The organism is Streptomyces sp. NPDC020884, from assembly GCF_044333935.1.
In the GTDB taxonomy this organism is placed as follows: Bacteria; Actinomycetota; Actinomycetes; order Streptomycetales; family Streptomycetaceae; genus Streptomyces.
The window spans coordinates 1-111,778 of the sequence record NZ_JBIRRY010000015.1 but is presented as its reverse complement, the minus strand read 5'-3'; the positions used below and the strand labels follow the sequence as shown (position 1 = coordinate 111,778).

Sequence of the window (111,778 nt, the reverse complement as noted above, 5' to 3'; positions counted from 1 at the left end):
CGATGATGAGCGGAACGCTGGGCAAGTTGCTCGGCGGACAGTTCCTGCGGGACGTCCAGACGTTCGTCGGCGCGATGGACACCATGTTCGGCGGCTTCCGCAGCCGCGCGGACGCCACGTACAAGCTCCTCCAGGCGCCCGGCACGGCGTTCCTCGTGGTCGCGACCCCGGAACGGGACGCGCTGCGCGAGGCCGCCTATTTCGTGGAGCGGCTGGCCGCCGAGGAGATGCCGCTGGCCGGTCTCGTCCTCAACCGCGTGCACGACAGCGAGGCCTCGCGGCTCTCCGCCGAGCAGGCGCTGACGGCCGCAGAAAATCTTGACGACGCCCGCATTGTGGATCAGAGGGCCGGGAAAGCTGGCCTTGGTGACCAAGAAGCCCCCGACCCGGCGGTCACCGCTCCCGGAACGACCGAGCCGCCCCTCTCCCCCGAGGCCGGGCAGGCGTCCGGCCCCGCGACCACAGCCGAGCACCAGGACACGACGGAGAACGAGCCGCCCCACGAGAGCATCGCGACATCCGCGAACACCCCTGCCGACGCGGCCACCGACACGACCGATGTCACCGACGTCACCCATGCCACCGACGCCATCGGCGTCGAGGAACTGACAGCGGGTCTGCTGCGTCTGCACGCCGAGCGCATGCAGGTGGTAGCCCGCGAGCACCGCACCCGCGACCTCTTCACCGCGCTCCACCCCGAGGTGCCGGTCACGGCCGTGGCGGCGCTGCCCGGGGACGTACACGACCTGGACGGCCTCCGGGCCATCGGCGACCGCCTCGCGGACGGTTCCGCCCCGGCGCCGGCCGGAGCGGCGTAGAGACCCTCCGGAGCGACGGCGTCCCGGCCCGGCTACTGCCGGTGCCGACCGGGTCGGCCGAGCGACCGCAGGCGCCGACCGGGCGACGGCACCCCGGCCCGGCGACGCACGGGCCTCGGCGTAGCGCCCGTATGCACCGGACCTGCTCCGTCCTGCCCGCGCCTACCCCACAGCGGCGTACGTCTCGTGCAGCTCCTCGTCCTCCAGCCCGATGACTCCGGGCAGAATGCCGGTGGACCGCTCGTATTCGCTGCGCGCGGTCTCCAGCAGTCGGCGCCAGGACGTGACGGTCGGCCGGCGGCGCAGCAGTGCGCGGCGCTCCCGCTCCGTCATTCCGCCCCACACGCCGAATTCGACGCGATTGTCCAGCGCATCGGCCAGGCACTCGGTCCGCACCGGGCATCCGGTGCACACCGCCTTGGCTCTGTTCTGCGCTGCCCCTTGTACGAACAGTTCATCCGGATCGGTAGTGCGGCAGGCTGCCTGCGCACTCCAGTCGGTTACCCAGCCCATGCCGGCGCCGTCCTCTCCCGAATCGAGGCTCCCCCACGGCGGTAGCGGCATATTCACCGCTGCCAGTTGAGGACGTTACGGAAGGTGGGGACAGCACAACACCCCCTTCGGGCCCAATCTTGAATGGTCCGAACGGACTATGCGTATGCGGCAGATCACCCAGGGGAGTGAGCGGAGGACATGCGCGACTATCTCCATGAAAAGGGGACAGTGCACTCAAGTTGCAAAGGACTTCTCGCGACATACAGGGCGATTTCGGGAGCGCCCCGATGTGTGCGTGAAGGGCAATGCGGTTACTCATCGGCCGGGTGAAGAATGACCAGAAGATGCGCATGGAGCAGCAAGGGGCTTGATACGGAACCGGACTGCTGTGACAGTTGAGAACAGCTTAGGCCAAGGCCTGTCCGCCTGTCCGGCGAATGAGAACGTAGCCGCCCCGCGTCCGCGTACCCGCGCCGCAGGGCCCCGGCACGCTCTCGCCCGGTGCCCCGGGGCACTCCCGACGGACAGCCGGCCCGCCCGGATGTCACGGTCCGGTACGCGAACGCTCCGAGAGACCCCTGCTCCTACGACACGTTCATCACTACGGATTAGGCTGCCCCCATGCCAAAGAAGCGCTCGGGAGGCGGCGGTCTCACCACGACCCAGCAGGCCGCCAAGTTCGTCGGTGTCGCCGCGCTCTCCGGAGCTGTCCTGGCAGGCATCGCGCTGCCCGCGGCCGGAGCGCTGGGGCTCGCCGCGAAGGGGACGGTCGAAGGGTTCGACGAGATCCCCTCCAACCTCAAGACTCCGCCGCTCAGTCAGCGGACCACGATCCAGGACCGCGACGGCGGCACCATCGCGACGGTGTACTCCCGCGACCGCACGGTCGTCCCGCTCAAGGACATCTCGCCGTACATGCAGGACGCGATCATCGCGATCGAGGACTCCCGCTTCTACGAGCACGGCGCGGTCGACCTCAAGGGCATCCTTCGCGCGATGAACCGCAACGTGCAGGCGGGCGGGGCCGCGCAGGGCGCGTCGACCCTGACCCAGCAGTACGTGAAGAACGTCTTCGTCGAGGAGGCGGGCGACGACCCGGAGAAGGTCGCGGAGGCCACCCAGCAGACGCTCGGCCGGAAGGTTCGCGAGCTGAAGTACGCGATCCAGGTCGAGGAGGAGCTGGGCAAGAAGAAGATCCTGGAGAACTACCTCAACATCACGTTCTTCGGGCAGCAGGCGTACGGCATCGAGGCCGCGTCCCAGCGCTACTTCTCCAAGCACGCCAAGGACCTCAAGGTGGAGGAGGCCGCGCTGCTCGCCGGCATCGTCCAGTCGCCGAGCCGCTACGACCCGGTCAACGACACCGAGGAAGCGACCAAGCGCCGCAACACCGTGCTGGCGCGGATGGCAGCGGTCAAGAGCATCTCGCGGGCCGAGGCCGAGAAGGCCATGGACACCCCCATCAAGCTGATGGTCTCCCGGCCGAAGAACGGCTGCATCACCGCGGTCAGCGGCTCCGGCTTCTTCTGCGACTACGTCCGCAAGACGATCCTCACCGACCCCGCCTTCGGCAAGACCGACGAGGACCGGGCCAAGCTCTGGAACCTCGGCGGTCTGACCATCCGGACCACGCTGGACCCGCGCGCCCAGAAGGCCGCCAACGAGGCCGCCACCGCGAAGGTCAACAAGGACGACAAGTTCGCGGCGTCCGTGGTGCAGGTCCAGCCGGGCAGCGGCAAGATCCTCTCCATGGGCCAGTCCCGCCCGTACGGCCTGGACCAGAAGCAGAACGAGACCGTGCTGAACCTCGCCGTCAACAACAAGATGGGCGGCAGCACGTACGGCTTCCAGGTCGGCTCGACGTTCAAGCCGTTCACCGCGGCCGCGGCGCTGGAGAAGGGCATCAGCCCGGCGACGACGTTCTCGACGGACTGGAAGATGACGCTGAAGGAGCGGGACTTCCGCAACTGCACCGGCTCTCCGGCCGGTTACGCGGACTGGCCCCTGCAGAACGAGCTGGAGTCCGAAAAGGGCACCTGGGACATGACGAGCGCGCTCGGCAAGTCCATCAACACCTACTTCGCGCTGCTGGAGCAGAAGGCCGGCCTCTGCGAGACCGTGGAGATGGCCAAGAAGGTCGGCTACGAGCGCGGCGACGGCAAGAAGGTCGACGAGTACCCCTCGATCACCCTCGGCGGCGAGGTCAGCACCCCGCTCTCCATGGCCGGCGCCTACGCCGCGTTCGCCAACCGGGGCACCTACTGCACGCCGATCGCCATCGAGTCCATCAAGGACCCGCAGGACAAGAAGATCGCCGTACCGAAGACGTCCTGCTCGCGGGCGATGAGCGAGAAGACCGCGGACACGATCAACCAGATGCTCAAGGGCGTCGTGGAGGACGGCACCGGTACGCAGGCCGGACTCAGCGACCGGGACAACGCGGGCAAGACCGGTACGACCAACGACCGCAAGGACGCCTGGTTCGTCGGGTACACGCCGAACCTCTCCACCGCGGTGTGGGTCGGCGACGACGTCGGCGAGAAGAGCTCGATGTTCGGCGTCACCATCGGCGGCCAGTACTACGACAAGGTCTGCGGCGGCTGTCTGCCCGGTCCGATCTGGCGCATCGCGATGACCGGAGCCCTGGACGCGGCCGAGACTCCCGGGTTCAGCCCGGTCGCCGTCCCCCGGGGCAAGGAGAAGAAGGACAAGGACAAGGAGAAGGGCGACCGGGACCGCGACCGCGGCGACGAGGACCGCGAGGACGGCAAGCCCGGCGGCAACAAGCCGTTCCCCGGCATCGAGCTCCCGGACGGTGTGATCGGCGGTGGCGGCGGGCGAGGCCAGGACGGCGGCCAGAACGGCCCCTGACCCGCACCGGCACGCACAGCGGAAGAGGGTGGGCGCCCGGTCCAGGACCGGGCGCCCACCCTCTTCCTCGCTTCACCCCACCTGCGTGCCTCAGCCGGCGAGGAGCTTCTTCACCGCGGCGGCGACGCGGCCGCCCTCGGCGAGCCCGGCGACCTTCGGGTTGACGATCTTCATGACGGCGCCCATCGCGCGCGGCCCCTCGGCCCCGGCGGCCTTCGCCTCCTCGACGGCGGACCCCACGATCGCGTTCAGCTCGTCGTCGGAGAGCTGCTTGGGCAGGTAGCCGTCGAGCAGCTCGCCCTCCGCCTTCTCCCGCTCCGCCTGCTCGGCCCGGCCGCCCTGGGCGAAGGCCTCGGCCGCCTCACGGCGCTTCTTCGCCTCCTTGGCGATCACCTTCTGCACCTCGTCGTCGGAGAGCTCGCGCGCCGACTTGCCGCTGACCTCTTCCTTGGTGATCGCGGTGAGGGTGAGCCGAAGGGTCGACGAGGTCAGCTCGTCGCGCGCCTTCATGGCCGTGTGGAGGTCTTCCTTGAGCTTGGACTTGAGCGTGGTCATGCCGCGATTGTGACAGGTGCGGGGCCTGGGCCGCCCACCGGTTTTCCGGTCACGGCGCCGCTTCTGCGACGATGGGCACATGCGCGCACGCTACGGAGTACCCCTGAAAGTCACGGCAGTCGGCGCGGCGGTCGGCGCCGCCGGACTCGCCTACGCCGCCGGGTTCGAGGCCCGCTCGTTCCGCCTGCGGCGGGTCACCGTTCCCGTACTCCCGCACGGGGCGCGCCCGTTGCGCGTGCTCCAGGTCTCCGACATCCACATGGTGCGCGGCCAGCGCAAGAAGCGCGCCTGGCTCCAGTCGCTCGCCGGGCTGCGCCCCGACTTCGTCGTGAACACCGGCGACAACCTCTCGGACCCGGAGGCCGTGCCCGAGGTGCTCGACGCGCTCGGCCCGCTGATGGAGTTCCCCGGGGTGTACGTCTTCGGCTCCAACGACTACTACGGCCCCAAGCTCCGCAACCCGGCGCGCTACCTCCTGGAGAAGGCCCGCGGCAACCACGGCCTCAACGGCAACGCCCCCGCGGTCGGCGTCGTCCACAACCCGTGGGAGCCGATGCGCGACGCCTTCGACGAGGCGGGCTGGCTGGACCTGTCGAACACCCGGGGCCGGCTCAAGCTCGACGACCTGGAGCTGGCGTTCACCGGCCTGGACGACCCGCACATCAGGCGGGACCGCTACGCCGAGGTCCAGGGCGGCCCCACGAGCGACGCCGACCTCTCCATCGGCGTGGTCCACGCCCCGTACCTGCGCTCCCTGGACGCCTTCACCGCCGACGGCTACCCCCTGATCCTGGCGGGCCACACACACGGCGGCCAGCTGTGCATCCCGTTCTACGGCGCCCTGGTCACCAACTGCGACCTGGACACCGACCGGGTCAAGGGCCTCTCCAGCCACACGGTCGGCGACCGACGCGCCTACCTCCACGTCTCCGCAGGCTGCGGCACCAACCGCTACACCCCGGTCCGCTTCGCCTGCCCGCCTGAGGTCACCCTGCTGACGCTGACACCGAAGGCCTGAGCCGGGGGGGGGGAGCAGAGGAGCGGGGGCCCGGCAGCGGCACTGGGCGACGAATCGCGGGGGTCTTCCCACCCGCTTACGGTACGAATCATGACCGCGCCCCGGACCACCCTGCTCCCCCGCCCCCGGGCGGCAGAGGCGCTTCCGGACCCCGTCAGATCCCGTCGCCCCTGGGCCGCGGCCCTGCGCACACCGGCCTGCGGGGCGGCGGCCGCGGGCCCGCTCATCACGGTGCTGACCGGGAACCCGCTGACGGCCTTGGTCCACTTCACGGTCCTGGCGAACCTGCTGGTCGCGGGGGCTTTCGGCTGGTCGGCGGTACGTTGCTGGCGGGGCAGCCCGCCGCTCTCGCCGCGCCTGACGGGCGGGGTGCTCCTGCTCGCCGCGATCACCGGGCTGATGCACCACCTGGTGCTGGTGAACTACGGCGGCCACCCGGCGAGCGCCCCGGACACGGACCCCGCCTGGTCCGCCACCGCGAGCCTCCTGCTCCACACGGTGACCCCGGCGGCCGTCGCGGCGGACTGGCTCCTGCTGACGGCACCCCGGACCCTGCGCCTGGCCCACATCCCGCTGTGGCTGTCGGCCCCCCTGGCCTACCTCGCCCTCATCCTGACCCGCGGAGCCCTGCTCTCCCCCGGTTCCCCGGACCGCTACCCGTACCCGTTCCTCGATGTCGACACCTACGGCTACGCCGGAGCCCTCACCCAGGCCCTCGCCCTGGGCCTCCTCTTCGCGGCCCTGGGCGCCCTGATCACCGCCGTGGACCACCTCCGGCCGAACGTGACGAGGTGGTTCCCGCCCGGGAGAAACCGGATTTCGCCTCCGGCCGCCGGTGGGCTAAAGTAATCGATGTCGCCGGGAGTCCGGTGGACATCGGGGTGTAGCGCAGCTTGGCAGCGCGCTTCGTTCGGGACGAAGAGGTCGTGGGTTCAAATCCCGCCACCCCGACAGCTAAGTAGCAGGTCAGAGGGCCGGTACTGTTTTCAGTACCGGCCCTCTGGCGTTGTGCGTGTCTATCTGCGTGACTACCGCTCCGGAGGCGCAGGAGTGCCGAAGATGCCGTCCATGGCCGTCGCGCCGGTCTGGATCACCGGGCGGATCTGCTTCCGGTAGACCTCCTCCGTGACGGCTGTGCTGGAGTGGCCCACCAGCCGGGAGATCTCTTCGAGCGGGATGCCTCGGTCGGACAGGATCGAGACGAACGACGTCCGGGTTTCCCGGGTGGTCCACTCGTGGGGCTTGAGGTCGACGCCCGGCATCTGCGCGGCCCCAGCCAGGACCTTGCGGAACTCTCGCCGGACGTTCGCCGCGTCCAGCTCCGTGCCGACCGCCGAAGTGAAGACGAGCCCCGATTCCTGCCACTGATCACCAGCCGCGACACGCTGCCAGCCCTGACGCTCACGCTGGACCTTGAGCGCGTCGACGGCCCGACCCGGCAGCGCGAGCGTACGGCGGGACTTCCTCGTCTTGGTGTCACCGGAGCTGCGGACCGAGCGCCAAACGGCGATGTGCGGCGGGATCTCCGGAGTGACGGTCGGATCTCCGTCGAGGTCGACATGATCCCAGCACAACGGACGCATCTCCTCGGTACGGCCACCGGTGAGGAGCGAGACCACGACGTACGCGTAGAGCGGTGAGTCCTCTGCAGCCACGAGCACGGCGTCTGCCTGCTTGAGCGTGAGCGACTTGGACGGCCGACCAGGACGGCCGGCGGGGACCGAGCACAGCTCAACGACGTTGCGCTTCACCTTGTCCCGGGCCATGGCTCGCTTGACCGCACGGTTGAGGCACGACCGGATGGCTTCCAGCGATCGCGTGCTGAGCACCTTGGCCTTGTCCGCAAGCCACCTGTCGACGTCATCAGCGCTCAGGTCCCGGAGTTTTCGAGCGCCCAGGGAAGGAATCACATGGGTGTTGCAGAGGGTCGTGTTCGTCTCGACGGTCGACTTGTCGCGGCCCGAGAGCCCGTACGCAAGCCAATCCGTCACCGCATCCCTGACGGTGTAACCCGTTGGCGCGATGGCAAGGCCATCCTCGAAGTCCCGCAGCACCTCTTTCAACTTAGCCTTGGCCGCGGTCTTAGTCGTGCCGCTCGCCCGCTTCACGATCCGTTTGCCGCTGGGGTCATAGCCGAGGCTGGCCGTGGCAATCCATCGTTGCCGCTTCTCATCCCAGTGCAGACCACCATCACCACGACTACGCCGCTTAGTCACTGCTCAGCCCCAGCTTCCCGCTCCAGCAGCGCAACGTAGTCAGTGATGGCGGAAGCCGGAACGAGGCGGGTCCGCCCTTCCTTGACGGTCCGGAGACGACCAGCACGGATCAAGTCGTAGACGACGCTTCGGCTCAGCCCCAGCACCCTCACAGCGTCGGGAACGCGGTACAGGGCCGGAAGGATCGCCGGTCCCCCAATGTCGAGTACGGTCACAATTCCTCCTCAGCGCTCAGCAGTTCGGCGCGGTGTTCGCGGGCGGTTTCGCGGTTGTGTTGGATGTCGCGGTGGATGTTGGCGGCGAGCCAGGATTCGCCGGGGGTGTGGCCGTGTCCGGCGTAGGCCCAGTGCGCGAGCGTGAGCGTGGTGGCCTCCGGATGGTCATCCGGATCGGGAAGTCCGAGGGCGGCGCGTTGCTCGGCGGCGCGGTAGTCGGCACGGACCTGGCGGAGGGCCCCGAGGGTCGTGGAGTAGGCGCGGGACTTGGTGGAGAAGTGGCCCCGGAAGCCGAGCATGTGGGCCCAGTCGCGGAGCTTGCGTTCCGGGTAGGCGTGGTGCAGGTCCAGGCACGCTTCGATCAGCCGCCGCGGGTGCTCGGGAACGTCGAGGAGGACGAGCGCTTCCTTGTTGCCGATCCGGTGGTCGACGGTGCCGGTGGTCTCGGCGGCTTTGGTGGCGTACTTGGCGACGTAGGAGGCGACCGCCTGTTCGGTGAGGTCCTCACCGTTGCCGAACGCCCCGATGGGCTGCACATCGAGCTGCGTGCCCCACCGCAGCGTCCACCCCTGGGTGATCCCCGCTTCCGGAACGGCCGGCACAACCACTTCGACCCGTGCGGCGGCGGCGCGGATCGCGTCGTCCAGAAGGCCGAGGGTGGCCCAGGCCGGGGGCGAGGTGTCCGGCCCGTCGGGTCCGTCGAAGCGGATGACCGCGTGGAAGTGCACGGCCCCGCGCTTCTGGTACTCCGCCACCTTCCCGAAAGACACCTTGGACTGTTCGCGGGCCGCTTTCTGGGTGAGTCCCGCTCGCTTGGCGATCTCGCGGCGGAGGTAGATCGTGAAGTAGCGCCAGAGGTCGGAGGCGTGGTTGTTCCACAGCACCGCCCCCGCGTAGTCATACGTCTCCGGATCGAGCGGCGTGCCCAACTCCGGGGCGTCCTCAGAGTGCCGGGTCCCGCAGCGGCAGGTGCGGTTGCCGGGCCGGTTGTGGACCGGGCCGAACGAGGGGGCCGTCAGGGTGGCGAAGACCCGGGGGTGATCCCGGATCGTGGTCGGGGTGCCCTTGTCGGGGTCGCCGGTGAGTCCGGCGCGGATGAGGTGATAGGTGTCGCCTGCGTAGGTCCAGGCGCAGGCGGGGCAGCGGGAGGCGCGGCGGTTGCCGCAGGCAATCCGTAACCGGCCGCCGGGCTCGGTGTCGGTCGAGTAGTGGTGGAGCAGGGTGCCGGTGGTGCGGTCGGTGGTCTTGGTTGCTCCGGTGAGGTGGATGGGCTGGGAGCAGCCTCCGGTGCGGCGGAGTTGTTCGGTGAGGCGGTCGAAGCCGGGAGACCCGGCCACCCGGAGCAGATCGCCCAGGGTGGCCGGGTCCAGGCCCGCCGCGGTGGCAGCGGTGGTCATGGTCAGCGTCCTGTCCGGTTGTGGGCGGGGCCGTGGTTCGCGGTGTAGCCCTCGACCAGGGCACGCACCTGGATGTCGCCCGTGGCGGTGGCCGAGGCTCCGCAGTGGCAGACGGCCGAGCCGGTGGCCGGGGCATTCGGGGAGGGCTTGCTGACGTGGAGGCCGGGGCGGTCCGGAGTGGGGGTCAGGTCGGCCATGGCGCTCAGGCCCCGATCCGGGTGCGGGCGCGGGCGGGGGTGGTGGTGTGGCCGGTGCCGCGGCAGGCGGGGCAGTTCGCGGTGATGGTCTGGCGCTGGCCGTCAGGGGTGGTCTGGCCGGTGGTGATGGTGACGGTGGGGAAGCCGTCGCAGTGGCCGCAGATCGGCCGGGGCAGGGTGTGCTGGGGCATGATGGGATCTCCCTTTCGGGTCCGTTGGATCTGGAAGTGGAATGGGCGCCCGGGGCGGCGGAAACTTGGCGGTTGAGGCCGTCCCGGGGGCTGTCAGCGGTTGTTCGGGCGGTTGAGCAGCGAGCGCAGGACCACGGCGCAGATCGCGACGGACGCGGCGGTGATCGCGGTCGCGAGGAGCATCGAGACCAGGACCGTCCCGATGATCAGGACCATGGCGGTCCCGCCCGCGGCGGCGGCGATCAGCGATCCCGGGGTGAGCTGAACGGCCGGCCGGGAGACCGGAGCAGCCGGGGCGGGCGCCGGAGCCGGGGCGACGCTGGTGCTGTGGTGGCAGGTGCAGGCCGGGGTGTGGGTGATGCCGGTGAGCGGCTGGACGAGGGACGTGCCGGGGGCGGGGGCGGTGTCCGGCGGCGGGATCTTCGGGGTGAACACGAGTAGGCCTCCTGTCAGGGGTTGCAGCGGTGGGTGCGGGCGGCGAGTTCGGCGGCGGAGCGGTTGAGGTAGTCGGCGGAGAAGTTGCAGCCGGGGGCGGTGCAGGCGGCGGTGTGCTTCGTCCGGCCGCGGCCGTCGTGGTGGGTGCCGACCTGGACGGGGCCGATACGGAGCACGTTCGTGAAGTGATTCGGGCGCGCCATGACATGAACCTCCTTATGGACTAGGCGAGTTGGGCGGTGATGGCGTCTGCGAGGGGTGCGGGGACGCCGAGGCGGGCGCGGAGGGTGGCGGAGTCGATCCGGCTGCCGGTGGTGGCGTGGTGGGAGTCGGCCACCTTCCGGGCGTGATCCAGAAGGGCCGGAGGAACGGCCGCGGCCGGAGCGGACACCGGAGCCGGAGCAGGTGCCGCGGCTTCCTCAAGAGCAGGCGCGGGCGGCAGTTCGGGAGCGCGCTCCACCGTCACGTCCGGGACCGGTTCGGGCTCGGAAGGGGCGGGCAGCGGTGCCGCGGTGACGGGTGCGGTCTCGGCGGGCGCAGCCTGGGGACTGTGGACGAGGAGGGTTCCGCCGAGGAAAGCGAGGGCGGGCCATCCGGCGACGAGGATGCGCAGCCAGGCCGGGACGTTGCCGAGGTCGAGGAGTCCGGCGGTGGCGACGTTCGCACCGAGCGAGGCGGTGAGGGCGATGATGAACCAGGCCCAGGCGGCGCGGTTGTCTGCGGTGGTGCGCATGCGGCGCCAGGCGGCGACGAGGAGCAGGTCGACGCTGACGGGGTAGGCCCAGGCTTTCCAGCCGTCCTGTCCGGCGGCTGCGGCCAGGTCATGCAGGTGGGCGAAGGACAGGGCACCGGCAATGACGGCCTGGATGAGTACGGCGTCGATACGGATGCGGGACACGAGTTCACCTCCTTTCGAGGGGGCGGGGCCGGGGCCGGGCGGGATACGGGTTCACCGCCCGGCACCGGGGCGAAGGGGTCAGGCGTCGGGGTCGGTGCCGGAGCCCAGGCAGTTGAGGCAAAGCCCGTCCTGCTGGCCGACCGGGCGGCGCTTGCGACCGACCCGCACCGTGATCGCGACGTTCCCGGACCCGCCGCACGGCTGGCATGCCGGTTCGACCGGGGCGGGGGCGGGGTTCTTCAGGGTCTTGGTGGTGGTCCGTTTGGTGGCCATGGCGGGGGTTCCTTCCGGTTCCGGGCATGGGCGGGGTAGGGACCTGGCGCGAGACAGTCACGCCAACTGGCCTTGCTTGGTGGGGAGTTAGCTGGTTGCCGGGCGGGGCTTGAGGAGCGGGGAGCCCGGGGCCGGGGCGGCGGAAACGGCCGGCCGGAACGGTGCCAGAGCGGCAATGTGCGGGGTGAGGTGCGTGTACTCCCGGCAGACCGCGACCGCTTCAACCGGGGTCATAGCGGGGGTGCGGATGCGGGACCAGCCGCCGGAAGAGTCCCCAGCCACCGCGACGCCGGGGCGGTCCGGGGGGATGGTGGTGGCGGCGAAGACGGCTTCGGGGGCGATGTCCCCGAGGGCCATTTCGGCGGTCTGCTTGTCGTTGACCCGGTGCACCACACGCCCGGTGAGCTGGGCGCGCAGGGCTGTTGCTCCCTTGCCGAGGTCGGAGCCGAAGCGCTGCCCGCACACCTCCAGGAAGATCCCGACCGCGCGGGCCATCTGCGCGAGCCGGATCATCCGCATCACCATCCGGTCCCGGCGTTCCTCGTCCTTCTTCGCGGCGACGAGGAACAGTTCCGCGACCTCATCGACCAGGACCACCAGCGGCACCGGGCGCACCGTGACAGGCAGACCCCAGATGTCCGCGACACCGTGATCGCTGAGGAGGTCGAAGCGCTCTTCCATCTCCCCCACGAGGGCTTCCAGCAGCCCGTCCGCCTCATCCGGAGTGACCGCCAGGGCGGAGAGGCGGGGCGCATACCCGCGCTGTTCGACACCCCGCTTGCAGTCGATCCCGACCAGACCGACGGGGAGCTTGGCCAGTCCGGAGATGAGGTTGCGCTGATACATCGACTTGCCCGACTGGTTCGCGCCGACCGTCAGGGCGTGCGGGACCTTCTGGTAGTCCCGGACGAACGCCGTACCGTCCTCCCGCAGCGCCACCGGCACGACCAGCGGACCAGCGGTGACGTTGCGGGGCAGGCGGCGGGGCATCTTCACGCGGCGCAGAACGTCGTAGCCGGTCATCCGCAGTTCCACGAACCCCGGCTTCACCTCGACCACGTGGACGGAGTGGACGCCCCAGGCGTGGCGAAGCCGTTCGCAGGCGGCGGACACGTCGGCAGGCTCCAGGCCAGCCGGGAGGCGAAGCGTCGCCCGCATCCCGGTCGAGGAGTAGCGGACCCGGCGGACCTGCGGGGGAACGGGCTGGACTTCCTGGCGGGCCACGTTGCGGACCATGAACGCCCGCAGGCGGGACGGCTGGACCGTCAGCCCGCACACATCCATCGTCGCCCGATACGTCACCGAGAACCGGACCCGCGCGACCGGGGCACCCACCAGCGACCAGAACACCCGCGGAGACCGGGCCTTCGCGTAACCGAGGCCACCGACAGCCGATAAGGCCCCCGCAACCTCGATCACCGTGGACAGGTCGGACATGATCAGGCCCCCAGCGGGGTCACAGCGACCGCGCGGAAGCTGATCCCGTGCCGGGTCTGGCCGTTGAACGTGTTCTCCCAGTCCCGGGCCTTGAGACCGATCACCGTGACCGGGGTACCGGGGGCCAGGTTCTCCGGGACACCCGTGTTCGGCACGGTCACCTGGTAGAGGTTGCCCTCCCCGTCGTCCGCGACCAGCAGACCCACCGTCGCGAGCGGGGCACCGGTCTCCCGGTCGATCGCGATCTCACCGGTCTGCTTGCTCACAAGCTTCGGCGTCGGAGGCGTCGCAACGAACACAACAGCGGTCGAGACATCGATCTTGAAGGACGGCATGAGCTTGCTCCTCAGACAGAGGTGACTGACTTGGCTAGCCTTCTTGGCTGCATGACCAACGTAAGCAACATGGCTAGTCATGTCAACACCTGACTGTCTTGGCTGTCCCAATGTCGGGGCCGCCGCGTACCATCGCCCCATGACCTTCGTTCCCGATCCCCTCGACCCCGACGATGACCGGCCGCCCTACGAGCAGGTTGCGAGCAGCCTCGGAGCAGCAGTCCGGACGAGGAAAATCGCACCAGGGGAGAAGCTGCCGTCGCAGAAGGAGCTGACGGAGCACTACGGCTTCGCGCGCGCAACCATCCAACGCGCACTGCGGGACCTCGAAGACGAAGGGCTAGTGGTCTCCCGCAAGGGAAGCGGAGTTTTCGTCCGCAGCCGGACGGAACGGCCGGCGGGGCTACGTCCTTACGTAGAGCAGGCCTTTGGCGCCACGAACGTCACCATCGACTTCGCCGGGTTCTCCAGCGAAACCCTGCACGGAGCACTGCAAGAGCCGTTGGACAAGATCCGGATCGGCAGGCTGACACCGGCAAGCATCAAGGTCCGCATACTCGTTCCGGACATGGCTGTCCCCCAGGCGGCTCCGGTCCGCCGTGAGGACTGCGGCGATGACGAACGGCTCCGGTCCCGCATGCACGACATCATGGTCGGGTACGCCCGCAGCATCCGTGACTCAATGGCGGAGCTGAGTCACCTGGGCTTGGTCCCCGAGACGAACGTTGACGTGCGAGTCCACAGTGGTACGCAGTTCTTCAAGCTGTACGTGATCAACGGAGTAGACGCGTTCTTCGGCTACTACCCGATCAAGCCCAACAAGGTTGTGGCGCAGGGCGAGTCCATCGAAATCTACGACCTGGTTGGCAAGGACACCGTCCTCTTCCACCACTCCGTCAACGACAGCGAGTCATCTAGCGGCACGCAGCAGGTCCAGCAGGCTGGCATGTGGTTCGACAGCGTCTGGAACAGCATCGCGAGGGGATTCGACCTTGATGGACACTGACGACCTGGCCGCAGCACTTGCCAGCACTACCGTGGTGCTTTTCGACTTCGACGGCCCCATCTGCGATGTGTTCGCTGGCCGACCCGCGGATCAAGTCGCCAGGGAACTTGCCGCACTTGCGGCCAGGCACAACCCGGAGCTGGAAGAGAAGCTGTCTGGAATCGACGACCCCCTCGAAGTCCTGCGCCTGGCCCACGAGGCCGATGACGCCGCAGGTCTGGAAGTCGAGAAAGCCCTCACCGCAGCCGAGATCGAAGCGGTAGGAGTGGCAGGAGCCCCTACTCCGGGAGCCGTCGCGTCCCTGGAGGCGGTGCGAGCGTCAGGGAGGGGGGCCGCGGTAGTGAGCAACAACTCTGCCGAGTCCGTCCGGACATTTCTTGATCAGCATGAGCTGTCGCAGTACGTGCTCACGGTGGTGGGCCGACCTGAGCAGCATCCCGAACTCATGAAGCCGAACCCGCATTCACTGATCACGGCAGCCGAGTCCTTGGACGTCGACGTGACCCGGTGCGCCCTGATTGGCGATTCACTGACGGACATCCAAGCCGCTCACGCGATCGGTAGCACGGCCATCGGGTACGCCAACAAGCCGCACAAGCACCAACTCTTCATCGAGGCCCAAGCAGAAGCGGTGACCGACTCCATGCAATCCATCGCGCAGGCGATCCACCCCCAGCCGGGACCCTAACGCTCTGCTCCTCCCCGGAGTTGTTACAGGTTTCTCTACCTCATCAAGGCACCCGGCTGCGCTCCGCTCCGCCGGGCGCGCTTCCCGGCTCTGGCTGCGCCCGCGCTCCTGCCTTCGGCCCGCTCGGCGCTGCCGCCGCCGACGCGCGCCCGCAGTGGATAGGCCCGTGGGGCATGAGACGAGAACCAAGCCCGCGGCTTCAAGAGGATGCCTCCGGCGGGGGCGCTCAGACTCCGGGATGGACGGGGCACCGTTCGCGAGTGCCGGCCGGAGTGTGGTGAGCGTCGTGGGGCTCCCATCCCGACCACCTTCGACCCAGGCAGAGCCGAGCAGTCGCGGCCCAGGGCGTCAAGGTCGTTCGTACAGTGGCGCGCTCCACCTTGACGCCCTGAACCACGACCGCTCCACGACGTGTGGGTCGAAGGCGGACGGGATGGGAGCTGGGGTTGGGTGGTGGGTTGTTGGTTCGGGTTGAGAACTTCGACAAACCACCTTCATCGGCCTACCTGGCCTGCGACGATGTGGGATGACCTTGTCGGAGGGGGCCGGGGATGACTTCCCTCGTTTTATCCATTGCCAGTCTCATTGTCTCGATTGCGGCGGTCGCGATCAGCGTGTCTCAAGCGCGCCTTGCCAAGCGTGAAATCGAAAGATCCAGACCCAACGTGCAGTTGAGCGCGATCTTCACTGAGCACCTCATGAGAGGCAGCGCCCATGAGACGGCGCGAGCCGTTCTCATCTCCGTCAGTAATACGGGACGAGAGGAGACAGAGATTGCCTCTCTCTTCATCACCTCAGAGCGAGCGCTTCTCGTCGGCGCCAACAATCGTTTCCCTGATGGAGGGCCCCCGCTGCCGTACCGCATCGCTGGCCACTCTCAGCAACACTGGGAGATTGATGCGTCAGCCGTGGAGGACACGGCTACTGCCGTAACGATCACCGCCCGGTTTGGCCACGGGGAGCATCAGTCGCTTGTGGTCACGAAGGATTAGCGAGCCTCGAAGACATGGACCTAGGCAACCGGGACCCTGTCAAGAGGGGCACCGATGTCTGACATCAGCTACTGACACCAACAGGGGCGAACAACGGCAGCCGACGCCGGACCGTGGCGACTGAACGCTCCAGGGAGGAAGCCGACTGATCCAGGATGCTGAGCCGCAGTGATCGACCTGACAAGGATGAGGCCAGACCTCAGAGTCGGGACGGAGTGACGTCCTCCGTTGATGGGCCGCAGCCTGCCGCTGTGAATCGACCCATTGAGACTCCAAAGACGTTGTCAGTGGCTGCCGGTAGCCTGAAAGGTTCGCAGCTACCCCCACATTTAGTAGCTGGGTCGCCTGGCGGGCCCACAAGTTGTGGTTCTCGTACCCCATTTGAGCCACAGGAGGCGCTATCCTTCTCGACAGCACGAAAGACCCCAGTTCAGAAGGACTGACGCGGGGTCGGTGCCTGCTCGAACTGGGGTCGTGATGCGTTCCTAGGCGCCCAACGACCCTACACGGCTCTACCCTTCACCCAGAAGGGCGGGATCAACATCGAGCGGCATCCAGCTCGAAGGGTAGGTGATCAGGATGGCCAAGAAGCTTACGCCGGGTACGCCGGCGCCGGAGTCGGGGCAGTACAAGGTGCCCGGTTCCAAGACCGAGGTCACGGCCGTGAAGGGCAAGCCCCTTCCGCCGACGCCCAAGGCTGGCCAGGGTTACAAGCTCGTTGACCCGACCAAGCACAAGCCGAAGGGCAAGTGATAGGCGGGGGCAGGCTTCTCGGAGCTTGCCCCCTTGCCCGGCGTTGCAGTACAGCAGCGAAGTACAGCAACCGGCCACAGCCGTCGGTACCCCTCATCCCCTGCCCGGCAACCTGTATGACCGCTGATGAGTGATCTGGCTAGAGCTACGGATCAGGTGGTACCCCCGAGGGGAGGTGGTGCGCGGTCGGCTCTGGCAGGTCATCTGCTGGCCATCGACAAAGCCCGACCGTCGGTTAGGTCCCGGCGATTCTCCGGGCCACCCCCAGACAGGCCGGGGATGCAACCATTCTCTTCAGAGCTGGAACCCCCGGAAGCCGACCGCGCGTTTGAGACCATAGACGCCAGCACTGACAACCGACTCGCCGACGATCAACCGTCGAGCGTTGAGTGTCTAACTGCGTGACAACGCCGACGAACAACGGCGGACGAGCGCGGACGTCAGCGGACCATCAGCGCAGGTTAGAGCCGTGCCAGACCAAGGCAGTACCAGTACCCGAGTTGCTTCGGGACGAAGAGGTCGTGGGTTCAAATCCCGCCACCCCGACAGAGAAACACCAGGTCAGGCCCGGTACTGAGGAATCAGTACCGGGCCTGATGCGCGTTCGAGGGCCATTCGGGGAGCCATTTGGGAGCCGACTTCGGGATGCGGCTCCCCACGACCGCCTAGCGCCGGCCTCCTCCCCGGCAACGGATGCTTCGGATGGAAACGCGGGCTCACTGTCAGTGGCCACGTCTAGCCTTGAACCACCACCGCCCCATAGGAGACCGGATTGGTCGGGTTCAAGATCGACAAGCGCGCGATCGCGAAGATGCAGAAAGAGATCGTCAAGGAGTTCGAGCGGGCGAACCGCAAGCACCCCGTGCGCATCCCCATCGAGGGTGAGCCTCCATCCATGGGCATGCTCACCCTCGCGAGTGCCAGTGGCCTCGAAAGCGACCCCCAGCTGTCCCGCTTGCTGCTCTGGTTGTACGACTCGGTCCAGCAGAATCCGAGCCACTACGTAGACGTGCGGGTCTTCGCGCGGGACGAGGGACTACCGGAAGACGACAGCGACAACATGGCGCTGCAGCTTGAAAAGCTCGGTCTCGTCAAGATCGCGCGAAGTCTCGCCGGCGGACTCTCCGATGTGTTCCCCACCGACGACGGACTGCTGGAAGCGCGCCGCCTGCTCGCTCTCCGCACCGACGCAGTCGAGCGCTTCAGACACGCCTGCGATGTGTTGTTGCGCTGGGTCCTACGTGTGGGCGGAAGGCAAGCCTCGGTTCCGGCGCTGGCTTTCCTACAAGACCCGTTGTGCAGCTTTGCCGGGGAGCCACTGACCGAGGCAGAAGTTCTCAGCGCGCTCGACTACCTGCGCGAGCACGCTCTTGTCGAGCGGGTGGTCACAGATGCCGAGGTCGCAGTCTTGACCACGGCGCAAGGTACCCGCTGCGTACTCGCTGGAGGCACCGTGAATGACTTTCTGAGCCGTCAACCAACTGGCGGCGACACCTACAACATCACCGGCTCCCACGGCTTCGTTGCTGGCTCGCAGCAGCACGTCGTACAGAACAACTCCTTCGGCCTGGACGCATCCAAACTCGCTGAGTTCGCCCAACAGGTCCGGCAGTTCGCGCCGAGCCTGGGCATCTCCGCAGAGGAGCAGGGCCAGTTGATTCTGGACGCGGAGGTCCTGGAAGAAGCTGCCACCACCGACGAGCCTGAGCCGGGGCGTGTGCGGGCGGCATTCGATCGGCTGAACGCGACCCTCACCGCAATCGGTACGGCTACCCCTGGCCTGAACATGCTCGTCGGGGCAGGACAGAGCGCATACCAAGCAGTGTTTGGCGCCTGAATTGCCTGGAGCCAGCCGTCGAGGCTGGCTCCAGGTATCGCTCTCGGCCGAGCGCTCTCTTCCGCGCTTGGCCAGGCCGGTCATGAGGCCCCGGTAGCGACGGAACCATCCACAGCAGCTGCCACGTTGATCACGGCAAGAAGACTTGAGCGCTGAGACGAAGGCGGCGACATGGCGGAGCGTGGAGGGCAGGCTGCCGCCTTCGGGTTTCAGTACCAGTATCTGGTCACGCTGGAGGAGCTGCTTGCTGCCGCCGAGGGGCTCCGACCTGGCGTACACGCTGCGGTCATCGAACCGACTGAGACCGACGCAGAGGGAGTGGACGACCCGGACGCCATCGACTTCGATCTGGTAGATGGCGACCGGTCCCCCGTGCTGGCCGCGCAAGTGAAATCAGGAGGACCGGGTACCGAGCTGTCTGCTCCGACTGCTTTCGCTGTGCTGATGCGGATGATCAAGGCCAGACCAAGCGCCAAGGCTTACAGCTTGATCACTAATATGAGACTGCACTCCAAGGCAGTTCACTTGAACCGGGTTCTGCGCCTCACTGATCCCGATGAGCTCCAACAGCAGCTGGCTGCGCTCCTGGAGCGGAGCTCGAGACAGGAAGAGAACGCCAAGGGCCTTAACCACGACGAATTGTTGCGGTTGCGTCGAGCACGCATCGTGCCGGATACCCGCGAGCCACATGAGCTGCGCGAGCAGCTAAGGGAACGCATCAGGAAATTCCGTTCGCAGCAGCGCAGCGGCCTTGGACTTCGCTCGGCAGGGCGCATGACCAATCACCTGGTCTCGGAGATCTTCCGTAGAGCCTGTGGCGAGTTCGATGGAGTTCTCACCTTGACGGACTTCCGTTCCGAACTGTTGACAGAGGCCACTCACCTCGCCCATGACCTTGGCAGCTTCGACTGGGGCATCATGGTGGGGCCCGTCCCGTCGCCGCCGGATCTCCCCAGGCCCGACCTGTTGGCGCACATTCACCGGGCACTCACGGAAGCACCCGAGGATCGAGTGGTGCGGGCCTGCGTACTGCTGGGATTGTCCGGTATCGGAAAGACCAGTGCAGCAGCTGCGTATGCTCACGATGTCGCGGATTCCTACGACCACATCTTCTGGGTTGATGCGGAGAGCGACGCCAGCCTGGCCGCCTCCTATCACGCCTTGCACGACTGGCTCGCCCCGCAGCAAGCGCAGGCGAACATGGACTCCTCTGCCCTACGTCATCGAGTGCACGCGCTCCTGAGCGCGTTCCCGGGCCGCTGGCTCATGATCATCGATAACGCCTCAGACCGTCGCCGTCTACTTCCGTGGCTGCCCACCAGCGGGCGTGGGCACCTGATCATTACATCCACCAATCAGAGCAGTTGGGCCACCCACCCCCGACTAGTACCCGTCACTCACCTCACCACCGACCAGGCCGTGTCGCTGATCCGCCTGCGGCTGTCCAACGACGGCTCCGTCTGGGACAAGGGGAGCGAACAGGCAGCAGTCGAGCTGGCGCAGAACCTGGAGTACTGGCCTCTAGCCATCGAGCTGGCCTGTGGCTACCTGGCCAGTTGCGGGCTCGGCCTTGCAGAAGTGTCGCGCTATCTGGAACTCATCCGCGATCGCGCATTGGACGACGAGCAGTCCGTCCCGCCTGGGTATCCGCGCACACTCGTCGCGGCCATCCGGGTAGCGCTGCAACGGATCGGCCGCGCCGCGAGAGGCGTTCGGCAGCAGGACATATCAAGCGCGGCAATCGCTTCGATCACCACCGCCTCGTATCTGGCCTCTCGCCAGATTCCGCTCCAGCTCCTGGTCGCCGCAGCCGTGGTACCCAAGGAGTCCGTCATGCGCAGCGGCCTGAAGGGGCCGCTGATCATGGTGGAATCAAGCCAGAACCCTCTCAGCGTCTTGGAGATCCACCGTGCCTTGCGGACCGAGTCCCTCGTGCAGCGGAGTGAGCCGCTCAGCGCGGGCGGGCCTCACCGGCAGGCGAAGTCAGAGCATCCTGACGAGCTCGACGAGACGATCAGCATCAACGAGATCGTGCAGCACGTAGTGCGGGACACCCTGGAAGGCTCCGGAGACGTGGAGCCGATCCTCAGCCGCGCCGCCTTTCACACCCAGGGCTGGCTCGCTGAGTTCATCGATGATGAGGATGAGCACCGCATGCATCGGCTGGTTCCACACGCGCAGAGCCTCGCCGGCCATGCCCTGCGACTCGGGATCAGCTCCGACGACCTTGCAGTCCTTTACGGCAACCTCGGCGGTGCCTACTTCCGCATCGGGAGTCTGGCAGGAGCACGATCCTGCTTCGAAGCGGAGCTCAATGTGATCAGGGCCCGCACCGCTCCGGCACCCGTACTTGAGATCAAGACGCTGTTTCCGCTCGTTGCTGTGATGCGGGAGCAGGGTGCACCGCTGGACCGCTTGTTCCCCCACCTGAAGCGCGTCCACGAGCTAGCTCTCCAACTCGCTGACTCTCATCCAACCGATGCAGCAAGCGCGGTCGCTAACGTCCTGACCACACTCCGTATGGCAACGCATCGTGAGGTTCCAGGTGAAGCGGTCATCTGCCTTATCGCCGACCTGCAAGCACTCGGCGCACGACTGCCGGATACAGATGTTTCCAAGATTCTTGCTGAAATCGGGTATATAACGCAGGCGTTGAGCGATAGAAGCGTCGATGACGCTGAGATCGAGATTCGGTGTCGGGCGATGTTGGACAACGCCCAATTGCCCATTGCTCAACGGATCAACGTTATTGCCCTCTTGGCGGAAGCGCTCGCATTCCAGGGCAGCTGGACCGATGTCGCCGTCGAGCTCGCGACGCTCGACGGCTACGCGACCACGTCGAAGCTGAACCCTCAGACAATCGCAACCGCCGTGCACAACGTTGGCCTGCAGGTCGGCATGGCCCTCATCCAGAACGAGACCCATGCTCTCCCTTCGCTATACAGGCTGACGGAGATCATCGCCCATGTCGACGAGGAGCACCTGGACAGAGCGGCTGACGGGCCATTGAAGCTGCTGGTTCTCCGCCTCCTCGATGCTCTGTATCGCAGCGACCGTACCGAGACCGAGGCACTCCTCACGGAGTTCGAAACGACGGATAACTCCGTGCTCGACGCGGCACACGAAATTGGATGGCGGCTGCTCACATTCCGTACCGTCGCGATGGCCACTGCGGCTCTCCCGGGCTGAAGAGGACGCAGGTGCAGTTGAGCGACGAGGACCATCGGCAGTCCGCGCGAGCGAGTTGGCTCGAGTCGGGGGCGCGGCGGTGATCGGTGCATGGATGGGCGCTCAGGTGGATGGGGCAGCGTGAAGCTGGGGGTGCGCAGTTCGCGTAGGGCACTGGCTGCTTCGAGTTCCTGTCAGCGAGGGCGTCCAGCTAAGTGGGGCTCAGCGGCGACGGTCGCCGTCTCTTCTTAAAACTCGGGGCGACTGAGACCAGGGCCTTCCCACGTAACACCGTCTGTCCCTTTTCGAGACAGCGCGCTTGTCCCCCTACGGGACGACGTGCTTGTGCCGAACAGGGATAGACCCAGGTTTCGTCCTCGTAGGCGCCGAGGTCCGCTCTGTCCCCGCAACGACGCCGCGAGAACAGAATGGAGCTACCTCAGGGCGACCGCTCGTGTGAGGAGGAGGTCGTTGAGCACGCGTGTCGGCGACGTCGGGCACATCGCGAGCCGAGCATCGAGCGCCGCCTCCCACTGCTCGGTCAGGCCGGCCATGAGGCGCTTGCGCATGCCGGGCGTGACGTGGGCGTATCGGGCCGAGACCGAGCCGTCGATGTGGCCCATGCGTTCGTCCATAAGGACCTTCTCGGTGCCGAGGTCCTCCATCATCGTGCGGTGGGTGTGGCGGAGGCCGTGGGGTGTTAGGCCCTTGGCGATCGGGAGCCAGCAGGTATCCGCCCGAGCAGCAGCACCTCGGCCTCGGGCCGGGATGCCGGGCCACGGCTCGCCGAGGATGGGCACCGGGCGGGCTTCCTGTGGCGCCTTCTTCGGGTACCAGCCGGAGACTGCCGGGGTGAACAGCCAAGTGGCGAAGCCGTTTCGGCGCCAATGGGCCGCGTGTTCTGACGTGATGCCACCCCGCACGAACCCGAGCTCTGCGATGGCGAGTTCGACGCGCACGCGGGTGTCCTCGCGTACGAGCTCGGGGTGGTTGAGGACGTTGGAGACCGTACCCGTGGAGACCAACAGATCAAAGCGCTTGCCGCACACAGCGGCCGTGCGGAGGTGCATCTCGCTTTCCACGGCCCCTACACGATGGCTCTACTCGTAGGGCGATACCTCAACACACTGCGCACCGTCGTCTACGAGTGGGACAGTGCGACCCCTGGGAGGCCCAGCTACACCCCAGCTCTCGTGCTTGAGCCAGGTGTCAGCGGCGGACCAATCACCGAGATTCTGCTCAGGGACGCACACGCAGCGTGCCAGCCGGTCTTGCTCTGCCTGGCTGAAGTTGTAGCAGTGCACCACGGGATGTTGCTGAGCCAGGCGGTGATCCAGTCGAACTGGGCGACAGGGCGGCGAACGCAGCGGGCCTGCCGGCCTGAGCCACAGGCCAGGACGTGAAAAGTCTTCGTCAGACCGAGTCATCAGATGGATCCACCACGCCGGCGGCCTCAGCGGAGGTCAGCACGACGCACCCGCAGTGGGACGTACCCGCTGAACGCGCCGTCTTCCTGTCAGTGCCGAGCCATATCGTCGTTTCTCTGGACTCCAACGATCGAGACAGATTGAGGACGGACACCGCCATGCTGGCTGAAAAGACACCCTTCGCCGACCATATCGAGGGTGCCCGATGATTCCCCGTGGACCGGACTGCACGGTGACCACTCTGATCGAGCTGCAAGGCGGCAGGCCGCAATGGGACAAAGCCATGCAGCGGATACGGGAGCTGGGCTGGACGTGCCACGAGCTCAGCCCAAAAGAGCGACGCACGGTCCTCCGGGCGTTCGACTCCGATGTCAATATCAGCGAGTTCTGGTGGGTGGAAGTACCGATCATGGGCTCCACCTGGCGTGCCGACCGCGAAGCAGCTTGGCAGATCACAGAGTTGAGCCGGTCGGTACAGACTGTGATTTACGGTCGGCTGTTCCGGCGCGAGGAGATCGATCGGGTCCTTGAGCCCGAATGGCAGGTGCACTCGGCAGATCACGAATCCGAAGGCACCGTCACACCGGGCTTCCGTCGGCTTTGGCGAACAGCCACGCGTTGGTGCGCGGCGCACACTGGGCTGCTCGACGTCCGCGTGCGCATCCATGCGAGCAAGGACGCCGCCCGACACCTGGCCCGGCATCTGCGAACGGACGGGCCCCGAGCGGACCTCGACGTGCGGCCGCTAGACGGACGGGGGCGCACCGGGACTCTCCGTCATGGAGAGGACGCCCTCAACAGGGCTGTGGCGCTCTTCGGCGGGCCACTGCTCGCCATGTCCCTCTTCCTGTCAACAGCTCAGCACTTGATTCCCGTTGCGGCCGCAGTGTGCTGGTTCCTCGCTGTCGTCTGTGCCGTCCCAGCCTGGTGGACGGCTTTCGCCGTGCCTTTGGCTCGTTCTCGGCTCCAGTGTCTAGTGATCTGCATCATCGCAACACTCGTAGTGGCCGTCTACACGCTGGGCATCCCTGGGCTCTTCGACGGCGTCGACTCCCGGTCCGCCTGGGCGACGGCAGCAATCGGCTTCTACGTGACTGGTCTGATCCTGCTGGGGCGCCGCTGGCGATGGCAGATACTGGCCGCGACGGCGCTTCCCCTACTCGCCACATTGCTCGTGGCGGCTCTGCCCCTCACCGGTAGGATCCTGCAGGACGGCTATGCGGACGAGCTGTCTCTGTCACCGGAAGAGACGGCGGTCAGCGGGGCATACCAGCTCATCGCGGCGGTGAAACTGCTGTGGCCCACCCTTGCGGCGATCCTGTTCATAGCAGCCGTTTGGGGCGTCCTGCGCTACTTTCACTTCATACGGCCGCGGAGCGTCTCCGCTGGCACCCTGGCCGCACTCTTCCTAGCCCTTGGCTTGCTCACAGCCACCGAGTGGACCTTCGCGTCACCGCAGCATGCGGCCGACAAGCTGAAACGAGCAGCGACTCATCACACCAAGGCCCCACCGTATTTCGGTATTTCAGCGGACTGGGTCTGCGTCCGTCCCACAGTCTCGGTTCACGCCCTGAACGAGCAGGGTGGCGCGCTTGTACCAAGCACCCCCTACCTTTCGTTCGGCGTCGCCGATGGCAACGTGGTCCTGTGGAACGCCGCCGCCGACCGCCCACTGCGTGTTCCGGCTGGACAGGTGAAGCTGCTTCCTGCCGGGAACCCCGGGCACTCGTGCGTCACATGACTGGACAACACAGCCGAGAGAGGACCGAGCAATTTACTTGTGCTATGCAGCTCGGAACCAAGACTTCGAGAGCACTGCACCCCTCGCTGGGAAATTCCTGGGAGATGATCTTCCCTCAGAGGCCAACCGGAACCTCTCCGCGCCGCTTCAGACCAATCACCTGACCTGCAGTTTTACAAAATTCGCAGGTGTCGATCCCACCCGACCCTCATTCGGGACGAAGAGGTCGTGGGTTCAAATCCCGCCACCCCGACAGCTGAAACACCAGTTCAGGGGCCTGATCCACTTAGTGGATCAGGCCCCTGAGTGGTTTCCGGTGGCGCCTTGGGAGCCGGCAGGGAGCCGGGTCTGCATATGGCTCCCTGCCGGAGAGTCCGGCGTCACGACCCCTGGACCCGTACTGCGAAATGCCCCGACGTGCTCCGTCGGGAGACGTCCGGCGTGTCGCCGCGACGGCTGCCTGCGGCTGGACACGTCACCAGCCCACCACGGCCCGCCCCGGAAGCATCAGATCGGGCGGGCCGCATGGTGACCGTCATGATGCGCTGTTGCGCGGCGGCGCACGTGTCGGGTGAGAACGGTCAGCAAGTAGACCTCCACCGCGAGGGTGACGGCTCCGACGCATACGGCGCTCACCGAGCCGTACATCATGAACGCGGTGTGCGACACGAGAATCCCGCCGATCAGCCAGATTCGATGCCGGTCGCTCCAGTCGGCGGCAGCCTTCCAGCGCAGTACGAGAAGGCCGAAGGGCACGGCGGTCAGGGCTGCGACGAACAGGCGCTGCAGGGGCGACATCAGGTCGCCGAGCAGCAGTTGGGATCCTAGGCCCAGCGGGAGCAACGTGGTCAGGAAGGCCATCGTCAGGTACATGGACACGAACCCGACCACCCCGGGGCGGGGCACGGACCGGGCCGGGCGAACGCGCCTGGTGCGGCGGTGGGGCAGCACCACCAGCGCGAGTACCCAGCACACGGCGATGAGGGCGAGGAACACCGCCGTCCAGCCCCACGGCGTCCGATACCCGGGATCCATGAGCCCGGAGATGAAGACGCGCAGCCCGAACACACCCACGATCGCCAAGGCGATGGTGCCGATCAGGCCCTTGTTGCTCAGGTACGGCCGGTCGCGCTGTGCCGGGAAGAGCAGGTTGGTCAGGCCGATGGGCACGAGGACGCTGAGTACGACGTGGACGCCGATCTGCGATTCCCAGTAGGTCAGGTTCACGCCGAAGGCGCGCAGGCCCCAGTCGGCGGCGTCGTACATCTGGGGGCTGGTCAGGGCCTGCAAGCCCAAGCCGTCTTCTGCCAGTTGATAGGCCACGCCCAGGAGCACGAGGCTCGGCCAGCCGCCGCCGACCCGTACGACGGCCTCGCGGATCACCAGGACGCCGGCCCCGTACATCACCAGGAGCAAGGGCAGGAGCAGCCACGTCTTCGGCACCGCGACCGCGGTGAACGTCAACTCCGCGCACAGAGTGGTCATCAGTGCGAGCACCCAAGGGGCGCGATTCCAGGGCCGTTTGCCGCGTCCGTGCATCGCTTTGGTACTCCTCACCGCGTTCGGGTTCCGCGACTGCGGCAGATCAACGTTCCTCATGGGTCCTCAGAAGTTCTTCGAGTTTCGTGTTCTGGGCCTGTGCCACGGCCACGGCCTGCTGCTCGAATGCCGCGCGTTCCGCCGGGTCCTCCGGCATCGGCGGGGCCATGTCGGGGTGCAGTCGTGAACTGTCCAACCAGGCACCGATATCCGTGTTGCCCGCCCAACGCAGCTGTTCCGAGTTCCCGGACAGCGTGTAGCGGAGCCAATCGACGTCGGTCCTCGGGTTCGGCGTGACCGGGCAGAGTTCGTTCTTCGCGGTGTCGTCGGAACCCGTGGCCTCGACATGGGCGATGAGGGCGGCGCTGAACACCGGCTGGCACACCCGGACCGACTGCAGGGTGATCACGTCGTCCTGGAAGACCGGAACGACGGGGAGTTGTCTGATGGCGTCCGCCGTACAGTCCACATGCAGCACACGAGGGCCGGTCGGGATCGTGCCGCCGTCGAGTTCGATGTCCGTTTCGTTGATCCGCTTCACCCGGCCGAGACGGACGACATCCTTGATCTTGCGCAGTTCCCGCAGTTCCGCCTGCGATACGGTCGCGCAGCGGAACGCCGTCGGCCGGTCCTCCGGGGAGATCCGCAGGAGGGCGCCGGCAGCTTCCAGCCGCTCGAAGAGGTCGGGCACGGATGCGGCGCCCATGATGGCTTCGTGCTTGGCGGCGTAGTCCCTCGTGAGATCCGTGACGCGGCGCAGGGGAAGCGGTTGCACCTGCGCCCGATCGAGGAGCCACGGCGCGCGGGGCATGATCCAGGTCAGGTCCGCGGGTGCGACCCCTTGCTCGAGGAGCCACAGGCAGGCGTCGATCCCGGTCTTGCCTGCGCCGACGACGACGTACCGGTCGTAGGGTTCGCGAACACCGGGCAGGTCGTTCGGCGGAGCAAGGGAGATGCCGGGCGCGACCTGGAACTCCGGCGGTCGCATGGCCGGCACCGTCACGCCCTGATACGTGGTGTCCACGATCCTCCGGTGTACGGCAACCCGGTACTCCGTGCCCGATGTCGTCAGACGGAACCGTCCCTCGCCCTGGTACTCGGCCATGGGGAAGTAGGAGACACGTCCGGACTGCAGAAACGTATGGCGCATGACCTGGTCGTAGTAGCCGCAGATCTCGGCCGCGCCCGCCAGTTCGTACAACCCGGCGTTCCAGCCGTCCTGATCGACCCGGCCGTCTCCGAGTGGGCGGGAGTTCACGCCGTACATGGTGGAAGGCTGGTGGAGCCGTACGTAGGGATAGGCGATGGTCCAGTGGCCGCCCGGCCGGTGGTAACGGTCGACCATGGTCACCGTCGCCTGCGTCTCGCTCAGCAGGGTGTCCACAAAGGCCATCGCCGTCGCACCCGCGCCGATCACCAAGTAGTCGGTCTCTATCTCGTTCACCATCGGGTCTTTCCTCTTCTTCCTCAGTCGAGCTCAGGCTCGACGCTGTGGTCGGTCTTGGAGCGGGCTCAGCCGCTGCTCGCCGCTGCCGCCATCGCGGTGATGGCCCCCTGTGTCCGGGCGATGGCCTTGCGCACCGCGGGGCTGATGGACTGGCCAGCCGCGATGTCGGACATCCGCCGCCGGACCTGCTTGCGTCCGCCGGAGGGCACCGCCCGGCGCCACAGCTTCGAGGCGTGCAGCACGCCGATCAGGGCGGCGGTGCGCTCGCTCGGCTCCTCTCCCGCGAGGACGGTCGCGTGGAGTCTGGCGCGCACTGCGGCCTCGGCCGACGGGTCGCTCATCGGGTAGCGATGCACGGGGAGCATGCCGAGCACCCAGGTCCGCCTGCGGTGCAGCACACCGCGTTCGACGAGTGCGGTGAGGGCGCGGTCGGGTGCGCCGCCACGCGTCCGGCGCAGCACCTTCGAGACCTTGACTCCGTCGGCCACCTCGGCGAGCACGGCGTCCAGGTGCGCGATCCCGGTCGGAGTCGGATCCAGCACGGTGACGATGTCCTTTTCGCCCACGGTGATCTTCTGGGCGAGGGCCAGTTCGACGACTCCCGCGCCGGCCACCGCCCAGTCGAGGCCGAGACGCGTCTTTCCCCTGCCGGTCACGTGGTCGAGGGCGACCAGGAGAACTTCTTCGGAGATGGTGAGTTCTGACATGGCGTTGCTCTTTCGCTGGTGCTTGCGCTGGTGCTTGCGCTGGTCATTCGCGCCGACGGCTTGCGCGGGGCCGCATGACCACCCCCGGGGTGCGTACGGTGTATCGATCCGATGCGTACAGCGTATTAGAGCGGTCCGCGCAGTCAACAGATTCGGCTTGAACGGCTGACATAAGTGCACTACTCTGCGCAGAGTGAACTAGTTCACTTGAGGTCCTTGAAAGGGCTACGAAGAGATCGGGAGATGCGCATGCCTGCCATGGCCCAGCCGGAGCCGCTCTACCTGCGTATCGCGCAGGAGATCGAAGCCAGGATCCGGTCCGGCGATCTCCGGCCGGGGGAGCGCCTGCCGTCGATCCGCCAGATCGCGGACCGCTGGGGCGTCGCGATCGCGACAGCCACCAGGGTGGTGGCCACCCTGCGCGAAGGCGGACTGGCCGAAACGAAGGTCGGCTCGGGCACGGTGGTCAGCTCCTCGCCGGACCTGCCACGGCCGACCAGGCGGGTGCGGGCACCGGCCACCCGGCTGCCGACCGGTTCGCGCGGTGCCAGACAGGCGCTCAGGCGGGAGGATCTGCTGCGGACGGCCATCGCGATCGCAGACGTCGAGGGATGCGACGCCGTCTCCATGCGCCGGGTCGCCGCGGAGCTGGAAGTGGGGCCCATGTCGCTCTACCGGCACATCGCGAGCAAGGATGATCTCGTGACGCAGATGGCCGATCTGGTCTTCGGCGAAGCGCAACTACCCCACCCAGGGCCTGCGGGCTGGCGGGCCAAGCTCGAACTGGTCGCGCGACGGCAATGGGCGTTGTGCTGCCGGCATCTCTGGCTGCCCCAAGCCGTCTCGTTCACCCGCCCGTCGCTCGCGCCGAACATGATGGTGCACACGGAGTGGATCCTGCGTGCGCTCGACGGTCTCGACCTTCCGCTGCGGACAAAAATGCAGGAAGCGCTGGCACTGCACTCACTGGTCCTCCACGTCGCCCTGTCGACGTCGAACGAAGCGGAGGCGGCACAGGAGACCGGGGTGACGCTCGCCCGGTGGCTGCAGGCACAGCAGGCACGGACCGAGGAACTGTTCGCGAGCGGTCGGTTCCCGCTGCTCGCGCAGGTGCACGAGGAATCGGCCCCTGACCTCGACGAACTGTTCGAGTACAGCCTCGCCCGGCATCTCGACGGTTTCGCGATCCTCGTGGGCGAGCGATGAGGGCCACGGCCCCGCCGAGACATCCACGGCAGGGCGTGGATGTCTCGACGCCCCCCAGGAGCGCTCGGTCACGCCGGCGCGGGGTCCGGTAGGGGTGGATGGGTGGAGCGGTGTCGACGATCGGAGTCCGATGGCCGCGGCGGAATCACGCTTGTCTTCCCCGGGCCGGACACCTCGGCCCGGGGGACCTTCCCTGCCCTAGAGTGCCCCCGTGCCGACGTACAGCATCGGCCGGGCCGCGGAGCTGCTCGGCGTCAGTTCGGAGACCGTCCGCCGGTGGGCCGACGGGGGGCAGCTCGCCATGGAGCGGGACGGGTCGGGGAACCGGGTGATCGACGGGGTCGGGCTCGCCGCGTTCGCCAAGGACCGGGCCGCCGGGTTGCATCCCGTGCCCGGGGAGACGCGGACCTCGGTGCGGAACTCGTTCGCCGGGATCGTCACCGCGGTCACCGTCGACGACATCGTGGCCCAGGTGGAGATCCAGTCCGGGCCGCACCGGATCGTCTCCCTGGTGAGCCGCGAGGCGGTCGACGAGCTGGGCATCGAGGTGGGCGTGACGGCCACGGCCCGGGTGAAGTCGACCAACGTCCATATCGACCGGCCCTGATCGACGAGACACCCCCGGCCGCCCGTCAGCGGCAGAGCAGCGCCGCCCTCAGGTCCAGTTTGTGGTCGAGGCGGGCCAGGTCACGGCCGGTGAGCACCTCCACGCGCTGGATGCGGTAGTGCACGGTGTTGACGTGCAGGTGCAGCGCCTCGGCGGTGCGGGCCCAGGAGCCGTTGTGCGCGAGGAAGACGTCGAGGGTCTCCAGGAGCATCCGGTGCGAGGGGTTCGTGTCGTCGGCGAGCGGGCCCAGCGCGTGGATGCCGAAGGCGGTGCGTACGTCGGCGGGGATGCCCGCGAGGAGGGCGTCGAGGGTCGTGAGCTCCTCGATCGCCGTGAGCCGGGCCCGGTGGTCCGCCGAGGCGTCGGGCCCCTTCGGAGAGTTGGGCCCCCTCGCCGCGCCTGCCGGCCCCGTACCGGCTGCCGGCCCCGTACCGGCTGCCGCTTCCGGGCGGGCGTCTCCCGGGCGGGCGTCTCCCGGGCGGGCGTCTCCCGGGCGGGCCGTCACCGAGGTCAGTCTTCCCGCGCGGGCCGCCGTCAGTGCGTAACGCGCCTGTGTCAGAGCGCCCTTGAGGTCCTGCGGGGCGGCGGCCGGGGCGCTGATCCCGCCGTGGAGAGGGACCTTCGCGTTCCGGGCCTGGAGTGTCGGCCACAGGTTCTTGAGGGCGGCGACCGGATGGGACGCCCCTGCGACCGGGTCCGTGGTCGGGTTGGCGGCCGTGATCGGGTTCGTGGCCGTGGTCGGGTTCGCGGCCGTGATCGGGTTCGTGGCCGGGTTCGCGCGGGGGCCGATCACCGCGCCCGGCTCCCCCGTCGGCAGGCGGCCCACCGCGAACCCGCAGCCCGTGAGGTGGCGCAGCGCCTCGGTCAGGGCGTCGAGGCCCCCGTCGTCGTCCGCCGTCCCGTCCGTCGTGATCACGGTGTACGGGCCCTGATCCGCGAGGCCGCACCTCCCCAGCGCCCGCCGGAGCGGGGCGGGGGCGGAGCTCGACGGGGCGTCGGCCAGGGCGAGGAGGTCCGAGGCCAGGACGCGGGAGGCGCTCTCGCGGCGGAGCGTCCCCTGGCGGTGCTGGGCGAACACCTCGGCTATCTCGTGCAGCATGCGCGGCGGGGCCTCGACCTGCTCGGGCAGGTGCAGATGCCACTGGCCGTACACGGAGGCGTCCGGGTCGATGCTCAGGGTGGTGGCCGGGGCGGTGGACGAGGGCGTCAGGGCCTGCGCCGCCCGCCCGGCCGGGAGCCGCGGGGCCGTCGGGGTGCGGGCGATCGTGCGGCCCGTGGCGCTGAGCACGTAGGCGGGCGGGGCCCCGAGGTGGGCGACCGCGCGGGTGAGCAGCGTGTCCGGGTCCGCACCGTCCGCGAGGAGCCGGCTCAGCTCCGCCCGGACGTTCTCGGGCAGCGCGTAGTGGTCGGCGGGCCGCCTGCTGAGGTCGCCCCACTGGCGCAGGTACACCGTGTCGGTGACAGCCCGGAAGGAGGTGTGCACCGGCACCGAGAGGATCGCGATCCCGTGCCGGCGGCACGCGTCGACCAGCACCTCCGGCACGCCCCCGTGCGTCTCCTCGCCGGCCAGCAGCGCGGCCGCGCCGGCCTCGTGCAGGGCGGCGACGAAACGTTCCGTCTTCGCCTCGTCGTTCGCCGGGGCCCACCACACCAGGCCGCTGAGGACCAGCTCGCCGCGCTGGAGGAAGCGCCCCGGGTCCTCCAGGTCGGTCGCGGTCACCCCGCTGATCTCCCGGGTGAGCTGCGGGCCGTCGCCCCAGAGCAGGGTCAGGTCCAGGGACTCCAGCCGGAGGAGGTCTTCGACGTGCATGGGCGGTCTCCTTGCGGGGCTGCCGGGCACCACACCCGGCATCTCACATTCACTAGGCCAATGCGAGTCAGTGCATCGTAAATGCCAGGTCAGATGACGCAAACACCTCTTGGTTGTTCCTCCAGTATCGCGGCCCCGTCCTGGTGTATTTCCGTACGGTGAACCAGTCGTGCGGGCCCCCGCAGCAGGGCTTCACTGGCGGCATGGACCTCAACACCGTGCTCGACGTACGGGACGCCCGCAGCCCTGCTCCCTGGCGGCCGGGCGATGCCTGGCTGGGCGGGGGCACTTATCTGTTCTCCGAGCCGCAGCCGCGGCTGCGCCGCCTGGTCGACCTGGGGCGGATGGGCTGGGAGCCGGTGCGGGAGCTGCCCGACGGCTCCCTGGAGATCGCGGCGACCTGCACGATCGCGCAGCTCTCGCGGTTCGGGAAGACCTGGAGTGCGCCGGCGGCTCCCCTCGTCGAGCAGTGCTGCCGTGCCTTCCTCGCCTCGTTCAAGATCTGGAACATGGCGACCGTCGGCGGCAACCTCTGCAACGCGCTGCCCGCCGGTCCGATGATCTCGCTGACCGCCGCGCTGGACGGGGAGTGCCTGCTGCGGGCCCAGGACGGTTCGCTGCGCCGGGTGAAGACCGCGGACTTCGTTCGCGGGGCGGGGCGCAAGGACCTGGCCGAGGGCGAACTGCTGCGCTCGGTCACCCTGCCCGCCCGCGCCCTGGCCTCCCGTACCGCCTTCCGCCAGGCGTCCCTGTACGGGCTCGGGCGCTCGGGGGCCCTCGTCGTCGGGGTCCTGGATCCGGTGGACGGTTCGCTCGCCGTGACGGTGAGCGCGGCGACGGTCCGGCCGTTCCGCTTCTGGTTCCCGCTGCCGCCGGACCGGGAGGGGCTGCTCGACGTGATCGACGCGGCGGTCGGGGCGGACGACTGGTTCGACGACATCCACGGACTGCCCGCGTGGCGGCGGCACATGGCCCTCCGCTTCGCCGAGGAGATCCGCCGCGAGCTGACGACCGTACGAGCATCGGATTCCGCCTCGGGAGGGGCCCTGTGAGTTACGCGATCCAGGTCAACGGGCAGCCCTTCGAGGACGAGCCCCGGGCCGGTCAGTGTCTGCGCACCTATCTGCGCGAGCGCAGCTGGTTCGGCGTCAAGAAGGGCTGCGATGCCGGGGACTGCGGCGCGTGCACCGTGCACGTCGACGGCGAGCCGGTGCACAGCTGCGTCTATCCCGCCGTGCGCGCCGACGGCCGGGCCGTCAACACCGTGGAGGGGCTCGCGGACCCGGACGGCGAACTCCATCCCGTACAGCGGAAGTTCCTCGACGCCCAGGGGTTCCAGTGCGGGTTCTGCACCGCCGGCTACCTGATGACGACGGCCGCCCTCGACGAGGAGCAGCTCGACGATCTGCCCCGGGCGTTCAAGGGGAACATCTGCCGCTGCACCGGCTATCGGGCCATCGAGGACGCGGTGCGCGGCGTACGGCACACCGAGGAGCCCGGGGCGGGACAGGCCGTCGGCCGGAATCCGGGGGCGCCCGCCGGGCCACTGGTGGTCACCGGCACCGCGCGCTACACCTTCGACGTCGACGTTCCCGGCCTGCTCCACATGAAACTCCTGCGCTCCCCGCACCCGCACGCCCGCATCGTCGCCCTCGACACCGCCGCCGCCCTGCGCGTCCCCGGCGTGCACCTGGTCCTCACCCATCACGACGCCCCCGAGCGCCTCTACTCCACCGCCCGGCACGAGCACCCCACCGAGGACCCGGACGACACCCGGCTGCTGGACGACACCGTCCGCTACGTCGGCCAGCGCGTCGCCGCCGTCGTGGCGGACAGCGAGGGCGCGGCCGAGGAGGGCTGCCGCCGCATCGAGGTGACGTACGAGCGCCTCCCCCATGTCACCGACCCGGAGGAGGCGATGGCGCCCGGCGCTCCGGTCGTCCACGACAAGGGCCCCGAGTCGCGCATCGCCCGCCCCGAGGACAACGTGGTCGGCGAGGTGCACGGGGAGATCGGCTCGGTCGAGGACGGCTTCGCCGAGGCGGACGTCGTGTACGAGGAGACCTTCCGCACCCAGCGCGTGCAGCACGCCAGCCTGGAGACGCACGGCGCGGTGGCCTGGTACGAGGAGGGCGAGGACGGGCAGGAGCGGCTGACCGTGCGCTCCAGCACCCAGACCCCCTTCCTCACCCGGCGGGCGCTGTGCGCGCTGTTCGACCTGGAGCTGAAGCAGGTACGGGTGTTGGCGGGCCGGGTCGGCGGCGGCTTCGGCGGCAAGCAGGAGATGATCGTCGAGGACATCGTGGCGCTCGCCGTGATGCGGCTGCGGCGGCCGGTGAAGCTGGAGTACACCCGCCCCGAGCAGTTCTACGGGGCGACCACCCGCCATCCGTTCATCGTCCGGGTACGGGCGGGGGCACGGGCGGACGGCACGCTGACCGCGCTGCAACTGCGCGTGGTCGCGAACACCGGGGCGTACGGCAATCACGGTCCGGCGGTGATGTTCCACAGCGTCGGCGAGTCGATGGCCGTCTACCGCGCCCCGCACAAGAAGGTCGACGCCTTCTCCGTGTACACCAACTCCGTTCCGGCGGGCGCCTTCCGGGGCTACGGGCTCGGGCAGGTCGTCTTCGCCGTCGAATCCGTAATGGACGAACTGGCCCGGCGCACCGGCGTCGACCCGCTGGTCTTCCGGGAGCGCAACATCATCGGGCCCGGCGAGCCCATGCTCAGCCCCGGTGGCGAGGAGGAGGACCTGGAGATCGCCAGCTACGGGCTCGACCAGTGCCTCCAGGTCGTCCGGGACGCGATCGGGAAGTACGGGGACGGGGGCGACGGCAAGGGCGGGGACGCCGGGGACGACGTGCCGGAGGGGTGGCTCGTCGGTCAGGGCACCGGGATGTCGATGATCGCCACCGGTCCGCCCGGCGGCCATTTCGCGGACGCCACCGTCAAGCTCCTCCAGGACGGTACGTACGACATCGCCGTCGGGACCGCCGAGTTCGGCAACGGCACCACGACCGTCCACCAGCAGATCACCGCCGGGGCGCTGTCCACCACGGTCGACCGGATCGTGATCCGGCAGTCGGACACCGATGTCGTCCGGCACGACACGGGCGCGTTCGGCTCGGCCGGGACGGTGGTGGCGGGCAAGGCCGTGATGAAGGCCGCCGACGCGCTGGCGGTCCAGCTGCTGGACTTCGCGGCGGACCACCTGGGGGCGGCTCCGGGCGACTGCCGGCTGACGGTGGACGCGGTGGAGTGCGCCGGGCACGCGATCAGCCTGAAGGAGCTGTTCCAGGCCGCCCGCGCGGCGGGCCGGGAGCTCTCGGCCGACGGGCACTGGGGCGGTTCGCCGCGCTCGGTGGCCTTCAACGCCCAGTGGTTCCGGCTCGCGGTGGACCCGGGCACCGGCGAGATCCGCATCCTGCGCAGCGTGCACGCCGCCGACGCGGGCAAGGTGATGAACCCGATGCAGTGCCGGGGACAGGTCGAGGGCGGGGTGGCGCAGGCGCTCGGCGCGACGCTCTTCGAGAACGTACGGCTGGACGAGCACGGCGCGGTCACCACGGCCGCGTTCCGCCGCTACCGGCTGCCGCAGTACGCCGATGTGCCGCGCACCGAGGTGCACTTCATGGAGACCTCGGACGCGATCGGGCCGCTGGGGGCGAAGTCGATGAGCGAGAGCCCCTTCAACCCGGTCGCCCCGGCCTTCGCCAACGCGCTGCGCGACGCGACGGGCATCCGGTTCACGGAGTTGCCGGTCACCCGCGACCGGGTGTGGCTGGCACTTGACGAGGCCTCACGGAAGTCACAGTTGCGATGAGATGGCCTGCCTCTTGTTGTTGTTTGCCATGGATATAGTGATTTTCCCTGGCTTTTGAGGTGCCCGGAGATTTCCGGCCACCGTCCGCGGGCATCACGTAGGGCGTGGATCGCTCGCCGAGACAGCCAGGGGGAAGCCCATGCCGGTGGACCGGCTCGGAACACGGGACGCGGCGGTACGGGCGTTCGCCCTGGTCGGCGAGTTGCACCGGCCCGTGACGCTCACGGTCAGCGATCTGCGCGGGGGCTGGGAGCAGCACCGCGCCGAGGTGACCTTCGACTGCGCGACGGAGGGCCCGCAACACCACACGTTCGAGGGGCCCTTGCTGCGGGAGGTCGTCTCGGACGCGGGCCCCGCCTTCGACGCCCGCCGGCGCAAGGACCGTTCGCGTTTCCTGCTGGCCGTCACCGGCGGGGACGGGCACCACGCGGTGCTGTCCTGGGCGGAGATCGACGCGGACTTCGGCGACGCACCCGTCCTGCTCGCCACCCGGATGGACGACCGGCCGCTGGAGCCGGACGGCAGCCAGTTGGTGGTGCCGCGGGACCGCTGCGGAGCCCGCTACGTCAGCGCCATCACGCGCGTGTGGGTCGGAGCCGCCCACCTCCCGGCGCACGCCGGGGGCCGGCCGGGGTGACCACCCCTTCCCCGCGCGCCGGGAGTTGGGCCGTCCGGATGAACTCACCGGACCGCCCGGATGCCGAACGCAGCAGCCGAATGCCGAGCGACCAGGCCGCCGGAGGCTGAACAAGGCCCTCGGGCGTCGTGCGTCACCGGTCGGCGAGGCCCGCCACCGGGCATCGCCGACCGCGGCAAGACGCCCGGTGGCACCTCGAACTTGCCTTTACCTACACGCAGTTGAGGGTTTATCTACGCGCGGAGCATCGCCCCCCGAACGATCATTCGGGCATATCAGACGACTTCTTGCGCGGGCATTACCGGCGGGTACCACGAGCTGCTAGAAACTGCATCGCTACCCCAATCCCCCACTGCCCCACAGCTCGTCCCCCCATCCCCCCACGCTTCGAAGGGCTGGCAGCCATGTCAGTACGTAGGATTTGGGCATCCCTCTCCACTCTCGCGATCGCCGCCGTGGCCGCTCTCGGCGTCGCCGGGCCGGCTTCCGCGGCCGACTCCGCCGCCGCGGGAGGCTATGCCGCGCTCGGCGATTCCTACTCCTCGGGCGTCGGTGCCGGAAGCTACATCTCCGACAGCGGCGACTGCCGCCGCAGCACCAACGCCTACCCGTACCTGTGGCAGGCCGCGAACTCCCCCGCCTCGTTCGACTTCGTCGCCTGCTCGGGAGCGACCACCTCGTCCGTGGTGAGCAGTCAGCTCGGTGTGCTCAACGCGTCCACCTCGCTGGTCAGCGTCACCGCCGGAGGCAATGACGTCGGGTTCGCCGACGTCATGCAGGACTGCGTGCTGTCGAGCGAGGCCACCTGCATCAACAGCGTGAACGCCGCCATCGCGCAGGTGAACAGCACCCTGCCCGGAAGCCTCGACTCGCTCTACGACAACATCCGGGCCCGCGCCCCGCAGGCCCAGGTCGTGGTCCTCGGATATCCCCGCTTCTACCAGCTGTCCGGCAGCTGCATCGCCGGGCTCACCGAGGCCGAACGGGCCGCGATCAACAACGCGTCGGACGTGCTGAACGACGTCATCGCCAAGCGGGCCGCGGACGCCGGGTTCACCTTCTCCAGCGTGGTGGACGAGTTCACCGGACACGAGCTGTGCTCCGGCGACGCCTGGCTCCACAGCGTCTCGATCCCGATCTACAACTCGTACCACCCCAAGGCCGCGGGGCAGTCGGGCGGCTACCTGCCCGCCTTCCGCTCGGCGGTGTAGGCGGCGCGAACGGCGGTTCACCGGGCGACCGGTGGGCCGCCGTTCTCAGTAGCGCTCGACCAGGTGCTCACGGCCGGCCGGAGGCTCGTACGACTCGGGCCAGAAGTCCGTCACCCCGGTGATCAGCCCCTGCTCGTCGAACGTGAAGAAGTGGATGGCGTCCATCTCCTGCGGCTGCTCCCCCGGCCGCTCCCCCGCCACGGTGAACCCGGTCCGGGCGGCGGCCTGCCGGCCCTCCGCGTCGGCGACGATCCGCTCGACCCGGACGTGCCAGTCGCCCGGGTACTCCTGGTTGAACCGGAGATACCGCTCCTTGCCGCGGATCCGCTCGCGCGTCTGCGGCAGGTCGTACACCACGGCTTCGGCGAGGGTCGCCCCGAACGCGCTCCAGTCGCGCGCCTCGGCCGCCGTCCAATACGCCTCCACCGCCCCGCGCAGCGCGGCCGTCGTCGCCCCGGGCGTGGTGCCGGAAGCCGTCCCTGGCGTGGTGCCGGGAGCCGTCCCGGGCGTGGCTCCGCCCGCCGTTCCGTCTGTCGTCTCGGTCATGGAATCGAGTGTGGCCCCCATCACTGACAATCGGCCGGAGAAGCCCCGCGGGGCGGCGGCGACCTGCGGTTATCCCTGATGCTCCACGGGGCGCGACGCCTTGATCGAGTACATCAGCGGGATCCGCGGCCGGTCCGCCGGGAAGCGGTAGTGACCGTCCGCGTGACGCTCCAGCGCGCCGAACCGCTGGAAGAGCGAGGAATCGTGCTCGTGGAGGAACTCGATCCGCAGTCCGGCCGCGGCGAGCGCCGTGACCACCCGGCCCAGCGGGTGCTGCCACTCGACGCTGCGGTTGTGCACCGTCGGCGCGTCGAAGTCGGCGTACGTGCCCGGCGTCTCGTCCACCCAGGCCTCACGGCTGAAGTAGTCGTCGGTGATCACCGAACCGGTCCCGGCGTCCATCGAGTCGGTCAGCGGATGGAACTCCGCGAGATAGAGGAACCCGCCGGGGGCGACCAGCGAGGCGGCGGTCTCGGCCCAGCGGTCGATGTCGGGGAGCCAGTTCAGCGCGCCGACGCCCGTGTAGACGATGTCGTACGCGGAGTCGGGGACGGCGGCCGGTGCGTCGTACACGTCGGCCGCGACGAACGCCGCCCGGTCCGGGCCCAGGCCCAGCGACCCGGCCAGGCCCCGGGCGGTCTCGACGGCGGGCTCGGAGAAGTCGAGGCCCACGACCTGCGCCGCGCCGTGCCGCGCCCAGGACAGGGTGTCCAGGCCGATGTGGCACTGGAGGTGCAGCAGGGTCTTCCCGGTGACGTCGCCGACCTCCGCCAGCTCGAAGGCGCGCAGCGCGTCCTTGCCCGCCCGGAACGCTTCCAGTTCGTAGAACTCGCTCGCCACGTGGATCGGCACGCGCTCGTCCCAGCGCGCGCGGTTGGCGTCGTGCCAGTCGTCCGGAACCGGGGAGTACATGACCGGCAAGCTACCCACAGGCCGGGACGGGCGCGAGTGGTTATCCACAGATCCGGGAGGGTCGGCGGGGTTGTCGGCGGGGTCGGTGGACCGGTTGTCCACAGGTTCCCCGGCGAAGCGGCCGATCGGGTTGGATGGAGGGCATGAGCGAATCACAGAACGCCTCGACCACGCCGGAGTGGGAGCAGCGGTTCCGCGCGCCCCGGGTGTCCCTGCCCGACTGGGCCGAGGACGCGCCTGACCGCTCTCTGTTCGTCTCCAACGCCACCGGGACCTTCGAGCTGTACGCCTGGGACCGGGCGAGCGGCAAGCAGCGCCAGGTCACCGACCGGCCGAACGGGACGACGGACGGCGTGCTGACGCCGGACGGCGAAGCCATCTGGTGGTTCAGCGACACCGACGGCGACGAGTTCGGGGTGTGGATGCGCCAGCCGTTCGGCGGTGGGGAGGACGAGCCGGCCGCCCCGGGCCTCGCGCCCTCCTACCCGGCGGGCCTGGCCATCGGACGCGACGGTTCGGCGGTCGTCGGCCGCTCGACCGACGAGGACGGCACGACGGTCCACCTGGTGCGCAAGCCGGGCGGCGAGCCCGTGGAGATCTACCGGCACCGGGAGTCCGCGGAGGTCGGGGACCTCTCCGACGACGGGACCCTGATCGCGCTGGAGCACACGGAGCACGGCGACGCGATGCACTCCGCGCTGCGGGTGGTGCGCCCGGACGGCTCCACGGTGGCCGAGCTGGACGACACCGAGGGCGGCACGAAGGAGCTGGGGCTCACCGTGCTGGGCTTCGCCCCGTCGGCCGGTGACAGCCGGCTGCTCGTCGGGCATCAGCGCCGGGGCCGCTGGGAGCCGATGATCTGGGACCCGGTCGCGGGCACCGAGACCGCGCTCCCGGTCGACCTGCCGGGCGACGTCGGGGCCGAGTGGTATCCGGACGGCTCCGCGCTGCTCATCCAGCACAGCTTCGAGGCCCGCAGCGAGCTGTGGCGGTACGAGCCGGGGGCGGCGGAGCCCGTGCGCGTGGAGACCCCCGCCGGCACGGTGTCGAGAGCCACCGCCCGCCCGGACGGCACGGTGGAGTATCTGTGGTCCTCGGCCGCGCACCCGCTCGTGGTGCGGTCGACGAGCGGGGCGGTGGTGCTGGACCCGCCGGGAGCGAAGGCCCCGCCGTCGGTGCCCGTCGAGGACGCGTGGGTGGAGGGGCCGGGCGGCCGGATCCACGCCCTCGTGCAGCGGCCCTCCACCGGTGAGGGCCCCTTCCCCACGATCTTCGAGATCCACGGCGGGCCCACCTGGCACGACAGCGACGCCTTCGCCTCCGGGCCCGCCGCCTGGGTCGACCACGGCTTCGCGGTCATCCGGGTCAACTACCGGGGCTCCACCGGGTACGGCCGCGCCTGGACGGACGCACTGAAGCACCGGGTCGGCCTGATCGAGCTGGAGGACATCGCGGCCGTGCGGGACTGGTCGGTCGAGTCCGGGCTCGCGGACCCGGAGCGCCTGATCCTGGCCGGCGGGTCGTGGGGCGGCTATCTGACCCTGCTCGGGCTCGGCACCCAGCCCGACTCCTGGGCGCTGGGCCTGGCCGCGGTGCCGGTCGCGGACTACGTCACGGCGTACCACGACGAGATGGAGGCCCTGAAGTCGATGGACCGCACGCTGCTGGGCGGCACGCCGGAGGAGGTCCCCGAGCGCTTCGAGGCCTCGTCCCCGCTGACGTACGTCGACGCGGTGCGCGCCCCCCTCTACATCTCGGCGGGCGTCAACGATCCACGCTGCCCCATCCGTCAGGTGGAGAACTACGTGGACCGCCTGGCGGCCCGCGGCGCGGTCCACGAGGTGTATCGGTACGACGCCGGGCACGGCTCGCTCGTGGTGGAGGAGCGGATCAAGCAGGTGCGGCTGGAGCTGGAGTTCGCCCTGAAGCACCTGGGAGGCGGCGGCGCACCCGGCCCGGAGGGTGAACGCGGGCCGGACACGGGCGTAAAGGCCGGATAAATGGCGGACCCCGCTCCGGGCGGCCGGAGCGGGGAACCGTACCTTTGAGGGGTGTACCGGTTCCTGCTGACCCCGCGATGGTGGGGGATCAACCTCTTCGTCGTGCTGGCCATTCCGTTCTGCGTGTTCATGGGCACCTGGCAGCTCGGCCGCTTCGAGGACCGTGTGCAGTCGCACGAGCAGGCGGAGAAGCAGCCCGATCCCGGCACCCGGGCCGCGAAGCCGCTGGCCGAGCTGCTGCCCGTCGACAAGGTGACGTCCGGTCGCCCGGCCGTCGCCACCGGGACGTACGCCGACCAGTTCCTGGTGCCCGGCCGTGAGCTGGACGACCGACAGGGCTTCTACGTCCTGAACATGCTGCGCACGGACGGCGGCAAGGCCCTGCCGGTGGTGCGGGGCTGGCTGCCCGGTTCCCCCGGCGACGCCCGAGTGCCCGCCGCGCCCCGGGGCGCGGTCTCGGTGACCGGCGACCTCCAGGCCTCCGAGAACACCAACAGCGACGGCGTCGACGTCCGGGGCGGGCTGCCCGAGGGCCAGGTCGGCATGATCAGCGCCGCGACCCTGGTGAACCTCGTCCCGTACGACGTGTACGACGCCTGGGTGACGCTTCCCGAGGTCGAGGCGGGCGGTACGGGCGGTGCGATGAAGCCCGTGCCCGCGGCGGCCCCGCAGGGCAGCGGCCTCGATCTGAAGGCGTTCCAGAACCTGGGGTACACCGGCGAGTGGTTCGTCTTCGCCGGCTTCGTGCTCTTCATGTGGTTCCGGCTGGTGCGCCGCGAGGCCGAGGCCGTGCGCGACATAGCGCTCGGCCTCGTGCCCGAGGGGCCTGAGGGAGCTGGCGGGCCCGAGGGACCTGACGGGCCTGAGGGACCTGACGGGCCTGAGGGACCTGGCGGTCCTGAAGGCTCCGACGGGCCTGAGGGTCCGGAGCGGGCTGACGGGCCCGGGGGCCCTGCCGCGGTCCCGGAGGACCCGTCCTCGCCGGACTACGACGTGGCCAGCACGCCCGTGCGGTAGATCGTGCCCGAGCAGGCGTTGGGGATCTTCGTCTCCGCGGTGGGCGCTCCCGTCTCCGGGGTGTGCGTCACGGTGACGCTGCCCTCCACGGTGCCCCCGCCGTCCTCGCGCAGCGACTGCGCGGCGACGCCGGAATCGCCGGTGCCCTCGCCGACCGATCCTCCCGCGGCCTCCGCCGACGGGGTCGGCGTCGGTGAGGGGCCCACGGTCGGGCAGGTGTCGGTGGGCACCCAGGCGAACCGCACCTCGTACGCCATGGACGGCTTCAACAGCACCGTGCCCGGCTCCTGCGAGGGGTCGGGCAGACCGGGGGCCGCGTCGCCCGCGGCGTGCTGGACGACGCCGATCCGGAGCGGGTCGGCCGCGCCGAGGGCGGTGAAGCCCACCGTGCCGTTGCTGCTGACCGTGCAGTCCGTGCCGGACACGTTGGCGATCTTGAAGCTGCCGTAGACCGTGCCGTCGGCCCCCGGTGCTCCGGCGCCCTCGGACGCCACACCGAGCTGGCTCGGGTCGCAGACCGGCAGGGCCGCGAGATCCACGCTCGGGGAGTCGGGCTTCGCGCCCGGCACCGCCCCGTCGGGGTCGCTGCCCGAGCCTTCGGAGGGGCTGGGATCCGGGTCGGCCTCGCCGGCGCCGCCCTCGCTCTCGCGCTCGGTGGGCTCCACGGTCCGGCGGCCGGGCTCCTGGGGGCCCGTCTCGTCCCCGTTGCCGCCGTGGGCCTGCTCGCCGTGTCCGGCGATGGCGGGGCGGGCGGTGGACGAGCCGTCCGAGGTCGCGACGTGGACGAAGGCGGGGACGGCCGTACCGATCAGCAGGGCCGCGGCGGCCGCCCCGACGACGGCTTGCCGCCGCTTGGCCCGGCGGGCGGGGACGGCACGGTGGAGATGGTCCAGGGTCGCCTCGGAGGGGGCGAGATCCCGCACCGCGCCGTGCAGCATGCGGCGCAGGGCCACCTCGTCCAGCTCGTCGGAGGCGGGTGCGGCGCGGCCACCGGCGAAGAGGTCGGTCAGCGTGCCGGCGATGTCGTCGTCGGACGCTCCGGGAGCCGCGCCCGCAGGCGTGCTCACCCCGGCGTCCGCGTCGGCCCCGTCGTCCAGCCGCGCGGTCGGCGCGGGTTCCGGGTTGTCGCCCGGTTCGGGCTCCGCGCTCGCGTCGTGCGGGCGGTCCCGATCGGTGTGCGGAGTCTTCTCCGGCCCGTGGCTCACAATTCCGTTTCCCGTCGGGTCATTCTCGTGCCTGCGCTCGTCGTGCTGTCCGGGCCCGCTCATGCCTGGGCCTCCATCACGACGCGCAGCGCCGCGATACCCCGGGAACCGTACGCCTTGACCGACCCCAGCGAGACGCCCAGCGTCTCGGCGACCTGGGCCTCCGTCATGTCCGCGAAGTACCGCAGGACCAGCACCTCGCGCTGGCGTCGCTGCAGCCCCTTCATCGCCTTGATCAGCGCGTCCCGCTCCAGCTGGTCGTAGGCGCCCTCCTCCGCGCTCGCCATGTCCGGCATCGGCTTGGAGAGCAGCTTCAGCCCGAGGATGCGGCGGCGCAGTGCGGAGCGCGAGAGGTTGACCACGGTCTGGCGGAGATACGCCAGGGTCTTCTCCGGTTCGCGGACCCGGCTGCGCGCGGAGTGCACGCGGATGAACGCCTCCTGCACCACGTCCTCGCAGGACGCCGTGTCGTCCAGCAGCAGGGCCGCGAGGCCGAGCAGGGAGCGGTAGTGGGCGCGATAGGTCTCGGTGAGATGGTCGACCGTGGTTCCAGCTGCCACCGTCTCGTCAGCACCCCCGCGCTGCGAGGGCAGCTGGGCCGGGCGCGCAGCGGGCATGGGCGCGATCACCGGCATACCGCCGGGCGCGCGGGGCCGCCGGAGCGGACGCACTGACGCGCCTCGCAACGGGCCCACCACTGTGATGTCGAGAACCTCTGCCACGCCTGTTGGACACGCTGCCCCCCGTCAGGGTTGTACGCGTACGGCGCCACGTTCGGCACTGTGCGACATGCCCTCATACGTACCTGCTCTTCCCCAAATGCCCCGTAATCGCGTCTGGCCACACAGAAGTGACCGCATAGACGCAGCCCGGCCGACGTGCGGTTGCAGAAGGCCGGGAGATCATCGTCGGATACGACAACGCCCCAGCTCAAGAGGTTCAGACCAGCAAATTACTCATAGCGCGTTCACAGATCCTACAAAACAGGTTCGATCAGCCCCGGGGAAATTCGGCAGCGACCGATTCGGCGATCTGCGCCACGTTCAAAGCCGCACCTTTTCGGAGATTATCGCCGCAAAGAAACATTTCCAGGGCATGCGGATCGTCCATCGACCGCCGGACGCGGCCCACCCAGGTGGGATCGGTGCCCACCACATCGGACGGCGTGGGGAAGTCCCCGGACGCCGGGCTGTCGAAGAGCACCACGCCGGGAGCGGTCGCCAGGATCTCGTGCGCCTTGTCGACGGCGACCTCGTTCTCGAAGCGCGCGTGGACGGACATCGAGTGCGTGGCGATGACGGGAACGTACACACAGGTCGCGGTGGTCTTCAGACCCGGCAGGCCCAGCACCTTGCGGCATTCCTCGCGGAGGGCGATCTCCTCGGACGACCAGCCGTCCCCGGCGTCCGTACCGGCCCACGGCACGACGTTCAGGGCGACGGGTGCGGCGAACGGGCTCCCCGCCGCCGCGCTGTCCCCCAGGGCCCGGCGCACATCCCCGGGCTGGGTGCCCAGCTCCGTGCCGGCCACCAGCGACAGCTGCTCGCGCAGGGCGGCGACGCCGTCCCGGCCCGCGCCGCTGACCGCCTGGTAGGAGGAGACGATGAGCTCGCGCAGCCCGAACTCGGCGTGCAGCGCGCCGACCGCGACGATCAGCGACAGCGTGGTGCAGTTCGGGGACGCGATGATGCCGCGCGGCCGGAGGCGCACGGCATGGGGGTTGATCTCCGGGACGACCAGCGGCACGTCGTCGTCGAGCCGGAAGGCCGCCGAGTCGTCGATGACGACGACGCCCTTGGACGCGGCGATCGGGGCCCAGCGGGCGGACACCTCGTCCGGCACCAGGAAGAGGGCCACGTCGATGCCGTCGAACACGTCCTCGGAGAGCGCGAGGACCTCGCTCTCCTCACCGCGCACGACCAGCTTGCGGCCGGCCGAGCGCGGTGAGGCGACGAGTCTGACCTCGCCCCAGACGTCCGCGTGCTGCGAGAGGATCCGGAGCATGACACCGCCGATCGCCCCGGTCGCACCGACGACCGCGAGCGAAGGGCGGTGTTCGGTCATCGGCCGGTGCCTCCGTAGACGACGGCCTCGTCGGAGTCGCTGTCGAGACCGAAGGCCGTGTGCACGGCGCGCACGGCCTCGATGACGTCGTCGGCACGGGTGACCACCGAGATCCGGATCTCGGATGTCGAGATCAGTTCGATGTTCACACCCGCGTCGGACAGCGCCTCGAAGAATCCGGCCGTGACGCCCGGGTTCGTCTTCATGCCGGCGCCGACCAGGGAGATCTTCGCGATCTGGTCGTCGTAGCGGAGCGAGTCGAAGCCGATCGTCCCCTTGGCCCGCTCCAGGGCGTCGATGGCCTTGCGGCCCTCGGCCTTGGGCAGGGTGAAGGAGATGTCCGTCAGGCCGGTCGACGCGGCGGAGACGTTCTGCACCACCATGTCGATGTTGACCTCGGCGTTGGCGATGGCGCGGAAGATCGCGGCCGCCTCGCCCGGCTTGTCCGGGACGCCGACGACGGTGACCTTGGCCTCCGAGACGTCATGGGCGACTCCGGAGATGATCGCGTGCTCCACCTGCTGGTCCCCTTGCGGCTCGTTGCTGACCCAGGTGCCGCGCAGTCCGGAGAAGGACGAGCGGACGTGGATCGGGATGTTGTATCGGCGTGCGTACTCCACGCAGCGGTGCAGCAGCACCTTGGAGCCGGATGCGGCCAGCTCCAGCATGTCCTCGAAGGAGATCCAGTCGATCTTCTTCGCCTTCTTCACGACCCGGGGGTCCGCGGTGAAGACGCCGTCGACGTCGGTGTAGATCTCACAGACCTCGGCGTTCAGCGCGGCGGCCAGCGCGACGGCGGTCGTGTCCGACCCGCCGCGGCCGAGGGTCGTGATGTTCTTGCCCTCCTGGCTCACGCCCTGGAACCCGGCGACGATGGCGATGTTGCCCTCGTCGATCGAGGTCCGGATGCGGCCCGGTGTGACGTCGATGATGCGCGCTTTGTTGTGGACCGAGTCGGTGATGACACCGGCCTGGCTGCCCGTGAACGACTGGGCCTCGTGGCCCAGGTTCTTGATCGCCATCGCCAGCAGGGCCATGGAGATCCGCTCACCGGCGGTCAGCAGCATGTCGAACTCACGGCCGGCAGGGATCGGTGAAACCTGCTCGGCAAGGTCTATCAACTCGTCCGTCGTGTCGCCCATCGCGGACACCACGACAACCACCTGGTTGCCGTTCCTCTTGGCGTCGACGACTCGCTTGGCGACCCGCTTGATGCCCTCGGCATCGGCTACGGAGGAGCCTCCGTACTTCTGCACGACAAGGCCCACGTGCGCTCCTCGCTCAGTCATTACTGCGGTCGGCTCAGTTTAACGAGCAGTCCGGAATCGACCCGTCCATACCAGATGATGAGATGTCCCGCTCATCACCCGGAACGGCGTGTCGCCCCGAACTGCTCGTACCGGGCTGTTGCCCACCCAGCCCGGGAGCACTCCCGTTTGTGTCCCAGCCCACACCGTCCGTAAGGAAAGCGCGAGCCGGGACACGTCCCGCTACGGCAGCTGCCTGATCTCCGTCTCCGACAGCACGCCCTCGTAGGCGTACACGCTGTCCACCACGCCGTTCAGCCGCTCGCCCCAGCCGTCGGCGGTGCGGCCCCGGCCGAGCTGGAGCCCGCCGGTGCTCTTCCAGGCCGCGTCGAAGCCGGCCGTGCCGCCCTCCGCGTACTTCACCCCGTCGAGGTAGAAGGACACCTGGTTCGCCGAGGCGTCGTGGACGACGGTGACCCGGTGGCCCGCCCCGAGGTCGCCGTCGGGCGACTCGATCCGGCTGAGCACCGTCTCCGGCGCGCCCGGCTCGTCGGCGTGCGCCAGCACCAGGTCCCAGCTGGAGTTCTCCGGGTCGAAGCGCACCTTGAAGGCGTCGCCGTGCTCACCGCCCTGGGAGATCGCCGTCATCGGCGTCGCCGGGGCGTCGTCGGTGAGCCGGACGCGGGCGCTGACCGTGTAGCTCCCGGCGGTGTCCACGACGGGCGCGTCCGTGGCCGCGTGGCCCGAGACACCGTCCAGGCGCAGATGCCCGTCGCCCTCCAGCGGCCAGTCCTGGACGCAGTCCGGGTCGAAGATGTCGCAGGGGTCGTCGAGGCGGAAGACCGACGCGCCGGCGCCCAGCTTCAGAGGTGCGCCCCCGCCCGTCTCCGGGGCGAGACCGTCCGGGGCAGTGTCGAGCGCCCAGTGGCCGACCCGTCGCGCGGCACGGGTGGCGAGGGCCGTCAGCTCCTCCGGCACCACGATCCGGTCGTACGCCCGTGCGTCACCGATCTCGCCCTGCCAGCGGTCCCGGTAGCCCTGCGCCCCGCGCGCCCGGCCGATCTGGAAGTCGCCCTCGCCCGCCACGGGGACGGCGGCCGTCTCCTCGCCGACCGCGCGGCCGTTCACGTACAGCCGGGCCGTGCCGGTCTCCGCGTCGTACTGGCCGAGCACGTACGCCCAGCCGCCGGTCTCGGGGAGCCCGCCCGTGACCCGCGCTCCGCCGACGGAGAACGACCAGGCGGGGCCCGACCCGGCGGGGGCCAGGCCCAGGGTGAAGGCGCGTGCCGTGCCCGCGTCCTGCGAGAGGACCGTACGGGTGCCGTCCACGCGCTCCGGACGCACCCAGCCGCCGACGGCGAAGGTCTTCGCGGTGTCGCCGACGACCGGGGCGCCCGGGGTCAGGAAGCCGTGTCCCGATCCGTCGAGCGAGGCGGTGGAGGTGAGGGGGGTGCCGGACGGCGCGGGCGCGCCGAACGTGACCCCCGCACCGGCCCGAGCGGCGACGCCGGTCTCGGCGGCGGCCGACCGGGAGCCCGCCGCGTCGGCGAGCTTCCACTGCGCCACCGGCGCGGGGCCCTCCCCGATCCGGAAGGTGTAGTCGGTGCGCGGGCCGCGGTTGCCCGCGCGGTCCTGCGCCTGCACCGAGAGGACCTGCACGCCGGACTTCTCCGGAAGGAAACGGATCTCGGCCGACCCGTCGGGCCCGGCCTCGACCGTCTTCGGCGGTCCGCCGATGAAGGAGTAGACGTAGGCGACGACGTCCTCGGCCCGCGCCGCGAAGCGGAAGGTCCCCCTGACCCCGGCGCCCGGCGTCCAGGTGTCGTCGTCCGGATAGTCGGAGGAGGTGACGACCGGGGCGTCGGGCAGGGTGCGGTCGTGGACGAACTCGCAGGGCGCGCCCGGCCCTTCGCTGCTCCAGGCCGACGCCCCGTCGTCGTTGACGGCGCGCACCCGCCAGGACACGACGGTCCCGTCCGGAACGGTGCTCGGCAGCTGCCAGCCGAACGGGGCGGTGTCGGCCATCGTGGCGCTGGTCATGGTCACGCGCTCCTCGGCGCCGCCCTCGCCCTGCCACCACGCCTCGAACTCGCCCCGGACCCGGTTCGCTTCACCCGGCTGCCCGCCGTCGGGTCCGTACAGCCGCGCCGTCACCTGCGGAACGGACCCCACGTACGGCCGCCCCTCACCGGTGACGCACGACGCGCCCCCCGTCGTCAGATCGGCGGTCTGCGGCTGCTTCGGCGGGCCCCCGCCGGCCGCCGCCAACACGGTGCCCGGCGTCGCCAGCACCGTCCCCGCGGCGATCACCGCCGCTACCGCCGCCCGTCTCGCTCGTCCATGTCCCGTACGTTCCCGCATGCGCGTACCCCTCCCCGGTTCGGCCCTCGAAGATCGGAGATCAAGGGCTGGGGGAGATTAACAACCGGGTGGGACAACCGCCCCGGAATATCGGCGGTGTTCGGGCGGACGGGCCGCTCGGCCCGGCGCCCGGTCGGCGGCGGGAGCGGCCGCGACCCTCCCAACCGGCTTGATCTCAAGGCCGGTTGAGGTTCTAGCGTTCCCGTATCGAACAGACTGTGACCGGGCAGTGCGACCGGGCAGCGCGACGGGCAGCGTGACGGACAGAGGAGCGCTCAGCGATGATTTTGGTGACCGGTGCGACCGGGAACATCGGCAGGGAGCTGCTGCGGCAGCTGGACGCGGACGGCCTCGGGGCCGACGTCCGGGCGCTTACCCGCGACGCGGTGCGCGCCGGGGCCGTGGTGCCCGACGGGTTCGAGGTGGCGGAGGGCGATCTGGGACGCGCCGGGTCGCTGAAGTCCGCTCTGGGCGGGGTGCGTTCGATGTTCCTGGTCTCGGGGGTCGGCGACGACGCCGGAGTTCTGGACGCCGCCCGGGACGCGGGGGTGGAGCACGTGGTGCTGGTCTCCTCCATCACCGTCGTGACCCATCCGCACCTCGGCCCGGCGCGGGCGAATCTCGCCGTCGAGCGCCGGTTGCGGGAGAGCGGGATGGCGTGGACCGTCCTGCGGCCGACGCAGTTCGCCTCCAACACCCTCTGGTGGGCCGCGTCCGTGCGCGAGGAGTCCGTGGTGCGGGTGCCGTACGCGGACGTCGGGCTGCCGGCCGTCCACCCCTCCGACATCGCCTCGGTGGCCCGCGCGGCGCTGACCGGGCCGGGGCACCGGGGGCTGACCCACCCGCTCACCGGGCCGGAGCGGATCACTCCGCGGCAGCAGGCGGGTGAGCTGGGGCGGGTGCTGGGCCGGGAGGTGGCCTGCGTCGGGATCGCGCGGGAGGAGGCGTACGGGCCGATGGCCGCGATGATGGGGGCCGAGGTCGCGGACAGCGTCCTCGACCTGATGGGCGGCGACGTCAACGACGCACTGCTGCACGTGCACGACACCGTGGCCAAGCTCACCGGTTCACCGGCCCGTCCCTACCGCCGCTGGGCCGAGGAGAACGCCGACGCGTTCCGGTGAGACCGGGCAGGGGTCCCGGCTACTTCACCGGGCGCAGGCCCAGCGGCGCGGCGATCTCCTCCAGCATCACGCGGCCCGCCTCCTCGGCGAGGTCGTCCTCGCCCGGGTCCTGGTCGGTGTCCAGGCCGTCCAGCTCCTCCAGGGGCTGGCCGAGGCGGATGTGGGCGACCAGGGACTGCAGGGCGCGGAGGGTGGCGGAGGCGGTGGAGCCCCAGTTGGAGAAGTACGAGAACTGCCACCACCAGAGCGCCTCGGCGGTGCGCTCGGCGTCGTAGTGCGCGAGGCCGTGGCCGAGGTCGGTGACCAGGTCGGCCAGGTCGTCGGAGATGCGGTGCGGGACCGGGGCCTTGCGGGGCTCGTACGGATCGAAGACCTCGGAGTAGACGTCGATCGGCTCCAGGAGCGCGGCGAACCGCTCGCGCAGGCCGTCCGCGTCCGGCTCCGCGCCGAGGTCCGGCTCGTAGCGCTCGTCGGGCAGGACGTCCTCGTACGCACCGAGGCGGCCGCCCGCGAGCAGGAGCTGCGAGACCTGGAGGAGCAGGACCGGAACGGCCTCTTCCGGCTCGTCGACCTTGGACACCTCGGTGACCGCGACGATGAACGTCTTGATCTGGTCCGCGATCTGGACGGCGAAGTCGCCCGGGTCCTGCGTGACGGTATTCAGCGTGGCGTCAGACATCGAGGGGACCTCCCGTGGGCACGGTCACAGACGGTGAAGCGGACGACGAAGCGGACGGTGAAGCGGAGGACGGTACGCGAAGGGGGCCGGGGGGTACGGCGGTGGCGTCAGACATCCAGCAGCCGCCTCCCCTCGAAGGCGCGTCCCAGGGTGACCTCGTCGGCGTACTCCAGGTCGCCGCCGACCGGCAGACCGCTGGCCAGCCGGGTCACCCGGAGGCCCATCGGCTTGACCATCCGCGCCAGGTACGTCGCGGTGGCCTCGCCCTCCAGATTGGGGTCGGTCGCAAGGATCAGCTCCGTGATGGAGCCGTCCGCGAGCCGCGCCAGCAGCTCGCGGATGCGCAGGTCGTCCGGGCCGACGCCCTCGATGGGGCTGATCGCCCCGCCGAGAACGTGGTAGCGGCCCCGGAACTCGCGCGTCCGCTCGATCGCCACGACGTCCTTGGGCTCCTCGACCACGCAGATGACGCTCCGGTCGCGGCGCGCGTCCCGGCAGATCCCGCACTGCTCCTGCTGCGCGACATTGCCGCACACGGCGCAGAACCGGACCTTGTCCTTGACCTCCAGGAGCGCGTGGGCGAGCCGGCGGACGTCCGTGGGCTCGGCCTGCAGGATGTGGAAGGCGATCCGCTGCGCGCTCTTGGGACCGACGCCGGGCAGCCTGCCCAGTTCGTCGATGAGGTCCTGAACAACGCCTTCGTACAACGGAACGCCTTTCCTTGCTTCCTGCTCCGTACCGTAGTGGGTACGGGTCGGTACCAGTAGGCCCCGTGGGCCTGCCTGTGGGACGGTCAGGTCAGAACGGCAGGCCGGGGATGCCGCCCCCGCCGCCCAGCCCCTGAGCCAGCGGGCCGAGCTTCTCCTGCTGGAGCGTCTGCGCGTTCTCGTTGGCCGCCTGGACGGCCGCGACGACGAGGTCGGCGAGCGTCTCGGTGTCCTCCGGGTCCACCGCCTTCGGGTCGATCACCAGGGCACGGAGCTCGCCGGAACCGGTCACGGTGGCCTTCACGAGACCGCCACCCGCCTGTCCCTCGACCTCGGTCCTGGCCAGTTCCTCCTGGGCCGCCGCGAGATCCTGCTGCATCTTCTGGGCCTGCTGGAGCAACTGCTGCATATTGGGCTGGCCACCACCGGGAATCACGGTCACTCCAGGCATTTCGACGACAAATGTTTCGGTAAGCCGAGCCTACGTGCTCCCCGGTCACCGCGCTCCACCCACCGGGGACCAACTCTTTCGAGTGAGATCTCGGAACCGGCGTGAGTGCTCCTATACCTGACCAGCGGCCCTGCGCAGGCGGGAATCCCGCGATTTCGACCCCACGGCCCACCATTCGGCGGTAGGAAGGGCATGCACATCGGCACACGAGCGTGCATGTGCGGTGACGCAGAGTTACCCCGCGGGGATCGTCGGTCGTGCGGACCGCCCCGCCCCCTCCGGGCCGGTCGGGTCCGGTTCCGGGAGGCCCTACGCGTCCGTCCCGTCCGTCAGAGTGCAGAGGAGTGCCCCGGTGAGTCAGCCGGAGATGCAGCCCGAGGGGCCGCCCCGCAAGGAGTCCGACGCGGGATCCGGTGAGAACGGAGCTGAGCATTCCGCCTCCGGCCCCGCAGCCGGGCCAGGAGGCCGGGCCGGGGGCCGTGCCGGAGGGCGGGCCGGGGGCCGTGCCGGAGGGCGGGCCGGGGGGCGCGATCTGACCGGGCGCCCGTTCCCCCTCGGCGACTGGGGCGAGCCGGCCGAGCGGCTCGACGAGCTCTACCGCTGGGTCGAGACCGGCGCCCTGGAAACCGCCGACTGGTATCTGAACGACCGGATCTGGAAGCGGCGGGCCGCCAGAGCCCTGCGGATGGGCACCGCCGCCGGGGTGGTCGCCGGGGCCGCCCTGCCGCTGCTCGACCTGACGGGCGCGCTGAGCGGCTCGGCGGGGTGGGGGTATCTGTCGCTGCTGCTGGGGGCCGCCTGCATGGCCTGCGACCGCTACTTCGGCCTCACCTCCGGCTGGATAAGGAACCTCGCCACGGCCCAGGCCGTGCAGCGGCGGCTCCAGGTGCTCCAGTTCGACTGGGCCTCGGAGTGCGTACGGGAGATGCTCGGGCCGACCGAGGGCACGGCCAGCGAGGCGGCCGAGCGATGTCTGGGGGTGCTGCGGAGGTTCTCCGAGGACGTCACCGACTTGGTGCGGTCGGAGACCGCGGACTGGATGGTGGAGTTCCGGGCGGGGCCCGCGCCGATGGGCATGCAGGCCCTGGCGGCGGGGGGCGCCGGGGGGCGTGGCGAGTCGGGGGCGGTGCCGGGGCGGTTCTCGATGCCGTCGGTGGCGGCCCGGCCGAACATGCCGCGGCAGCGGCCGCCGGAGTCGCCGCCTCGGTGAGGGGCCGCCTGGGCGGCGGGGTGCGGGTGCGGGTGGAGGGGGCCGGGGGGGTACGGGGGTACGGGGTGACGCTTTGGGGGGGGGGGGGCCCCCCCCCCCCCCCCCCCCCCCCCCCCCCCCCGGGCGGGGGGGGGGGGGGGGCGCCCCCCCCCCCCCCCCGGGGGGGGGCCCCCCCGGGGGGGCGGTGCGGGCGTGGGGGGGGGGGGGGGGGGGGGGGGGGGGGGGGGGGGGGGGGGGGGGGGGGGGGGGGGGGGGGGGGGGGGGGGGGGGGGGGGGGCGGGGGCGCCCGCCCCGACGCTTTCGGGGGCGCTGCCCCCGGACCCCCGGTCCTCAATCGCCGGACGGGCTGAGAGGTGGGCCCGGTCCGCGCGGGTGGGGGTTCTGGTCAGCTGAAGATGATCATTGAGCCCTGGGCCAGGCTGCGGGTCGCCGCCGCGTGGAGGCCGAGCCAGACGTGGCGTTCCCGGGCGAACGGGCTGTCGTCGTAGGGGATCGGGCTCGCCGGCTCCTCCAGGGTGGTGGGGCCGGAGGGGGGTTGCGGGGCGGCCGGCGGGTTGGCCGGGTCGATGCCCAGGGACGGGGCGACGAACTCCAGCTCCCGCAGCAGCCCGTGCGAGGAGCCCAGCGGGCCGCCGCCCGCCAGGAGCGCGTCGTCGGAGAGCGGGGCCGGGAAGTCCACCGGGACGTACGCCCCGGCGTGGTCGTAGTGCCAGACCAGGTGCGACTGCTGCGCGCCCTGCTCGAACATCTCCAGGAGCTGCTCGTAGTCGCCGTCGAGACCGGCGACGGGGGTGACGGCCAGGCCGCTCAGCTGGAGCAGGTAGGCGCGGCGCAGGAAGTGCAGGGCGTCGTAGTCGAAACCGGCCACGGGGGCGACGTCCCCGGTGAGGCCCGGCATGTACGCGTAGACGGGGACGGGCGGCAGCCCGGCGTCGTTCAGCGCCTTGTCGTAGACGGCGATCTCTTCGGCGAACGGATTGTCGGCGCTGTGGCACAGCACATCGACGAGGGGGACCAGCCACAGGTCACAGGCCACGAAGTCTCGCTTTCAGACGGGTTCGGGCGATCGTCGGGACAGCGTAATGCGGGGCGAACCTCACGCACAGTGCCCCGGTGGCTCCGGTGGCTCCGGGGACTCCGCCGACCCCGGGACGTCCCCCGCGGTCTCCCGCGCCTCCAGCCGGTCCGCCCAGGCGAGCCCGTGCGCGTAATAGGAGTCCATGGCGGCCTCGACCTGCGGGAGGTCGCCGCAGGCGATGGCCTCGACCAGTTCCTCGTGGCCGAACCACAGCACGTTCTCGTCCATGCCGTCGCGGCGCAGCCGGTGCACGGCGAACACCCAGGCCTGGACGCGGAGTCTGGTGAGAAAGTGGGCGAGGTAGGGGTTGACGACGAACTGCCCCAGCTCCCGCCAGAACCGCAGGTCGTACCCGATCAGTACGTCGAGGTCGCCGCCCTTCGCCGCGCGGACCACCTCCGCGGCCCGTCGGCGGATCGAGGCGAGCCCCTCGGGCCGGACGGCGACCCGCTCGGCGGGGTTGCGGAAGAGGCCCTCGACGACGAGGGCGCGGGCCCCGATCATCGCGCGGTAGTCGCCGACGGTGAACTCGCGTACCTGGAAGCCGCGGTGCTGGTCGGAGGCGAGCAGCCCCTGTGCGGAGAGGTCGAAGAGCGCCTCGCGGACAGGCGTCGCGGAGACCCCGTACTGTTCGGCGATCTGCTTGACGGTGAACTCCCGGCCCGGCGGAAGACGCCCTGCGAGCACCTCGTCACGCAGCGCGTCGGCGATCTGCTGGCGCAGGGTGTTGCGCGTCACGCCTCCGCTCGAACGCATGCCGGCCCCTCCCGTTCGCCCCCGTTCACCGGCCGCTTCCGGCGGAGGTCACTCCTGGCTCGGGTCACTTTAGGCCAGGGCCGCCGCCGTGCCCGATTCCGGGCACGGCGGGGAGGCTCACGGGGTCGTTCACGCAAGGAAGCGGCGCATCCGGTTACCCGGGGTACGTGCGGGGCGCGGCGACACGCGCCCCGCACCGGGTACGGAGCGCGGCATCACGCACCTCGCGCCGCGCACCGGGAGTGGCGTCACGCGCCCCGCGCCGCGCACAGCGAGCGGCGTTACGCGCCCTGCACCGTGTAGGAGTCGGCGACAGAGAGCGCGACGTCCAGGGCCGCGAGCCCTTCCTTGGCCTCGGCCTCGGAGACGTTGCAGGCGGGGACGGCGTGGGTCCGGTTCATGTTGATGAACGGCCACAGCCCCTGCTTCTTCGCCGCCGCGCCGAACGCCGCCATCGGGGCGTTGGCCTCGCCCGAGGCGTTGTACGGGACGAGCGGCTCGCGGGTCTCCCGGTCGCGGACCAGCTCCAGCGCCCAGAACGCCCCGAGGCCGCGGACCTCGCCGACCGAGGGGTGGCGTTCGGCGAGTTCGCGCAGGCCGGGGCCGAGGACGGTCTCGCCGATGCGGGCCGCGTGCTCGACGACCTTCTCGTCCTCCATCACGCCGATGGTGGCGACCGCCGCGGCACAGGCCAGCGGGTGCCCGGAGTAGGTGAGGCCGCCGGGGTAGGGGCGGGTCTCGAAGGTGGCGGCGATCTCGGCGCTGATGGCGACGCCGCCGAGCGGTACGTAACCGGAGTTGACGCCCTTGGCGAAGGTCAGCAGGTCCGGCACGACGTCGAAGTGGTCGGCGGCGAACCAGGCGCCGGTGCGGCCGAACCCGGCCATCACCTCGTCGAGCACGAACACGATCCCGTACCGGTCGCAGATCTCGCGGACACCGGCGAGATAGCCCGGCGGCGGCGTCATGATGCCGGCCGTGCCCGGAATCGTCTCCAGGATGATCGCCGCGATGGTGGACGGGCCCTCGAAGGCGAGCGTGTCCTCCAGGTGCTGGAGCGCGCGGGCACACTCCTCGGCCTCGGTCGCCGCGTGGAACGGGGACCGGTAGAGGAACGGGGCCCAGAAGCGGACGACGCCCGCCGAGCCGTTGTCGGAGGGCCAGCGGCGCGGGTCCCCGGTGAGGTTGATCGCGGTGGAGGTGCCGCCGTGGTACGAGCGGTAGGCGGAGAGCACCTTCGGACGCCCGGTGTGCAGCCGGGCCATGCGGATGGCGTTCTCGACGGCCTCGGCCCCGCCGTTGGTGAAGAAGATCTTGTCCAGGTCGCCCGGGGCGCGCTCGGCGATGAGGCGTGCGGCCTCGGAGCGCGCCTCGACGGCGAACGCGGGCGCGAAGGTGACGAGTTTGCCCGCCTGCTCCTGGATCGCGGCGATCACGGTGGGGTGCTGGTAGCCGATGTTGGTGTAGACGAGCCCGCTGGTGAAGTCCAGGTAGCGGTTGCCGTCGTAGTCCCAGAAGTAGGACCCCTCGGCGCCGGCGACGGCGAGCGGGTCGATGAGGCCCTGGGCGGACCAGGAGTGGAACACGTGCGCGCGGTCCGCGGCCTTCACGGCCGCACCGGCCGCGGGGTCGGCGTACGGGGCATGAGGGGCATGAGGGGTCATGCGGCGAGCGTAGGCGCTGCCGGGGGCCGCCTCCATGGCCACCTTGTACGGACTGGGGCGGATGGGTCGGCAGGGTGTCGGGTCCGGCACCCGGCTCGCCTTGACAGCACACTGTCGACATGACAGCCTTCTGTCATCGAGTCGAGGAGGTCATCATGACCAGCACCAGGACCGGCAGCACGACCAACGGCAGCACCGGCGGCACCGGCGGCAGGACCGTGCATCTCGCCGTGTACGACACCTTCGCCGACTGGGAGACCGGGCACACCACCGCCCATCTCGCGCAGAACGGCTACACCGTGCGGACCGTGGGGCCCTCCCGGGAGCCGGTCACGACCATGGGCGGCCTGCGCGTCCAGCCGGACCTGGCCCTGGACGAACTACAGCCCCAGGACAGCGCGTTGCTCATCCTGACCGGGGCGGCCGCGTGGGACTCCGGGGACGGGCTCGCCCCCTTCGCGCGGGCGGCCCGGGGCTTCCTGGACGCGGGGGTGCCGGTCGCGGCGATCTGCGGGGCGACGGCCGGGCTGGCCAGGGAAGGGCTGCTGGACAGCCGGGCGCACACGAGCGCGGTCTCCTTCTACCTCACGGCGACGGGGTACGCGGGCGGCTCGCGGTACGTCGAGACGGACGCGGTCACCGACGGCGGGCTGATCACGGCCGGACCGACGGAACCGGAGGCCTTCGCGCGGGAGGTCTTCGCGCTGCTCGGGGTGTACGGGCCGGAGAAGCTGGACGCGTGGTACCGGCTGTTCCACGACTCGGACGCGAGCGCGTACGAGGTGCTGCAGGGTGAGTGACGGCACGGGTGCGGTGGGCGGTGCGGAGGGCGGCGCGGTGGCCGATGCGGAGGGTGTCCGGTCGCGGCAGGATCTGCTGAGCCGGACGGCGTTGACGGTGTTCCGGCTGAACGGGCAGTTCCTCGGGGTGGCCGATGAACTGGCGCGGCCGGGCGGTCTCACGGCGGCGTGGTGGCAGGTGCTGGGGGCGGTGCTGCCGGAGCCGTTGCCGGTGGCGGGGATCGCACGGGCGATGGGGATCACCCGGCAGAGCGTGCAGCGGATCGCGGACCTGCTGGTCGAGCGGGGGCTCGCGGAGTACGCGGAGAACCCGGCCCACCGCCGCGCGAAGCTGCTCCTTCCGACGGAGGCGGGGCGCGAGGCGGTGTCCCGGATCAACCCGTCCCACGCGGAGTTCGCGGCGCGGTTGGCGGGGGAGTTGGGGGAGGTGGGGTTGGCGGAGGCGGTGGGGGTGCTGGAGCGCTTGTCGGGGGCGATGGAAAAGCTGACCGCTCCGGACCGGGCCAACTCCAGCCCGTCCGGCACACCTTCCAGCCCGTCCGGCGCTTGAGGACGTCGGGCCTCGGCCCACCCAGCCCGTCCGGCCCACCCAGCCCGTCCGGCGTTTGAGGACGGAAGCCTGCGGATGTCGGACCTCGGCCACCCCCAGCCCGTCCGGCGTTTGAGGACGGAAGCCTGGCGGTGTCGGGCCTCGGCATAACGACGTGGTTGCTCCGGGCAAGGCCCCTGTTGCGTGCACCCGACACGTCCGATCAAGGGTTCCGTCCTCAAACGCCGGACAGGCTGAAAGGGGTGCCGGGCAGGCTGGAGGGTGTGGGACCCTCGGGCGGCGTTATCCTCGTGCGGGCCGGACGGGGGAGGATGCGCACCATGGACAAGCTCGGGCCCGACGACCCGCACCGCATAGGTGCGTACCGTCTTCTCGGCCGCCTAGGCGAGGGCGGCATGGGCCAGGTCTTCCTCGCCCGCTCCGACCGCGGCCGCACCGTCGCCCTCAAGCTCGTCCGCCGCGAACTCGCCGAACAGCCCGAGTTCCGCGCCCGCTTCCGCCAGGAGGTGCGGGCCGCGCACCGGGTCGGCGGCGCCTGGACCGCACCGGTGCTGGACTCCGACACCGAGGCCCCCGTCCCCTGGGTCGCCACCGGTTACGTCGCCGGGCCCTCCCTCCAGCGCATCGTCTCGGGCCGCCCCGGCGCGCCGGTCGCGGCCTCGGGGGCGTACGGTCCGCTGCCGTTGCGTTCCGTACGGTTCCTGGGGGCCGGGCTCGCCCACGCCCTCCAGCACATCCACGGGGCCGGGCTCATCCACCGGGACCTGAAGCCCTCCAACGTCCTGATGACCATCGACGGCCCCCGGGTCATCGACTTCGGCATCGCCCGCGCCCTGGAGTCCGTGCCCGACGGCGATCTGACCCGCACCGGGGCCCTGGTCGGCTCGCCGGGCTTCATGGCCCCGGAGCAGGTCCGCGGCGAGCGGGTGACCACCGCCTGCGATGTGTTCTGCCTCGGAGCCGTCCTCGCGTACGCCGCTTCGGGCCGGCTGCCGTTCGGCACGGCCGAGAGCGGCGGGGTCCATGCCCTGATGTTCCGGATCGCGCAGGAGGACCCGGACCTGGCCGGGCTTCCGGAGGAGCTGGCGGGCGTCGTCCGGGACTGCCTGGCGAAGGCCCCGGAGGCCCGCCCCGGCACGGGCGAGATCCTGGCGCGCCTGGGCGAGGCGGAGGCGGACGAACCCTGGCTGCCCGGCACCCTCATCGCCCAACTCGGCCGCCATGCCGTGGGGTTGCTGGACGCGGAGGACCCGGAGGACCCGCGCGGCCCGGAAGCCGCGCACGGCCCGCAGGCCCCCCGGAGCGCGCAGGCCGCCCCGGCGGGACCGAAGCCGCCGCAGAGCCCGATACGGCCCGCCGCCCCGATACCCCCGGCCCCGGCCCCCGCCCCACCGCACCCCCACCCGCACACGCAGCACCACTCCCCCCACCCGCACGCGCAGCACCACTCCTCCTATGCGCGGCCCCACTCCCCCTACGGCCCGGCCGCCGAACAGCCCCTCCCCCCGGCCTACTTCGCCCCCGTACCGCCTCCGCCCGCCCGGGAGCGCCGCTCCGCCGGGGCCACCGTCGCGCTCATCGCCGTCGCCGTGGTCGTGGCGATAGGGGCGGGCGGATCGGTGTACGCGTTCATGAACAGCGACGCCACGGGGAAGACCGCCTCCCCCGGCCCGTCGGGCTCCGCCGGGGCCGACGGCGGGCAGCAGGGCGAGGACAAGGCCGTCCCCGAGGACTTCCTGGGGACCTGGTCCGGCTCCATACCCGGCGAACAGGGCGCGTCCTCACGGACGTTGACCATCCGGCAGGGAGGCGTGGGCGACCCGGTCCTCGCCCTCACCGCCGAGGGGCCCCTCGCCTCCGGCTCCACGTACCACTGCGAGTTCACCGCCCCCCTCTCCGGCAAGCCCGCCGCGGACGGCCCGGTCCGCATCGGCCCCTCCACGGTGGCCTCCGGCCGCCCGGCCTCCTCCTGCTCGCCCGGCAAGCCCACCGAGCTGACCCTGCTCCAGGACGGCAGCCTGCGCCGGTCCATCTCCGGGACGGGCGAGAGCCTGATCTACACCAGGTCCGACTGAGCGGACGGCCGCTCCTCCTCCGCGGCAGCCGCCCCGGACCCGGACCCCTTCCCCTCCGGCGTCCGCAGCGCCCGGGTGATCAGCGCCGCGCCGCCCAGCAGCACGAGCACCACCACCATCGCGTTCCGCAGCCCCACGTGGTCGGCCAGGAAGCCCAGCGAGGGCGGGCCGACCAGGAACGCCGCATAGCCCGCCGTCGAGACCGCCGCGACCCGGGCCGAGGCGTCCTTCGCCCCCTCACCGGCCGCCGAGATGGTGACCGGGAAGCCCAGGGAGGCCCCGAGCCCCCACAGCACGACCGCCGCACCGGCGAGCAGCGCACTGGAGGAGAAGACCACCAGCGCCACGCCGGCCGCCGCCACCAGCGCGCTGGCCCGGACCACGGCCGCCGGGCCGAAGCGCACCAGCAGCGGCCCGCCCGCGAACCGGCCCGTCGTCATCGCCACCGCGAACAGCATGAACGTCAGCGAACCGGCCGTCGCGCTCGTCCCGTGGCCGTCCACCATCAGCAGCGGCAGCCAGTCATTGGCCGAGCCCTCCGCGAAGGCCATGGCCAGCACGATCAGGCCGATCAGCACCAGCCGCCGGTCCCGCCAGACCTCCACCTGCGCGCGCAGTCCGCCGGTCCGCTGCCCGCCGCCACCGGCGTCCGCCTCCTCGCGCCCCGTACCCGCAGGAACCGCGCGTACGGTCCAGACCCCGGCCGCCGCGACGGCGACCGAGACCGCCGCCAGGTGCCAGCCCACCGGGAACCGGACCGCCGTCAGCCCCATCCCGAGCAGCGCGCCGACCACGGTCCCCAGACTGAAGCAGCCGTGCAGCACCGGCAGGACCGGGCGGCCCAGGGTCCGCTCGACGGCCGCGCCCTCGATGTTGAACGCCACCTCCGCCAGACCCATCCCGGCCCCGAACAGGGCCAGTCCGCCGAACACTCCGGCCGACGCCTCCAGCGCCGCACCCCCGGCGATCACCAGCAGCCCGGCCACCAGCAGCCCCGCCCCGACGGCGATCACCGGCCGCCCGCCGTGCTTGCGCACCAGACCGCCGGAGGCCAGCACGCCGGCCATCGATCCGACGGACAGCCCGAACAGGACGAGGCCCATCGATCCGGTGGTCACGTCCAGGGCGTCCCGCACGGCGGGGGTCCTGGCCACCCAGGACGCCATGCTCACCCCGGTGGCGAGCATGAAGAGGAAGAGCGCGGCGCGCCAGCGGCGGGTGCGGGCGTCCATGACCGGCAGGGACTTCATCAGAACAGCGCCTCGGCAGACGGGAGAGAGTGGGAGGTGGGGTCGAGCGTACGATCGTACGCTCCAGGCGTACGTTCGTACACACCTCAGGCCACCGAGGTCGGGCCGCGACCGGCGCACGTCACGGGCGGTGCACGTCACGACCGGCGCGCGTCACGGCCGGCGCGCGTCACGGCCGGCGCGCGTCACGGCCCGGATCCCGGAGCCTCCTCCGCCGCCCCGCCGGTACGCCGCCGGCCGCTGACCCGGGAGGCCGGGAGCCGCCCGGCCCGGGAGGAGCCCGCGAGGGTGTCGCCGGTGACGGTCACGTCGAAGGCCAGGTTCAGGCGCATCGGCCGGGTGACGGCCTGCCTCCAGGTGAGCCGGTCACCGGTGAGCGCGAGCGCCTCGAGCGGCACCTCCTCCCCCGCACCCCGGGCCGTGCCGGTCAACACCCCTTCGTCGTACCGTAGTTCGATCACCGCCGCGATACGGCCGACGGGTGTGACGATGGTCAGGTCCCAGGTTCCCGCGACGGTTTCTTCGGTGGACATGCGTGTTCTTCCTTCGTTCGGTGTACGGGGAGGGGGCGGGTTCAGAACGCGGCCGGTACCGGCCCCCGGGCGCGCCAGACCGTGCCACGGCGTTCGTAAGCGAACATCTCCTCGACGGCATGGGCGATCCGCGGACCTGCCTCGCGCTCCAGCAGGTACAGGGCCAGGTCGAGTCCTGAGGTGACGCCCGCTCCGGTGACGAGGTCGCCGTCGTCGACGACCCGGGCGCGCACCGCGTGGACGCCGGTGGCGTCGAGCAGGTCGAGGCCGAGGTGGTGCGTGGTGGCGTGGCGGCCCTCCAGCAGCCCGGCCAGGGCCGGCACCAGCGAGCCGCCGCACACCGTCGCGACCGTCACCGAGGGGTCGTCCAGCGCCGCCCGCAGCAGATCGGGCAGCCCGGTCGCCAGCGTGCGGGCCAGCAGCACGGGGATGGTCGCGCCGCCCTCCGCGTCGCCACCGTCGCCCTCCGCGTCACCGCCGAGGCCCTCTCCCTCACCGCCAAGACCCTCACCGCCGGGGGCCTTTCCCGGGTCGCCGACCCGGCCCGAGGCCCCGGGCACCAGGACCAGGTCCGCCCGCGTGGGGTCGAGGGCCGCCGTGGCACGCAGCGTCAGTCCCCCCGTGCCGCTGACCACCTCGCGCGGGCCCTCGGCGGAGACCAGCTCGACGGTCACCGCGCCGCCGGTGGCCGTGCCTCCGGCGTGCAGCACCTCGAAGGGGGCGACGACGTCGAGCGGGTCGAAGCCGTCGAACAGGACGATCTGGGCGTGCATGGCAGGTCCCTCCAGTCATGACGGTCCCGGAGCAGGCCGGGCGTGACGGTCCGGGTGCGCCCCGGGCATGACGGTCCCGGACCGAGCCGGGCGTGACAGTCCGGGTGCGCCCCGGGCATGACGGTCCCGGACCGACCCGGGCGGGAACGTCCCGGTGCGATCCAGGACGCTCCCGACGCTATGCGGCCGCCCCGCCGCCTCCCAGTGGCAGGAGTGACACCTTTCAACGGGATAGCGCCAGACCCGCAGCGACGCCTGTTCTCCCAGCTCAGCGACCGGACACCGGGCGCACCAACACCCGATCACGCACCGTGGAGCGGTACCTTCTGGCCATGCATACCGTCGCCGTCCTCGCGCTGGACCAGGTGATCCCCTTCGACCTGTCCACGCCGATCGAGGTCTTCACCCGCACCCGCCTCCCGGACGGCCGGCCCGGCTACCAGATCCGCGTCTGCGCCGAGCGGCCCGAGATCGACGCGGGCGCCTTCACCCTGCGGGCGCCCTGGGGGCTCGACGGGATCGTCGGCGCCGACACGGTCATCGTGCCCGGCACCGCCGCCCCCACCGCCCCGCTCTCCCCCGCCGTCCGCGACGCGCTGCGGGCCGCCGCCCGGGACGGCACCCGCATCGCCTCCATCTGTTCCGGCACCTTCCCGCTGGCGGCCACCGGCCTCCTGGACGGGCTCCGCGCCACCACCCACTGGATCGCCGCCGACCTGCTGGCCGCCACCCACCCGGACATCGAGGTCGACCCGGACGTCCTGTACGTCGACAACGGCCGGATCCTCACCTCCGCCGGGGCCGCCGCCGGACTGGACCTGTGCCTGCACATGATCCGCCGCGACTACGGCTCCGCCGTCGCCGCCGATGCGGCCCGGCTCTCCGTAATGCCCCTGGAACGCGAGGGCGGGCAGGCGCAGTTCATCGTCCACGACCACGCGCCCACCCCGCAGGGCCACACCCTCGAACCGCTCCTGTCCTGGCTGCGGGACAACCTGGCCGCCGAGCTCACCCTCGCCGACATCGCGGCCCGCTCCGGCACCAGTACCCGGACCCTGATGCGCCGCTTCCGCGAACAGACCGGCACCACCCCGCTTCAGTGGCTCCACCGGGCGCGCGTACGCCAGGCCCAGCATCTGCTGGAGACCACCGACCACTCCGTCGAACGGATCGGCGCCCAGGTCGGATTCGGCTCGCCCACCGCCTTCCGCGACCGGTTCCGCAGGACCACCGGCGTCAGCCCCCGGACCTACCGCCGCACCTTCGGCTGACCCCCGCCCGGACGCCCCGCCCGCAGCCGCCGCCCGGAACCATCCGGCCGCCTCGCGCGTCCCCGGGCCCGTACCGTCGCCGCCGTCACCGCCCCGGTCCGAGGAGCCTCCGTGTGGTCCGTGCTGTCTCCCTCCGTCACCACCGGCTTCCTCCTGTGGACGCTGCTGGGACTCCTCTTCGCCGCCGTACCGCTCATCGTCTGGACCCGCATCGCCCGCACCCGGGGCGCGGGCATCGCCGTCGGGGCCGCCCTGTTCGCCGCCGGGGCGCTGCTGGTCGCCGTCCAGCACGGCGGGGTCACCGCGATCCCCCGGGCCGACGGCCACCTCCTCTTCGCCGTTCTCACGCCGCTCCTCGTCATCGTCGGCGTACGGCTGGAGCGCGCACAGGCAGGGCCCGCGCCCGAGACGTGGGAACGCCGCCGCAGTACGTCCGTCGGCGTGCTGGGCACCCAGTTCGCCCTGACCCTGGCGGGCTCCCTGCTCGCCTTCCTGCTCGCCGGCGAGGCGTCCGTCCCGTCCGCCGAAGACGTGCCCGAGCTGCCGCCCGGCCTCACCGTGGTGTCCGAGGGCTCCGGCTGCGGGTCGTCGAGCTGCGCCCGCTCGGTGACCGTCGGCAGCCGGGACGGGCTCACCGCCGCCGAGATCGTCCGCAGGCTCGACCGCCCGCACGAGACCTGCCGGGCGAACGGCTGGCTGCTCGACCGGCGGCCCCTCTGCGTCGGTGTGCGCGAGGCCAACGGCAAGGTGCAGCTCTACGTCTCGCTCGGCAACCTCATCGACTGACCGGCGCCCGCCCCCCGCGCTCTATGCTGCGAGGAGGACCGAGCCGGCCGAGGAGGCGACGCATGGCGACAGGGCGCACCGACCCCGAGCGGCGGGACCGCATCATCGACGCGGCGCTGGACCTCATCGTCGACGAGGGCGTCGCGGGCGTCTCGCACCGCAAGGTCGCCGCCCGCGCGGGCGTGCCGCTCGGCTCGATGACGTACCACTTCTCCGGCATGGACGAGCTGCTGCACGAGGCGTTCACCCGCTTCTCCGGCACGATCGTCGCCGTCTTCGAGGACCGCCTCGGCGCGGCGAGCACCCCCGACGAGGCGCGCGAGGCCGTCGCCGACCTCGTCCACCACCTCTCCGGCGGCAACCAGCGCGAGCTGATCCTCACCCACGAGCTCTACACCCTCGCCGCCCGCCGGCCCGCCTACCGCGAGCTCACCCGCACCTGGATGGGCCGCAGCCGCCGCGCCCTGGAGTGGCACTTCGACCCGGCCACCGCCCGTCAGCTCGACGCGCTCATCGAGGGCCTGTCCATCCACCGCGCCCTGGAGACCGAGCCCCACGAGCGCGCCCTCACGGTCGAGGCGATCGGCCGGATCACCGCACCGCCCCCGGCGGCGGCCCAGCCGTCCCCGCCGCCGGGACCCTGACGGAGCGCGACCGATCAACTCAGGAGCGCGTACGCCGCGTTGAACAGGATCAACGTGTGTACGAAGCGTCCCGCGGACGTGGGCCGGTACCGCCACATCAGCGGCCAGGTGTCGCCCCCGAGCGCCGGTACGGGTACGTAACTGATCCGGCCCGTCGCCCCGTTGAACGTCGTCACCCCGCCCGGCCACGGCCGCCCGGCCGTCGATCCCGCCGGGACGAGGAAATACACCCCGCGCCGCCCGTTCGACTCGGTGACGACCGGGCCCGGTTCGCCCCCGACCAACTCCTCCATCAGGTCGGCCAGTCGCCGCCCGTCGTCACCGTCCACGCGGACCGCGTCGAATTGCACGCCCGCCTTGCGGAGTTGGAATCCGGAGTCCGGAATCCACTCGGCCCTCAGTCCACCATTAAGTGCGTTCACGGGACGATTGTGACCCGGATCACCTAGCGTTATCTCTACCTGCCGAGGTGCGTCGGACAGTCGTTGACCTGCACGAACTCCGCTGGAGTGGAGTTGAGTTCAGCGGCTTGGAGTAGTGACCGGTTGAGTTCGGTTGAGTCGAAAAGAGAGCGCGTAATGGCGAGTGCTGAAAACAAGGAAACCGCGAGCCCGATGGCCCTCATGGTGGCCGAGGTGGCCCGGACGCTGCGTATCCAGCGCGGCTGGACCCAGGAACAGCTGGGCCACGAGATCGGCTATTCGGCGGCCGCAGTGAGCGCGATGGAGACCTGCGCGCAGCCCGCCAGCGACGCCATGCTGGTCGAGCTGGAACGGGTCCTGGGCAACGACACCGGCATCTTTGTGACGGCCCGGCGGTACATGCGGATGGAGCGGCTTCCTCAGCAGTTCCAGGACTACGCGCTGCTGGAGGAGGCCGCGATCAGCCTCCAGCTGTTCGTCACCAACGTCATCCACGGGCTCTTCCAGACGGAGGCCTACGCGCGGGCGCTGATCGGCGGTGGATACCCGCCGCTCTCCGACCAGCGGGTGGATGAGCTGGTCCAGCTGCGGATGGAGCGCACGGCCCTCTTCGACCGGAACCCGCTCCCGATGATCGAGATCATCATCGACGAGGCCGTCCTGCGCCGCGTCATCGGCGGCGAGGAGGTCATGCGGGAGCAGTTGCTCCATCTCGTGGAGTGCGCCCGACGCCGCAATGTCACGCTGCTGGTGCTGCCGCTGGATGCCGGGAAGTATGGGGAGTACGCGGCCGGTCACGGTCAAATGACCTTGGTGGAGACCCCGGCACACGAACATCTCGTCTACCTCGAGGCCCAGGACGAAAGCCTGCTGATCAGTGACCCGGCAAAGGTGAGCACGTACGCTCAACGCTATGCGAAGATCCGGTCACAGGCCCTGGGTCCTCGTGAATCGCTGGACCTCATCAAGCGGTTGGCAGGAGTGACAGAATGAGCAGCACCCTCCGATGGTTCAAGTCGAGCTACAGCAATGCGGGCGGCGGCGAGTGCATCGAGGTCGCCTTCGACTGGCACAAGTCCACGTACAGCAGCGACAGCGGCGGCAACTGCATCGAGGTTGCCACCTGCCCCCACTCCGTCCACGTCCGTGACTCCAAGGTGCTCGACGGTCCCGCCTTCGCCGTCGCGCCGGACGCCTGGTCGGCCTTCCTCGGCTGGCCGGGCTGACCGGCATCCGAAGGATCGTCGTCGTCGCCGGAGCCGCTCTCGTCATCGGCTCCGTCGGCGCGTGGTTCCTGTGGGGCGGCAGTCCGCAGCCGGGCGACCACGCTCCCCTGGCGATCTGCGCGGTCGCCGACACGACCCTGCGCGCCGACGTGGACGCGGACGGGCGCCTGGACCTGGTCCGCGATCCTCGGCGCAACGGCTCCAGCCACGTGGTCTTCGAGGATGGCGACGACCGCACCACCGTCGACCCCGGTGCCGCGCGCGGGTTCTGGCAGAAGCTGCGCAGCTGGTCGAAGGAGGACATGGTCACCAAGGGAGCCTTCGGCGACTTCGACGGCGACGGCTATCTGGACCTGGCCCTCTTCTACAGCCAGGCGCACCAGGGCGACGACCCGATCCACAACATGGTGACGCACGAGGTGCACTACGGGCCGCTCGCCCGGGATCTGCGCGGCCGGCGGACCGGCACGGTCGACGTGACGTCCACGACCGTCGTGTACGGGCTGCGCGCCACCGACCGGGACCGCGACGGCCGCTCGGAGCTCCACCTGTTCCAGTCGGAGGGCGACGGCGTCGTCGGCCACTCCACGGGACTCCGGGGCGAGAACGACCGGATCACCATGCGCGACGAGCTCGACGACTGGTCCGACAAGGCCAACTGGCCTCAGTACAAGCACGGCTGGCGCGACTTCGGCGTCTGCTGACCCCGCCGCCGTCGGGCCTCCCGGCGTGGTGATCACGCCAGGAGGCCCTTCACCGAAGGTGCGAGTCCGTCACTTCGCCAGCTTCACGGAATTGATCGGCGTGAAGTTGTAGTCGTAGTACGTCCCGGCCTTCTGGTTTCCCCCGCAGTTGGTGCCGTTGGCCCCCTTGCACCGGTACGCCTTGGCGTTGCCGGTCTGGTTGTTGAACCAGCGCTTCGTGCCGTACTGGTTGTAGATCTTGTAGGTCCCGTACTTGTAGAACTTGTGGCTCGGCTTGTCGCCGTTCCAGCTCGCCTTCGGGTACAGGCAGACGTAACCGGACGGGCAGCCGTGGGTGGCTGCCGCCTCCGCCGCGTTGGCCGATCCCCCCAGCGTGAGCACGGCTCCGGTGGCGAGCGCGGTGGCTGCCATGGCTGTTCGCGTGATGGTGCTCCGAATCTGGCGCATGCGCCTATTCCCCCTTCAGGTCGTTCTCTCGGTCGTTTACCGCTCGTTTACGAGCTACTCCGATGATGGGGATGCCCGTGAAGACGGGTCCAAGGGTTTTCAGCACACGGAAAACGGATCCGTTCATTCGGGGGATCTATGGCACTCCGTATCCATTTCACTGCAGACGACTTGGCACGCATCACCGTCGTTCCGCGTCCCGACCCCATGTGGGAGCTCGTCAACAGCCTGCACACCCTGCAAGTCCGGCAGCCCGCCTCCACGTATGCGCCGTGGCTGCGGCACGTACGAAAACGGCTGGCCAGAAGCGACCTCAGAGGCCCGATCCGGCTGCTCACCACGCTGGTGCCGGCCCGGGGGGACTTCCCGGACTTCCTCACCCCACCGCACCGGGGCGGGCTGGAGGTCGCCCGCGACCTCGTTCTCGCCACACCGGCGGGCCGCCTCCACGCCGATCTCGCCGCCTGCTTCCGGCAGCGCACGCCGCCGCCGTGGCTCCGGCAGCTCGCGGCAGGCGACCGCGCCGCCCGGCAGGAGCTCGACGGCGCGGTCGCCACGTACTTCCGCGAACTCCTGGCCCCACAACTGCACCTGATCGACGCTGTGGTGCACACCGACCGCGCCCACCACAGCCGGATCGTGCTGGGAGGCGGAGCCGAACAGCTGCTGAGCACGCTGTCGCCGTCGATCCGCTGGGAGCCGCCGATGCTGGTCGCCGACTATCCGCGCAACGGCGATCTGCACCTGCGCGGCCGAGGCATCTCGCTGGTCCCGTCCTTCTTCTGCACGGGGCGTCCCGTCACCCTCATCGACCCCGACCTCCCGCCGGTCCTGGTCTACCCCGCGAGCCGTCGCGCCGGATGCGCGGACACCCTCAAGGGCCTGCCGGAACTGCTGGGGCGGACCCGGGCCAGGGCGTTGTGCGCGCTGGCCTCGCCGTGCGCGACGGGCGAACTGGCGCGGCGGATCGGGGTGTCGATCGGGAGCGCGAGCAAGCATGCGACGGTGCTGCGCAAGACGAAGCTCATCACCAGTACGCGCAGGGGCGGCGAAGTGGTGCACGCCCTGACCCCGCTCGGGCGCGAGCTGGCGCAGGGGCGGAAGGGCGGCTCGTGGTGCTGCGGTGAGTGACCGCCTCCGCGCCCCTCTCCAGGGTGGTGCGGAGGGGGGCGGTGCCCGCGGCCCGCCGGGGACGACGGGACAGCCCTCAGCCGCCCGCCCCCAGGTCGCGGGAGCGCAGCGCCAGCCACAGGTCGTAGCGGGCGCTCGGGGGCCGGAGCAGCGAGCGCTGGAGGACCGATTCGAGTCGGGTGAGGCGCTTGCGGGCGCCGGGCACGGAGATGCCCAGCTCGGCGGCGGCGGGCCCGAGGCGGCCCTCGCAGCGCAGCCAGGTGCGCAGGGTCTCCTCGGCGCCCAGGACGGCGGCCAGTTGCTGTTCGGCCCAGTCGCGTACGGCGGGGCGGCGGAGGATCTCGTCGAGGTCCCGCGCCTCCTGCGGCGCGCCGGATCCCAGGACGTACGGGGCGGGTTCGGGGGTGCAGGCCGGGGCGGGGGTGGCGCGGACGCGCAGCGCCAGGTCGAGCGCGGCCTGGTCGGCGAGCCGGTGCAGGTCGAGGCCGAGCAGCTCGCCGATGAGCTTCAGCCGGGCGGCGAGGGTGTTGCGGTGCACCTTGAGATGGTCGGTCGCGTGCGACGAGAACGCCAGCCAGGAGGCGGCCGTGGCCGCCAGCTCCTGGCTCCCGGGGTCCTGCGCGCGGCGCGGCACATGGGTCAGGAGCGGGGTCAGCAGGGCGTTCGCCCACTGCCGGCCGGCCGGTCCCACGACGAGCGCCGGATCCTCCGAGACCCCGAACCGGGCATGCCGGGCGGGCAGTTCGCGGGCGACGGCCAGGGCGTGGAAGGCCTGGCGGTAGCCCGTCGCGGTGTCGGCCAGCGGCACGGGTTCGCTGACGCCCACCACGCAGTCGCCCACCCGGGCCGCGACGGCCTCGTCGGTCGGGACGGCCTCCTCCGGCCGCTGCCCCTCCCCGGGCATCACCGCGGGCATCACGAGGATGAGGTGGCGGGCGTAGACGGGGCACCGCACGATCCAGGACCGGCCCCCGTCCGCGTCCACGCAGACCCGGGCCACCTCGTCGCGCCCGCCGCCGGAGCACTCCACGACGCACACCCGCACCGGATCGGGAAGCCGGGGGCGCAGGGCGCCGGCGACCTGCTGGGCGATGGAGAGCTGGCCCGTCATCAGCAGGTGCAGCACCGCCTCGCGGCCCCGGGACTCGGCGAGATCCACCCGGCGGCGCTTGCGCTCCAGGGTCTCGGCCTGCCGGCACAGGGACAGCGGCATGACCACGTCGGCCAGCAGCGTCGCGAGCCCGGCGGCCACGGGCCGGGGGGTGACGACGGTGAGGACGGGGGCGGCCCGGTCCTCGACGCTCAGCGGGAACAGCAGGGCGGTGTGCGCGCCGGTGTCGAGGGAGTACGCCCGCGCGCCGCGCTCCGTCGGGGCGCTCGCCCCCTCGGCGACCAGCCCGGCTCCCTCGGCGACCAGCCCCGCGACATCGGGGATCACCGCCCGCGCCGTACGGGCCGCCGCGTGCAGCACCGTCCCGTCCGGCCCGACGAGCCCGGCCCAGCCGTCCGCCCGCCCGGCCAGCCAGCGCAGCAGCTCGGCCGTTCCGCCCGTGCGGGCCAGCCGGTGCATCTGCAGAAGATCGTCCGCACGCTCCCGTGCTCGCACCCGTTCCCCGTTTTCTGCCCAGGACACGGACGCGGTGCCGGTGGACCGCCCGCCCGACTGTGCGGACCGATACCCCCGTGGCCGCCCCACTGGGCGTATTGAATCTCCCGGTCTCCCTACCCTCCGTTCTATCGTCCGAACGTGTCCCGGCACGTCGAGGACGACGGGGGAACGCCGGGACACGGAACCGCGGGAACACGGCGGCAGCGGCTCACGGGGGTGGTCGCTGTCGCCGCTCCCGTCCTTCCCCGCGCCGGATCCGCCCCGGCTCCGCCCCGCGCTCTGCCCGGGGCCGATTGTCAGTGGTGCCTTCTAACGTCGTTCGCAGGAGTCGGTCTCCGGCTTCTGGTCTCCGGTCTCCGGCTTCCGGCTTCCGGCTTCCGGCTTCCGGCTTTCGAGGAAAGGCGCCCCATGGAGTTCCGCATCGAACGCAGTGCCCTGACGGACGCCGTGTCCTGGGCGGCCCGGGTGCTGCCCGTGCGGTCGCCCGTTCCCGTGCTGGGCGGGCTGCTGCTGGACACCGGGGGCGAGGGCGGCCCGCTGCGGATCTCCGGGCTCGACTACGAGGCGTCGGCGCGCATCGACGTGGACGCCGAGGTGCTGCGGCCCGGGAGGGTCCTCGTCATGGGGCGGCGGCTGCTGGACATCTGCAAGGTGCTGCCGGACGGGCCCGTGGAGTGCGCGGTGGAGGGCTCGCGGTTCACGGTGTCGGGCGACGGGGCCCGGTTCGGCCTCTCGGTGCTGCCGCTGGACGACTATCCGGCGCTGCCCCCGCTCCCGCGGCTGCGGGGCGCGGTGGACGCGGAGCTCTTCGCGGCGGCCGTGGCCGATGTGGCGGTGGCCGCGGGGCGCGACGACACCCTGCCCGCGCTCACCGGGATCCGGCTGGGGCTGGACGGCGACACGATGACGCTCGCCGCGACCGACCGGTACCGCTTCGCCGTACGGACCGTCCCGTGGCAGGCGACCGCCCCCGGCGAGCCGGCCGACGTCATCGTCTCCGCCCGCCGGCTCACCGAGATCGCCCGCTCGCTGGGCCGGTCCGGGCTGGTGAGCGTCGCCCTGGACGCCGGTTCGGCCGGCTTCGAGCACGCCGGGATGCGGACCACCGTGCGGCTGCTGGAGGGCCGGCTGCCGCGCCACGAGAAGCTCTTCGCGATGGCGGACCCGGCCGTCGCGGTGGTGGACCGGGTCCGGCTGACGGAGGCGGTCAAGCGGGTCTCCGTCGTCGCCGACGGGGACAGCCCGGTGCAGATGACGTTCTCCCGCGCCGACGCCTCCGTACTGCTCCGGGCGGGTTACGAGGACGATGTGGCGTCCCAGCGGCTGCCGGCCGCCCTGGAGGGGGCCGAGGAGCTGACCGTGGCCTTCAACCCCGGGTATCTGGCGGACGCCCTGGCCTCCTTCGGGGGGCCGTCCCTGCGGCTCCTGCTGCTGGGGGCCGGACAGCGCGCGATGATCACGGACGAGGCGGGCACGGACGCCCACCGGCACCTGCTGATGTCGGTGAAGCCGCAGTTGGGGTGAGCGCCGAAACGGGGGGCGGGCCCGGCGTGAGCCGGACGCACCCCCCGTTCGGGTGGGGATCAGAGGTCCTCGTGAGGACCGGGGATCAGCAGCTCAGGTTCGAGCCGGTGGTGGTGCCGAGGACCTGGGTGAAGGCGGTGAACTTGTCGATCCGGCTCTGGACCTGCGCCGGGTTGCCGCCGTTGCACTCGATCGAGCCGTTGATGGAACGGATGGTCTCACCGAAGCCGGCGCCGTTGACGATGGCGTTGTGGCCGGTCATGGTGCCGGGGCCGGACTGGGTGTTCCAGTACCAGAGGCCGGTCTTCCAGGCGATGGCGGCGTTCTGCTCGACCAGGTACGGGTTGTTCAGCAGGTCGATGCCGAGCGCGTCACCGGCCGCCTTGTAGTTGAAGTTCCAGCTCAGCTGGATGGGGCCCTTGCCGTAGTACGCGGACTGGCCGGCCGGGCAGCCGTAGGGCTGGCTCGCGTCGCAGTAGTGCGGGTAGTTCGCCTCGTTGACTTCCTTGATGTACACCAGCCCGCCGGTCTCGTGGCTGACGTTGGCGAGGAAGGCAGCGGCCTCCCGCTTCTTGATCTCGTCGCTGCCGGTGTTGGCGAAGGCCGGGTAGGCGCTCAGGGCGTCGGTCAGGCCCTGGTAGGTGTAGAAGGAGTTCCGGTTCGGGAACATCTGGTTGAACTGGGCCTCGCTGACGACGAACCCGTTGCTCTGGCCCGGGTCCTCGCCGCCGCCGCCGCAGGCGCCGTTGTCGGCCCAGACGTCGGAGCTGCCCGGCGTCTCGTTCTGGGTCCACCACTTGGCGGTGTAGTTGCGGCCGTTGTGGGAGGCGGTGCCGCCTCCGGTGTAGACCGATGAGGAGTTCCAGGCCGTGGCGCAGGTGGCGGCCTGCGCGGTGGCGGCGGGGAGGACGACGAGCGCCGCGACGATCGCGCCGAGCGCGACCAGCAGGGCCATGACACGTCGAATCACGTGATCACACTCCTTAGACGCGGCGCGACGTCCGGCCGTGCGCCGCCGTGGGGGTGCCCGACACTCAAGCGAGGATGGTCTGGACCTGTCAAGGTCTAGACCATCCTCGGAAAAGGCACAGGTCCCACCGGCGCCGGCCAGGGCCGCCCGGGGCGGTCGCGTCAAGAGGGCCCTCAACAGCCCCTATTCCGGAAGGAGTCCATCCGGATCACTCGCGGACCGGGGCGGGCCCGAAGGTAAAATCTTCCGGCCCGCCCAGCATGCGGACGGTTCCGGCCACCCGGCGGACGCGCCCACGCAGGCTCAGCAGGTGAGCCCGGACCCCGGGGCCACTCCGACGATGCCGGTGATGCGCTCGTACCGCTCCACCCGCGCCGCGACCGAGGCCGGGTTGCCGCCGTCGCACTCCAGGGCCCCGTTGAGCGAACGGATCGTCTCGCCGAAGCCCGCACCGCCGACCATCGCGTCGTGCGAGGTCATGATGCCGGGGCCGTTCTGGGTGTTCCAGTACCAAAGGGCGGTGGCCCAGGCGACGGACGGATCCCGCTCGACCAGCCAGGGGTCGTTCAGCAGGTCGAGCCCGAGGGCGTCCCCGGCGGCCTTGTAGTTGAAGTTCCAGCTGAACATGATCGGGCCGCGCCCGTAGTACGCCTCACGCCCCGCCGGGCAGCCGAAGGGCTGGGTGTCGTCGCACTTGCGCCAGTAGTTGGCCTCGTTGATCTCCTTGACGTACTTCAGCCCCACCGACTCGAAGTCCGCGTGCGTCAGGAAGGCCGCCGCCTCCCGGGCCCGGGTCCCCGGCGTACCGACGTTGGCGAAGCGCGGGTAGGCGTGCAGCGCGTCGATCAGGCCCTGGTACGTGTAGAAGGGGTCGCGGTCCGGGAAGATCTCGTCGAACCGCTCCTCGCTGATGACGAAGTCGGACACCCCTCCCGTACAGGCACCCCGGTCGGACCAGGCGGCCCCGGCGCCCGGATTCTGGCCGTGGTTCCACCACCGGGCACTCCAGTTGCGGCCGTGGTGGGAGACGGTGTCCCCGGCGCGGTAGTCGGCCGACGCGCTGTGGAGCGGCGCGCAGGGCTCGGCGGCGGGGGCGGGGGCCGACGCGGCGGGGGTCGCCGTGACGAGAGCGGCGGCGAGGGCGGCCAGCGCGGCCGGCACGGTCAGGAGCCTCGTGAAGCGGTCGATGCGATACAGAGCTGCTCACTCCTTCGGCGCGGCACACCGAGCGCCCCGGCGGGCCGACATGGGGATCACCAGCCAAGACCTATTGGTCTGGACCTGTCAAGGTCTGGACCATCAACCGCCTGGTGATGCGCCTAGGGTGAGAAACCGTGAACGACACCCCTGACGACTCCCGGCGCTTCTCCTGGCAGACGGCCCAACAGCGCGCCGCACAGGGCGACTCCCGCCAGGTGGCCGACCTGGCGTTGGAGCTGACGGACCGGATCGAAACGGTCACCAGCAAGAAGCGCGAGCACGAGCACCAACTGGCCATGCTGGTAAGAGTCCTGGCCATCACCACCGGCCACGACAGCCTGACCCAGCTCCTGCGGCTGTTCACCCGGGATCAAGCCCCGGGGGTCGACCTCGCGCCCCGCTTCGTGGCCTCGCTCCTGGCGGAGCACCGGGAGGCGGCCGACCTGGTCGGCCCGCTCTCCGAGCGCGACGCGCGGGGCCGCCTGGACGAGCTGCGCAGCTGCCTCCTCCACGAGCTGATCCTGCGGGACGTGGACGTGGACGCGTTCGTGAAGACGAGAGACTGGACGCGCGTGCTGTACGGCGGTCACCCGCTGGCGTGGCTGCCACGGCACCGCAGCGCGCTGGAGACCCGGCTCCACTTCCCCAGCCGCTCGGTCAACGGCAGCGCACGCTCCGCCGGGGTCACCCTGCCGACCGAGGGCCGGGTCGACCCGCCGACACCCCGTACGAAGGAGCGGTCGGCGCTGGTGGACTCGGCCACTCTCGATCTGCACAGCACGATCATCGCCGCGCCGAAGGCAGGCGGCTGGGGGGACTCGGAGGCCTGGGTCTTCCGGACGGCCGAGGAAGTGGAGCCCGGCCGGGTCCCCGCACTGCTGCCGACCCTGCCGATGGGATGCGTCGAGGGGCTCGGCGCCACGGGCCGCTTCGAGATCGCCCGCCGCCCCGCCGACGAGATCTGGAACCTGCTCTTCGCCACCGCGTCGATGGGCGGCATGTACCACCACGGGGCGCACGGCGCGTACGGGCGGCTGTGGGCGTGGAAGTCCCTGGCCGCCCTCAGCGACGCCCCGGCGGAGGCGAGCGCGGAGGAGGTGGAGCAGCACGCCCGGCGGACGACGTGGTTCCACTTCGAGTCGGACGCGGAGTGGTTCCACAACGAGGCCTGCACCGACTACGGCATCGCCGCCCTCTCCCCCGACCGCCGCCGGATCGCGGTGCTCGCGGCGACGGACACCGACTGAGGCGGGCCCCACGGCCCGCGGAAAAGCCGTGGGGCCCGGGATCATTCCGATCCCGGGCCCCACGGACAGCTGCTGTCTACAGGAACGAGTTGATCTCGATGGTCTCGGTCCGGCCGGGGCCGACGCCGATCGCGGAGATCGGTGCGCCCGACATCTCTTCCAGGGCCTTCACGTACGCCTTCGCGTTCTTCGGCAGGTCGTCGAAGGTCTTGGCCTTGGTGATGTCCTCGGACCAGCCCGGGAGGTTCTCGTAGATCGGCTTCGCGTGGTGGAAGTCGGTCTGGTTGTACGGGAGTTCCTCGACGCGCTTGCCGTCGATCTCGTACGCCACGCAGACCGGGATCTGCTCCCAGCCGGTGAGGACGTCGAGCTTGGTGAGGAAGAAGTCGGTCAGGCCGTTGACCCGGGTCGCATACCGCGCGATCGGGGCGTCGAACCAGCCGCAGCGACGGTCACGGCCGGTGGTGACACCGCGCTCGCCGCCGATGCGCCGCAGCGCCTCGCCGTCCTCGTCGTGGAGCTCGGTGGGGAACGGACCGGCCCCGACCCGCGTCGTATAGGCCTTGAGGATGCCGATGACGCGGCTGATCTTCGTCGGGCCGACGCCGGCGCCGGTGCAGGCGCCGCCCGCGGTCGGGTTCGACGAGGTGACGAAGGGATACGTGCCGTGGTCGACGTCGAGCAGGGTGCCCTGGCCGCCCTCGAAGAGGACGACCTTGCCCTCGTCGATGGCATCGTTCAGGATCAAGGTCGTGTCGGCGACGAACGGCTTGATCTGCTCCGCGTACTGGAGCATGTCCTCGACGACCTTGCCGGCCTCGATGGCCCGCCGGTTGAAGACCTTGGCCAGGAGCTGGTTCTTCTGCTCCAGGGCCGCCTCCACCTTCTGCTCCAGGATCGACTCGTCGTAGAGGTCCTGGACGCGGATCCCCACCCGGTTGATCTTGTCGGCGTACGTCGGACCGATGCCCCGGCCCGTCGTGCCGATCTTGCGCTTCCCCAGGAAGCGCTCGGTCACCTTGTCGAGCGTGACGTTGTACGGAGTGATCAAATGAGCGTTGCCGCTGATCAGAAGCTTGGACGTGTCGACGCCTCGCTCGTTCAGACCGCTCAGCTCGGAGAGCAGGACCGCCGGGTCGACCACGACACCGTTCCCGATGACCGGGGTACACCCCGGCGACAGGATTCCGGACGGGAGGAGATGCAGTGCGTACTTCTGGTCGCCTACGACGACCGTGTGACCGGCGTTGTTGCCGCCTTGGTAACGCACCACATAGTCCACGGATCCACCGAGGAGGTCGGTGGCCTTCCCCTTGCCCTCGTCACCCCACTGAGCACCGAGCAGCACAAGTGCGGGCACAGGCGTACACCCCTTCCGGGCGGGGCATGTCCAAGGTCAGGGGGCGTACGTAAAGGTCGTACCTGCCGCACGACGATGTACGGCAAAGCCTGAGCCGTCGAACCGGGTGCCCCGGAATAGACGAAGCCCCTGGCGCAATAGCGCAAGGGGCTCTTGCACCAAGATGCTACCCGAGGAAGGACCGAGGTGTCGGCTGCAGAGCCCCCCGGCGACGGCGACGACCAGCTCCTGGTGGTCATCGACCCGGTCGCCCGCCGGACCGACGGCGAGTCCGTCCGTATCGCCAAGGACGTGCTGAGCGCCGGTTCGCACGCCAAGATCTGCCTTCCGGACACCCCCGAGGAGTTCGCGCGGGCCCTGTCCCGGCGGGGTTCGCGCCGGCCCGTGGTGGTCGGCGACGATCACGCACTGCTGCGCGCGGTGGCCCAGCTGCACCGTGAGAGGGAGCTGGCCGATGGCGTCCTCTCCCTGATCCCCGTGGGCGCGGCGCACGCCCTGGAGGTGGCCCACGCCCTCGGCGTCCCCCGGGGCGCGGTGGCCGCGGCACGGACCGCGCTGGACGGCGCCGCGCGCCGGCTGGACCTCCTGGTCGACGACAGCGACGGCGTCGTCCTGGGCCGCCTGCGCATCCCCGCCCCGGTGCAGCCGCCCGGCGCCGGACCGCAATCGGGCGTCACGGCCGTCTGGGACACCTGCCGCTCGCTGATGACGTCCCTGGTCCGCCCGGCCCCGGTCGCCGCCGCCGCGCACCCGGGCACGCACCGCCTGCGCATCGAGGCGGACGGGGTGCTCCTGAGCGACCTGGACACGCCGGTGCGGGGCATCTCGGTGACCTCCCAGGGCGGCGGCGGCCTGGCCGACGTCGTCGTGCGCACCGCAGCGGGCGAGGACGTCACGGCGGAGGCCAAGGCCGTCACGGTCTCCGGCGCGGACTTCCGCTACCGGGCGGACATACAGACCGGGGGGCCGGTGCGCACCCGGACCTGGACGGTCCGGGCGGGCGCCTGGGGGCTGATGCTGCCGGGCCCGGCGAGCGCGGACGGGGCGGCGGGCGCACGCTGGTAACAGACGCCCGGAACGTCCCGGAGGTGTTCGTCATGACCAGAATCGCTGTCGGATGGCACATCGACCTCGCCTTCGAGGAGGACACCCACCGCACCCGCGCGGCGGCCCTCGTCCGCCTCTCCGACGGAACGGAGATACGCGCCCACGGCTACGCGAGCCGCCATCCCTCCGACTCCGACCAACAGCGGGTCGGCGAGGAGATCGCGGGGGCCAGGGCGCTCAACGAGCTGGCCATGAAACTGCTGACCAAGGCGCACGGGGAGATCGACGAGGTGTCCGGCAGGTCGTCCTACCCGCTGACGTGACGCCCTCCTCCCGGGGCGCGAGGCTCCGGGCGGGCCCCCCGGAACCGCGCCCGCACCCCGCCGCGTCCCCCCGGGCATGGACACCCAGAACCCGCGGCGCGAAGCCCTCCTCGGAACGGCCGGCTGCCTGACCGCCTTCACCGGCGCCCTCGCCGGCATCGCGCTCTGGGCCCCCTACGGCAAGGACGGCCTCGTCGACGGCTTCGAGGGGGCCACGAACTGGGACGTGGTCTGGTTCGGCCTGCCCCTCATGGTCCTCGGCGGGATCGCGGCGGCGCTGGCCGTCCTGTCCCTGGTCCGCGGCCGGTGGCGGTGGGCGCTCGGCCTCGTCGCGGCCGTGGCGGTGCTCGCCGCGACCGGATACGGCCTCGACGCGCTGGAGGGCCCGCCGAGGCCGGAGTGCTCCGGCCGGCAGCCCTGCTGAGACCCGCAGTCGCGGCCCCTACACCTCCGCCCGCAGCTCCTTCAGCCCCCGGATGACATACCCCGGCTGCCACTCCGGCTCGGCCGTCATCCGCAGCGCGGGCGCCTTGCGGAGCAGCTCCCCGAAGGAGGCGGCCAGCTCCAGCCGGGCCAGCGGGGCGCCCAGGCAGAAGTGGATGCCCGCGCCGAAGGTGACGTGCGGGTTGTCCGGCCGGGCCAGGTCCAGCGTGTCCGGCCGCGCGAACCGCTCCGGGTCCCGGTTGGCCGAGCCGAACAGCAGCGCCACCTCCGCACCCCGGCCGATCACCTGGCCGTCGATCTCGATGTCGTCCAGCACCCACCGCTCGAACATCTGCAACGGGGTGTCGTAGCGCAGGACCTCCTCGATCGCGCCGGGCAGCAGCCCGGGGTCGGCGCGCAGGGCGGCCAGCTGCTCCGGGTGGTGGAAGAGCGTGCGCCAGCCGTTGACCGTGGTGTTCACCGTCGCCTCGTGGCCCGCGTTCAGCAGCAGCACACAGGTCGAGATCATCTCCTGCTCGGTCAGCCGCTCGCCCTCGTCGTGGGCGGCGATCAGGGCCGAGACCAGGTCCGCTCCGGGGTGCGCGCGCCGCTCGGCGATGAGCCCGCGCAGATACCCGGAGAACTCGACGGAGGCACGGACGGCGGCCTCCGCCGTGGCCTCGGAGGGGTTCAGCTCGAACATCCCGCAGATCGCCGCCGACCAGGGCCGCAGCAGGCCCCGGTCCGCCTCCGGGACGCCCAGCATCTCCGCGATCACGGCGACCGGCAGCGGTTCCGCGACCTCCGCGAGGAGATCGCCGCCGCCCTTGGCCACGAAGGCGTCGACCAGCTCGGCCGCCAGCCGCCGGACGGTCGGGGCGAGGCCCTCGACCGTGCGCGGGGTGAACGCCTTGGAGATCAGCCGCCGGATCCGGGGATGGTCGGGGGCCTCCAGATCGAGGATGCCCTGCCCGTTGAGCGTGGTGAACGGCTCGTGCGCGGCGGGCGGCGGGGTGCGGCCGAACTCCTCGTGGCTGAAGCGGTGCAGATACGTACGGCCCAGCCGCCGGTCGCGCAGCAGGGCCGAGACGTCGGAGTGGTGCGGGATCAGCCACTGCCCCGTCGGCTCGAACCAGTGCGCCCGGCCGGTGGCGCGCAGCGCGGCGTAGGCGGGGTAGGGATCGGCGACGAACGCGGGCGACCAGGGGTCGAAGGACACGTGCATGACCCGACGCTACCCGTGTCCGCCCGCGCCGCAAGGGGTGCGGCGAAGCTGTGCGCGTACGCCGCCCGACCGCGCCGCCGGGGATCCCCTACCCCGGCGTGACCAGCCGCGCCTCGTACGCGAACACCGCCGCCTGGGTCCGGTCGCGCAGCCCCAGCTTCACCAGGATGCGGCTCACATGCGTCTTGATCGTGGACTCGGCGACGATCAGGTGCGAGGCGATCTCCGCGTTGGAGAGCCCCTGCGCGATCAGGACGAGCACCTCCGTCTCGCGCTCGGTGAGATCGCCGATCCGGGCCAGGGCGGGCGGGCGCGGGGTCTCCGCGAGCTTGGAGAACTCGGTGATCAGCCGCCGGGTCACCGTCGGGGCGAGCAGCGCCTCGCCCGAGGCCACCACCCGTACCCCGTCGGCGAGCTGCCGGGCGGAGGCGTCCTTGAGGAGGAAGCCCGAGGCCCCGGCCCGCAGCGCCTGGTAGACGTACTCGTCGAGGTCGAAGGTCGTCAGCACCAGCACCTTCGCGTCGGCGTCCTGCGCGACGATCTCGCGGGTCGCCTCGATGCCGTTCATCTCCGGCATGCGGATGTCCATCAGGACGACGTCCGGGCGCAGGGCGGCGACCTGGGCGAGGGCCTGCCGCCCGTCCACCGCCTCTCCCACCACGGTGATCCCCGGCATCGCGTTGAGCAGGACCGAGAAGCCCTCGCGGACCATCATCTGGTCGTCGACGATCAGGACCCGGATGTCGGTGTCGCTCATGCGCTGCCGTCCCGTTCGATGACGGCCGTCTCGGCGCCGGCCGCCGCGTCCCGTGCCTCCGGCTCCTGGGACGGCGGCACGGGCAGGAAGACGGCGATCTCGTACCCGCCGTCCGCCGTCGTGCCGGCCGTCATCTCGCCGTTCAGCATCGCGACGCGCTCCCGCATCCCGGTGATCCCGTGCCCGGCCCCGGGCGAGGGCTTGACCAGGCCCCGTGGGGGTCCGTTGACCACCCGCAGCCCCAGCCCGCCGAGGACATAGCCGAGCTCGACCCGGGCGGAGGCGCCCGGCGCGTGCCGCAGGCTGTTGCTCAGGGCCTCCTGGACTATCCGGTACGCCGACAGCTCGACGCCCTGCGGCAGCTCGCGGACGGCCCCGGTGATCACCTTCTCGGTCTCCAGACCCGTCTCGCGGACGTTGTCCAGGAGCCCGTCGAGGGCGGCGAGGGTGGGCTGCGGGGCGTCCGGGGCCTCGTAGTCCTCCGCCCGTACGACCCCGAGGACGCGGCGCAGCTCGGTGAGGGCGGCCACGGCGTTCTCCCGGATGGTGACGAAGGCCTGCTCCAGCTCGGGCGGCGGGTTCTCGACCCGGTAGGGGGCGGCCTCGGCCTGGATCGCGACGACCGACATGTGGTGGGCCACCACGTCGTGCAGCTCCCGGGCGATGGTGGTGCGCTCCTCCAGCAGGGTGCGCCGGTCGCGCTCGACGGCGGTGACGGTGCGCTGCACGGTGACCTCGTGCTCGGCGTCGCGCCGGATCTGGACCACGGCGACGACGAGCAGCGCGAAGGCGGAGAGCGTCGCCAGGGGTGCCGTGATGGACGGGTCGCCGCCCTCCAGCATCATCCCGAACAGCAGGGTCAGCAGCCACATCCAGGCGGCCGTACGGGGCCGGGTGCGGGCGGCCACCACCACCATGACCACCACCTGCGCCGCGAAGGCGCTCGGCCCCCACAGCCCGTCGTTGCCCAGGACCCCGCAGAGGACGGTCGCCAGCATCGAGCCCCAGAACGCGGCGACCGGCCGGACGAGGGTCATCGCCACCGCGATCGCGGGCACCAGGCCCATCAGCAGGCGGAACCGCCACTCGGCGAAGCCGGCCATCATCACGAGGAAGGCGGCGAACAGCACCAGGGCGTGCGGGGTCCAGACGACGACCCGGCGCATCCCCTCGGGCAGCCGCCGGACGAGCCGTCCGTCGGGGTTCAGCGGCGGCAGGGGCCGGTAGGCGAGCACCTGGCGGAAGAGGTCCTCCCGCAGGCCGTCCAACGCCCCTGCGGCTGCCCGGAACTCCGGGCCACTGGTCTTTGTCTGGGTCTCGGTCACGCCTCCACGGTAGGCGGCGGCGGACGGCGGGTCGTCAGCATCACTACGGATTCCGGCGTATCCGCCTCAAGGACTACCCGCCTCCGCCGTGCCGCCCCGGGGACCGGAAAACCCCTGGCGGGGGCCCGGTCGGGCCCCCGGGCGAGGGCGTCGCTCAGGCCCCCGCGCGGAAGTGGTCCGCGTGCTCCCCGGCCCACTGCGCGAAGGTCCGCGCCGGACGCCCGGTGACCTTCTCCACCGTGTCGGTCACGGTCCGGCCCTCCGGCGGGGTGTTCCGGTAGACGTCGATCAGGAACGCGATCACGTCCTCCGGCATGCCCCGGCCCCGCCAGGTCTCCAGCGCCTGCTCCTCGGTCAGCTCGACCAGCTCCACGGCCGCGCCCCGCGCCGCCGCGATGGCCGCCGTCCTGTCGCCGACGGTCAGCACCTGCGGGCCGGTGACCAGGTAGGCCCGGCCGCCGTGGCCGTCCTCGGTGAGGGCCGCGGCGGCCACCGCCCCGATGTCCGCCTCGTGGACCATCGCGCTCAGCCGGCCGACGAACGGCTCGCGCACCACGCCCTCGCCCGTGATGCCGGGCGCCCACTCCAGGGCGTTCGCCATGAACTCCACCGGCATCACGACGGTCCAGGCGAGCTCGCTCGCGCGCACGGCCGTCTCCATCGGGGTGCCCTCGCCGCCGTGCAGGACGGTCACCCGGCGTACGCCCGCCTTCCCGGCCAGGGCGAGGATCTCCGGGCCGGTCTCCAGCGGGGCGAAGTACGCTCCGCCGAAGGTGATGAGGTGCAGCCCGGTCACCCCGTCCAGCGCCGGGACCAGCGACGCCGGGTCCGTGAGGTCACCGCGGACGACGTCGACCCCGGCCGGGAACTCGGCCCGCGCCGGGTCCCGGGTCAGGGCCCGGACCCGCTCGCCGCGCTCCAGCAGCTGCTCGACCACGCGGCGGCCGACCGTTCCCGTGGCTCCGGTCACCAGGATCGTCATGAGGGTCTCCTTCGTCGGTTCCGACTCCGTGTGAGCGGCAACAGAACCAACGTAGAGACCCTTGCGGACACCTTCCGTCCGCAACCGGGCCCGCGGGGACCGGCACCCCGGGGGGCGGGGGTTCACCAGGCGAGCTGGGTGATCTCCTCGGCCACGACCGCGCAGGCGTCGGCGGCCGGATCGATCAGCGGGAAGTGCCCGACGCCGCCGAGCAGCGTCAGCCCGACCGTCTCGCCGGACTTGGCCGCGGCGTCGACGTACGCCTCGGAGACGGCCTGCGGGACGACGATGTCCTCGACGCCCTGCACGATCGCGGTGGCGATGCCGGTCGGCAGCAGCACCCCGGGGTCGGCCTGTGCCGCCCGTTCCCCGACGTCGCCTTCGCCGCCCAGGAGTTGGGCGACCGCACCGTCGCACACCCCCAGCTCGATCGCCGTGCCGAAGTCCGCGATCGGGGCGAGCGCGACGACCCCGCGCAGCGGCGGCGGGGCGGGCAGCCGCCACGGCGAGCCCTCGGGCAGGACGTGCCGCGCCGCCGCCCACAGGGCGAGGTGCCCGCCCGCCGAGTGCCCGGTGACCACGATCCGCCGCACATCGGCCCCCGGCAGCTCACGGGCGGCCAGCGCGGGCAGGGCGTCCAGGGCCGCGGCCACGTCGTCGAGGGTCTCCGGCCAGCGCCCCGCGACGGGGCCCGCACCGGCCGGCCGGGCGCCCTCCTCGCCGCCGCGCTGCTGCGGGATGTCGTCACCGCCGCGCCGGTACTCCACGCTCGCCACGGCGAAGCCCCGGCGGGCCAGGAAGTCCGCGAGCGGGGAGACATGGGCCCGGTCGTACGGGGCCCGCCAGGCGCCGCCGTGCAGGAGGACGACGAGCGGGGCGCCGGTGCGGCCGTCGCGCGGCGCGTAGAAGTCGACGACCTGGTCGGGGTGGTCCCCGTAGGCGGCGGACCGGTCGGGGGCGACGGCGGGATGGGCGAACGCCGATGCGCTCTCGACCGCGTCCCGATCACGCGCGGCAGAATCCGGGGAACCCGGGGAATCCGACATGGTGCTCAACCGTCCTCTGCCCGTGGCCTATGCCTGTGCTCTGTCCCAACTGGGTTGACCTGCGGGGACGGTACCAGCACTCGGCACCGTCCCCGCCCGCCCGAACCCCTGTTGACGAACTGTCAGGAAGCGGGTTCCCCGGCGAGCACCTCGGCGAGGATCCGCGCCGCCCGTTCCACGTCGGCGAATCCCACGTACAACGGGGTGAAGCCGAACCGCAGCACGTCCGGCCGCCGCAGGTCGCCGACGACGCCCCGCTCGATCAGCCGGCGCATCACGGGCTCCGCGTCCTCGCAGCGCAGGGCGACCTGACTGCCGCGCTCCGCGTGCGCGGCCGGGGTGACGGGGACGACCCGACCCTGCGGCACGTAGGCCTCGACGCACTCCAGGAAGAAGTCCGTCAGCGCGAGGGACTTGGCCCGCACCAGGTCGACGGACACCCCCTCCCACACGTCCAGCGCCGCTTCCAGCGTCAGCATGGAGACGATGTCGGGCGTGCCGACCCGGCCCCGTACGGGACCCTCCCCCGGGGCGTAGTCGGGGGTCATCCCGAACGGGTCGGCGTGCGAGTTCCAGCCCGGCAGCGGTGAGTCGAAGGCGTCCTGGTGGCGTTCGGCGACGTACAGGAACGCGGGCGAACCGGGGCCGCCGTTCAGGTACTTGTAGGTGCAGCCGACCGCCAGGTCCACCCCGTGCTCGTCCAGCCCGACCGGCAGCGCGCCGGCACTGTGGCAGAGGTCCCAGACCGCGACCGCGCCCGCCGCGTGGACGGCGGCGGTCAGTCCGGGCAGGTCGTGCAGCCGGCCGGAGCGGTAGTCGACATGGTTGAGCAGCACGGCGGCGGTACGCGGGCCGAGCGCGGCCGGGACGTCGGCCGGTGCGACGGGCACGATCCGGTGACCGGTCAGCCGGGCGGCGGAGGAGGCGATGTACCCGTCCGTGGGAAAGGTCGTCGCGTCAACCAGGATCTCGTCACGTCCCCCGCCCGCGAGCCGGCTCGCGGCGACGACGGCCTTGAAGACGTTCACGCTCGTCGAGTCACCGACGACGATCTGCCCCGGGGAGGCCCCGACGAGCGGGGCGATCCGGTCACCGATCCGCTCGGGCGCGGTCCACCAGCCGCTCTCGTCCCAGGACCGGATGCGCAGCTCGCCCCACTGCCGGGTGAGGACGTCCCGTACCCGGGCGGGGACGTGGACGGGCAGCGCGCCCAGCGAGTTGCCGTCGAGGTAGACCCCCTCGTCGAGGGCGAACAGCCCCCGCCGGTCGGCGAGCGGGTCGGCGGCGTCGAGCTTCAGCGCCCGCTCGACAAGGTCGTCGCGGGTGGTCTCAGACATGGCTGCGCGCCGTCCACAGCTCCGGGAACACGTTCTTCGTGGCGCGCTTCTCCAGCCAGGCCACCCCGGCGGAGCCGCCGGTGCCGGTCTTGGAGCCCATCGCGCGCCGGGTGGCGACGAGGTGGTCGTTGCGCCAGCGCCAGACGAGCTCACCGACGTCGGTGAGCACCTCGCCGAGACGTACCAGCTCGTCGTTCTGGTCGTCGGAGGCGTAGATCTCCGCCCACACGGCCTCGACCTCGGGCGACGGCACGTACCGCTGGGTCAGGTCCCGGCCGGTGACCGCCTCGGGAACGGCGTATCCGCGCCGGGCGAGCAGGGCGAGGGTCTCGTCGTACAGGCTGGGCTCGCCGAGCGCCTTCTCCAGCTCGGCGTACACGCGGGGCGCGCCCCGGTGCGGCACCAGCATCGAGGCGGACTTGTCGCCGAGCAGGAACTCCATCCGCCGGTACATGGCGGACTGGAATCCGGATCCCTCGCCGAGGGATCCCCGGTAGGAGTTGAACTGGGCGGGGGTGAGTCCGGCCAGCGGCCGCCAGGACTCGTTGAGCGCCTCCAGCTCACGCAGCGAACGCTTCAGGGCATCGCGCGCGACGGGTATGCGGTCCTCGCGCAGGGCGCGGGTCGCGGTCTCCCACTCATGGACGATGACCGTGAACCACAGCTCCATGACCTGGGTGGTGACCAGGAAGACCATCTCGCCGGGATCGTCCGAGCGCAGGTGCTGGAGGTGGGTCAGGACGTCCGCCTGGACATAGTCCTCGTACGGGGTCGTTCCCGCGAAGTCCAGGTGCGGGGTGTCCGCACCGGTGGCTTCGGGGCCGGGGTGATTCGTCGACATCGCTGTCTCCTCGACACGAGCTTCCGGGTAGCGGTCCGCCCCTTCCATGAGGTGATGGGCTCCGGTCCCCTGCCTCGCATACTAGAGCCTTCGTTCGGACCGGGCCGGAATCAGGGAGCCGGGTCCGGAGCGAGGGCCTCCGCGCCTCCCCGCCCGGCGCACCGGGGCGGGGAGGGGCCGGGAAGTCAGCTCAGGATGTCGGCGGCGGTCGGCGAGGAGTCCCGCAGGAACGTCGAGCAGCGCTCGTGCTCCTCGGTCTCCCCGATCGACCCGGCGGCCCGCGCCAGGGCGTGCAGGGCGCGCAGGAAGCCGCGGTTCGGCTCGTGCTCGAACGGGACGGGGCCGTGGCCCTTCCAGCCGGCCCGGCGCAGGGAGTCGAGGCCGCGGTGGTAACCGGTGCGGGCGTACGCGTACGACTCGACGACCCGGCCGCCCTCGTACGCCTCGTCGGCGAGCTGCGCCCAGGCGAGCGAGGAGGTGGGGTACTTCGCGGCGACCTCGGCGGGCGGGGTGCCGGCGGCGAGCAGCTCGCGCGGCTCGGGATCGTCGGGGAGGTGGGTCGGGGCGGGGCCCCCGAGCAGGTTCTCGTGGATGGACATGGCTCAAGTGTGCCTGCCACGACGGCCCGGCCGCACCACACCCCGGGCTCGCGGCACAGCCCGTTCACACGGGCCGCGGGGCCCGGCCGGACGCGTACGTCACCGCTCGGCGCCCGGCCGGCGCTCCGGCTCCAGCGGTGGGGCGACGACCCCGCAGTGCACCGCGCACTCGGGCCGCTCGCCCCGGGCGGCGGCGGCCGGGCGGCGCACCGTCCACCAGGCGATGACCGCGCCCGCCACCAGCAGCCCGGCGCACATCGGCATCGCCCGCCGGAAGGTCGAGGCGAACTCGCCCGCGTCCCGGTACGCCTCGGGCCCCATCCCGGCGAGCAGCGGCAGGGCGGCCACCGCGATGAGGCCGGCGGCCCGCGCGGCCGCGTTGTTGATGCCGCTGGCCAGCCCGGCCCGCCCGGCGTCCACGGCGGCCAGGACCGTCGCGGTGAGCGGGGCGACGACCACGACGAGACCGGCCCCGAGCACCAGCACGGCGGGCAGCACCTCACTGACGTACGAACCGACGGACGGGGTGCCGGGCCCCACCCGCAGCATCAGGAGCATCCCGGCGGCGGCCAGCAGCGGCCCCACGGTGAGGGGGATGCGGGGCCCGATCCGCCGCCCCAGCTCCCCGGCCGACGCGGAGAAGAGCAGCATGAGCACCGTGGTCGGCAGCAGCGCGGTACCGGCCCCCAGCGCGGAGTACCCGGCGACGACCTGGAGCTGGATCGCGGAGAGGAAGAAGAAGCCGCCGAGGGCCGCGTAGACGCAGAAGGTCACCAGGTTGACCGAGGTGAACAGCCGGGAGCGGAAGATCGACGGCGGCAGCATCGGATCCGCCCGCCGCCGCTCGACCTGCACGAACGCCACTCCGAGGAGCACTCCGCCGAGCGCCGACCCGATCACCAGCGGCGACGCGCCCCGCCCCGGGGCCTCGATCAGCGCATACGTCACCCCGGCCAGCGCGAACGCCCCGAGCGCGGCCCCCAGCACGTCGAACCGGCCGTGCGCCGCCGGATCCCGCGACTCCGGTACGTGCCGGAGGGCGACGGGTACGCAGATCGCGGCGAGCGGCAGGTTGAGCAGGAACACCCACCGCCACCCGGGCCCGTCGACGAGCCAGCCGCCCACGAACGGCCCGACCGCCGCCCCGACCCCGCCGAACCCGGACCACAGGCCCACCGCGCGGGCCCGGTCGTCCGGATGGAAGCTCGCCTGGATGAGCGCCAGCGACCCCGGTGTGAGCAGCGCCCCGCCCACCCCCTGAAGGGCCCGCGCCGCGATGAGGACCCCCGCGTCCGGCGCGATCCCGCAGAGCAACGAGGCCAGCGCGAACCACACCACCCCCACCACGAACACCCGCCGCCGCCCGTACCGGTCCCCGAGCGCCCCACCGAGGAGGATCAGCCCGGCGAGCGTGAGCATGTACGCGTTGACGGTCCACTGGAGCGCGGCCAGGTCGGTGCCGAGGTCCTCGCCGATGCGGGGCAGCGCCACGTTGATGACCGTGGAGTCCAGCATCGCCATGCTGGAGCCGAGCACGGTGGTCAGAACGACCCAACGCCCGACGGAAGAAGCGACCCGGATCTCCCCGGGCGCGGGGACAACAGCCATGAGAGCAGCTTGCCCCAGCCCAGCCTTTCCGGCGAGACACGACCAGCCTGTCCGGCGCATGAGGAGCAGGCCCGCCTCTCAAGCCCCTCCGGCGATTGAGCGGGCCCACCTCTTAAGCCCCTCCGGCGATTGAGGAGCGGGCCCACCTCTCAAGCCCCTCCGGCGATTGAGGAGCGGGGGTCCGGGGGCAGAGCCCCCGCAACGGGGCCGGGGGGGGGGGGGGGCCCCCCCCCCCCCCCCCCCCCCCCCCCCCCCCCCCGCCCCCGCCCCCCCCCCCCCCCGCCGCCCCCCCCGGGGGGGGGGGGGGGCGGGGGGGGCGGGCGCGGGGGCGGGCCGGCCCGGCCCCCCCCCCCCCCCCCCCCGCAACGGGGCCCCGGGGGCCCCGCCCCCGGACCCCCTACCGCACGGCCCCCACCCCCCGCACCAACGCCTCAACCCCCCGCACAACCTTCTCCCGAGGACACCCCACGTTCAGCCGGACGAACCCCGGCGCCCCGTACACGGAACCCCCCATGATCGCCACCCCCTCCCGCTCCACCAGCACCCGCTGCAACGCCCCCTCGTCGACCCCCAGCGGCCGCAGGTCGATCCACGCCAGGTACCCGGCCTGCGGCGGCGTCCACCCCAGCTCCGGGAAGGCCCGGCCCAGCCGCTCCGCGACGAGCGCCAGGTTCCCCGCCACATACGCCCGCACCGCGTCCAGCCACGCCGCACCCTCCCGGTACGCCGCGATGTGCGCGGTCAGCGACAGCACGGCCGGAGACGCCAGCCCCTCCGCCGTCTCCATCCGCCGCAGGTACTCCGCCCGGTCGGCCGGATCGCCGATCAGCCCGTACGAACCGGTGAGCGCGGGAAAGTTGAACGCCTTCGACCCGGAGGTGATGAGCGCCCAGCGCCCCGCGCCCGCCACCCGCGTCCACGGCACATGGCCGCGCCCCGCCCACTCCTCGTGCACGAAGTCCGCGTGGATCTCGTCGCTGATCACCGCGACCCCGTGCCGCTCCGCGAGCTCCGCCGTCCGGGCCAGCTCATCGGCCGTCCACACCCGCCCGGTCGGGTTGTGGGGCGAGCACAGCACCAGGACCTTCGCATCGGGCCGGGACAGCTCACGCTCCAGCGCCTCCTCGTCCCCCACCGGCACCCCGCGCAGCTCGCGCCCGAGCCCGGTGACGGCCTTGCGGAAACCGTCGTACGTGGGGGTGTGGACGACGACGCCGTCCCCCTCCCCCGTCCACATCTGGAGAAGCTGGGAGAGCTGGTTGAGCACGGACGGCCCGTAGACGAGCTGCCCGGTGTCGATCGTGGTGCCGTACCGGGTGGCGTACCAGTGGGCGATCGCCGACCGGAAGTCGTCCTGCTGCCAGCTGGTGTAGCCGAACACTCCGTGCTCCAGCCGGGCCCGCAGCGCGGCGAGCACCTCGGGGGCCGTGGCGAAGTCCATGTCGGAGATGGTGAACGGCAGCAGGCCGTCGACCCCGAACCGGTCGGCGACCCCGTCCCACTGGACGCACCAGGTGCCCCGGCGGTCGATGACGGCGTCGAAATCGTAGGGCGCACCCACAACAAGCTCTCCTTGCTCGGCTCTCGGCACGGCAACGGGCCCGGCCCCCTGAGGGAGGGCCGGGCCCGCGACCGTACGTCCGTACTCGGTCGTGGCTACTTCAGCTTCGTACCGGTGGAGCGCAGGTTCGCGCAGGCCTCGGTGACGCGCTTGGCCATGCCGGCCTCGGCGGCCTTGCCCCAGGTGCGGGGGTCGTAGGTCTTCTTGTCGCCGACCTCGCCGTCGACCTTCAGGACACCGGCGTAGTTGCGGAACATGTGGTCCACGACCGGGCGGGTGAAGGCGTACTGGGTGTCGGTGTCGAGGTTCATCTTCACGACGCCGTTCTCCAGCGCGGTGGCGATCTCCTCGGCGGTGGAGCCCGAACCGCCGTGGAAGACGAAGTCGAACGGCTGGCTGCCGGCCGGCTTGCCGTACTTCTCGGAGACGCCCGACTGAAGGTCCTTCAGCAGCTCGGGACGGAGCACGACGTTGCCCGGCTTGTAGACGCCGTGGACGTTGCCGAAGGAGGCGGCCAGCAGGTAGCGGCCCTTCTCGCCCAGGCCGAGCGCCTCGGCGGTGCGCAGCGCGTCGTCGACGGTGGTGTACAGCTCGTCGTTGATCTCGTGCGTGACGCCGTCCTCCTCACCGCCGGTCGGGGTGATCTCGACCTCAAGGATGATCTTGGCGGCGGCGGCCTTGGCCAGCAGCTCCTGGCCGATGGCCAGGTTGTCGGCGAGGGTCTCGGCCGAGCCGTCCCACATGTGGGACTGGAACAGCGGGTTCAGACCCTTGGCGACGCGCTCCGCGGAGACGTCGAGCAGCGGACGTACGTAACCGTCCAGCTTGTCCTTGGGGCAGTGGTCGGTGTGCAGCGCGACGGTGACGTCGTACTTCGCGGCGACGATGTGCGCGAACTCGGCCAGGGCGACCGCGCCCGTGACCATGTCCTTGTTGTGCTGGCCGCCCAGGAACTCCGCACCACCGGTGGAGATCTGGACGATGCCGTCGCTCTCGGCCTCCGCGAAGCCGCGCAGGGCGGCGTGCAGGGTCTGGGACGAGGTCACGTTGATGGCCGGGTAGGCGAACTTGCCCGCCTTTGCCCGGTCGAGCATCTCGGCGTACGCCTCGGGGGTTGCGATGGGCATCTGACCGCTCCTTGGGATGTGCGGGTGTGCAGGCTTTGAGTCCCTGACCTGGGGGCGACGTCATCGTCGCCCCCATCTTCCCAGACTCCTCATCCGGCTCCACTCGGCGGACCCGGTTTCACGTGAAACCGTCCGCCCGGGGCTCAGCCCAGGTCGAGATCGGCCACCGAGTAGACGTGGACATACGGCAGACCGGCCTCGGCGATGGCCGGGGCAGCCCCGCGTTCCACGATCACGGCGACGGCGACGACCTCGCCGCCCGCCTCGCGCACCGCTTCGACGGCGGTCAGCGGCGAACCGCCCGTGGTCGAGGTGTCCTCGACGACCAGGCAGCGGCGGCCCTTCACCTCGGCGCCCTCGATCCGGCGCTGCATCCCGTGCGCCTTCTGCGCCTTGCGGACGACGAACGCGTCCAGGCTCTCACCGCGGGCGGCGGAGGCGTGCAGCATCGAGGTGGCGACCGGGTCGGCGCCGAGCGTCAGCCCGCCGACGCAGTCGTAGTCCAGCTCGGCGGTGGCGTCGAGCATGACCTGGCCGACCAGCGGCGCGGCCGTGCCGTCCAGCGTGATGCGGCGCAGGTCGATGTACCAGTCGGCTTCCAGACCCGAGGAGAGGGTCACCTTGCCGTGCACCACGGCCTTGTCCTTGATCTGCTGGAGCAGGTCAGCGCGTACGTCAGTCATGTCCACGAGGGTAAGCGGTGCCGCACCGGCCCACTCCCGGGCACCGGCTCAGAGCCGCACCCAGCTCCAGGTCGTCGTCAGCTCCAGCGGGTCGATCGGGGTCACCAGCCGGGGCGCGGTGTTCAGCCCGTTGGGCGGCCCGGACTGCGGCTCCACACAGACGGCCTCGTCCTGCTCGTCGTAGACGACCACCCAGGGACTGCGGCTCTTCACGGTCAGCTCCAGCTGCTCCGGCCAGGTGAGCTTCACGTCCACGCCGTCGGGCATGCCGAAGCAGTCGTCCCACGGTCCGGGCAACGGATCGATGCGCCGGCCGGTGGGCAGATGGTCCGCGCCGCGCTCCTCCTGCCAGTCGGCGTCGAAGGAGAGCTCGGCGTTTTGACCGCCCAGGTCGCGGTTGAACCAGGGGTGCCAGCCGGCCTGGGCCGGGAAGGAGTTGCCGTACGTCTCGACGGCGAGGCCGAGCGTCAGCGCGTCCGCGGTCAGCTCGAAGGTCTGCGTCACCCGGCCGGGGTAGGGCCAGGGGTCGGCGAGGTCGTAGTAGAACGACGCCTGGCCCCCGTCCGCGTGGGCGGTGTGCCAGGAGGTGTCCCGGCCGGTGCCGTGGATGGCGTGCGGCGGGGAGTTCAGCGGCAGTTCGTGGAGCGCGTCGCCGTTGCGGAACCGCCCGTTCGCGGTGCGCCCGCACCACGGCACCATCGGGAAACAGCCGTACCGATCGCCCTGCCGGAGCAGTTCGGCGTCCCCGATCCGCAGGCTGCTGATCCGGCAGCCGTGCCCGGGGTCGACGATCAACTCGGCGTCGCCGACGGTCAGCCTGACGTTCTGTTCGCTGCTCACCCGACGACCCTACTGGCGGCTCAGGGCCTCCGGCGTCGCAACGCCCGGCCCAGCACGACGGCGGAGGCGAGCGCGAGGGCGGCGGCCGGGGCGACCCACCGCAGGGCGGTGCTCGCACCGCCCGCCTCCGGGGAGGGCACGGGGGCGTAGCGGCCGCGCGGGGGCGCGTGGTCGACCTCCTCGGCACTGCGGCCGATCATGGTGCGGCGGGCGTGCGCGGCCTCGGCGGGCGGTTCGTCCGGAACGGTGAACTCCACACCGGCGACGGGGTCGAGCGAGGGCGGAGGCACCGGCGAGTCGAACACGGACCCGGAGTCACCCCCCGCATCAAGATCACGCTCAAGATCGACGTCGGCGTCAACTTCGGCGTCGACATCAGCTTCGACTTCGGCTGCGACTGCGGCTTCGGCTTCGGCGGAAGGGCCCTCGTCCTCGTCGCCCTCAAGCCCTTCGGCGACCACCGCGCCGCCCTCGTCCCCCGCCGCACCGCTCTCGTCCTCGGCCGGCGCGGCCAGTGACTCCGTCACCAGCTGCTGGGTGAAGCGGTCCAGGAGCCGGTGGGCGGCCGCGAGGGCCGCGCCCTCCTCCAGCTCGACCAGCCGGCCGTCCCCGCTCGCCGTACCGCTGTAGAGGAGCGTCGTCCCGCCGTCCGCCTCGCTGAGGCCGAGGGTCAGGGCCAGCTCGACCGTACCGGTGCCCCGGGCCTCCACGCCCTTCCCGGTCACCGCGTAGCGCTGCCCGTCCGAACCGCCGCCGTCCTCCGGGCCGGTGAACCGCAGCTCGCCCCGGTAGGTGATGGTGTGGCCGCCGGCCCGGAGCTTCAGCCGGCCCGCCAGGGGCGACGCCGACGCGTCGGCGTCCCGCTGGAGGCCGGGAACGCAGCGGGCGACCCGGACGGGATCGGCCAGCGCGCGCCGCAGGGTCGGTACGGGAACCGGAACGAACACCTCATGCTCCATGGAAGCCGAGCCTAATCGGCCGCGGCCCGCGCGTCAGCGCTTCGGCCCGCCGAGGGCCCGATGACCGCGCACCGGCGGCCTCACGCGTCTTCCCAGTACCGCGGATGGATCAGCGTCGAGGGGACCTGTCCCGGCAGCCGGGCGTCGTCCGCGGCCCGCGCCCCCTCACGCAGCTCCCGGTCCCCCAGCGAGCGCGGTACGGGGCCTCCGACGGCCAGCGCGGGCCGCGGCGGCCTGCCCGGTCCGGCGAGGAGGAAGCCCCAGTCCTCCCGCTCCCCCGCACCGCCGCCGCGGTCCGGGCTCGCGGCGAAGCCCGCGTACCGGCCGGTGACGCGGTACGGGCGGGTCGCCAGGCCCCCCGCGCGCACCGAGGCCTCCACCGTCCAGAAGGTCTGCGGCCGGGTCCCCAGCGGCCCGGCGTGCACCACGAGCCGCCCGTCCGGCGCGAGGGCCTCCGCGACCAGCCCGTAGAACTCGGCGGAATACAGCTTCGTACTGGCGGTGATGCCCGGATCCGGAAGGTCGCAGATCACCACGTCGTAGCGGCCGCGGTCGGCCCGGAGCCAGGGGAACGCGTCCGCGCCGACCGCAGTGAGGCGCGGGTCGCGGTAGGCGTGGCCGTTCAGCTCGGAGAGGGCGGGGTCGGTGCGGGCCAGTCGGGTGACGCCGGGGTCCAGCTCGACGAGGGTGACCGAGCGGACGTCCGGATAGCGCAGCACCTCGCGGGCGGCGAGTCCGTCGCCGCCGCCCAGGATGAGCACGCGGGCGCGGGGCCCGTTCATCGCGGGGTGGACCAGCGCCTCGTGGTAGCGGTACTCGTCGCGGGCGCTGACCCGAAGCCGGCCGTCCAGATAGAGGTCGAGGGAATCGCGGTCGGCGCCGGTCAGGACGACCTCCTGCACCCCGGTCTGCACGGCGACCCGCACCTGGTCCCCGTACACCGCCCGCCGCGCCGCCCGCTCGAAGTCGTCGACCAGCACCGTGGCGGTGGCCAGGACCGCGATCACCAGGACGTTGACCAGGACGAGGAGCCACCGGGAGCGGGAGCTGAGATCGCGCCGGAACAGCCACAGCACCAGCGCGCCGCCCGCCGCCGCATTGACCACGCCGGTGAACAGCGCGCCGGTCAACTGCCCCAGCGCCGGCAGCAGCAGGAAGGGGAACGCCAGCCCGCCGACCAGCGCGCCCACGTAGTCGGCGGCGAACAGGTCGGCGACGGCCCCGCCCGCGTCCTGCCGGTCGACGCGCTGGATCAGCGTCATCAGCAGCGGGATCTCCGCGCCGATCAGCACCCCGATCGCCAGCGAGAACCCGACCAGGGCGTACTGCGACTCGCCGAGCCAGGCGAACGAGGCGTAGAGCACCAGCGCCGAGGATCCGCCGATCAGGGCGAGGGCCGCCTCGATCATCCCGAAACCGACGGCGGCATGGCAGCGCAAACGTTTCGCGAGAAGGGAGCCGATGCCCATCGCGAAGACCATCACGGAGAGCACGACGGAGGCCTGGGTGACCGAGTCACCGATCAGATAGGAGGCGAGCGCGACCAGTTCGAGCTCGTAGACGAGGCCGCAGGCGGCGCAGACGAAGACCGAGGCCAGCACGAGGAACCGGCCGGTCCTCGGACGTACGGGAAGTGCTGCCGCGCCCCCTCGCAGCGACATCTGCTGGTCGATCATGACGCGAACGCTACGTCACTGCACCGTCGCGGCTTGTCACCCACACGGGTGTAAGTGCCCTGGCCACTCAGGCCGCGGGCGCGGGAATCCGCACCCCCACTCTGGTCCGGGTCACCACCAACTGCCCTTCCTGCGGGTACGCGTGCCAGGTGCGCCACCGCACCTGGCCCTCGATGCGCTGGGCGAGCATCGCGGTGAAGGCGTACGGGCTGCCGGGGAAGGTGCCCGCCAGGCCGTGCGGGTGGTCGCTCACGAGTGCGAGCAGTTCTTGCGCCCGCCCGGCGAACTGCCCCTGGGTCAGGGTCTCGACGCGGGCGGCGAATTCGTACTCCCAGTCCCCGAGCCGCTTCGCGACGCCGAGGGGCAGGGGGGTGCTGCTGCCGGGCATACAGGCCACGGTCTCGGAGCAGACGCCGCGGTCCTCCTGGAGGAGGACCTGGTGGGAGGCGCCGAGCAGCCTCAACTGGAGTTCGGCGCCGTCGAGCCGGAGGTCGAGGACCGCCAGGGCGGGCAGCGGCTCCCGCCCCAGCATCCAGGCCAGGTCGGCGGCGCGGGTATCGGAATAGGCCGTCTGGAGGGTGGTGAGCATGGGTGGGCTCCGCAAACACGCATGGACACCTGGACAGCGGGACACCCCCTGACGACTGCGCGTGGGAGGAGGGGGCGCCCGATCTGGTCCAACTGGGGTCCGAGGGCTGAATGTTCTCTTCCATGAGGGAATCACGAAGTACGCCGCACTCACAGCGTTTTCGACCAACTTGCCGTGGTTTCCATCCCCCCGGGGGCCCCACGGTTCAATTGTTCAAGCGAAAACGTCCGCGTCGCTCAACGAAAAGGCGTCCGGAGGGAGTTCACCCTCCGGACGCCCGGTGTCAGATCACTGTCGGTGACCGGGCCACGGCCCGGCCGACCGCGGCCCGGTCAGCTGCCGCCTCCGCCGCAGCCGCCACCGCCGCCACACGACGAACCGCCACCGCAGGACGAACCGCCGCCGCAGGAATGGCCCCCGGAGTGCCCGCCGGAATCGCCGCCGGTATGCCCGCCGGAGTCGGCGCCGCCCACCCACCAGCCTCCGCCGGCTCCCCCGGCCGAGGCCCCGCTCGCGGAGCGCCGGCGTCCGGCGCCCTTCTTCGACGAGCCGCCCCCGCCGAAGACCCCTCGCAGCACGATCAGCAGTGCGACGACGACGGACACGACGATCACTACCGTGATGAAGACGCCCATGCTCCCCACCCGCCCTTCTTCCCCCGAAGCGAGGTCCCCCGTCGCTTCCCCGTTGTTGTGTGACAGGGGGATTCCCCCGGCCCCCGCATGCCAAAGCAGACTTGAGCAACTCCAGAGCTTCGGCACAGGATGGCACGCATGACACAGGGACGACCGCTGCTCAACCGCCGCCTCGCCGCGTTCGGCACGACGATCTTCGCCGAGATGTCGGCGCTGGCCGTGCGGACCGGCTCCATCAACCTCGGCCAGGGGTTCCCCGACACCGACGGCCCCGAGGAGATCCGGGAGGCGGCGGTCCGGGCGCTGCGCGCCGGGCACGGCAACCAGTACCCGCCGGGCCCCGGCGTCCCGGAGCTGCGCAACGCCGTCGCCGCCCACCAGGAGCGCTTCTACGGCCTGACCTGGTCGCCGGAGACCGAGGTCCTGGTGACCACCGGCGCCACCGAGGCGATCGCGGCCTCCCTGCTCGCCCTCCTCGAACCGGGCGACGAGGTCATCGCGTTCGAGCCGTACTACGACTCGTACGCCGCCTGCATCGCGATGGCGGGCGCGACCCGCGTCCCGCTGACCCTCCGGGCGCCCGCCTTCCGCCCCGACCTCGACGAACTGCGCACCCTGATCACCCCGCGCACCCGCCTGCTGCTCCTGAACACCCCGCACAACCCGACCGGCACGGTGCTCACCGCCGACGAACTGGCCACGATCGCGGCCCTCGCGGTGGAACACGACCTGCTGGTGGTCACCGACGAGGTGTACGAGCACCTGGTCTTCACGGGGGCGCACCACCCGATCGCCGCCCTCCCCGGGATGCGCGAGCGCACGGTCTCCATCTCCTCGTCGGGGAAGACGTTCTCGTACACCGGGTGGAAGATCGGCTGGGTCACCGGGGCCGCGCCGCTGGTGGCCGCCGTGCGCTCGGCGAAGCAGTATCTGACCTTCGTGAGCGGGGGCCCGTTCCAGTACGCGATCGCCGAGGCGCTCGCCCTGCCCGACGCCTTCTTCACCGGGTTCCGCGAGGGCATGCACCGCAAGCGGGACCTGCTGGCGAAGGGCCTGCGCGCCGCCGGGTTCCAGGTGTACGAGCCGCAGGGGACCTACTTCATCACCACCGACATCGCCCCGTTCGGCGACGAGGACGCGTACGCCTTCTGCCGCGCGCTCCCCGAGCGCTGCGGGGTCGCGGCCGTGCCGAACTCGGTCTTCTACGACGATCCGGAGGCGGGGCGGCGCCAGGTCCGCTTCACCTTCTGCAAGCGGGACGACGTGCTGGAGGAGGCGGTGGAGCGGCTGGGGCGGCTCGGCTGAACACGGCGACGGCCCGGGAGACGGTCGTGCTGACCGTCTCCCGGGCCGTTCCCATCGCTGGGGGGGACTAGGCGCCCTCGGGCTCCACGTCGTCCGTCTTGCCCTCGGCGGGCTGGATGCCGAGGCGCTCGACGAGCCACTTGTCGAACTCGATCGAGGCGCGCACCCAGCTGACCGTCGAGGAGACGAAGTGCTCCAGGCTGACGCCGGTGCCGATGAGCATCTGCGCCTCACCGATCAGCCGGACGGAACCCGCCTCGCCCTCCTCGCCCTCGTGGGCGTGGGTGTAGACCTTGGGCCACAGGGTGCGGCGGTTCCAGTCGTCGATGGCGTCCAGGAGGACGGGACGCTGGTCGAGCGCGTGGGGGCGGTCGTAGAACGTACGGACCGAGAAGACCTGCTGCTCGTCCTCGCCCCGGAACATGAAGTACGTCCGGAACTCTTCCCACGGCGCCGCGAGGTCGCCCTCGTCGTCGACGACGTACTTCAGCTCCATCTGCTCGAGGAGCTGCTTGACGAGGTCCTGGTCAGGGACGACGGGGCCCTCCGGTCCTGCCGCCTGCGGTTCGGGCTGGCCCCCGAAATTAGGAATCGAGGACGGATCGATGCTCACCGTTATTTCCCTTCGTGCGGTTGCGGCCATCCTCTCCCATGGCGGGCGGGGCATGGCAAGCCCGGCGGCCGCTATCCGCCACAAGCTGACAGACAGCGCGTGAGGACGGGATCCGCCGGGCCTTCGCCCACAGAGTGCGACACTCGGTGACCGGTGGTCACGCGCCGGGGCCGACGACCAGCCCGTCCTCGACCCGGTCCACCCGTACGGTGTCACCGTCGCGGACCTCGCCGGACAGGATCTCCTTGGCGAGCCGGTCGCCGATCGCCGTCTGGATGAGCCGGCGCAGCGGCCGCGCCCCGTACGCCGGGTCGTTGCCCTTCTCGGCGAGCCAGGCCAGCGCCTCGGGCGAGACCTCCAGGGTGAGCCTGCGGTCGGCCAGCCGCTTGGCGAGCCGGTCGATCTGGAGCCCCGCGATGTGCGCGAGCTCGTCGCCGGACAGGGCGGAGAACACCACCAGGTCGTCGAGCCGGTTGACGAACTCCGGCTTGAACGAGGCCCGCACCACGTCCAGCACCTGCTCCTTCTTCACCTCGGGCTTGACCAGGGGATCCATCAGGAACTGGCTGCCGAGGTTGGAGGTGAGGACGAGGATGGTGTTGCGGAAGTCGACCGTGCGGCCCTGGCCGTCGGTGAGCCGGCCGTCGTCGAGGACCTGGAGCAGGATGTCGAAGACCTCGGGGTGGGCCTTCTCGACCTCGTCCAGGAGCACGACGCTATACGGGCGGCGGCGGACGGCCTCGGTGAGCTGGCCGCCCTCCTCGTAACCGACGTAACCGGGCGGGGCTCCGACGAGGCGGGCGACGCTGTGCTTCTCGCCGTACTCGCTCATGTCGATGCGGATCATGGCCCGCTCGTCGTCGAACAGGAAGTCCGCGAGCGCCTTGGCCAGCTCGGTCTTGCCGACACCGGTGGGGCCGAGGAAGAGGAACGAGCCGGTGGGCCGGTCGGGGTCGGCGATCCCGGCCCTGGTCCGGCGTACGGCGTCGGAGACGGCCTGCACGGCCTCGCTCTGCCCGATCAGCCGCTTGCCCAGCTCGCTCTCCATCCGCAGCAGCTTCTGCGTCTCGCCCTCCAGCAGCCGTCCGGCCGGGATGCCGGTCCAGGCGCCGACGACGTCCGCGATGTCGTCCGGGCCGACCTCCTCCTTGACCATGGTGTCCTTGGAGGCCTCCTGCTCGGCCTCGGCCGCCTCCTCCAACTCCCGCTCCAGCCCCGGGATCTCCCCGTACAGCAGCTTGGAGGCGGCGTCGAAGTCGCCGTCGCGCTGGGCGCGTTCGGCCTGGCCGCGCAGCTCGTCGAGACGCTCCTTGAGCTCACCGACCCGGTTGAGGCCCTGCTTCTCCTTCTCCCAGCGGGCGTTGAGGCCGCGCAGCTCCTCCTCCTTGTCGGCGAGGTCGCGGCGCAGCTTCTCCAGGCGCTGCTTGGAGGCGGCGTCGGACTCGTTCTTCAGCGCCAGCTCCTCCATGCGCAACCGGTCGACGGAGCGCTGGAGTTCGTCGATCTCCAGCGGCGAGGAGTCGATCTCCATACGGAGCCGGGAGGCGGCCTCGTCGACCAGGTCGATGGCCTTGTCCGGGAGGAAGCGGGAGGTGATGTAGCGGTCGGAGAGGGTGGCGGCGGCCACCAGCGCCGAGTCCGCGATCTGCACCTTGTGGTGGGCCTCGTAGCGGCCCTTGAGCCCGCGCAGGATCGCGATGGTGTCCTCGACGGAGGGCTCGGCGACCAGCACCTGCTGGAAGCGGCGCTCGAGGGCGGGGTCCTTCTCGATGCGCTCGCGGTACTCGTCGAGCGTCGTCGCGCCGACCATGCGCAGCTCGCCGCGGGCCAGCATCGGCTTGAGCATGTTGCCCGCGTCCATCGCGGAGTCGCCGCCCGCGCCCGCGCCGACGACGGTGTGCAGCTCGTCGATGAAGGTGATGATCCGGCCGTCGCTCTCCTTGATCTCGGAGAGGACGGTCTTCAGACGCTCCTCGAACTCGCCGCGGTACTTCGCGCCCGCGACCATCGCGCCGAGGTCCAGGGAGACCAGCCGCTTGTTCTTCAGGCTCTCGGGAACATCGCCCTTGACGATGCGCTGGGCGAGCCCCTCGACGACGGCGGTCTTCCCCACGCCGGGCTCGCCGATGAGAACGGGGTTGTTCTTCGTCCGGCGCGACAGCACCTGCACGACGCGGCGGATCTCCTGGTCCCTGCCGATGACCGGGTCCAGCTTGCCCTCGCGCGCGGCGGCCGTGAAGTCGGTGCCGAACTTCTCCAGGGCCTTGTACTGGCCCTCGGGGTCGGGTGTGGTCACTCGGCGCCCTCCCCTGCTCGTCTCGAATGCGGCCAGCAGCTTCTTGGCGCCGGCGCCCTGCCCGTCGAGGATCTCCCCGGCGCGGCCCCCCTTGGCGGCGATGCCGATCAGCAGGTGCTCGGTGGAAATGTAGTCGTCGCCCAGCTCCTCGGCCCGCTGGGCGGCGTCCTGGATGACGGCGAGCAGCTCGCGGTTGGGCTGCGGCGGGGCGACGGTGGAGCCGGTGACGCTGGGCAGTCCCCCGAGCAGCCGCTCGGCCCCGGCCCGTACGGCGGCCTGGTCGGCCTCGACGGCGGCGAGCAGGTCGATGATGTTCTCGTTGGCCTCGCCCCCCAGCAGCGCGAGCAGCAGGTGCGCCGGCGTGAGGTCGGCGTGCCCGTCCTTCACCGCCCTGCTGGTGGCCGCGTTGATGGCATCCCGGCTCTTGTTGGTCAGCTCGGCGTCCACGTGTGGTTACTCCTCCTCGCAGCTGGCGGGTCGCGCCTGTGTCCTGTGTTGACTTAATCAACGTACACAAAGTTGAGTCTATTCCACTCAAGGGCATGCGCGCACGCGCTGCGGGCCTCCGATGGGAGTGCTCGTACGCTGCCTCCATGGCAGACGTACACGATCCCGCTCCCGCATACGTCGCGTTCTGGCGCGAGAGCCACCTGTCCACTCTGACGACACCCCGCCCCGACGGCACGCCGCACGTGGTGCCGGTGTGCGTGACGTACGACCCCCGGGCCGGGGTGGCGCGCGTGATCACCGACGGCGGCAGCCGCAAGGTCGCCCACATCCGGGCCGCGGGCCCCGGCGGGGCCCGGGTCGCCGTCTGTCAGATCGACCGGGCCCGCTGGGCGACCCTGGAGGGCCGCGCGGTCATCCGCACCGAACCGGAGGCCGTCGCGGACGCGGAGGCCCGCCACGAGGAGCGCTACGGCCGCGCGCCGCGGGTCAATCCGACCCGGGTCGTCATCGAGATCACCCTCGACCGGGCGCTCGGCAAGGCCTGACCCCGCGGACGAGGACAGCGGCCCCTGAACGGGAACAGCACAACGGCGCCACCGTGTTCAGGTCACGGTGGCGCCGCTGTGTGGGGGAGCGCCGGAGCGATAGGTGACGACGGGGGAATCGCTCAGGCACTGCGGGGGGTGGCAGAAAGGGGTTCCGCGTCGAACAGCTCGTGGTCCCGCTGATCGAGGTTGACGAAGATCATGCCGTACCTGACGGCGCAGCGAACCGGCTGCGGCGCCCCGCGAGGCCGACGGAGGCAGCGATAGGCGCGGACGTCCTCGTCCTCTTCCATCACCACGACGATCGGCTCTCCGAACAGGGTGACCATCAACGAGTCGCCACGGCGGGGGAGGGCCGTGAGCAGATCGATGAAATGCCACCCTGAGCGATAGGCGGTTGCCATCTCGCGCCGGAAGGTGCGGTCGTCCGGCGGGGTGCTCATGCGTCCGTGCGGGCCGGAGTGACCCAACCGATGTCACCTGGGACCGCGGCGGGCGCGATCCAGCCTATGTCGCCGGGCGCTGCCGCCTGAACAGCCTTTTCCTCGCCGCTGCCGCCCGTGACGCCGACGCCCGTCAGCCCGAGTCCAAGGGCCGCGACGAACGAGGCGGCAAGCGCCGAGCGAAGCATTCGCTTGTACATAGTCGGCTTCGTCCTCACTTGTGGATTCTTCTCCCCCGCACCTAAGACGATGTCCCACCTGGGCACGCGAACACCACTGGGTCGATGCATCATGTTCCTGAATGTTCAGGAACCTGGGGGGTGGAGAAATGACCACAAGCCACACAAAGACGACACATCCTCACGGGATCACCGAACTATGCGAAGCAGGGGGGCGTCTTTACGCCACCGCGCTCCGGTCCGGCCGTATCGCCCGATCCGAACTGGAACCCGCTCCGTGCCTGATGGAATTCGCGTTGCTCCATCCCGACCCGGACGACCCGGGCTGGCTCCGGCCGGTGCCGCCGTCAGCGGCGCTGGCCCAGCACCTGCATCCCATAGAACGCGAGATCCAGGAACGCCGACGGCATTCGATGGAACTGACCGAGTCCTTCGAGCCTTTCATGGACATCAGCGCCCAGGGTCCGCCCATGACGCATGCCATCACCGTGCTGGAGGGCGTCAACCGGATCAATGCCGCCCTCGATCTCGCGACCACGGAATGCCGGACCGAGGTGCTCACCGTCCAACCGGGCGGCGGACGGAATGAGGACCAGCTCAGCAAATCCCTGGAACGCGGGCTCTCGGTCGTCGACCGCGGGGTGCGCATCCGCACCCTCTACCAGCACACGGTGCGCCACAGCCCCAGCACGCTGGCCTACGCCGAGCGGATAGCCAACGACAACGTGGAGATCCGGACCCTCGAGGAACTCATAGAGCGCCTGATCGTCTTCGATCGCACGGTCGCCTTCATCCCCGCGCAGGACGACCGCCAGGTCGCCCTCGAACTGCGCCACCCCGGCCTCGTCGAATATCTTGTGAAGGTCTTCGAGCAGCTCTGGACCCGTGCCGCGCCACTTCTCGAAGAGGTCAAGTACGACCCGATGCCGCAGGGAATCAGCGGCGTCCAGCGCTCCATCGCCCAACTGCTCATCGAAGGACACGTCGACGATTCCATCGCCCGCCGGCTCGGCATGAACGTCCGGACCTGCCGTGCGCACGTGGCCAAACTCTCCGCCGCCCTGGGGAGCAGCAGCCGCGCCCAACTCGGCTATCTGATCGCACGTTCGGGAATCCTGGACCAGAGCCACTGACCCGCCGGATCGCCCGGCCGCGGGGCCGGGCGGACTCCCCCGCGTCCCGAGAGAATCCCCTACGTCAGTCCTGACCGACCTGACGAACACCTTCCGCGCGACAGAAGGACCACGAAGCCCAGATGACCGACACCACCCCCCTGCCCGCCGCCGTCGAGGACGACCACCACGGGGACATCCTGGTCGAACTCGTCGGCGAGCACGGCGAGATACTCGTCGTGAGCGGCGAAGGAATCCCCCGCGTCACCCTCACCCGCGCACCCGGCGCCGCGATCGACGACCACATCGCCATCGGCACCCGCGACCCCCACCGCCTCACACTCACCGTGGACGGCCGGGACGCGACGATCGCGCCCGGCAAGGGGAAGCTCCGCCGCCGCTCCTACCGGGTCGACGTCCGCTGCGCGGGTACGTCCTACCGGCTGGTGCCCGACTCGATCCCGAGCAGCCGGCTGACCCGCGACGGGACCCACCTCGGGGACTTCTCCTCGGACGGCGACCGGCGGGTGATCGCCGAATGGCGGGCCGACGCCGCCGTCGAGCCGACCGACGCGGCGATCGGCTACGCCCTGGCCGCCGCGTTCGGCACCGGCGGCCAGCCGATGTGGATGATGGCGGTCGACGCGGTCAGCACCGCCCTGCCGTAGGAACGGGGCCCGCCCGCACACGCCACGGGGCCGGGAGAGCGCGTGAACGCTCTCCCGGCCCCGTGGGCGTACCCAGGGTCCCGCCGGGGGACGGCCCTCAGTCCGTCGGCCGCTTCGGCTTCGGCCGCCAGACCACCAGCGCGCTGGTCTGCTGCACGTCCTGGTAGGGCACCAGGTCCCGGCGGTACGAGGCGTGCACCTGGGCCTCGCGCTGCTGCATGGCGACCGCCGCGCCGTCCACCGCCGCCGAGAGCTCGGCGACGCGCTGCTGGAGGGCTGCCACCTGGTTCTCCAGCTCGATGATCCGCTTGATGCCCGCGAGGTTGATGCCCTCGTCCTGCGACAGCTGCTGCACGGTGCGCAGCAGCTCGATGTCGCGGGTGGAGTAGCGCCGGCCGCGCCCGGCCGTACGGTCCGGGGAGACCAGGCCGAGGCGGTCGTACTGGCGCAGTGTCTGCGGGTGGAGACCCGAGAGCTGGGCCGCGATCGAGATCACGTACACCGGCGTCTCATCGGTCAGCTGGTACGGATTGCGTCGACGGCCGTCCATCTCAAGCTCCCTTCGCAGCCTGGAACAGTTCCGCCCGCGGGTCCTCGTCCGCGGTCGCCTTCCGGTAGGCCTCCAGGGCGTCCCGGGCCTCCTGGCCCAGGTCCCTGGGAACCGCGACCTCCACGGTGACCAGGAGGTCGCCACGGGTGCCGTCCTTGCGCACCGCGCCCTTGCCCCGGGCGCGCATCGTACGCCCGTTGGGGGTGCCGGCGGGAAGCTTCAGGGTGACCGGGGGGCCGCCGAGAGTGGGGACCTTCACCTCGCCGCCGAGCGTCGCCTCCACGAAGGTGACGGGCACGGTGACCGTGAGGTTGTCGCCCTTGCGGCCGAAGACCGGGTGGGCGTCGACGTGGACGACGACATAGAGGTCGCCGGCCGGACCGCCGCGCTCGCCCGCACCGCCCTTGCCGCGCAGCCGGATCCGCTGACCGTCGGAGACGCCCGCCGGGATCCTCACCTGCATGGTGCGCGCCGACTTCGCCCGGCCGCTGCCCTTGCAGACGTCGCAGGGGTCCTGGGCGATGAGGCCCCGGCCCTTGCAGTCCACACAGGGGTCGGTGAGCGAGAAGCCGCCGCCGCTGCCGCGCGAGACCTGGCCGGTGCCGACACAGGTCGGGCAGACCCTGGGGGTGCCGTTCTTGTCCCCGGTGCCGGAACACGCCTTGCAGGGCGCCTGGCTGGACATCCGCAGCGGGACCGTGGCCCCGTCGACCGCCTCGGTGAAGCTGAGCGTCACCTCGGACTCGATGTCCTGGCCGCGCCGCGGCTGGACGCGGGTGCCCGTGCCGCCGCGGTTGAACAGCCCGCCGAAGACGTCGCCGAGACCGCCCCCGCCGCCGAAGCCGCCGCCCGCGCCGCCCTGTCCGCCACCGCCGCCCGGGGCGCCCCCGCCGAAGAGGTCGCCCAGGTCGAAGTTGAAGTTGCCGCCCGCACCACCGGGACCGGCACGGAAGCCGCCGTTGCCGAAGAGGGCGCGCGCCTCGTCGTACTCCTTGCGCTTCTTGGGGTCACCGAGGATGTCGTTCGCCTCGGAGATATCCTTGAAGCGCTCCTCCGCCTTGGCGTCGCCCTTGTTGGCGTCCGGGTGGAACTCGCGGGCGAGCTTCCGGTACGCCTTCTTGACCTCGGCGTCCGTGGCGTCCTTGGGGACGCCGAGGACCTTGTAGTAGTCCTTCTCGACGAAGTCCTTCGTGCTCATCGACGTCCCTCCTTCCGGACGATCGGCCGAGCGGCCGGCCCGTGGGCCGGCCGCCGGACCGGTCGGTGTGCACCGTGGTGATCGGACGGGTTGCCGTCAGACCTCCTCGGTGCCACCGCTCTCCTCGTCGTCTGTCTGCTCTTCCTTGGCCGCGGCGGGCGTGGCGCCCGGCTGCGGCTCGGCGACGGCCACCCGCGCGGGGCGGATGGTGCGCTCGCCGATGCGATACCCCGGCTGCAGGATCGCCACGCAGGTCGTCTCGGTGACGTCCGGCGCGTAGCTGTGCATCAGGGCCTCGTGGATCGTCGGGTCGAAGGGCTCGCCCTCCTTGCCGAACTGCTGGAGGCCCAGCTTCGCGACGACGGTCTCCATCGATTCGGCCACCGACTTGAAGCCGCCGACCAGCTCGCCGTGTTCCCGCGCGCGGCCGACGTCGTCGAGCACGGGCAGGAGCTCGGACAGGAGGTTCGCGACGGCGATCTCCTTGACCGTGACCCGGTCCCGCTCGACGCGGCGACGGTAGTTCTGGTACTCGGCCTGGAGCCGCTGGAGGTCCGTGGTGCGCTCGCCGAGCGCGGTGCGTACCTGGTCCAGCTGCGCGGTCAGACCGACGGTCGGGTCGGTGTCCCCGGCCGGGGCCGCCGCCTCCTCCTCGGAGGGGGCGGCAGCCTTCGGCTCGGCGTCATCAGGGGTGGCGCCGGAGGGGACGTCGGGCTTCTCCTCGAAGCCCGGAGTCTCCTCGGTCACGCCGCACCGCCCTTGGTGTCCTTCTCGTCGTCCACGATCTCGGCGTCGACGACGTCGTCGTCGGCGGCCTTGGCCTGGTCGTCGCCCGGAGCCTCGGCGCCCGGGGTGGCACCCTCGGCCTGGGCGTTGGCGTACATCGCCTGGCCCAGCTTCTGGGAGACGGCCGCGACCTTCTCGGTGGCCGTACGGATCTCGGCGGAGTCCTCGCCCTTGAGCTTCTCCTTCAGCTCGCCGACAGCGGTCTCCACCTCCGTCTTCACGTCACCGGGGACCTTGTCCTCGTTGTCCTTGAGGAACTTCTCCGTCTGGTAGACGAGCTGCTCGCCCTGGTTGCGCGACTCGGCGGCCTCGCGGCGGGCGTGGTCCTCCTCCGCGTACTTCTCGGCCTCTTCGCGCATCCGGTTGACCTCGTCCTTCGGCAGCGAGGAGCCGCCGGTGACGGTCATCTTCTGCTCCTTGCCGGTGCCGAGGTCCTTGGCGGCGACGTGCATGATGCCGTTGGCGTCGATGTCGAAGGCGACCTCGATCTGCGGCACACCGCGCGGGGCCGGCGGCAGACCGGTCAGCTCGAACATCCCGAGCTTCTTGTTGTACGCCGCGATCTCGCGCTCGCCCTGGTAGACCTGGATCTGCACGGACGGCTGGTTGTCCTCGGCCGTCGTGAAGATCTCGGAACGCTTGGTCGGGATCGTGGTGTTGCGCTCGATGAGCTTGGTCATGATCCCTCCCTTGGTCTCGATGCCGAGGGACAGCGGGGTGACGTCGAGGAGCAGGACGTCCTTGACCTCGCCCTTGAGGACACCGGCCTGGAGCGAGGCGCCGATGGCGACGACCTCGTCCGGGTTCACACCCTTGTTGGCGTCCTGGCCACCGGTCAGCTCCTTGACGAGCTCGGCGACGGCCGGCATACGGGTCGAGCCACCGACGAGAACGACGTGGTCGATCTCGGAGAGCTGGATGCCCGCGTCCTTGATGACGTTGTGGAACGGGGTCTTGCAGCGGTCCAGGAGGTCCGAGGTCAGCTGCTGGAACTGCGAGCGCGTGAGCTTCTCGTCCAAGTGCAGCGGGCCCTCGGCGGACGCCGTGATGTAGGGCAGGTTGATCGTGGTCTCGGTCGAGGACGAGAGCTCGATCTTCGCCTTCTCCGCGGCCTCGCGGAGACGCTGGAGAGCCATCTTGTCCTTGGACAGGTCCACGCCGTGCCCGTTGGCGAACTGCTTCACCAGGTAGTCGACGACGCGCTGGTCCCAGTCGTCACCACCGAGGTGGTTGTCACCGTTGGTGGCCTTCACCTCGACGACGCCGTCGCCGATCTCCAGGAGGGACACGTCGAAGGTGCCGCCACCGAGGTCGAAGACGAGGATCGTCTGGTCGTCCTTGTCGAGGCCGTACGCCAGGGCGGCGGCGGTGGGCTCGTTGACGATGCGCAGGACGTTCAGGCCCGCGATCTCACCGGCCTCCTTGGTCGCCTGACGCTCGGAGTCGTTGAAGTACGCCGGGACGGTGATGACCGCGTCGGCCACCTTCTCGCCCAGGTAGGACTCGGCGTCACGCTTCAGCTTCTGCAGGATGAAGGCGCTCATCTGCTGCGGGTTGAAGCCCTTGCCGTCGATCTCGATCTTCCAGTCAGTGCCCATGTGGCGCTTGACGGAGCGGATGGTCCTGTCGACGTTGGTGACCGCCTGGCGCTTGGCGACCTCGCCGACGAGCACTTCGCCGTTCTTGGCGAAGGCGACGACGGACGGCGTGGTCCTGGCGCCTTCGGCGTTGGTGATGACGGTGGGCTCGCCGCCTTCGAGAACGCTGACGACGGAGTTAGTCGTGCCCAGGTCGATGCCGACCGCACGTGCCATTTCAATTCCTCCAACTGACTACTTGAGTGGATCTGACTCAAGGATGCATGACGCCGGTCCCTGAGTCAACAGACCTGAGTCGGGCGGGCTCAACTTAAGTGCTTATCCGGAGCACATCTCGGCCCCGGGGCCGCCCCACGGCCGCCTCACGAGCGCACCGACGCACGCCACACCCCTCGCGCACCCCCCACCCCACCGTCCCACCATGGGATCGTTCTGTCACAAATTGCCGCGAGACGGTAGCAACCGTCACCGACCGGCAGGTTTCACCGTGGATCGCCACACCATCGAACCTCGAACCCCGGGCGGGCGCGATGCAGAACGCGAGGAAGCCGCGCGTACGGCAGAAGAACACGAAGAACCAGAAGCCCCTGAACGATCGGAAGAACGACCGGCAGAACGACCGGAAGCAGAACCACGGGAACCAGCGCCCCCAGGAACCCGGGCAGACCGAACTCCAGCCCCGGCCCCAACCCCGACCGGAGCCGGAACCTCAGCCGGAGCCGACCGCGACGCAACCGGATCCGCCCGAGGCGCAGCCACATCACCCGCCCCCGCGCCCCCACCTGCCCCTGCCCTCGTCCCCGTCCCCGTACAGGACAGTGGCAGGGACGACCAGGAGCCACTTCCCCTCCCGCCCCGCGGCACGCCTGGCGGGCCTGGCCGACCGGGCCGGGCGGCTGACGGACCGCTTCGTCCCCCGCACGACGGCCGAACGGGCACTGGACCTGGCCCTCGGCACCGTCCTGCTGGTCCTGACCGCCCCCGCCGTCGCCGTGGCGGCCCTCGTCCTGACCGCACGGCACACCCCGGGCGGAGCCTGGGACCTGCGACGCCGGACCGGCCTCGGCGGCCGGGTCTTCGAACTGCGCACCCTGCGCACCCGGAGGCTCCGGCTGGACCTGTTCTCCCGGCTCCCCCACGTCGTACGGGGCGAGCTGTCCCTGGTCGGACCCGCCCCACTGGCCCCGGGCGACCCACGGGCCGCGGGGCCCGGCGCCCGGCAGTGGCGGCAGGAGCTGAGGCCGGGCCTGACCGGGCTGGCGCAGGTGCGCGCCCGCTCCGGCATGCCGTGGGACGACCCCGCCCTGCTGGACCAGCACTACGCAGAGCACCATGGAGTGGTGCTCGACCTGGCGATCCTGGCCGAAGCCGCACGCGGCCCCCTGCGGGCGAAGCTACGGAAGGCCCGCCGAACCAAGGCATACCTGAGCGACACAGATCACCGGCACCCCGGCTACAGCACGGCGGAATAAGTGGATAGTGTCAGCACAGACTAAATAAGTTACCGCTCAGTAGTAGTGGGCAGTAGTAACCGGACCCCGCTCTCGCAGGCTCGAGGAGCCCCCAAAATGCAACTCGCCGCGATCATCGTGTCGCTGGTTCTGATGGTGGTCGGCGCGGCGCTGTTCGTCCGAGCCATCGCGCAGATCTACCGCTTCGTGCGACTCGGTCAGAACGTCCCCGCCGGCACCCGTACCGACGAACCCGTGCAGCGCACGGTGACGGTGGCGAGGGAGTTCCTCGGCCACACGAGGATGAACCGCTGGGGCATCGTCGGAGTGGCGCACTGGTTCGTCGCCGTGGGCTTCTTCTCGCTGTTGCTGACGATCGTCAACGCCATCGGCCAGCTCTTCCAGGCCGACTGGCTGATCCCGATCATCGGCGACTGGCTGCCCTACGAGGTCTTCACCGAGTTCCTCGGCCTGATGACGACGGTCGGCATCCTGACCCTGATCGTCATCCGGCAGCTGAACCGTCCGGGCGGAGCCGGCCGCAAGTCCCGGTTCTCCGGGTCCAACACCGGCCAGGCGTACTTCGTCGAGACCGTCATCCTCATCGTCGGCCTCTGCATCATGACGCTCCGCGCGCTGGAGGGGGTGCAGCACGGCGTCGACAGCTGGGAGCTCGGCTTCTTCGCCTCGTACCCGCTGATCGCCGCGCTGAAGGGCCTCGACCTCAGCACCATCCAGAACCTGACCTACCTGGTCGCCATGATCAAGATCGCGACGTCCTTCATCTGGATGATCACGGTCTCGCTCAAGACGGACATGGGTGTGGCCTGGCACCGTTTCCTGGGCTTCCCGAACATCTGGTTCAAGCGGAACGCCGACGGCGCTGTCGCGCTCGGCGCGCTGCTGCCGATGACGTCGGGCGGCAAGGAGATCGATTTCGAGGATCCGGGCGAGGACGACACCTTCGGTGTCTCCCAGGTCGAGCAGTTCTCCTGGAAGGGCATCCTGGACTTCTCCACCTGCACCGAGTGCGGCCGCTGCCAGTCGCAGTGCCCCGCCTGGAACACCGGCAAGCCCCTCTCGCCGAAGCTCCTGATCATGTCCCTGCGCGACCACGCCCACGCCAAGGCCCCCTACCTCCTGGCCGGCGGCGGCAAGGACATGGAAGGCAACGAGAAAGCCACCGCGGAGCAGCTCGCCCAGGTGCCCGCGGCCGCTCTCGCCGAGGCCGAGCGCCCGCTGATCGGCACCGCCGAGGAGAACGGCGTCATCGACCCCGACGTCCTGTGGTCCTGCACCACCTGCGGCGCCTGCGTCGAGCAGTGCCCCGTCGACATCGAGCACATCGACCACATCGTCGACATGCGCCGCTACCAGGTCATGATCGAGTCCGCGTTCCCCTCCGAGGCGGGCACCATGCTCAAGAACCTCGAGAAGAAGGGCAACCCCTGGGGCCTCGCCAAGAAGGCACGCGTCGAGTGGACCAAGGAAGTCGACTTCGAGGT

The 111,778-nt window shown here is 71.0% G+C and carries 107 protein-coding genes, 1 tRNA gene and 1 pseudogene (1 of these 109 cut by a window edge); 44 read left to right on the top strand and 65 right to left on the bottom strand.

Going from position 1 to position 111,778, the window contains the following annotated elements; all coding sequences use genetic code 11:
- Positions 1–818: the 3' portion of an ArsA family ATPase gene (locus ACH4UK_RS35615; protein ID WP_398363194.1), read on the top strand. Its footprint begins 625 nt before the window's first position; the window shows 818 of its 1,443 coding nt (coding positions 626–1,443); its start codon lies beyond the left edge, outside the window; its stop codon occupies positions 816–818.
- Between the two features lie 162 nt (positions 819–980).
- Here the strand turns inward: ACH4UK_RS35615 and ACH4UK_RS35610 are convergent, their stop codons facing one another.
- A complete protein-coding gene (locus ACH4UK_RS35610) occupies positions 981–1,331 on the bottom strand; it encodes a WhiB family transcriptional regulator (protein WP_006126397.1) in 351 nt (116 codons plus the stop codon).
- 603 nt (positions 1,332–1,934) lie between these two features.
- Here ACH4UK_RS35610 and ACH4UK_RS35605 point away from each other — a divergent pair.
- The gene (locus ACH4UK_RS35605; RefSeq protein WP_398363192.1) at positions 1,935–4,184 is read left to right on the top strand and encodes a transglycosylase domain-containing protein; all 2,250 of its coding nucleotides are present in this window, start codon (positions 1,935–1,937) and stop codon (positions 4,182–4,184) included.
- 90 nt (positions 4,185–4,274) lie between these two features.
- On the opposite strand, the gene ACH4UK_RS35600 is transcribed toward ACH4UK_RS35605, so the two are convergent.
- A complete protein-coding gene (locus tag ACH4UK_RS35600; RefSeq protein WP_398363190.1) occupies positions 4,275–4,739 on the bottom strand; it encodes a GatB/YqeY domain-containing protein in 465 nt (154 codons plus the stop codon).
- A 79-nt stretch (positions 4,740–4,818) separates the two neighbouring features.
- Between ACH4UK_RS35600 and ACH4UK_RS35595 the strand changes: the two genes are divergently transcribed.
- The 3 genes from ACH4UK_RS35595 (at position 4,819) to ACH4UK_RS35585 (ending at position 6,708) form a co-directional block, all read left to right on the top strand.
- Positions 4,819–5,757, top strand: coding sequence for a metallophosphoesterase (locus ACH4UK_RS35595; RefSeq protein WP_398363188.1), 939 nt, complete (start codon positions 4,819–4,821; stop codon positions 5,755–5,757).
- Positions 5,758–5,847: 90 nt separating this feature from the next.
- Positions 5,848–6,606 (top strand): Pr6Pr family membrane protein, encoded by a 759-nt coding sequence (locus tag ACH4UK_RS35590; protein ID WP_398363187.1) that lies wholly within the window; start codon positions 5,848–5,850, stop codon positions 6,604–6,606.
- Between the two features lie 28 nt (positions 6,607–6,634).
- Positions 6,635–6,708 (top strand) — tRNA-Pro (locus ACH4UK_RS35585).
- Between the two features lie 77 nt (positions 6,709–6,785).
- On the opposite strand, the gene xerC is transcribed toward ACH4UK_RS35585, so the two are convergent.
- The 11 genes from xerC to ACH4UK_RS35530 all read right to left on the bottom strand — a co-directional run bounded on the left by xerC (position 6,786) and on the right by ACH4UK_RS35530 (position 13,351).
- Complete coding sequence (xerC, locus tag ACH4UK_RS35580) at positions 6,786–7,973, bottom strand: tyrosine recombinase XerC (RefSeq protein ID WP_398363185.1); 1,188 nt, start codon at positions 7,971–7,973, stop codon at positions 6,786–6,788.
- Positions 7,970–8,188 carry a helix-turn-helix domain-containing protein gene (locus tag ACH4UK_RS35575; protein WP_398363183.1) on the bottom strand — a complete coding sequence of 73 codons (219 nt, stop codon included), beginning with the start codon at positions 8,186–8,188 and terminating at the stop codon, positions 7,970–7,972. Before ACH4UK_RS35575 ends, xerC begins: the two co-directional genes overlap by 4 nt.
- A complete protein-coding gene (gene repSA / locus ACH4UK_RS35570; RefSeq protein WP_398363182.1) occupies positions 8,185–9,585 on the bottom strand; it encodes a replication initiator protein RepSA in 1,401 nt (466 codons plus the stop codon). The genes ACH4UK_RS35575 and repSA overlap by 4 nt, the downstream gene beginning before the upstream one ends.
- 2 nt (positions 9,586–9,587) lie before the next feature.
- Positions 9,588–9,782, bottom strand: a complete 195-nt coding sequence (locus ACH4UK_RS35565; RefSeq protein ID WP_398363180.1) for a hypothetical protein — start codon at positions 9,780–9,782, stop codon at positions 9,588–9,590.
- 5 nt (positions 9,783–9,787) lie between these two features.
- Positions 9,788–9,973, bottom strand: a complete 186-nt coding sequence (locus ACH4UK_RS35560) for a hypothetical protein (RefSeq protein WP_398363178.1) — start codon at positions 9,971–9,973, stop codon at positions 9,788–9,790.
- Between the two features lie 93 nt (positions 9,974–10,066).
- Positions 10,067–10,408, bottom strand: a complete 342-nt coding sequence (locus ACH4UK_RS35555; RefSeq protein WP_398363177.1) for a SpdD protein — start codon at positions 10,406–10,408, stop codon at positions 10,067–10,069.
- Between the two features lie 14 nt (positions 10,409–10,422).
- Positions 10,423–10,611: a mobile element transfer protein gene (locus tag ACH4UK_RS35550; protein ID WP_398363176.1), complete on the bottom strand. Its 189-nt coding sequence runs from the start codon at positions 10,609–10,611 to the stop codon at positions 10,423–10,425.
- A gap of 20 nt (positions 10,612–10,631) precedes the next feature.
- Positions 10,632–11,306 carry a DUF2637 domain-containing protein gene (locus ACH4UK_RS35545; RefSeq protein ID WP_398363175.1) on the bottom strand — a complete coding sequence of 225 codons (675 nt, stop codon included), beginning with the start codon at positions 11,304–11,306 and terminating at the stop codon, positions 10,632–10,634.
- Between the two features lie 78 nt (positions 11,307–11,384).
- Positions 11,385–11,579, bottom strand: a complete 195-nt coding sequence (locus ACH4UK_RS35540) for a hypothetical protein (protein ID WP_398363174.1) — start codon at positions 11,577–11,579, stop codon at positions 11,385–11,387.
- A gap of 87 nt (positions 11,580–11,666) precedes the next feature.
- A complete protein-coding gene (locus tag ACH4UK_RS35535) occupies positions 11,667–13,016 on the bottom strand; it encodes an FtsK/SpoIIIE domain-containing protein (RefSeq protein ID WP_398363173.1) in 1,350 nt (449 codons plus the stop codon).
- Positions 13,017–13,018: 2 nt separating this feature from the next.
- Positions 13,019–13,351, bottom strand: coding sequence for a hypothetical protein (locus tag ACH4UK_RS35530; RefSeq protein ID WP_073879609.1), 333 nt, complete (start codon positions 13,349–13,351; stop codon positions 13,019–13,021).
- 139 nt (positions 13,352–13,490) lie between these two features.
- Here ACH4UK_RS35530 and ACH4UK_RS35525 point away from each other — a divergent pair, with 139 nt between their 5' ends.
- The 6 genes from ACH4UK_RS35525 to ACH4UK_RS35500 all read left to right on the top strand — a co-directional run bounded on the left by ACH4UK_RS35525 (position 13,491) and on the right by ACH4UK_RS35500 (position 21,816).
- The gene (locus tag ACH4UK_RS35525) at positions 13,491–14,357 is read left to right on the top strand and encodes a GntR family transcriptional regulator (protein WP_398363172.1); all 867 of its coding nucleotides are present in this window, start codon (positions 13,491–13,493) and stop codon (positions 14,355–14,357) included.
- Positions 14,347–15,045: an HAD family hydrolase gene (locus tag ACH4UK_RS35520; RefSeq protein ID WP_398363170.1), complete on the top strand. Its 699-nt coding sequence runs from the start codon at positions 14,347–14,349 to the stop codon at positions 15,043–15,045. Before ACH4UK_RS35525 ends, ACH4UK_RS35520 begins: the two co-directional genes overlap by 11 nt.
- Before the next feature lie 551 nt (positions 15,046–15,596).
- The gene (locus ACH4UK_RS35515; protein ID WP_398363168.1) at positions 15,597–16,037 is read left to right on the top strand and encodes a hypothetical protein; all 441 of its coding nucleotides are present in this window, start codon (positions 15,597–15,599) and stop codon (positions 16,035–16,037) included.
- A 579-nt stretch (positions 16,038–16,616) separates the two neighbouring features.
- Entirely contained in the window at positions 16,617–16,790 is a 174-nt protein-coding gene (locus tag ACH4UK_RS35510) for a hypothetical protein (RefSeq protein WP_167531786.1), read from the top strand.
- Positions 16,791–17,562: 772 nt separating this feature from the next.
- Positions 17,563–18,627, top strand: coding sequence for a hypothetical protein (locus tag ACH4UK_RS35505; RefSeq protein WP_398363166.1), 1,065 nt, complete (start codon positions 17,563–17,565; stop codon positions 18,625–18,627).
- A gap of 171 nt (positions 18,628–18,798) precedes the next feature.
- Entirely contained in the window at positions 18,799–21,816 is a 3,018-nt protein-coding gene (locus tag ACH4UK_RS35500) for a hypothetical protein (RefSeq protein WP_398363164.1), read from the top strand.
- A 413-nt stretch (positions 21,817–22,229) separates the two neighbouring features.
- Here ACH4UK_RS35500 and ACH4UK_RS35495 read toward each other — a convergent pair.
- Positions 22,230–22,817 (bottom strand): annotated as a pseudogene (locus tag ACH4UK_RS35495) (LacI family DNA-binding transcriptional regulator); the annotation flags it as partial.
- Between ACH4UK_RS35495 and ACH4UK_RS35490 the strand changes: the two are divergent.
- Positions 22,782–23,198, top strand: coding sequence for an SAVED domain-containing protein (locus tag ACH4UK_RS35490; RefSeq protein ID WP_398363162.1), 417 nt, complete (start codon positions 22,782–22,784; stop codon positions 23,196–23,198). The pseudogene ACH4UK_RS35495 and the gene ACH4UK_RS35490 sit on opposite strands and share 36 nt — an antisense overlap.
- A gap of 256 nt (positions 23,199–23,454) precedes the next feature.
- Positions 23,455–24,963: a hypothetical protein gene (locus ACH4UK_RS35485; RefSeq protein WP_398363160.1), complete on the top strand. Its 1,509-nt coding sequence runs from the start codon at positions 23,455–23,457 to the stop codon at positions 24,961–24,963.
- A 507-nt stretch (positions 24,964–25,470) separates the two neighbouring features.
- Here ACH4UK_RS35485 and ACH4UK_RS35480 read toward each other — a convergent pair.
- From ACH4UK_RS35480 to ACH4UK_RS35470, 3 genes are all read right to left on the bottom strand, one after another.
- On the bottom strand, positions 25,471–26,448 hold the full coding sequence (locus ACH4UK_RS35480) for a hypothetical protein (RefSeq protein WP_398363158.1): 978 nt from the start codon (positions 26,446–26,448) through the stop codon (positions 25,471–25,473).
- A 100-nt stretch (positions 26,449–26,548) separates the two neighbouring features.
- Entirely contained in the window at positions 26,549–27,946 is a 1,398-nt protein-coding gene (locus ACH4UK_RS35475; protein ID WP_398363156.1) for an NAD(P)/FAD-dependent oxidoreductase, read from the bottom strand.
- Between the two features lie 68 nt (positions 27,947–28,014).
- The gene (locus tag ACH4UK_RS35470; protein ID WP_398363155.1) at positions 28,015–28,656 is read right to left on the bottom strand and encodes a GPP34 family phosphoprotein; all 642 of its coding nucleotides are present in this window, start codon (positions 28,654–28,656) and stop codon (positions 28,015–28,017) included.
- A gap of 249 nt (positions 28,657–28,905) precedes the next feature.
- Between ACH4UK_RS35470 and ACH4UK_RS35465 the strand changes: the two genes are divergently transcribed.
- A complete protein-coding gene (locus ACH4UK_RS35465; RefSeq protein ID WP_398363153.1) occupies positions 28,906–29,862 on the top strand; it encodes a GntR family transcriptional regulator in 957 nt (318 codons plus the stop codon).
- A gap of 211 nt (positions 29,863–30,073) precedes the next feature.
- Positions 30,074–30,469 (top strand): molybdopterin-binding protein, encoded by a 396-nt coding sequence (locus ACH4UK_RS35460; protein ID WP_398363151.1) that lies wholly within the window; start codon positions 30,074–30,076, stop codon positions 30,467–30,469.
- Positions 30,470–30,494: 25 nt separating this feature from the next.
- Here the strand turns inward: ACH4UK_RS35460 and ACH4UK_RS35455 are convergent, their stop codons facing one another.
- Positions 30,495–32,279: a helix-turn-helix domain-containing protein gene (locus ACH4UK_RS35455; protein ID WP_398363150.1), complete on the bottom strand. Its 1,785-nt coding sequence runs from the start codon at positions 32,277–32,279 to the stop codon at positions 30,495–30,497.
- Between the two features lie 203 nt (positions 32,280–32,482).
- Between ACH4UK_RS35455 and ACH4UK_RS35450 the strand changes: the two genes are divergently transcribed.
- The 4 genes from ACH4UK_RS35450 to ACH4UK_RS35435 all read left to right on the top strand — a co-directional run bounded on the left by ACH4UK_RS35450 (position 32,483) and on the right by ACH4UK_RS35435 (position 37,953).
- Positions 32,483–33,331, top strand: coding sequence for an FAD binding domain-containing protein (locus tag ACH4UK_RS35450; RefSeq protein ID WP_398363148.1), 849 nt, complete (start codon positions 32,483–32,485; stop codon positions 33,329–33,331).
- Positions 33,328–36,105, top strand: coding sequence for a molybdopterin-dependent oxidoreductase (locus ACH4UK_RS35445; protein WP_398363146.1), 2,778 nt, complete (start codon positions 33,328–33,330; stop codon positions 36,103–36,105). Before ACH4UK_RS35450 ends, ACH4UK_RS35445 begins: the two co-directional genes overlap by 4 nt.
- Before the next feature lie 139 nt (positions 36,106–36,244).
- Positions 36,245–36,742: a molybdopterin-dependent oxidoreductase gene (locus ACH4UK_RS35440; RefSeq protein ID WP_398363144.1), complete on the top strand. Its 498-nt coding sequence runs from the start codon at positions 36,245–36,247 to the stop codon at positions 36,740–36,742.
- A gap of 404 nt (positions 36,743–37,146) precedes the next feature.
- Complete coding sequence (locus ACH4UK_RS35435; protein WP_398363143.1) at positions 37,147–37,953, top strand: SGNH/GDSL hydrolase family protein; 807 nt, start codon at positions 37,147–37,149, stop codon at positions 37,951–37,953.
- 45 nt (positions 37,954–37,998) lie between these two features.
- Here the strand turns inward: ACH4UK_RS35435 and ACH4UK_RS35430 are convergent, their stop codons facing one another.
- Entirely contained in the window at positions 37,999–38,379 is a 381-nt protein-coding gene (locus ACH4UK_RS35430) for a nuclear transport factor 2 family protein (RefSeq protein ID WP_398363265.1), read from the bottom strand.
- A 189-nt stretch (positions 38,380–38,568) separates the two neighbouring features.
- Positions 38,569–39,411 (bottom strand): class I SAM-dependent methyltransferase, encoded by an 843-nt coding sequence (locus tag ACH4UK_RS35425; RefSeq protein WP_398363141.1) that lies wholly within the window; start codon positions 39,409–39,411, stop codon positions 38,569–38,571.
- Between the two features lie 134 nt (positions 39,412–39,545).
- Here ACH4UK_RS35425 and ACH4UK_RS35420 point away from each other — a divergent pair, with 134 nt between their 5' ends.
- Both ACH4UK_RS35420 and ACH4UK_RS35415 read left to right on the top strand, forming a co-directional pair.
- Positions 39,546–41,411, top strand: coding sequence for a prolyl oligopeptidase family serine peptidase (locus tag ACH4UK_RS35420; protein WP_398363139.1), 1,866 nt, complete (start codon positions 39,546–39,548; stop codon positions 41,409–41,411).
- 51 nt (positions 41,412–41,462) lie between these two features.
- Positions 41,463–42,428 carry an SURF1 family protein gene (locus ACH4UK_RS35415; protein WP_398363137.1) on the top strand — a complete coding sequence of 322 codons (966 nt, stop codon included), beginning with the start codon at positions 41,463–41,465 and terminating at the stop codon, positions 42,426–42,428.
- Here ACH4UK_RS35415 and ACH4UK_RS35410 read toward each other — a convergent pair.
- The 5 genes from ACH4UK_RS35410 to ACH4UK_RS35390 all read right to left on the bottom strand — a co-directional run bounded on the left by ACH4UK_RS35410 (position 42,398) and on the right by ACH4UK_RS35390 (position 49,305).
- Entirely contained in the window at positions 42,398–43,696 is a 1,299-nt protein-coding gene (locus ACH4UK_RS35410) for a hypothetical protein (RefSeq protein WP_398363135.1), read from the bottom strand. The genes ACH4UK_RS35415 and ACH4UK_RS35410 overlap by 31 nt on opposite strands.
- On the bottom strand, positions 43,693–44,355 hold the full coding sequence (locus ACH4UK_RS35405; RefSeq protein WP_398363134.1) for a SigE family RNA polymerase sigma factor: 663 nt from the start codon (positions 44,353–44,355) through the stop codon (positions 43,693–43,695). Before ACH4UK_RS35405 ends, ACH4UK_RS35410 begins: the two co-directional genes overlap by 4 nt.
- Before the next feature lie 271 nt (positions 44,356–44,626).
- Positions 44,627–45,697: an aspartate-semialdehyde dehydrogenase gene (locus ACH4UK_RS35400; RefSeq protein WP_398363132.1), complete on the bottom strand. Its 1,071-nt coding sequence runs from the start codon at positions 45,695–45,697 to the stop codon at positions 44,627–44,629.
- Complete coding sequence (locus ACH4UK_RS35395; RefSeq protein ID WP_398363130.1) at positions 45,694–46,965, bottom strand: aspartate kinase; 1,272 nt, start codon at positions 46,963–46,965, stop codon at positions 45,694–45,696. Before ACH4UK_RS35395 ends, ACH4UK_RS35400 begins: the two co-directional genes overlap by 4 nt.
- Positions 46,966–47,187: 222 nt before the next feature.
- On the bottom strand, positions 47,188–49,305 hold the full coding sequence (locus tag ACH4UK_RS35390) for a LamG-like jellyroll fold domain-containing protein (RefSeq protein WP_398363128.1): 2,118 nt from the start codon (positions 49,303–49,305) through the stop codon (positions 47,188–47,190).
- Between the two features lie 281 nt (positions 49,306–49,586).
- Here ACH4UK_RS35390 and ACH4UK_RS35385 point away from each other — a divergent pair, with 281 nt between their 5' ends.
- A complete protein-coding gene (locus ACH4UK_RS35385; protein ID WP_398363126.1) occupies positions 49,587–50,429 on the top strand; it encodes an NAD(P)H-binding protein in 843 nt (280 codons plus the stop codon).
- Between the two features lie 19 nt (positions 50,430–50,448).
- Here the strand turns inward: ACH4UK_RS35385 and ACH4UK_RS35380 are convergent, their stop codons facing one another.
- The 3 genes from ACH4UK_RS35380 to ACH4UK_RS35370 all read right to left on the bottom strand — a co-directional run bounded on the left by ACH4UK_RS35380 (position 50,449) and on the right by ACH4UK_RS35370 (position 52,251).
- On the bottom strand, positions 50,449–51,108 hold the full coding sequence (locus ACH4UK_RS35380; protein WP_398363124.1) for a DUF5063 domain-containing protein: 660 nt from the start codon (positions 51,106–51,108) through the stop codon (positions 50,449–50,451).
- Between the two features lie 107 nt (positions 51,109–51,215).
- Positions 51,216–51,815, bottom strand: a complete 600-nt coding sequence (gene recR / locus ACH4UK_RS35375) for a recombination mediator RecR (RefSeq protein ID WP_398363122.1) — start codon at positions 51,813–51,815, stop codon at positions 51,216–51,218.
- 91 nt (positions 51,816–51,906) lie between these two features.
- Entirely contained in the window at positions 51,907–52,251 is a 345-nt protein-coding gene (locus tag ACH4UK_RS35370; protein WP_383066120.1) for a YbaB/EbfC family nucleoid-associated protein, read from the bottom strand.
- A gap of 367 nt (positions 52,252–52,618) precedes the next feature.
- Between ACH4UK_RS35370 and ACH4UK_RS35365 the strand changes: the two genes are divergently transcribed.
- Complete coding sequence (locus tag ACH4UK_RS35365) at positions 52,619–53,476, top strand: SLATT domain-containing protein (protein ID WP_398363120.1); 858 nt, start codon at positions 52,619–52,621, stop codon at positions 53,474–53,476.
- A 385-nt stretch (positions 53,477–53,861) separates the two neighbouring features.
- On the opposite strand, the gene ACH4UK_RS35360 is transcribed toward ACH4UK_RS35365, so the two are convergent.
- The 3 genes from ACH4UK_RS35360 to ACH4UK_RS35350 all read right to left on the bottom strand — a co-directional run bounded on the left by ACH4UK_RS35360 (position 53,862) and on the right by ACH4UK_RS35350 (position 56,974).
- A complete protein-coding gene (locus tag ACH4UK_RS35360; RefSeq protein WP_398363118.1) occupies positions 53,862–54,512 on the bottom strand; it encodes a hypothetical protein in 651 nt (216 codons plus the stop codon).
- Between the two features lie 60 nt (positions 54,513–54,572).
- A complete protein-coding gene (locus ACH4UK_RS35355) occupies positions 54,573–55,310 on the bottom strand; it encodes a GntR family transcriptional regulator (RefSeq protein ID WP_398363116.1) in 738 nt (245 codons plus the stop codon).
- Positions 55,311–55,591: 281 nt separating this feature from the next.
- Positions 55,592–56,974, bottom strand: coding sequence for an aspartate aminotransferase family protein (locus ACH4UK_RS35350; RefSeq protein WP_398363114.1), 1,383 nt, complete (start codon positions 56,972–56,974; stop codon positions 55,592–55,594).
- 155 nt (positions 56,975–57,129) lie between these two features.
- Here ACH4UK_RS35350 and ACH4UK_RS35345 point away from each other — a divergent pair, with 155 nt between their 5' ends.
- From ACH4UK_RS35345 to ACH4UK_RS35335, 3 genes are all read left to right on the top strand, one after another.
- On the top strand, positions 57,130–57,774 hold the full coding sequence (locus ACH4UK_RS35345) for a DJ-1/PfpI family protein (RefSeq protein ID WP_398363112.1): 645 nt from the start codon (positions 57,130–57,132) through the stop codon (positions 57,772–57,774).
- A gap of 37 nt (positions 57,775–57,811) precedes the next feature.
- Positions 57,812–58,324 carry a MarR family winged helix-turn-helix transcriptional regulator gene (locus ACH4UK_RS35340; RefSeq protein ID WP_398363263.1) on the top strand — a complete coding sequence of 171 codons (513 nt, stop codon included), beginning with the start codon at positions 57,812–57,814 and terminating at the stop codon, positions 58,322–58,324.
- A gap of 320 nt (positions 58,325–58,644) precedes the next feature.
- Positions 58,645–60,399: a protein kinase gene (locus ACH4UK_RS35335; protein ID WP_398363110.1), complete on the top strand. Its 1,755-nt coding sequence runs from the start codon at positions 58,645–58,647 to the stop codon at positions 60,397–60,399.
- On the opposite strand, the gene ACH4UK_RS35330 is transcribed toward ACH4UK_RS35335, so the two are convergent.
- The 3 genes from ACH4UK_RS35330 to ACH4UK_RS35320 form a co-directional block, all read right to left on the bottom strand.
- On the bottom strand, positions 60,381–61,649 hold the full coding sequence (locus ACH4UK_RS35330; protein WP_398363108.1) for an MFS transporter: 1,269 nt from the start codon (positions 61,647–61,649) through the stop codon (positions 60,381–60,383). The two genes, ACH4UK_RS35335 and ACH4UK_RS35330, sit on opposite strands and share 19 nt — an antisense overlap.
- Before the next feature lie 185 nt (positions 61,650–61,834).
- Positions 61,835–62,182 carry a hypothetical protein gene (locus tag ACH4UK_RS35325; RefSeq protein ID WP_398363107.1) on the bottom strand — a complete coding sequence of 116 codons (348 nt, stop codon included), beginning with the start codon at positions 62,180–62,182 and terminating at the stop codon, positions 61,835–61,837.
- Positions 62,183–62,223: 41 nt separating this feature from the next.
- Entirely contained in the window at positions 62,224–62,955 is a 732-nt protein-coding gene (locus ACH4UK_RS35320) for a DJ-1/PfpI family protein (protein WP_398363105.1), read from the bottom strand.
- A 332-nt stretch (positions 62,956–63,287) separates the two neighbouring features.
- Here ACH4UK_RS35320 and ACH4UK_RS35315 point away from each other — a divergent pair, with 332 nt between their 5' ends.
- The 3 genes from ACH4UK_RS35315 (at position 63,288) to ACH4UK_RS35305 (ending at position 65,656) form a co-directional block, all read left to right on the top strand.
- The gene (locus tag ACH4UK_RS35315) at positions 63,288–64,226 is read left to right on the top strand and encodes a GlxA family transcriptional regulator (RefSeq protein ID WP_398363104.1); all 939 of its coding nucleotides are present in this window, start codon (positions 63,288–63,290) and stop codon (positions 64,224–64,226) included.
- Between the two features lie 120 nt (positions 64,227–64,346).
- Positions 64,347–65,012 (top strand): MFS transporter, encoded by a 666-nt coding sequence (locus ACH4UK_RS35310; RefSeq protein ID WP_398363102.1) that lies wholly within the window; start codon positions 64,347–64,349, stop codon positions 65,010–65,012.
- A 62-nt stretch (positions 65,013–65,074) separates the two neighbouring features.
- Entirely contained in the window at positions 65,075–65,656 is a 582-nt protein-coding gene (locus ACH4UK_RS35305; RefSeq protein ID WP_398363100.1) for a TetR/AcrR family transcriptional regulator, read from the top strand.
- A gap of 14 nt (positions 65,657–65,670) precedes the next feature.
- Here ACH4UK_RS35305 and ACH4UK_RS35300 read toward each other — a convergent pair whose 3' ends face one another.
- Entirely contained in the window at positions 65,671–66,078 is a 408-nt protein-coding gene (locus tag ACH4UK_RS35300; RefSeq protein WP_398363098.1) for a hypothetical protein, read from the bottom strand.
- Positions 66,079–66,234: 156 nt separating this feature from the next.
- Here ACH4UK_RS35300 and ACH4UK_RS35295 point away from each other — a divergent pair, with 156 nt between their 5' ends.
- The 3 genes from ACH4UK_RS35295 to ACH4UK_RS35285 all read left to right on the top strand — a co-directional run bounded on the left by ACH4UK_RS35295 (position 66,235) and on the right by ACH4UK_RS35285 (position 68,008).
- Complete coding sequence (locus tag ACH4UK_RS35295; protein ID WP_398363096.1) at positions 66,235–67,071, top strand: Scr1 family TA system antitoxin-like transcriptional regulator; 837 nt, start codon at positions 66,235–66,237, stop codon at positions 67,069–67,071.
- Entirely contained in the window at positions 67,068–67,304 is a 237-nt protein-coding gene (locus ACH4UK_RS35290) for a DUF397 domain-containing protein (protein ID WP_398363095.1), read from the top strand. The genes ACH4UK_RS35295 and ACH4UK_RS35290 overlap by 4 nt, the downstream gene beginning before the upstream one ends.
- A gap of 149 nt (positions 67,305–67,453) precedes the next feature.
- Positions 67,454–68,008 (top strand): hypothetical protein, encoded by a 555-nt coding sequence (locus tag ACH4UK_RS35285; RefSeq protein WP_398363093.1) that lies wholly within the window; start codon positions 67,454–67,456, stop codon positions 68,006–68,008.
- Between the two features lie 69 nt (positions 68,009–68,077).
- On the opposite strand, the gene ACH4UK_RS35280 is transcribed toward ACH4UK_RS35285, so the two are convergent.
- Positions 68,078–68,419, bottom strand: a complete 342-nt coding sequence (locus ACH4UK_RS35280) for a hypothetical protein (protein ID WP_398363092.1) — start codon at positions 68,417–68,419, stop codon at positions 68,078–68,080.
- A 207-nt stretch (positions 68,420–68,626) separates the two neighbouring features.
- Between ACH4UK_RS35280 and ACH4UK_RS35275 the strand changes: the two genes are divergently transcribed.
- Positions 68,627–69,586, top strand: coding sequence for an ArsR/SmtB family transcription factor (locus ACH4UK_RS35275; protein WP_398363090.1), 960 nt, complete (start codon positions 68,627–68,629; stop codon positions 69,584–69,586).
- Between the two features lie 76 nt (positions 69,587–69,662).
- On the opposite strand, the gene ACH4UK_RS35270 is transcribed toward ACH4UK_RS35275, so the two are convergent.
- On the bottom strand, positions 69,663–71,156 hold the full coding sequence (locus ACH4UK_RS35270; RefSeq protein ID WP_398363088.1) for a helix-turn-helix domain-containing protein: 1,494 nt from the start codon (positions 71,154–71,156) through the stop codon (positions 69,663–69,665).
- 447 nt (positions 71,157–71,603) lie between these two features.
- Between ACH4UK_RS35270 and dnaN the strand changes: the two genes are divergently transcribed.
- Entirely contained in the window at positions 71,604–72,719 is a 1,116-nt protein-coding gene (dnaN, locus tag ACH4UK_RS35265) for a DNA polymerase III subunit beta (RefSeq protein WP_398363087.1), read from the top strand.
- An 85-nt stretch (positions 72,720–72,804) separates the two neighbouring features.
- On the opposite strand, the gene ACH4UK_RS35260 is transcribed toward dnaN, so the two are convergent.
- Together ACH4UK_RS35260 and ACH4UK_RS35255 are read right to left on the bottom strand one after the other, a co-directional pair.
- Entirely contained in the window at positions 72,805–73,689 is an 885-nt protein-coding gene (locus tag ACH4UK_RS35260) for a glycoside hydrolase family 19 protein (RefSeq protein WP_398363086.1), read from the bottom strand.
- 303 nt (positions 73,690–73,992) lie between these two features.
- Positions 73,993–74,838, bottom strand: a complete 846-nt coding sequence (locus tag ACH4UK_RS35255; protein ID WP_398363262.1) for a glycoside hydrolase family 19 protein — start codon at positions 74,836–74,838, stop codon at positions 73,993–73,995.
- Positions 74,839–75,023: 185 nt separating this feature from the next.
- Between ACH4UK_RS35255 and ACH4UK_RS35250 the strand changes: the two genes are divergently transcribed.
- Positions 75,024–76,136, top strand: coding sequence for a DUF6183 family protein (locus ACH4UK_RS35250; RefSeq protein ID WP_398363084.1), 1,113 nt, complete (start codon positions 75,024–75,026; stop codon positions 76,134–76,136).
- A 76-nt stretch (positions 76,137–76,212) separates the two neighbouring features.
- Here the strand turns inward: ACH4UK_RS35250 and ACH4UK_RS35245 are convergent, their stop codons facing one another.
- The gene (locus ACH4UK_RS35245; RefSeq protein ID WP_205084861.1) at positions 76,213–77,496 is read right to left on the bottom strand and encodes an adenylosuccinate synthase; all 1,284 of its coding nucleotides are present in this window, start codon (positions 77,494–77,496) and stop codon (positions 76,213–76,215) included.
- Positions 77,497–77,682: 186 nt separating this feature from the next.
- Between ACH4UK_RS35245 and ACH4UK_RS35240 the strand changes: the two genes are divergently transcribed.
- The 3 genes from ACH4UK_RS35240 to ACH4UK_RS35230 all read left to right on the top strand — a co-directional run bounded on the left by ACH4UK_RS35240 (position 77,683) and on the right by ACH4UK_RS35230 (position 79,290).
- Positions 77,683–78,561 (top strand): diacylglycerol kinase, encoded by an 879-nt coding sequence (locus ACH4UK_RS35240; RefSeq protein WP_398363082.1) that lies wholly within the window; start codon positions 77,683–77,685, stop codon positions 78,559–78,561.
- A 32-nt stretch (positions 78,562–78,593) separates the two neighbouring features.
- Positions 78,594–78,866 carry a DUF1876 domain-containing protein gene (locus tag ACH4UK_RS35235; protein ID WP_398363081.1) on the top strand — a complete coding sequence of 91 codons (273 nt, stop codon included), beginning with the start codon at positions 78,594–78,596 and terminating at the stop codon, positions 78,864–78,866.
- Positions 78,867–78,942: 76 nt separating this feature from the next.
- Positions 78,943–79,290 (top strand): hypothetical protein, encoded by a 348-nt coding sequence (locus ACH4UK_RS35230; RefSeq protein ID WP_398363079.1) that lies wholly within the window; start codon positions 78,943–78,945, stop codon positions 79,288–79,290.
- Between the two features lie 18 nt (positions 79,291–79,308).
- Here the strand turns inward: ACH4UK_RS35230 and ACH4UK_RS35225 are convergent, their stop codons facing one another.
- The 17 genes from ACH4UK_RS35225 to ACH4UK_RS35145 form a co-directional block, all read right to left on the bottom strand.
- Entirely contained in the window at positions 79,309–80,514 is a 1,206-nt protein-coding gene (locus ACH4UK_RS35225; RefSeq protein WP_398363077.1) for a cytochrome P450, read from the bottom strand.
- 88 nt (positions 80,515–80,602) lie between these two features.
- A complete protein-coding gene (locus ACH4UK_RS35220) occupies positions 80,603–81,271 on the bottom strand; it encodes a response regulator (protein WP_398363075.1) in 669 nt (222 codons plus the stop codon).
- Positions 81,268–82,596 carry a sensor histidine kinase gene (locus ACH4UK_RS35215; protein WP_398363073.1) on the bottom strand — a complete coding sequence of 443 codons (1,329 nt, stop codon included), beginning with the start codon at positions 82,594–82,596 and terminating at the stop codon, positions 81,268–81,270. Before ACH4UK_RS35215 ends, ACH4UK_RS35220 begins: the two co-directional genes overlap by 4 nt.
- A 154-nt stretch (positions 82,597–82,750) precedes the next feature.
- A complete protein-coding gene (locus ACH4UK_RS35210; RefSeq protein ID WP_398363071.1) occupies positions 82,751–83,578 on the bottom strand; it encodes an NAD(P)H-binding protein in 828 nt (275 codons plus the stop codon).
- Positions 83,579–83,700: 122 nt separating this feature from the next.
- Entirely contained in the window at positions 83,701–84,624 is a 924-nt protein-coding gene (locus ACH4UK_RS35205; RefSeq protein WP_398363069.1) for an alpha/beta hydrolase family protein, read from the bottom strand.
- A gap of 122 nt (positions 84,625–84,746) precedes the next feature.
- The gene (gene kynU, locus ACH4UK_RS35200) at positions 84,747–85,961 is read right to left on the bottom strand and encodes a kynureninase (protein WP_398363068.1); all 1,215 of its coding nucleotides are present in this window, start codon (positions 85,959–85,961) and stop codon (positions 84,747–84,749) included.
- The gene (locus tag ACH4UK_RS35195; RefSeq protein ID WP_398363066.1) at positions 85,954–86,802 is read right to left on the bottom strand and encodes a tryptophan 2,3-dioxygenase family protein; all 849 of its coding nucleotides are present in this window, start codon (positions 86,800–86,802) and stop codon (positions 85,954–85,956) included. Before ACH4UK_RS35195 ends, kynU begins: the two co-directional genes overlap by 8 nt.
- A 185-nt stretch (positions 86,803–86,987) precedes the next feature.
- Positions 86,988–87,401, bottom strand: a complete 414-nt coding sequence (locus tag ACH4UK_RS35190) for a DUF3151 domain-containing protein (RefSeq protein ID WP_398363064.1) — start codon at positions 87,399–87,401, stop codon at positions 86,988–86,990.
- Positions 87,402–87,500: 99 nt separating this feature from the next.
- Entirely contained in the window at positions 87,501–89,009 is a 1,509-nt protein-coding gene (locus tag ACH4UK_RS35185) for a DHA2 family efflux MFS transporter permease subunit (RefSeq protein WP_398363062.1), read from the bottom strand.
- A gap of 397 nt (positions 89,010–89,406) precedes the next feature.
- Positions 89,407–90,570, bottom strand: a complete 1,164-nt coding sequence (locus ACH4UK_RS35180; protein ID WP_398363061.1) for a MalY/PatB family protein — start codon at positions 90,568–90,570, stop codon at positions 89,407–89,409.
- A gap of 95 nt (positions 90,571–90,665) precedes the next feature.
- Entirely contained in the window at positions 90,666–91,697 is a 1,032-nt protein-coding gene (gene fbaA, locus ACH4UK_RS35175) for a class II fructose-bisphosphate aldolase (protein WP_398363059.1), read from the bottom strand.
- A gap of 143 nt (positions 91,698–91,840) precedes the next feature.
- Complete coding sequence (gene pyrE, locus ACH4UK_RS35170) at positions 91,841–92,380, bottom strand: orotate phosphoribosyltransferase (RefSeq protein ID WP_398363057.1); 540 nt, start codon at positions 92,378–92,380, stop codon at positions 91,841–91,843.
- 48 nt (positions 92,381–92,428) lie between these two features.
- On the bottom strand, positions 92,429–93,220 hold the full coding sequence (locus tag ACH4UK_RS35165) for an aldose 1-epimerase (RefSeq protein ID WP_398363056.1): 792 nt from the start codon (positions 93,218–93,220) through the stop codon (positions 92,429–92,431).
- Positions 93,221–93,240: 20 nt separating this feature from the next.
- On the bottom strand, positions 93,241–94,179 hold the full coding sequence (locus ACH4UK_RS35160; RefSeq protein WP_398363054.1) for an SRPBCC domain-containing protein: 939 nt from the start codon (positions 94,177–94,179) through the stop codon (positions 93,241–93,243).
- Positions 94,180–94,259: 80 nt separating this feature from the next.
- Positions 94,260–95,855: a polyamine aminopropyltransferase gene (locus ACH4UK_RS35155; RefSeq protein ID WP_398363052.1), complete on the bottom strand. Its 1,596-nt coding sequence runs from the start codon at positions 95,853–95,855 to the stop codon at positions 94,260–94,262.
- Positions 95,856–95,922: 67 nt separating this feature from the next.
- On the bottom strand, positions 95,923–96,444 hold the full coding sequence (locus tag ACH4UK_RS35150; RefSeq protein ID WP_398363051.1) for a DUF2617 family protein: 522 nt from the start codon (positions 96,442–96,444) through the stop codon (positions 95,923–95,925).
- Between the two features lie 332 nt (positions 96,445–96,776).
- Entirely contained in the window at positions 96,777–97,079 is a 303-nt protein-coding gene (locus ACH4UK_RS35145) for a hypothetical protein (RefSeq protein WP_398363049.1), read from the bottom strand.
- A gap of 138 nt (positions 97,080–97,217) precedes the next feature.
- On the opposite strand from ACH4UK_RS35145, the gene ACH4UK_RS35140 reads away from it, so the two are divergent.
- The gene (locus ACH4UK_RS35140) at positions 97,218–98,384 is read left to right on the top strand and encodes a pyridoxal phosphate-dependent aminotransferase (RefSeq protein ID WP_398363048.1); all 1,167 of its coding nucleotides are present in this window, start codon (positions 97,218–97,220) and stop codon (positions 98,382–98,384) included.
- Between the two features lie 67 nt (positions 98,385–98,451).
- Here ACH4UK_RS35140 and ACH4UK_RS35135 read toward each other — a convergent pair whose 3' ends face one another.
- Both ACH4UK_RS35135 and clpB read right to left on the bottom strand, forming a co-directional pair.
- A complete protein-coding gene (locus ACH4UK_RS35135) occupies positions 98,452–98,997 on the bottom strand; it encodes a YbjN domain-containing protein (protein WP_398363046.1) in 546 nt (181 codons plus the stop codon).
- Positions 98,998–99,154: 157 nt separating this feature from the next.
- Complete coding sequence (clpB, locus tag ACH4UK_RS35130; RefSeq protein ID WP_398363044.1) at positions 99,155–101,740, bottom strand: ATP-dependent chaperone ClpB; 2,586 nt, start codon at positions 101,738–101,740, stop codon at positions 99,155–99,157.
- A 146-nt stretch (positions 101,741–101,886) separates the two neighbouring features.
- Between clpB and ACH4UK_RS35125 the strand changes: the two genes are divergently transcribed.
- A complete protein-coding gene (locus tag ACH4UK_RS35125; RefSeq protein WP_398363042.1) occupies positions 101,887–102,288 on the top strand; it encodes a TIGR03618 family F420-dependent PPOX class oxidoreductase in 402 nt (133 codons plus the stop codon).
- Between the two features lie 122 nt (positions 102,289–102,410).
- Here ACH4UK_RS35125 and ACH4UK_RS35120 read toward each other — a convergent pair whose 3' ends face one another.
- Together ACH4UK_RS35120 and ACH4UK_RS35115 are read right to left on the bottom strand one after the other, a co-directional pair.
- Positions 102,411–102,731 (bottom strand): hypothetical protein, encoded by a 321-nt coding sequence (locus ACH4UK_RS35120; RefSeq protein ID WP_003967571.1) that lies wholly within the window; start codon positions 102,729–102,731, stop codon positions 102,411–102,413.
- Complete coding sequence (locus ACH4UK_RS35115) at positions 102,728–102,931, bottom strand: hypothetical protein (protein WP_398363040.1); 204 nt, start codon at positions 102,929–102,931, stop codon at positions 102,728–102,730. The genes ACH4UK_RS35120 and ACH4UK_RS35115 overlap by 4 nt, the downstream gene beginning before the upstream one ends.
- Before the next feature lie 128 nt (positions 102,932–103,059).
- Between ACH4UK_RS35115 and ACH4UK_RS35110 the strand changes: the two genes are divergently transcribed.
- Entirely contained in the window at positions 103,060–104,043 is a 984-nt protein-coding gene (locus ACH4UK_RS35110; protein ID WP_398363038.1) for a helix-turn-helix transcriptional regulator, read from the top strand.
- Positions 104,044–104,165: 122 nt separating this feature from the next.
- Positions 104,166–104,690: a hypothetical protein gene (locus tag ACH4UK_RS35105; RefSeq protein WP_398363036.1), complete on the top strand. Its 525-nt coding sequence runs from the start codon at positions 104,166–104,168 to the stop codon at positions 104,688–104,690.
- Positions 104,691–104,787: 97 nt separating this feature from the next.
- Here ACH4UK_RS35105 and ACH4UK_RS35100 read toward each other — a convergent pair whose 3' ends face one another.
- The 4 genes from ACH4UK_RS35100 to dnaK all read right to left on the bottom strand — a co-directional run bounded on the left by ACH4UK_RS35100 (position 104,788) and on the right by dnaK (position 109,038).
- The gene (locus tag ACH4UK_RS35100) at positions 104,788–105,240 is read right to left on the bottom strand and encodes a heat shock protein transcriptional repressor HspR (protein WP_398363035.1); all 453 of its coding nucleotides are present in this window, start codon (positions 105,238–105,240) and stop codon (positions 104,788–104,790) included.
- 1 nt (position 105,241) lies between these two features.
- Positions 105,242–106,438, bottom strand: coding sequence for a molecular chaperone DnaJ (gene dnaJ, locus ACH4UK_RS35095; RefSeq protein WP_398363033.1), 1,197 nt, complete (start codon positions 106,436–106,438; stop codon positions 105,242–105,244).
- Between the two features lie 96 nt (positions 106,439–106,534).
- Positions 106,535–107,185 carry a nucleotide exchange factor GrpE gene (grpE, locus tag ACH4UK_RS35090; RefSeq protein WP_398363032.1) on the bottom strand — a complete coding sequence of 217 codons (651 nt, stop codon included), beginning with the start codon at positions 107,183–107,185 and terminating at the stop codon, positions 106,535–106,537.
- Complete coding sequence (dnaK, locus tag ACH4UK_RS35085; RefSeq protein ID WP_398363031.1) at positions 107,182–109,038, bottom strand: molecular chaperone DnaK; 1,857 nt, start codon at positions 109,036–109,038, stop codon at positions 107,182–107,184. Before dnaK ends, grpE begins: the two co-directional genes overlap by 4 nt.
- Positions 109,039–109,640: 602 nt before the next feature.
- On the opposite strand from dnaK, the gene ACH4UK_RS35080 reads away from it, so the two are divergent.
- Both ACH4UK_RS35080 and ACH4UK_RS35075 read left to right on the top strand, forming a co-directional pair.
- A complete protein-coding gene (locus tag ACH4UK_RS35080) occupies positions 109,641–110,294 on the top strand; it encodes a sugar transferase (protein ID WP_398363029.1) in 654 nt (217 codons plus the stop codon).
- 96 nt (positions 110,295–110,390) lie between these two features.
- A partial coding sequence (locus ACH4UK_RS35075) for a 4Fe-4S dicluster domain-containing protein (RefSeq protein WP_398363028.1) occupies positions 110,391–111,778 on the top strand: 1,388 nt, incomplete at its 3' end.

Coding starts and splice junctions, on each gene's coding strand:
- ACH4UK_RS35610 (WP_006126397.1), bottom strand. CDS start 1,331: ATGGGCTGGGTAACCGACTGGAGTGCGCAGGCAGCCTGCCGCACTACC.
- ACH4UK_RS35605 (WP_398363192.1), top strand. CDS start 1,935: ATGCCAAAGAAGCGCTCGGGAGGCGGCGGTCTCACCACGACCCAGCAG.
- ACH4UK_RS35600 (WP_398363190.1), bottom strand. CDS start 4,739: ATGACCACGCTCAAGTCCAAGCTCAAGGAAGACCTCCACACGGCCATG.
- ACH4UK_RS35595 (WP_398363188.1), top strand. CDS start 4,819: ATGCGCGCACGCTACGGAGTACCCCTGAAAGTCACGGCAGTCGGCGCG.
- ACH4UK_RS35590 (WP_398363187.1), top strand. CDS start 5,848: ATGACCGCGCCCCGGACCACCCTGCTCCCCCGCCCCCGGGCGGCAGAG.
- repSA (WP_398363182.1), bottom strand. CDS start 9,585: ATGACCACCGCTGCCACCGCGGCGGGCCTGGACCCGGCCACCCTGGGC.
- ACH4UK_RS35565 (WP_398363180.1), bottom strand. CDS start 9,782: ATGGCCGACCTGACCCCCACTCCGGACCGCCCCGGCCTCCACGTCAGC.
- ACH4UK_RS35560 (WP_398363178.1), bottom strand. CDS start 9,973: ATGCCCCAGCACACCCTGCCCCGGCCGATCTGCGGCCACTGCGACGGC.
- ACH4UK_RS35550 (WP_398363176.1), bottom strand. CDS start 10,611: ATGGCGCGCCCGAATCACTTCACGAACGTGCTCCGTATCGGCCCCGTC.
- ACH4UK_RS35540 (WP_398363174.1), bottom strand. CDS start 11,579: ATGGCCACCAAACGGACCACCACCAAGACCCTGAAGAACCCCGCCCCC.
- ACH4UK_RS35535 (WP_398363173.1), bottom strand. CDS start 13,016: ATGTCCGACCTGTCCACGGTGATCGAGGTTGCGGGGGCCTTATCGGCT.
- ACH4UK_RS35530 (WP_073879609.1), bottom strand. CDS start 13,351: ATGCCGTCCTTCAAGATCGATGTCTCGACCGCTGTTGTGTTCGTTGCG.
- ACH4UK_RS35525 (WP_398363172.1), top strand. CDS start 13,491: ATGACCTTCGTTCCCGATCCCCTCGACCCCGACGATGACCGGCCGCCC.
- ACH4UK_RS35520 (WP_398363170.1), top strand. CDS start 14,347: ATGGACACTGACGACCTGGCCGCAGCACTTGCCAGCACTACCGTGGTG.
- ACH4UK_RS35515 (WP_398363168.1), top strand. CDS start 15,597: ATGACTTCCCTCGTTTTATCCATTGCCAGTCTCATTGTCTCGATTGCG.
- ACH4UK_RS35510 (WP_167531786.1), top strand. CDS start 16,617: ATGGCCAAGAAGCTTACGCCGGGTACGCCGGCGCCGGAGTCGGGGCAG.
- ACH4UK_RS35500 (WP_398363164.1), top strand. CDS start 18,799: ATGGCGGAGCGTGGAGGGCAGGCTGCCGCCTTCGGGTTTCAGTACCAG.
- ACH4UK_RS35480 (WP_398363158.1), bottom strand. CDS start 26,448: ATGACCACTCTGTGCGCGGAGTTGACGTTCACCGCGGTCGCGGTGCCG.
- ACH4UK_RS35470 (WP_398363155.1), bottom strand. CDS start 28,656: ATGTCAGAACTCACCATCTCCGAAGAAGTTCTCCTGGTCGCCCTCGAC.
- ACH4UK_RS35465 (WP_398363153.1), top strand. CDS start 28,906: ATGCCTGCCATGGCCCAGCCGGAGCCGCTCTACCTGCGTATCGCGCAG.
- ACH4UK_RS35455 (WP_398363150.1), bottom strand. CDS start 32,279: ATGCACGTCGAAGACCTCCTCCGGCTGGAGTCCCTGGACCTGACCCTG.
- ACH4UK_RS35450 (WP_398363148.1), top strand. CDS start 32,483: ATGGACCTCAACACCGTGCTCGACGTACGGGACGCCCGCAGCCCTGCT.
- ACH4UK_RS35440 (WP_398363144.1), top strand. CDS start 36,245: ATGCCGGTGGACCGGCTCGGAACACGGGACGCGGCGGTACGGGCGTTC.
- ACH4UK_RS35435 (WP_398363143.1), top strand. CDS start 37,147: ATGTCAGTACGTAGGATTTGGGCATCCCTCTCCACTCTCGCGATCGCC.
- ACH4UK_RS35425 (WP_398363141.1), bottom strand. CDS start 39,411: ATGTACTCCCCGGTTCCGGACGACTGGCACGACGCCAACCGCGCGCGC.
- ACH4UK_RS35420 (WP_398363139.1), top strand. CDS start 39,546: ATGGAGGGCATGAGCGAATCACAGAACGCCTCGACCACGCCGGAGTGG.
- ACH4UK_RS35410 (WP_398363135.1), bottom strand. CDS start 43,696: ATGAGCGGGCCCGGACAGCACGACGAGCGCAGGCACGAGAATGACCCG.
- ACH4UK_RS35400 (WP_398363132.1), bottom strand. CDS start 45,697: ATGACCGAACACCGCCCTTCGCTCGCGGTCGTCGGTGCGACCGGGGCG.
- ACH4UK_RS35390 (WP_398363128.1), bottom strand. CDS start 49,305: ATGCGGGAACGTACGGGACATGGACGAGCGAGACGGGCGGCGGTAGCG.
- ACH4UK_RS35385 (WP_398363126.1), top strand. CDS start 49,587: ATGATTTTGGTGACCGGTGCGACCGGGAACATCGGCAGGGAGCTGCTG.
- ACH4UK_RS35380 (WP_398363124.1), bottom strand. CDS start 51,108: ATGTCTGACGCCACGCTGAATACCGTCACGCAGGACCCGGGCGACTTC.
- ACH4UK_RS35355 (WP_398363116.1), bottom strand. CDS start 55,310: ATGCGTTCGAGCGGAGGCGTGACGCGCAACACCCTGCGCCAGCAGATC.
- ACH4UK_RS35350 (WP_398363114.1), bottom strand. CDS start 56,974: ATGACCCCTCATGCCCCTCATGCCCCGTACGCCGACCCCGCGGCCGGT.
- ACH4UK_RS35345 (WP_398363112.1), top strand. CDS start 57,130: ATGACCAGCACCAGGACCGGCAGCACGACCAACGGCAGCACCGGCGGC.
- ACH4UK_RS35335 (WP_398363110.1), top strand. CDS start 58,645: ATGGACAAGCTCGGGCCCGACGACCCGCACCGCATAGGTGCGTACCGT.
- ACH4UK_RS35330 (WP_398363108.1), bottom strand. CDS start 61,649: ATGAAGTCCCTGCCGGTCATGGACGCCCGCACCCGCCGCTGGCGCGCC.
- ACH4UK_RS35325 (WP_398363107.1), bottom strand. CDS start 62,182: ATGTCCACCGAAGAAACCGTCGCGGGAACCTGGGACCTGACCATCGTC.
- ACH4UK_RS35320 (WP_398363105.1), bottom strand. CDS start 62,955: ATGCACGCCCAGATCGTCCTGTTCGACGGCTTCGACCCGCTCGACGTC.
- ACH4UK_RS35315 (WP_398363104.1), top strand. CDS start 63,288: ATGCATACCGTCGCCGTCCTCGCGCTGGACCAGGTGATCCCCTTCGAC.
- ACH4UK_RS35305 (WP_398363100.1), top strand. CDS start 65,075: ATGGCGACAGGGCGCACCGACCCCGAGCGGCGGGACCGCATCATCGAC.
- ACH4UK_RS35295 (WP_398363096.1), top strand. CDS start 66,235: ATGGCGAGTGCTGAAAACAAGGAAACCGCGAGCCCGATGGCCCTCATG.
- ACH4UK_RS35290 (WP_398363095.1), top strand. CDS start 67,068: ATGAGCAGCACCCTCCGATGGTTCAAGTCGAGCTACAGCAATGCGGGC.
- ACH4UK_RS35280 (WP_398363092.1), bottom strand. CDS start 68,419: ATGGCAGCCACCGCGCTCGCCACCGGAGCCGTGCTCACGCTGGGGGGA.
- ACH4UK_RS35270 (WP_398363088.1), bottom strand. CDS start 71,156: ATGCACCGGCTGGCCCGCACGGGCGGAACGGCCGAGCTGCTGCGCTGG.
- dnaN (WP_398363087.1), top strand. CDS start 71,604: ATGGAGTTCCGCATCGAACGCAGTGCCCTGACGGACGCCGTGTCCTGG.
- ACH4UK_RS35235 (WP_398363081.1), top strand. CDS start 78,594: ATGACCAGAATCGCTGTCGGATGGCACATCGACCTCGCCTTCGAGGAG.
- ACH4UK_RS35230 (WP_398363079.1), top strand. CDS start 78,943: ATGGACACCCAGAACCCGCGGCGCGAAGCCCTCCTCGGAACGGCCGGC.
- ACH4UK_RS35225 (WP_398363077.1), bottom strand. CDS start 80,514: ATGCACGTGTCCTTCGACCCCTGGTCGCCCGCGTTCGTCGCCGATCCC.
- ACH4UK_RS35220 (WP_398363075.1), bottom strand. CDS start 81,271: ATGAGCGACACCGACATCCGGGTCCTGATCGTCGACGACCAGATGATG.
- ACH4UK_RS35210 (WP_398363071.1), bottom strand. CDS start 83,578: ATGACGATCCTGGTGACCGGAGCCACGGGAACGGTCGGCCGCCGCGTG.
- ACH4UK_RS35205 (WP_398363069.1), bottom strand. CDS start 84,624: ATGTCGGATTCCCCGGGTTCCCCGGATTCTGCCGCGCGTGATCGGGAC.
- kynU (WP_398363068.1), bottom strand. CDS start 85,961: ATGTCTGAGACCACCCGCGACGACCTTGTCGAGCGGGCGCTGAAGCTC.
- ACH4UK_RS35195 (WP_398363066.1), bottom strand. CDS start 86,802: ATGTCGACGAATCACCCCGGCCCCGAAGCCACCGGTGCGGACACCCCG.
- ACH4UK_RS35190 (WP_398363064.1), bottom strand. CDS start 87,401: ATGTCCATCCACGAGAACCTGCTCGGGGGCCCCGCCCCGACCCACCTC.
- ACH4UK_RS35185 (WP_398363062.1), bottom strand. CDS start 89,009: ATGGCTGTTGTCCCCGCGCCCGGGGAGATCCGGGTCGCTTCTTCCGTC.
- fbaA (WP_398363059.1), bottom strand. CDS start 91,697: ATGCCCATCGCAACCCCCGAGGCGTACGCCGAGATGCTCGACCGGGCA.
- pyrE (WP_398363057.1), bottom strand. CDS start 92,380: ATGACTGACGTACGCGCTGACCTGCTCCAGCAGATCAAGGACAAGGCC.
- ACH4UK_RS35160 (WP_398363054.1), bottom strand. CDS start 94,179: ATGGAGCATGAGGTGTTCGTTCCGGTTCCCGTACCGACCCTGCGGCGC.
- ACH4UK_RS35155 (WP_398363052.1), bottom strand. CDS start 95,855: ATGATCGACCAGCAGATGTCGCTGCGAGGGGGCGCGGCAGCACTTCCC.
- ACH4UK_RS35150 (WP_398363051.1), bottom strand. CDS start 96,444: ATGCTCACCACCCTCCAGACGGCCTATTCCGATACCCGCGCCGCCGAC.
- ACH4UK_RS35145 (WP_398363049.1), bottom strand. CDS start 97,079: ATGGGCGTCTTCATCACGGTAGTGATCGTCGTGTCCGTCGTCGTCGCA.
- ACH4UK_RS35140 (WP_398363048.1), top strand. CDS start 97,218: ATGACACAGGGACGACCGCTGCTCAACCGCCGCCTCGCCGCGTTCGGC.
- ACH4UK_RS35125 (WP_398363042.1), top strand. CDS start 101,887: ATGGCAGACGTACACGATCCCGCTCCCGCATACGTCGCGTTCTGGCGC.
- ACH4UK_RS35120 (WP_003967571.1), bottom strand. CDS start 102,731: ATGAGCACCCCGCCGGACGACCGCACCTTCCGGCGCGAGATGGCAACC.
- ACH4UK_RS35115 (WP_398363040.1), bottom strand. CDS start 102,931: ATGTACAAGCGAATGCTTCGCTCGGCGCTTGCCGCCTCGTTCGTCGCG.
- ACH4UK_RS35110 (WP_398363038.1), top strand. CDS start 103,060: ATGACCACAAGCCACACAAAGACGACACATCCTCACGGGATCACCGAA.
- ACH4UK_RS35105 (WP_398363036.1), top strand. CDS start 104,166: ATGACCGACACCACCCCCCTGCCCGCCGCCGTCGAGGACGACCACCAC.
- ACH4UK_RS35100 (WP_398363035.1), bottom strand. CDS start 105,240: ATGGACGGCCGTCGACGCAATCCGTACCAGCTGACCGATGAGACGCCG.
- dnaJ (WP_398363033.1), bottom strand. CDS start 106,438: ATGAGCACGAAGGACTTCGTCGAGAAGGACTACTACAAGGTCCTCGGC.
- dnaK (WP_398363031.1), bottom strand. CDS start 109,038: ATGGCACGTGCGGTCGGCATCGACCTGGGCACGACTAACTCCGTCGTC.